The organism is Lutimaribacter degradans, assembly GCF_023703375.1.
In the GTDB taxonomy this organism is placed as follows: Bacteria; Pseudomonadota; Alphaproteobacteria; order Rhodobacterales; family Rhodobacteraceae; genus Lutimaribacter; species Lutimaribacter degradans.
Genome location: NZ_JAMQGO010000012.1, coordinates 1 through 112,606, shown reverse-complemented (window position 1 = coordinate 112,606; position 112,606 = coordinate 1). Strand labels below are relative to the sequence as shown.

The 112,606-nt window shown below is 63.8% G+C and carries 111 protein-coding genes (1 of these 111 cut by a window edge); 67 read left to right on the top strand and 44 right to left on the bottom strand.

Translation table 11 applies throughout. The annotated features are described in order from the left end of the window. Positions 1-607 carry the 5' portion of an SDR family NAD(P)-dependent oxidoreductase gene (locus M8744_RS15370; protein ID WP_251419376.1) on the bottom strand. 53 nt of this gene lie to the left of the window's left edge, so only the first 607 of its 660 coding nucleotides appear in the window; the start codon lies at positions 605-607; its stop codon lies beyond the left edge, outside the window. 286 nt (positions 608-893) lie between these two features. Between M8744_RS15370 and M8744_RS15365 the strand changes: the two genes are divergently transcribed. Further along, complete coding sequence (locus tag M8744_RS15365; protein ID WP_251419373.1) at positions 894-2,462, top strand: 2-isopropylmalate synthase; 1,569 nt, start codon at positions 894-896, stop codon at positions 2,460-2,462. 171 nt (positions 2,463-2,633) lie between these two features. Here the strand turns inward: M8744_RS15365 and M8744_RS15360 are convergent, their stop codons facing one another. Next, a complete protein-coding gene (locus tag M8744_RS15360; RefSeq protein ID WP_251419370.1) occupies positions 2,634-3,413 on the bottom strand; it encodes a 23S rRNA (adenine(2030)-N(6))-methyltransferase RlmJ in 780 nt (259 codons plus the stop codon). Between the two features lie 20 nt (positions 3,414-3,433). On the opposite strand from M8744_RS15360, the gene M8744_RS15355 reads away from it, so the two are divergent. Next, the gene (locus tag M8744_RS15355; protein ID WP_251419368.1) at positions 3,434-4,045 is read left to right on the top strand and encodes a uracil-DNA glycosylase family protein; all 612 of its coding nucleotides are present in this window, start codon (positions 3,434-3,436) and stop codon (positions 4,043-4,045) included. Continuing rightward, positions 4,035-4,832, top strand: coding sequence for an SseB family protein (locus M8744_RS15350; protein ID WP_251419366.1), 798 nt, complete (start codon positions 4,035-4,037; stop codon positions 4,830-4,832). Before M8744_RS15355 ends, M8744_RS15350 begins: the two co-directional genes overlap by 11 nt. Before the next feature lie 94 nt (positions 4,833-4,926). Here M8744_RS15350 and M8744_RS15345 read toward each other — a convergent pair whose 3' ends face one another. The 6 genes from M8744_RS15345 to M8744_RS15320 are packed head-to-tail and all read right to left on the bottom strand — an operon-like array spanning position 4,927 to position 11,500. Beyond that, positions 4,927-5,862, bottom strand: a complete 936-nt coding sequence (locus M8744_RS15345; RefSeq protein WP_251419364.1) for a 2-hydroxyacid dehydrogenase — start codon at positions 5,860-5,862, stop codon at positions 4,927-4,929. A 3-nt stretch (positions 5,863-5,865) separates the two neighbouring features. Continuing rightward, positions 5,866-7,005: a rod shape-determining protein RodA gene (gene rodA, locus M8744_RS15340; protein ID WP_251419362.1), complete on the bottom strand. Its 1,140-nt coding sequence runs from the start codon at positions 7,003-7,005 to the stop codon at positions 5,866-5,868. Next, a complete protein-coding gene (gene mrdA, locus M8744_RS15335) occupies positions 7,002-8,945 on the bottom strand; it encodes a penicillin-binding protein 2 (RefSeq protein WP_251419360.1) in 1,944 nt (647 codons plus the stop codon). Before mrdA ends, rodA begins: the two co-directional genes overlap by 4 nt. Continuing rightward, the gene (locus M8744_RS15330) at positions 8,942-9,481 is read right to left on the bottom strand and encodes a rod shape-determining protein MreD (protein WP_251419358.1); all 540 of its coding nucleotides are present in this window, start codon (positions 9,479-9,481) and stop codon (positions 8,942-8,944) included. The genes mrdA and M8744_RS15330 overlap by 4 nt, the downstream gene beginning before the upstream one ends. Continuing rightward, positions 9,474-10,424: a rod shape-determining protein MreC gene (mreC, locus tag M8744_RS15325; RefSeq protein ID WP_251419356.1), complete on the bottom strand. Its 951-nt coding sequence runs from the start codon at positions 10,422-10,424 to the stop codon at positions 9,474-9,476. The genes M8744_RS15330 and mreC overlap by 8 nt, the downstream gene beginning before the upstream one ends. A gap of 29 nt (positions 10,425-10,453) precedes the next feature. Further along, positions 10,454-11,500, bottom strand: coding sequence for a rod shape-determining protein (locus M8744_RS15320; protein ID WP_251419355.1), 1,047 nt, complete (start codon positions 11,498-11,500; stop codon positions 10,454-10,456). A gap of 324 nt (positions 11,501-11,824) precedes the next feature. On the opposite strand from M8744_RS15320, the gene M8744_RS15315 reads away from it, so the two are divergent. From M8744_RS15315 to M8744_RS15300, 4 genes are read left to right on the top strand one after another with little or no spacing between them, the layout of a single operon-like run. Continuing rightward, positions 11,825-12,484 carry an ABC transporter ATP-binding protein gene (locus M8744_RS15315; protein ID WP_251419353.1) on the top strand — a complete coding sequence of 220 codons (660 nt, stop codon included), beginning with the start codon at positions 11,825-11,827 and terminating at the stop codon, positions 12,482-12,484. After that, positions 12,462-14,180 carry a KpsE/RkpR family capsule polysaccharide export protein gene (locus M8744_RS15310; RefSeq protein ID WP_251419351.1) on the top strand — a complete coding sequence of 573 codons (1,719 nt, stop codon included), beginning with the start codon at positions 12,462-12,464 and terminating at the stop codon, positions 14,178-14,180. The genes M8744_RS15315 and M8744_RS15310 overlap by 23 nt, the downstream gene beginning before the upstream one ends. Further along, on the top strand, positions 14,177-15,010 hold the full coding sequence (gene kdsA, locus M8744_RS15305) for a 3-deoxy-8-phosphooctulonate synthase (RefSeq protein ID WP_251419349.1): 834 nt from the start codon (positions 14,177-14,179) through the stop codon (positions 15,008-15,010). Before M8744_RS15310 ends, kdsA begins: the two co-directional genes overlap by 4 nt. A 24-nt stretch (positions 15,011-15,034) precedes the next feature. Next, the gene (locus M8744_RS15300) at positions 15,035-16,531 is read left to right on the top strand and encodes a phosphomannomutase/phosphoglucomutase (protein ID WP_251419347.1); all 1,497 of its coding nucleotides are present in this window, start codon (positions 15,035-15,037) and stop codon (positions 16,529-16,531) included. 264 nt (positions 16,532-16,795) lie between these two features. On the opposite strand, the gene M8744_RS15295 is transcribed toward M8744_RS15300, so the two are convergent. The 6 genes from M8744_RS15295 to M8744_RS15270 are packed head-to-tail and all read right to left on the bottom strand — an operon-like array spanning position 16,796 to position 23,287. Beyond that, a complete protein-coding gene (locus tag M8744_RS15295) occupies positions 16,796-18,811 on the bottom strand; it encodes a M3 family metallopeptidase (RefSeq protein ID WP_251419345.1) in 2,016 nt (671 codons plus the stop codon). Continuing rightward, on the bottom strand, positions 18,808-19,869 hold the full coding sequence (locus tag M8744_RS15290) for a HesA/MoeB/ThiF family protein (protein WP_251419343.1): 1,062 nt from the start codon (positions 19,867-19,869) through the stop codon (positions 18,808-18,810). Before M8744_RS15290 ends, M8744_RS15295 begins: the two co-directional genes overlap by 4 nt. Continuing rightward, positions 19,869-20,324, bottom strand: coding sequence for a dUTP diphosphatase (gene dut, locus M8744_RS15285; protein WP_434481379.1), 456 nt, complete (start codon positions 20,322-20,324; stop codon positions 19,869-19,871). Before dut ends, M8744_RS15290 begins: the two co-directional genes overlap by 1 nt. 59 nt (positions 20,325-20,383) lie before the next feature. Continuing rightward, positions 20,384-21,580: a bifunctional phosphopantothenoylcysteine decarboxylase/phosphopantothenate--cysteine ligase CoaBC gene (gene coaBC / locus M8744_RS15280; RefSeq protein WP_251419339.1), complete on the bottom strand. Its 1,197-nt coding sequence runs from the start codon at positions 21,578-21,580 to the stop codon at positions 20,384-20,386. A gap of 52 nt (positions 21,581-21,632) precedes the next feature. Next, positions 21,633-22,412, bottom strand: a complete 780-nt coding sequence (locus M8744_RS15275; protein ID WP_251419337.1) for a ChaN family lipoprotein — start codon at positions 22,410-22,412, stop codon at positions 21,633-21,635. Beyond that, entirely contained in the window at positions 22,409-23,287 is an 879-nt protein-coding gene (locus M8744_RS15270; protein ID WP_251419334.1) for an RNA polymerase factor sigma-32, read from the bottom strand. The genes M8744_RS15275 and M8744_RS15270 overlap by 4 nt, the downstream gene beginning before the upstream one ends. Positions 23,288-23,401: 114 nt before the next feature. Between M8744_RS15270 and cobU the strand changes: the two genes are divergently transcribed. The 3 genes from cobU (at position 23,402) to M8744_RS15255 (ending at position 26,201) form a co-directional block, all read left to right on the top strand. Beyond that, positions 23,402-23,917 (top strand): bifunctional adenosylcobinamide kinase/adenosylcobinamide-phosphate guanylyltransferase, encoded by a 516-nt coding sequence (gene cobU / locus M8744_RS15265; protein WP_251419332.1) that lies wholly within the window; start codon positions 23,402-23,404, stop codon positions 23,915-23,917. Beyond that, a complete protein-coding gene (locus M8744_RS15260; RefSeq protein ID WP_251419330.1) occupies positions 23,914-24,486 on the top strand; it encodes a histidine phosphatase family protein in 573 nt (190 codons plus the stop codon). Before cobU ends, M8744_RS15260 begins: the two co-directional genes overlap by 4 nt. Positions 24,487-24,701: 215 nt before the next feature. Next, on the top strand, positions 24,702-26,201 hold the full coding sequence (locus tag M8744_RS15255) for a YifB family Mg chelatase-like AAA ATPase (RefSeq protein WP_251419328.1): 1,500 nt from the start codon (positions 24,702-24,704) through the stop codon (positions 26,199-26,201). Here M8744_RS15255 and M8744_RS15250 read toward each other — a convergent pair. From M8744_RS15250 to rsmI, 4 genes are read right to left on the bottom strand one after another with little or no spacing between them, the layout of a single operon-like run. After that, positions 26,164-27,093, bottom strand: coding sequence for an alpha/beta hydrolase (locus tag M8744_RS15250; protein WP_251419326.1), 930 nt, complete (start codon positions 27,091-27,093; stop codon positions 26,164-26,166). The genes M8744_RS15255 and M8744_RS15250 overlap by 38 nt on opposite strands. Beyond that, complete coding sequence (gene gshB, locus M8744_RS15245; RefSeq protein WP_251419324.1) at positions 27,090-28,025, bottom strand: glutathione synthase; 936 nt, start codon at positions 28,023-28,025, stop codon at positions 27,090-27,092. Before gshB ends, M8744_RS15250 begins: the two co-directional genes overlap by 4 nt. A gap of 57 nt (positions 28,026-28,082) precedes the next feature. Beyond that, positions 28,083-28,496: a YraN family protein gene (locus M8744_RS15240; protein ID WP_251419322.1), complete on the bottom strand. Its 414-nt coding sequence runs from the start codon at positions 28,494-28,496 to the stop codon at positions 28,083-28,085. Continuing rightward, the gene (gene rsmI, locus M8744_RS15235) at positions 28,493-29,359 is read right to left on the bottom strand and encodes a 16S rRNA (cytidine(1402)-2'-O)-methyltransferase (protein WP_251419320.1); all 867 of its coding nucleotides are present in this window, start codon (positions 29,357-29,359) and stop codon (positions 28,493-28,495) included. Before rsmI ends, M8744_RS15240 begins: the two co-directional genes overlap by 4 nt. Positions 29,360-29,443: 84 nt before the next feature. Here rsmI and M8744_RS15230 point away from each other — a divergent pair, with 84 nt between their 5' ends. The 4 genes from M8744_RS15230 (at position 29,444) to murJ (ending at position 35,747) form a co-directional block, all read left to right on the top strand. Then, positions 29,444-30,625, top strand: coding sequence for a penicillin-binding protein activator (locus tag M8744_RS15230; RefSeq protein ID WP_251419318.1), 1,182 nt, complete (start codon positions 29,444-29,446; stop codon positions 30,623-30,625). Then, the gene (locus M8744_RS15225; protein ID WP_251419316.1) at positions 30,612-33,407 is read left to right on the top strand and encodes a [protein-PII] uridylyltransferase; all 2,796 of its coding nucleotides are present in this window, start codon (positions 30,612-30,614) and stop codon (positions 33,405-33,407) included. Before M8744_RS15230 ends, M8744_RS15225 begins: the two co-directional genes overlap by 14 nt. Positions 33,408-33,581: 174 nt before the next feature. Continuing rightward, positions 33,582-34,004, top strand: a complete 423-nt coding sequence (locus tag M8744_RS15220) for a hypothetical protein (protein ID WP_251419314.1) — start codon at positions 33,582-33,584, stop codon at positions 34,002-34,004. Between the two features lie 198 nt (positions 34,005-34,202). After that, positions 34,203-35,747, top strand: a complete 1,545-nt coding sequence (gene murJ / locus M8744_RS15215) for a murein biosynthesis integral membrane protein MurJ (RefSeq protein WP_251419312.1) — start codon at positions 34,203-34,205, stop codon at positions 35,745-35,747. A 39-nt stretch (positions 35,748-35,786) separates the two neighbouring features. On the opposite strand, the gene M8744_RS15210 is transcribed toward murJ, so the two are convergent. Further along, positions 35,787-36,470 carry a rhomboid family intramembrane serine protease gene (locus M8744_RS15210; RefSeq protein ID WP_251419310.1) on the bottom strand — a complete coding sequence of 228 codons (684 nt, stop codon included), beginning with the start codon at positions 36,468-36,470 and terminating at the stop codon, positions 35,787-35,789. Between the two features lie 75 nt (positions 36,471-36,545). On the opposite strand from M8744_RS15210, the gene trpS reads away from it, so the two are divergent. The 14 genes from trpS to M8744_RS15140 all read left to right on the top strand — a co-directional run bounded on the left by trpS (position 36,546) and on the right by M8744_RS15140 (position 49,757). Then, positions 36,546-37,592, top strand: a complete 1,047-nt coding sequence (gene trpS, locus M8744_RS15205; RefSeq protein WP_251419308.1) for a tryptophan--tRNA ligase — start codon at positions 36,546-36,548, stop codon at positions 37,590-37,592. 295 nt (positions 37,593-37,887) lie between these two features. Further along, positions 37,888-39,135, top strand: coding sequence for a DUF2157 domain-containing protein (locus M8744_RS15200; protein ID WP_251419306.1), 1,248 nt, complete (start codon positions 37,888-37,890; stop codon positions 39,133-39,135). Then, the gene (locus M8744_RS15195; protein WP_251419304.1) at positions 39,132-39,689 is read left to right on the top strand and encodes a GDYXXLXY domain-containing protein; all 558 of its coding nucleotides are present in this window, start codon (positions 39,132-39,134) and stop codon (positions 39,687-39,689) included. The genes M8744_RS15200 and M8744_RS15195 overlap by 4 nt, the downstream gene beginning before the upstream one ends. 50 nt (positions 39,690-39,739) lie before the next feature. Further along, entirely contained in the window at positions 39,740-40,603 is an 864-nt protein-coding gene (locus M8744_RS15190; RefSeq protein ID WP_251419302.1) for a branched-chain amino acid aminotransferase, read from the top strand. 180 nt (positions 40,604-40,783) lie between these two features. Continuing rightward, positions 40,784-41,239, top strand: a complete 456-nt coding sequence (locus M8744_RS15185) for a universal stress protein (protein ID WP_251419392.1) — start codon at positions 40,784-40,786, stop codon at positions 41,237-41,239. A gap of 142 nt (positions 41,240-41,381) precedes the next feature. Further along, positions 41,382-41,945 (top strand): NifU family protein, encoded by a 564-nt coding sequence (locus M8744_RS15180; protein WP_251419300.1) that lies wholly within the window; start codon positions 41,382-41,384, stop codon positions 41,943-41,945. Continuing rightward, positions 41,935-42,510: a tRNA (adenosine(37)-N6)-threonylcarbamoyltransferase complex dimerization subunit type 1 TsaB gene (gene tsaB / locus M8744_RS15175; RefSeq protein ID WP_251419298.1), complete on the top strand. Its 576-nt coding sequence runs from the start codon at positions 41,935-41,937 to the stop codon at positions 42,508-42,510. Before M8744_RS15180 ends, tsaB begins: the two co-directional genes overlap by 11 nt. Beyond that, positions 42,500-42,925 (top strand): GNAT family N-acetyltransferase, encoded by a 426-nt coding sequence (locus M8744_RS15170; protein ID WP_251419296.1) that lies wholly within the window; start codon positions 42,500-42,502, stop codon positions 42,923-42,925. The genes tsaB and M8744_RS15170 overlap by 11 nt, the downstream gene beginning before the upstream one ends. Before the next feature lie 201 nt (positions 42,926-43,126). Then, positions 43,127-44,125: a BMP family lipoprotein gene (locus M8744_RS15165; protein WP_251419293.1), complete on the top strand. Its 999-nt coding sequence runs from the start codon at positions 43,127-43,129 to the stop codon at positions 44,123-44,125. 118 nt (positions 44,126-44,243) lie between these two features. Beyond that, entirely contained in the window at positions 44,244-45,890 is a 1,647-nt protein-coding gene (locus M8744_RS15160) for an ABC transporter ATP-binding protein (protein WP_251419291.1), read from the top strand. Positions 45,891-45,893: 3 nt separating this feature from the next. Beyond that, positions 45,894-46,988, top strand: a complete 1,095-nt coding sequence (locus M8744_RS15155) for an ABC transporter permease (protein WP_251419289.1) — start codon at positions 45,894-45,896, stop codon at positions 46,986-46,988. A 3-nt stretch (positions 46,989-46,991) separates the two neighbouring features. Next, on the top strand, positions 46,992-47,957 hold the full coding sequence (locus M8744_RS15150) for an ABC transporter permease (protein ID WP_251419287.1): 966 nt from the start codon (positions 46,992-46,994) through the stop codon (positions 47,955-47,957). Between the two features lie 118 nt (positions 47,958-48,075). Beyond that, on the top strand, positions 48,076-48,999 hold the full coding sequence (locus M8744_RS15145) for a sulfite exporter TauE/SafE family protein (RefSeq protein WP_251419285.1): 924 nt from the start codon (positions 48,076-48,078) through the stop codon (positions 48,997-48,999). After that, on the top strand, positions 48,999-49,757 hold the full coding sequence (locus M8744_RS15140) for a TIGR02186 family protein (protein WP_251419283.1): 759 nt from the start codon (positions 48,999-49,001) through the stop codon (positions 49,755-49,757). The genes M8744_RS15145 and M8744_RS15140 overlap by 1 nt, the downstream gene beginning before the upstream one ends. A 159-nt stretch (positions 49,758-49,916) precedes the next feature. Here M8744_RS15140 and M8744_RS15135 read toward each other — a convergent pair whose 3' ends face one another. The 4 genes from M8744_RS15135 to M8744_RS15120 all read right to left on the bottom strand — a co-directional run bounded on the left by M8744_RS15135 (position 49,917) and on the right by M8744_RS15120 (position 55,099). Beyond that, a complete protein-coding gene (locus M8744_RS15135; protein WP_251419281.1) occupies positions 49,917-50,636 on the bottom strand; it encodes an SDR family oxidoreductase in 720 nt (239 codons plus the stop codon). Continuing rightward, a complete protein-coding gene (locus M8744_RS15130; protein WP_251419279.1) occupies positions 50,633-52,162 on the bottom strand; it encodes an ATP-dependent DNA helicase in 1,530 nt (509 codons plus the stop codon). The genes M8744_RS15135 and M8744_RS15130 overlap by 4 nt, the downstream gene beginning before the upstream one ends. 154 nt (positions 52,163-52,316) lie before the next feature. Further along, a complete protein-coding gene (ccrA, locus tag M8744_RS15125; protein WP_251419277.1) occupies positions 52,317-53,606 on the bottom strand; it encodes a crotonyl-CoA carboxylase/reductase in 1,290 nt (429 codons plus the stop codon). Between the two features lie 134 nt (positions 53,607-53,740). Further along, a complete protein-coding gene (locus tag M8744_RS15120; RefSeq protein WP_251419275.1) occupies positions 53,741-55,099 on the bottom strand; it encodes a 1-acyl-sn-glycerol-3-phosphate acyltransferase in 1,359 nt (452 codons plus the stop codon). Positions 55,100-55,236: 137 nt separating this feature from the next. Here M8744_RS15120 and M8744_RS15115 point away from each other — a divergent pair, with 137 nt between their 5' ends. Continuing rightward, a complete protein-coding gene (locus M8744_RS15115; RefSeq protein WP_251419273.1) occupies positions 55,237-57,204 on the top strand; it encodes a protein meaA in 1,968 nt (655 codons plus the stop codon). 53 nt (positions 57,205-57,257) lie between these two features. On the opposite strand, the gene M8744_RS15110 is transcribed toward M8744_RS15115, so the two are convergent. Beyond that, entirely contained in the window at positions 57,258-57,638 is a 381-nt protein-coding gene (locus M8744_RS15110) for a DUF4168 domain-containing protein (protein ID WP_251419271.1), read from the bottom strand. Between the two features lie 162 nt (positions 57,639-57,800). On the opposite strand from M8744_RS15110, the gene M8744_RS15105 reads away from it, so the two are divergent. The 3 genes from M8744_RS15105 to glyA all read left to right on the top strand — a co-directional run bounded on the left by M8744_RS15105 (position 57,801) and on the right by glyA (position 60,379). Then, positions 57,801-58,241 carry a GNAT family N-acetyltransferase gene (locus M8744_RS15105; protein WP_251419269.1) on the top strand — a complete coding sequence of 147 codons (441 nt, stop codon included), beginning with the start codon at positions 57,801-57,803 and terminating at the stop codon, positions 58,239-58,241. Positions 58,242-58,346: 105 nt separating this feature from the next. Beyond that, a complete protein-coding gene (gene deoD / locus M8744_RS15100) occupies positions 58,347-59,060 on the top strand; it encodes a purine-nucleoside phosphorylase (RefSeq protein ID WP_251419267.1) in 714 nt (237 codons plus the stop codon). A 2-nt stretch (positions 59,061-59,062) separates the two neighbouring features. Further along, a complete protein-coding gene (gene glyA, locus M8744_RS15095) occupies positions 59,063-60,379 on the top strand; it encodes a serine hydroxymethyltransferase (protein WP_251419266.1) in 1,317 nt (438 codons plus the stop codon). Between the two features lie 119 nt (positions 60,380-60,498). On the opposite strand, the gene M8744_RS15090 is transcribed toward glyA, so the two are convergent. Next, the gene (locus M8744_RS15090; protein ID WP_251419263.1) at positions 60,499-62,190 is read right to left on the bottom strand and encodes an acyl-CoA dehydrogenase family protein; all 1,692 of its coding nucleotides are present in this window, start codon (positions 62,188-62,190) and stop codon (positions 60,499-60,501) included. Here M8744_RS15090 and M8744_RS15085 point away from each other — a divergent pair. Continuing rightward, on the top strand, positions 62,189-62,329 hold the full coding sequence (locus M8744_RS15085) for a hypothetical protein (RefSeq protein ID WP_251419261.1): 141 nt from the start codon (positions 62,189-62,191) through the stop codon (positions 62,327-62,329). The genes M8744_RS15090 and M8744_RS15085 overlap by 2 nt on opposite strands. 20 nt (positions 62,330-62,349) lie before the next feature. Then, positions 62,350-63,120, top strand: a complete 771-nt coding sequence (locus M8744_RS15080; RefSeq protein WP_251419259.1) for a sulfite exporter TauE/SafE family protein — start codon at positions 62,350-62,352, stop codon at positions 63,118-63,120. A 31-nt stretch (positions 63,121-63,151) separates the two neighbouring features. Here M8744_RS15080 and M8744_RS15075 read toward each other — a convergent pair whose 3' ends face one another. Then, positions 63,152-63,511 (bottom strand): helix-turn-helix domain-containing protein, encoded by a 360-nt coding sequence (locus M8744_RS15075; RefSeq protein ID WP_251419257.1) that lies wholly within the window; start codon positions 63,509-63,511, stop codon positions 63,152-63,154. A 207-nt stretch (positions 63,512-63,718) separates the two neighbouring features. Here M8744_RS15075 and M8744_RS15070 point away from each other — a divergent pair, with 207 nt between their 5' ends. Together M8744_RS15070 and M8744_RS15065 are read left to right on the top strand one after the other, a co-directional pair. Further along, the gene (locus M8744_RS15070; RefSeq protein WP_251419255.1) at positions 63,719-64,618 is read left to right on the top strand and encodes a LysR family transcriptional regulator; all 900 of its coding nucleotides are present in this window, start codon (positions 63,719-63,721) and stop codon (positions 64,616-64,618) included. A 42-nt stretch (positions 64,619-64,660) separates the two neighbouring features. Beyond that, positions 64,661-65,380: a hypothetical protein gene (locus M8744_RS15065; protein ID WP_251419253.1), complete on the top strand. Its 720-nt coding sequence runs from the start codon at positions 64,661-64,663 to the stop codon at positions 65,378-65,380. A 76-nt stretch (positions 65,381-65,456) separates the two neighbouring features. Here M8744_RS15065 and M8744_RS15060 read toward each other — a convergent pair whose 3' ends face one another. After that, entirely contained in the window at positions 65,457-67,055 is a 1,599-nt protein-coding gene (locus M8744_RS15060; RefSeq protein WP_251419251.1) for a phosphoenolpyruvate carboxykinase, read from the bottom strand. A 374-nt stretch (positions 67,056-67,429) separates the two neighbouring features. Between M8744_RS15060 and M8744_RS15055 the strand changes: the two genes are divergently transcribed. The 7 genes from M8744_RS15055 to M8744_RS15025 all read left to right on the top strand — a co-directional run bounded on the left by M8744_RS15055 (position 67,430) and on the right by M8744_RS15025 (position 72,889). Then, entirely contained in the window at positions 67,430-68,131 is a 702-nt protein-coding gene (locus M8744_RS15055; RefSeq protein ID WP_251419249.1) for a response regulator transcription factor, read from the top strand. Positions 68,132-68,140: 9 nt separating this feature from the next. Then, the gene (locus M8744_RS15050; protein ID WP_251419247.1) at positions 68,141-69,865 is read left to right on the top strand and encodes a sensor histidine kinase; all 1,725 of its coding nucleotides are present in this window, start codon (positions 68,141-68,143) and stop codon (positions 69,863-69,865) included. Position 69,866: 1 nt separating this feature from the next. Beyond that, entirely contained in the window at positions 69,867-70,337 is a 471-nt protein-coding gene (locus M8744_RS15045; protein WP_251419245.1) for an HPr kinase/phosphorylase, read from the top strand. 11 nt (positions 70,338-70,348) lie between these two features. Continuing rightward, entirely contained in the window at positions 70,349-71,236 is an 888-nt protein-coding gene (rapZ, locus tag M8744_RS15040; RefSeq protein WP_251419242.1) for an RNase adapter RapZ, read from the top strand. Positions 71,237-71,290: 54 nt separating this feature from the next. Next, positions 71,291-71,683 (top strand): PTS sugar transporter subunit IIA, encoded by a 393-nt coding sequence (locus M8744_RS15035; RefSeq protein WP_251419240.1) that lies wholly within the window; start codon positions 71,291-71,293, stop codon positions 71,681-71,683. Positions 71,684-71,691: 8 nt separating this feature from the next. Next, the gene (locus tag M8744_RS15030) at positions 71,692-71,970 is read left to right on the top strand and encodes an HPr family phosphocarrier protein (RefSeq protein WP_251419238.1); all 279 of its coding nucleotides are present in this window, start codon (positions 71,692-71,694) and stop codon (positions 71,968-71,970) included. A gap of 67 nt (positions 71,971-72,037) precedes the next feature. Further along, on the top strand, positions 72,038-72,889 hold the full coding sequence (locus tag M8744_RS15025) for a lysophospholipid acyltransferase family protein (protein WP_251419390.1): 852 nt from the start codon (positions 72,038-72,040) through the stop codon (positions 72,887-72,889). A gap of 150 nt (positions 72,890-73,039) precedes the next feature. On the opposite strand, the gene guaD is transcribed toward M8744_RS15025, so the two are convergent. Continuing rightward, entirely contained in the window at positions 73,040-74,341 is a 1,302-nt protein-coding gene (gene guaD, locus M8744_RS15020; RefSeq protein WP_251419236.1) for a guanine deaminase, read from the bottom strand. Positions 74,342-74,463: 122 nt separating this feature from the next. Between guaD and mgtE the strand changes: the two genes are divergently transcribed. From mgtE to M8744_RS15000, 4 genes are all read left to right on the top strand, one after another. After that, entirely contained in the window at positions 74,464-75,855 is a 1,392-nt protein-coding gene (mgtE, locus tag M8744_RS15015) for a magnesium transporter (RefSeq protein WP_251419234.1), read from the top strand. Continuing rightward, on the top strand, positions 75,843-76,412 hold the full coding sequence (locus tag M8744_RS15010; protein WP_251419231.1) for a 5-formyltetrahydrofolate cyclo-ligase: 570 nt from the start codon (positions 75,843-75,845) through the stop codon (positions 76,410-76,412). The genes mgtE and M8744_RS15010 overlap by 13 nt, the downstream gene beginning before the upstream one ends. 93 nt (positions 76,413-76,505) lie before the next feature. Further along, positions 76,506-77,771: a diaminopimelate decarboxylase gene (gene lysA / locus M8744_RS15005; RefSeq protein ID WP_251419229.1), complete on the top strand. Its 1,266-nt coding sequence runs from the start codon at positions 76,506-76,508 to the stop codon at positions 77,769-77,771. 35 nt (positions 77,772-77,806) lie between these two features. Beyond that, complete coding sequence (locus M8744_RS15000) at positions 77,807-80,437, top strand: TIGR02302 family protein (protein WP_251419227.1); 2,631 nt, start codon at positions 77,807-77,809, stop codon at positions 80,435-80,437. A gap of 11 nt (positions 80,438-80,448) precedes the next feature. On the opposite strand, the gene M8744_RS14995 is transcribed toward M8744_RS15000, so the two are convergent. Continuing rightward, positions 80,449-81,531 (bottom strand): zinc-ribbon domain-containing protein, encoded by a 1,083-nt coding sequence (locus M8744_RS14995; protein ID WP_251419225.1) that lies wholly within the window; start codon positions 81,529-81,531, stop codon positions 80,449-80,451. Between the two features lie 162 nt (positions 81,532-81,693). Here M8744_RS14995 and M8744_RS14990 point away from each other — a divergent pair, with 162 nt between their 5' ends. Genes M8744_RS14990 through M8744_RS14975 form a run of 4 tightly spaced genes read left to right on the top strand, consistent with a single transcriptional unit; the run spans position 81,694 to position 84,611 of the window. Further along, entirely contained in the window at positions 81,694-82,371 is a 678-nt protein-coding gene (locus M8744_RS14990) for a cell division ATP-binding protein FtsE (RefSeq protein ID WP_251419223.1), read from the top strand. Positions 82,372-82,430: 59 nt separating this feature from the next. After that, the gene (locus tag M8744_RS14985) at positions 82,431-83,276 is read left to right on the top strand and encodes a cell division protein FtsX (protein WP_251419388.1); all 846 of its coding nucleotides are present in this window, start codon (positions 82,431-82,433) and stop codon (positions 83,274-83,276) included. After that, complete coding sequence (locus tag M8744_RS14980; RefSeq protein WP_434481378.1) at positions 83,273-84,004, top strand: lysophospholipid acyltransferase family protein; 732 nt, start codon at positions 83,273-83,275, stop codon at positions 84,002-84,004. Before M8744_RS14985 ends, M8744_RS14980 begins: the two co-directional genes overlap by 4 nt. A 4-nt stretch (positions 84,005-84,008) precedes the next feature. Next, entirely contained in the window at positions 84,009-84,611 is a 603-nt protein-coding gene (locus tag M8744_RS14975) for a pyridoxamine 5'-phosphate oxidase family protein (protein WP_251419220.1), read from the top strand. 57 nt (positions 84,612-84,668) lie between these two features. Here the strand turns inward: M8744_RS14975 and lpdA are convergent, their stop codons facing one another. The 11 genes from lpdA to mdh all read right to left on the bottom strand — a co-directional run bounded on the left by lpdA (position 84,669) and on the right by mdh (position 97,372). Beyond that, the gene (gene lpdA, locus M8744_RS14970) at positions 84,669-86,054 is read right to left on the bottom strand and encodes a dihydrolipoyl dehydrogenase (protein WP_251419218.1); all 1,386 of its coding nucleotides are present in this window, start codon (positions 86,052-86,054) and stop codon (positions 84,669-84,671) included. Between the two features lie 96 nt (positions 86,055-86,150). Further along, positions 86,151-86,540: an MAPEG family protein gene (locus M8744_RS14965; protein WP_251419216.1), complete on the bottom strand. Its 390-nt coding sequence runs from the start codon at positions 86,538-86,540 to the stop codon at positions 86,151-86,153. Continuing rightward, positions 86,537-87,505, bottom strand: coding sequence for a glycosyltransferase family 2 protein (locus tag M8744_RS14960; protein WP_251419214.1), 969 nt, complete (start codon positions 87,503-87,505; stop codon positions 86,537-86,539). Before M8744_RS14960 ends, M8744_RS14965 begins: the two co-directional genes overlap by 4 nt. Then, a complete protein-coding gene (locus M8744_RS14955; RefSeq protein ID WP_251419212.1) occupies positions 87,502-87,948 on the bottom strand; it encodes a hypothetical protein in 447 nt (148 codons plus the stop codon). The genes M8744_RS14960 and M8744_RS14955 overlap by 4 nt, the downstream gene beginning before the upstream one ends. A gap of 52 nt (positions 87,949-88,000) precedes the next feature. Next, a complete protein-coding gene (odhB, locus tag M8744_RS14950) occupies positions 88,001-89,527 on the bottom strand; it encodes a 2-oxoglutarate dehydrogenase complex dihydrolipoyllysine-residue succinyltransferase (protein ID WP_251419210.1) in 1,527 nt (508 codons plus the stop codon). A 4-nt stretch (positions 89,528-89,531) separates the two neighbouring features. Next, positions 89,532-92,498: a 2-oxoglutarate dehydrogenase E1 component gene (locus M8744_RS14945; RefSeq protein ID WP_251419208.1), complete on the bottom strand. Its 2,967-nt coding sequence runs from the start codon at positions 92,496-92,498 to the stop codon at positions 89,532-89,534. 25 nt (positions 92,499-92,523) lie between these two features. Then, the gene (locus tag M8744_RS14940) at positions 92,524-93,207 is read right to left on the bottom strand and encodes a hypothetical protein (RefSeq protein WP_251419206.1); all 684 of its coding nucleotides are present in this window, start codon (positions 93,205-93,207) and stop codon (positions 92,524-92,526) included. A 54-nt stretch (positions 93,208-93,261) separates the two neighbouring features. Beyond that, positions 93,262-94,149 carry a succinate--CoA ligase subunit alpha gene (gene sucD, locus M8744_RS14935; protein ID WP_251419204.1) on the bottom strand — a complete coding sequence of 296 codons (888 nt, stop codon included), beginning with the start codon at positions 94,147-94,149 and terminating at the stop codon, positions 93,262-93,264. 15 nt (positions 94,150-94,164) lie between these two features. Continuing rightward, the gene (locus tag M8744_RS14930) at positions 94,165-94,947 is read right to left on the bottom strand and encodes a class I SAM-dependent methyltransferase (RefSeq protein WP_251419202.1); all 783 of its coding nucleotides are present in this window, start codon (positions 94,945-94,947) and stop codon (positions 94,165-94,167) included. A gap of 4 nt (positions 94,948-94,951) precedes the next feature. Then, positions 94,952-96,145: an ADP-forming succinate--CoA ligase subunit beta gene (gene sucC / locus M8744_RS14925; protein WP_251419201.1), complete on the bottom strand. Its 1,194-nt coding sequence runs from the start codon at positions 96,143-96,145 to the stop codon at positions 94,952-94,954. Positions 96,146-96,409: 264 nt separating this feature from the next. Continuing rightward, positions 96,410-97,372 carry a malate dehydrogenase gene (mdh, locus tag M8744_RS14920; protein WP_251419199.1) on the bottom strand — a complete coding sequence of 321 codons (963 nt, stop codon included), beginning with the start codon at positions 97,370-97,372 and terminating at the stop codon, positions 96,410-96,412. A gap of 163 nt (positions 97,373-97,535) precedes the next feature. Between mdh and M8744_RS14915 the strand changes: the two genes are divergently transcribed. Then, complete coding sequence (locus M8744_RS14915; RefSeq protein WP_251419384.1) at positions 97,536-98,288, top strand: sulfite exporter TauE/SafE family protein; 753 nt, start codon at positions 97,536-97,538, stop codon at positions 98,286-98,288. Here M8744_RS14915 and M8744_RS14910 read toward each other — a convergent pair whose 3' ends face one another. Further along, positions 98,289-98,594, bottom strand: a complete 306-nt coding sequence (locus M8744_RS14910; RefSeq protein ID WP_434481377.1) for a hypothetical protein — start codon at positions 98,592-98,594, stop codon at positions 98,289-98,291. It abuts the gene before it with no gap. 174 nt (positions 98,595-98,768) lie between these two features. Between M8744_RS14910 and M8744_RS14905 the strand changes: the two genes are divergently transcribed. From M8744_RS14905 to M8744_RS14835, 15 genes are all read left to right on the top strand, one after another. Beyond that, on the top strand, positions 98,769-99,620 hold the full coding sequence (locus tag M8744_RS14905) for an HpcH/HpaI aldolase/citrate lyase family protein (RefSeq protein WP_251419197.1): 852 nt from the start codon (positions 98,769-98,771) through the stop codon (positions 99,618-99,620). A gap of 12 nt (positions 99,621-99,632) precedes the next feature. Then, entirely contained in the window at positions 99,633-100,178 is a 546-nt protein-coding gene (locus tag M8744_RS14900; RefSeq protein WP_251419195.1) for an NnrU family protein, read from the top strand. Positions 100,179-100,182: 4 nt separating this feature from the next. Then, on the top strand, positions 100,183-100,386 hold the full coding sequence (locus tag M8744_RS14895) for a DUF1737 domain-containing protein (protein WP_251419193.1): 204 nt from the start codon (positions 100,183-100,185) through the stop codon (positions 100,384-100,386). A 2-nt stretch (positions 100,387-100,388) separates the two neighbouring features. Then, positions 100,389-101,420 carry a MaoC family dehydratase gene (locus tag M8744_RS14890; protein WP_251419191.1) on the top strand — a complete coding sequence of 344 codons (1,032 nt, stop codon included), beginning with the start codon at positions 100,389-100,391 and terminating at the stop codon, positions 101,418-101,420. A gap of 114 nt (positions 101,421-101,534) precedes the next feature. Then, the gene (locus M8744_RS14885) at positions 101,535-101,741 is read left to right on the top strand and encodes a hypothetical protein (protein ID WP_251419190.1); all 207 of its coding nucleotides are present in this window, start codon (positions 101,535-101,537) and stop codon (positions 101,739-101,741) included. A gap of 181 nt (positions 101,742-101,922) precedes the next feature. Next, entirely contained in the window at positions 101,923-102,306 is a 384-nt protein-coding gene (sdhC, locus tag M8744_RS14880; protein WP_251419188.1) for a succinate dehydrogenase, cytochrome b556 subunit, read from the top strand. A gap of 13 nt (positions 102,307-102,319) precedes the next feature. Continuing rightward, positions 102,320-102,691 (top strand): succinate dehydrogenase, hydrophobic membrane anchor protein, encoded by a 372-nt coding sequence (sdhD, locus tag M8744_RS14875; RefSeq protein WP_251419186.1) that lies wholly within the window; start codon positions 102,320-102,322, stop codon positions 102,689-102,691. 18 nt (positions 102,692-102,709) lie between these two features. After that, positions 102,710-104,515: a succinate dehydrogenase flavoprotein subunit gene (sdhA, locus tag M8744_RS14870; RefSeq protein WP_251419184.1), complete on the top strand. Its 1,806-nt coding sequence runs from the start codon at positions 102,710-102,712 to the stop codon at positions 104,513-104,515. Further along, positions 104,515-104,751 carry a hypothetical protein gene (locus M8744_RS14865; protein WP_251419182.1) on the top strand — a complete coding sequence of 79 codons (237 nt, stop codon included), beginning with the start codon at positions 104,515-104,517 and terminating at the stop codon, positions 104,749-104,751. Before sdhA ends, M8744_RS14865 begins: the two co-directional genes overlap by 1 nt. A gap of 49 nt (positions 104,752-104,800) precedes the next feature. Then, positions 104,801-105,580, top strand: coding sequence for a succinate dehydrogenase iron-sulfur subunit (locus M8744_RS14860; RefSeq protein ID WP_251419180.1), 780 nt, complete (start codon positions 104,801-104,803; stop codon positions 105,578-105,580). Between the two features lie 161 nt (positions 105,581-105,741). Then, positions 105,742-105,894, top strand: a complete 153-nt coding sequence (locus M8744_RS14855; protein WP_251419179.1) for a hypothetical protein — start codon at positions 105,742-105,744, stop codon at positions 105,892-105,894. Between the two features lie 198 nt (positions 105,895-106,092). Further along, positions 106,093-106,284 (top strand): hypothetical protein, encoded by a 192-nt coding sequence (locus tag M8744_RS14850; RefSeq protein ID WP_251419177.1) that lies wholly within the window; start codon positions 106,093-106,095, stop codon positions 106,282-106,284. 189 nt (positions 106,285-106,473) lie between these two features. Then, positions 106,474-107,649, top strand: a complete 1,176-nt coding sequence (locus tag M8744_RS14845) for a type III PLP-dependent enzyme (RefSeq protein ID WP_251419175.1) — start codon at positions 106,474-106,476, stop codon at positions 107,647-107,649. 157 nt (positions 107,650-107,806) lie between these two features. Next, complete coding sequence (locus M8744_RS14840; RefSeq protein WP_251419173.1) at positions 107,807-108,649, top strand: urea carboxylase-associated family protein; 843 nt, start codon at positions 107,807-107,809, stop codon at positions 108,647-108,649. 165 nt (positions 108,650-108,814) lie between these two features. Then, positions 108,815-109,645: a 3-oxoadipate:acetyl-CoA acetyltransferase gene (locus M8744_RS14835; protein WP_251419171.1), complete on the top strand. Its 831-nt coding sequence runs from the start codon at positions 108,815-108,817 to the stop codon at positions 109,643-109,645. 44 nt (positions 109,646-109,689) lie between these two features. On the opposite strand, the gene M8744_RS14830 is transcribed toward M8744_RS14835, so the two are convergent. From M8744_RS14830 to M8744_RS14820, 3 genes are read right to left on the bottom strand one after another with little or no spacing between them, the layout of a single operon-like run. After that, complete coding sequence (locus M8744_RS14830; protein ID WP_251419169.1) at positions 109,690-110,664, bottom strand: SLAC1 anion channel family protein; 975 nt, start codon at positions 110,662-110,664, stop codon at positions 109,690-109,692. A gap of 24 nt (positions 110,665-110,688) precedes the next feature. Next, positions 110,689-111,048 carry a DUF5368 domain-containing protein gene (locus M8744_RS14825; protein ID WP_251419167.1) on the bottom strand — a complete coding sequence of 120 codons (360 nt, stop codon included), beginning with the start codon at positions 111,046-111,048 and terminating at the stop codon, positions 110,689-110,691. 12 nt (positions 111,049-111,060) lie between these two features. Next, positions 111,061-112,377 carry an NAD(P)/FAD-dependent oxidoreductase gene (locus M8744_RS14820; RefSeq protein WP_251419165.1) on the bottom strand — a complete coding sequence of 439 codons (1,317 nt, stop codon included), beginning with the start codon at positions 112,375-112,377 and terminating at the stop codon, positions 111,061-111,063. Positions 112,378-112,606 lie beyond the last annotated feature (229 nt).

Sequence of the window (112,606 nt, the reverse complement as noted above, 5' to 3'; positions counted from 1 at the left end):
ACCCGAGCCGTTCCATCACGTCGGCAAGGCGGGCTGCCGCCACCTCGGGGCCGACCTTGTCATGCCCCGGGTAATCGGCGGTGAACCCGGTCGCGACGGTGCCGGGGTGCAGCGCGGCCACCACTGCCTCTTGACGCTTGCGGCCAATCTCGATCGCGGCACCATGCACGAGCTGGTTCAACGCCGCCTTGGATGCACGATAGGAATACCAGCCCCCCATACGGTTATCCCCGATCGAGCCCACCCGCGCCGACAGCACCCCGACAACCGACCGGCCCTGCCGCGGCAACAGCCGCTCTGCATGCGCCAGGACCAGCGCCGGGCCGATGGCGTTCACCGCCATCACGCGGGCCATCTGCGCGGGCGTGACCTGCTTCAGGGCTTTTTCCGGTGCCCGCCCGGCCGCCAGCGTGCCGACCGCTACGAAAATCAGGTCGAACGGCCCCTCAAGCGCGCCCATTACCCGTGAAACGGCTGCCGCATCCGTCACGTCCAGCCCATCATGGCGACGCGACCGGGCGGTCACGGCGTATCCGCGCGCCTCAAGCTCTTTCACCATGGCAGCGCCAATGCCGCCCGACGCGCCGATAACCAATGCCTGTTTCATGCCCCGGAGATAGAGGCGCCCCCGCCCGCAGCAACGGCCCGCGCAAGAATTTCTGCGCCCTGACCCGGAAATTCGCGCTTTTAATTTGATTCCGGGGCGGTATAACTGCGGGTATGACCATGCAGGCCCATATCACGCTCGCTCCCCGCGCCACCGGCGCGGCATTGCTGCGTGGCCTGCTTCTGCTAAGCCGCCTCTGAGCGTGCCGTCCCGGCGCGACCGCTCAGAGGGTAGCCCGTTTCGCGCCACGACGCCTTAGCAGACACCATATTCAAAGAGATACACCATGACCCAAGCCACCGATAAAGATCGTGTCCTGATCTTCGACACAACCCTGCGCGACGGCGAGCAATCGCCCGGCGCCACCATGACCCATGCCGAAAAGCTGGAAATCGCCGAGTTGCTCGACGACATGGGCGTCGACATCATCGAGGCCGGTTTTCCCATCGCCTCCGAGGGCGATTTCCGCGCCGTGAGCGAGATCGCCCAACGGTCGAAAAACGCGGTCATCTGCGGGCTGGCCCGCGCCAACCCGACCGATATCGACCGTTGCTGGGACGCGGTGAAAAACGCCACCCAGCCACGCATCCACACCTTCATCGGCACGTCGCCCCTGCATCGCCAGATCCCCAACCTGACCCAGGACGAGATGGCCGAGCGCATCCACGAAACGGTCAGCCACGCGCGCAACCTGTGCGACAACGTGCAATGGTCGCCGATGGATGCCACCCGCACCGAATGGGATTACCTCTGCCGCGTGGTGGAAATCGCGATCAAGGCGGGCGCCACCACGGTCAACATCCCCGACACGGTGGGGTATGCCGATCCCGGCGAAAGCGCGCGCATCATTCGCGGGCTGATCGACACCGTTCCCGGCGCCGATGAAATCATCTTTGCCACCCATTGCCACAACGACCTGGGCCTGGCCACGGCCAACAGCCTGGCCGCCGTGGCCGGCGGCGCACGGCAGATCGAATGCACGGTCAACGGTCTGGGCGAACGCGCGGGCAACACCGCGCTCGAAGAGGTGGTGATGGCCATCAAGACACGCCACGACATCATGCCCTGGTTCACCGGCATCGACACCGCCCGCATCATGAACATCTCGCGCCGGGTGGCCAGCGCCAGCGGCTTTGCCGTGCAGTTCAACAAGGCCATCGTCGGCAAGAACGCCTTTGCCCATGAATCGGGCATCCACCAGGACGGGATGCTGAAGAACCGCGAGAATTTCGAGATCATGCGCCCCGAGGATATCGGCCTTGCGGGCACCTCGTTGCCGCTGGGCAAGCATTCGGGTCGCGCCGCGCTGCGCGCCAAGCTCAAGGAGCTCGGCGTTGACCTGGCCGACAACCAGCTCAAGGACGTGTTCGTGCGGTTCAAGGATCTCGCCGACCGCAAGAAAGAGGTCTATGACGAAGACCTCCTGGCGCTTGTCCACGCGGGCGAGGATGCGGCCAATGACGCGCTGCAACTGAAATCGCTGCGCGTCAGCTGCGGCACAGGCGGCCCGGCCGAGGCCACGCTGGTGATGGAGGTCGACGGCGAAGAAAAGACCGCCACCCAGCAGGGCGACGGCCCGGTCGATGCCACCTTCAAGGCCGTGCGTGAGCTGCACCCGAACGACGCGCATCTCCAACTCTACCAGGTTCACGCCGTGACCGAGGGCACCGATGCCCAGGCCACCGTCAGCGTCCGGCTCGAGGAAGACGGCAACATTGCCACCGGCCAGTCCGCCGATACCGACACGGTCGTCGCCTCGGCCAAGGCCTATATCAACGCGCTCAACCGCCTGCTTGTGCGGCGCGGCAAAGTGGGCGAGGACCGCAAGCAAATCAGCTACCGCGACGTCAGCTGACTCGACCCGCGCGACCTTGCAAGGGGCTGCCGGCTGGCGGCCCCTTTCACGTTTCACGCTTCCTCTTGCCGCAAATACCCCGGGGAGCGCGAGGGGCAGCGCCCCTCGCCCACCGCGGCGCGGCGCCAGCCGCGGCGCAAGACCTCCATCGCGCGGCACGCGCGATACCGCTCACCCTTGGTAGAACCGTGCCACCTCGGTCAATGCCTCGGCAAGGCCCCAGGGCGCGTTCACCACGAACACCCCCGAGCCCACCATGCGATGCCCCGCGCGCACCGGAGGAAACCGGATTTCGTGCCTCAGCACCCCGGGCAGGCCCTGCGCCTCCAGCGCGGCCAGCATCGGGCCATGCACGCCGCCGGTCAGCACGGGATACCAAAGCGCGATCACGCCGACATTCCACTTGCGGTGCAGCTTGGCAACCTGGCCGGGTATCGTGCCATACTCGGCTTTCACCTCGTAGCTGGGGTCGATCAGCATCAGCCCGCGGCGCGGCGTGGGCGGGCAGATCGCCTGCGCCATCTCGAACCCGTCCTGCCGATGCACGCGCAGCCCCGTGCCGGCAAGCGCCTGTTGCAGCGCGTCATGCTCTTGCGGGTGCAGCTCGGCCACGTGGCCCGCATCGCCCGGGCGCAGGAAACGCGCGGCAATAAGGGGCGAGCCGGGGTAGGCGCGCGGCCCGTGCGCGGCCCGCACATCGGCCAGGCTCTTGCGATAGGGGCTGCCTGCCAGTGCCCGTGCAGCCTCGACCGCGTCGATGCCCGCCGCTGCCTCGCCCGTCTTGTGCGCCTCGGCGCTGTCGAGTTGATACAGGCCCCGCCCGCCATGCGTTTCGATATAGCTGAGCGGCTTGTCCTTGCGCGTCATGTAGGCAAGCATTGCCGCCAGCGCGGTGTGCTTGTGCACGTCCGCGGGGTTTCCCGCGTGGTAGATATGTTGATAGGACAGCATGACTCGCCATATCCCATGCCATGACCACCGCCAAGCCCGACCTCACCTCCCTGCCCGACCGTATCCGCGCCTGCCGCCTCTGCGCCGACCGGTTTGCCGCCACGCAAACGGCCCATGCGCCGCGCCCGGTTGCCTGGTTTCGCACCGGGGCACGGCTGCTGATCGCGGGGCAGGCGCCGGGGATGCGCGTGCACAAGTCGGGCAAGCCATTCGATGACCCTTCGGGCACGCGGCTGCGTGACTGGCTGGGCATGACCGAGGCAGAGTTCTACGACATGTCGCGCGTGGCCATCGTGCCCATGGCCTTCTGCTTTCCCGGCTACGATGCCAGGGGCAGCGACCTGCCCCCGCCGCCCATCTGCGCGCGCCACTGGCACGCCGAGGTCATGTCCGCCCTGCGCGATATTCGCCTGACGGTGCTGGTGGGCGGCCATGCGCATCGCTGGCACCTGGGCACGCGCGCCCCGGTCACCGACACGGTGGCGGGCTGGCGCGACCACGCGCCGGGGCTTTTCCCCTTGCCGCACCCGTCCTGGCGCAATACCGCTTGGCTCAAACGCAACCCCTGGTTCGAAACCGACCTGCTGCCGCCGCTGCGCGCCCGGGTCCGAAAGGTGCTGGATGGAGACTGACCCGCAAACCCCGCTGGATCGCGCATTTCACGCGATGGAGGCCGCGCCCGACGACGCCCTGGCCCGCGCACGCTATTACGAGGTGCTGGCCGATACCGAGCTGTTCCTCGTCCTGCGCGAAGAACCAAGGGGCGACCAGATCGCGCCCGACCTGTTCGAGCTGGGCGAGCAGACATTCGTCGTGGCCTTCGATGCCGAAGACCGCATGGGCCATTTCACCGGCGGGCCGGCCCCCTACGCGGCGATTTCGGGCCGGGTTCTGGCAGGCATGCTGGCGCCGCAGGGCATCGGGCTGGGCGTGAACCTCGAGGCGGGGCCGACATCCTTCCTGGTCCCGGCCGAGGCGCTTGACTGGCTAGTCGAAACGTTGGGCACGGCGCCGCAGGAAACGCAGGCCCGCGTGGTCGCCATCCATGCGCCGGGCCGGTTGCCCGAGGCGGTGCTGGATGCGCTGGCCAGCCGCCTGACCCGCGCGGCGGGCCTGGCGCGGGCGGCGTTCCTGGTCGAGGCCGAATATGACAGCGGCGCGCGGGCGCATATGCTGGCTATTCTTGGCGCCCAAGAGCGCACCCAGGCGCCGCTGGCCAAGACCGTGTCCGAGGCCCTGACCTTCTCGGGCATCGAGGCCGGGGCGCTGGACGTGGTGTTCATCGCGCCCGACGACCCGCGCCTGCCCACGATCGAGGCTTACGGCATGCGGCTCGACATTCCTGCCGCGCCCGAGCCGCCCCGCGTGGAACATGTCGCCCCCGGCTCAGACCCCGACAAGCCACCGAAACTGCGCTGACACCCCGAGGGGGCTGCGGGCAAATGCCCGCTCTACGGGAAACCACGCAGGGCAACGGCGCGGTAGGCCGGGCATTCGCCCGCCGCGCCCATCCTCAGTACCCCGCGTCGCGGTCGACCACGTGCAGGAACGGCTCGCCCGCTTCGCCGCGGCGGATGTTCTCGGCGATCACCCGTGCGGCGGTGTCGGGCCGCGTGGTCGAGGCGATATGCGGTGTTACCGTCACCTTTTCATGCGCCCAGTAGGGATGCATCACCGGCAGCGGCTCCTTGCGGAAAGTATCGAGAACGGCGTGGCCGATATGGCCTTCTTCCAGCGCCGCCAGCAGCGCGGAATCGTCGATCAGCGTGCCACGCCCCGGGTTCAGGATCATCGCACCGCGCGGCAACATGGCCAGCGTTTCGCCGTTCAGGATATTCTCGGTCTCCGGCGTGTGCGGCAAAAGCAGCACCACGATCTGCGCGCCCTGCAACGCCTCGGCCAGGCCCGCGTCACCCGAAAGACACCTGATACCATCAATCTGCTTTTGCGTCCGGCTCCAGCCCGTCACCGGAAAGCCCAGCCCCGCCAGCGCCTGCCCGCAGGCCCGCCCCAGCGCGCCCAGCCCCAGGATCGTGACCGGCCGTTCCTGTGCCACCGGCGGTGAATAGCTGCGCCATTTGCCATCCTGGCCATGAATGTGCAGGTCCATTCCAAGGTGCATCCGCAGCGTGTGGCCCACCACCCATTCGACCATGCCCTGGGTCAGCCCCTCATCATCGACCATTCGGCACAAAGGCTGGGTCAGCGTGTCGTTGCCCACCACGTTCTCGACCCCGGCCCACAGGTTCAGCACGGCCTTGCAGCGCGTGTAGGGAGTGAAATCCTGCACGTCGGAATTGGGCGCGTAGACAATGTAATCGACCACCTCGGGCGAGAATTCGGTGCGCAGGTCGGCCTCGATCCCGGCGGCCTCAAGGGCCGCGTTCAGCGGGTCTTCGTAGTCTTCCCACTTTTCCGCGCGGGCGGCGAACAACACGTTGACTGTCATGAATTACCTCGGTTTGTGAACATGGGCGCTTTGCATCAGGCCGAACGCGGCCATCAGCACCATCATCGCCGAGCCACCATAACTGACCAGCGGCAAGGGCACACCCACAACCGGCGCCAGCCCCATGACCATCGACATGTTCACGGCAAAGAACAGGAAAAAGGTCAAGGCAACACCCAGCGTCAGAAGCGAGGAAAACCTGTCGCGGTTGTTCAAGGCCGAAATGACGCAAAACACGATGATCAGCGTGTAAAGCACCAGCAACGATACCGCGCCGACGAAACCGAACTCCTCGGCCAGCGTGGTAAAGATGAAATCGGTGTGCTTTTCGGGCAGGAAGTTCAGACGGCTTTGCGTGCCCTGCATGAACCCCTTGCCGCTCCAACCACCCGAGCCAAGCGCGATCTTGGACTGGGTGATGTGATACCCGGCATCCAGCGGATCCTGACCCGGATCAAGAAAGGTGTCGATGCGGCGATACTGGTAATCCTTGAGCAATTGCCAAGATGTGCCGCGCGACTGGAACACCGCCACGATCAGCCCCGCGCCCGCCGTGATCACGGCCGCGAAATAGGCCCAGTGAACGCCCGCAAGGAACATGATGCCGCCACCCGCCGCCAGCAGCAAAAGCGCGGTGCCCAGGTCGGGCTGGGCCAGCACCAGCCCCGTGGGCAAAAGGACGAAAAATACCGGCAGCGCCACCCACAACGGATGCGAGACCTTTTTCATCGGCAACCAGTCGTAATAGGCGGCAAGCAGCATCACCAGCGTGATCTTGGTCACCTCCGAGGGTTGCAGGCGCATGAACCCGAGGTCGATCCAGCGCTGCGCGCCCATGCCCACCTCGCCTATGAGTTCCACCGCCACCAAAAGCACAAGCGACAGGCCATAGGCCACCGCCGCCACGTTGCGCCAGAACCAGATGGGAACCATCGCCACGATGATCATCAGCACGAAACCGGCGCCAAAGCGTTTCATCTGCGGTTCGGCCCAGGGGCTGAAAGACCCGCCCGCCACCGAATACAGCATCAGGAACCCGATCGCCGCCACCGCCGCCAGCAAAAGCGCCACCGGCCAGTTCAGGTAAAGCAGCTTTCGCGGCCCGGCAGGCGTATATTTTACCGTGTATTCAAGATAGCTCATGCGCGGCTCTGCGCCTCGCGTTCGCGTGCCTCGCGCTCGCGTTGCAGGCGGTCCTGCAATGCCTTGGCGCGGCTGCGGTCGCTGGCCGGGTAGGCTTCGAGCGGGGGGGTATCGCCATACAGCGCCTGCAAGGTGATGTCGCGCGCGACAGGGGCTGCCACGCTTGACCCACCGCCGCCATGTTCAACGACAACGGCCACGGCGATCTTGGGTGCGTCATAAGGCGCGAAATTGACGAACAGCGCGTGATCGCGCCGATCCCACGGCAGATCCTCGTTGCGGGTAACCCCGCGCCGGCGTTCTTCGGCGGTGATGTTGCGCACCTGGCTGGTGCCGGTCTTGCCGGCCATTTGATACCCTTCGGCCAGGATGCGGCTGCCATAGGCAGTGCCGCGGCGGTGATTGCTGACCGCGTACATCGCCCGGCGCACCTGGCGCAGGTTGCCGGGATCAAGGCCCAGGTCGTCGCCGTGGCCGCTGGGCTGCTCGACCCCGTCGATCGACTTGATAAGCCGCGGCGTCACCGCCCGCCCGGTGGCCAGCCGCGCACTCATCACCGCCAGTTGCATCGGCGAAGCCAGAACGAAGCCCTGCCCGATCGACGCATTGACCGTATCGCCGATCACCCATTCCTGGCCGAACCGTTCGCGCTTGTAGTCGCGGGTGGGCGCAACCCCCGCCTTGACCGATGACATCGGCACGTCAAAGGCAACGCCAAGCCCCAACCGCCGCGCCATGTCGGAAATCTTCTCGATCCCGACCTTCAGCGCAAGGTCGTAGTAATAGACATCGCAGCTTTGGCTAAGCGAATCGCGCAGATCCATGCTGCCGTGGCCCGCGCGTTTCCAGCAGTGAAAGCGGCGGTCGGACACTTCGAGATGGCCGGGGCAGTAAACCGTGTCCTCGGGCGTGACGATCCCCGCCTCGAGCGCGGCAAGCGCCGTGACCATCTTGAAGGTCGATCCGGGCGGGTAAAGCCCCTGCACCGTCTTGGGCACCAGCGGGCGATACTTGTTCTCGATCAGCGCCGAGTAATCGGTCGACGAGATACCCCGCACGAAAAGGTTGGGGTCATAGCTGGGGGCCGAGGCCACGGCCAGCAGATCGCCGGTTTCGCAATCCATGACAACCGCCGCGGCGCTTTCGGTGGCCAGCCGTGCCTGCGTGTATTCCTGCAGGGCGCTGTCGACGGTCAGTTGCAGGTTCACACCGGCCTCGCCCTCGCGGCGGTCAAGCTCGCGCATGACCCGGCCCGCGGCGTTGACTTCGACCCGCTTGATACCGGCCCGCCCGCGCAGGATTTCTTCGGCCTTGGCCTCGACCCCGACCTTGCCGATCTGGAAGCGCGGGATGCGCAGCAACGGGTCTGGGTTCTCGATCTGCTCAAGGTCGAAACTGCTGACCGGGCCGACCCGACCAACCACGTGGGCGTAATCGAGACCGCGCGGGTAATGGCGGCTCAGCCCCACTTCGGGGGTGATTCCCGGCAACGCGGGGCCGTTCACCGCAACCTTCGACAGATCCTCCCACGAGACGCGATCGACGATGGTCACCGGCGTGTCGCCGCGCACCTCGTCGATGGTGGTGCGCACACGGTCGACATCCTCGGGGGCCAGATCGATCAGCGCGGCGAGGCGGCGCAGCACCAGGTCGGGGTCGCCCGTATCCTCGGGCACCATTGTGATGCGATAACTCGGCACGTTTTCCGCGATCACCCGGCCATTGCGGTCGAATATCTGCCCGCGCGCCGGCGGGATCAGGCGGATGTTGATGCGGTTTTCCTCGGCCAGCAGGCGGAACTGGTCGGCCTGCTCGACTTGAAGATGGCGCATCCGCAACCCCAGCACCCCGATAAAGGCCGCCTGTGCGCCGCCCAGCATAAGTGCCCGCCGCGTCATGCGCCGCACGCTGTGCTGGTTGTCTTTCGGGTTGCGCCTCATGTCCGGTTCCCCAGGGTATCGACCTCGCCGGGGGTGGATTTGCGCAGCCCCAGCACCGCCCAGGATAGCAGAACCACCAAGGGATAGACCAGAACCGAGCCCAGCACCTGGATCAGCGCCAGCGACAGTGGCGGCTGCGGCACGACGAACAGCGCGGCCGCCAGGCGGTAGGTCAAGAATACGCCCGCCAGCACGATGGCGACGGTGACCCATTCCATCATGAAAGGTTGGTCGCGCAGGCTGCGTGTCTGACGCTTGAGCGTTTCGGCCCCCGCCAGCGCCAGCGCCGCGCCCAGTCCGGGCGGACGCTGAAACAGGAAATCGGCCAGCAGCATCAGCACCGCGATCGCCAGCGCCGGCACGTATTCCGGGCGCCGGACCGCCCAGGCAAAGGTCAGGCACAGCAGGTAAGCGGGCGGCGCCAGCCGGCGCGGCGTGAATTCCAGCGGCATCAATTGCAACAGGATCAGAAAAAGCCCCAGCCCCAGGTAGGCCGCGCGCATGGACCAGAGCCGCCAGGAAGACGGATCACTCATCGCCGGCACTCGCTGACCCGGCGGCGTTGGCCTCGCTCATCGGCTCGGCGGCGCCTTCGTTCACCGGCACGGCGGCGCCCTCGTTCATCGGCACAACCAGCCCGCCCGGATCGGTCAGAACCTCGGTGCCCGGGTTGCGCAGCACCCGCAGGAATTCCAGCCGCTCGTAATCCGCCGCCAGCCGCACCCGCAGCCGCCCGCCTGGGTCTTCGGCCACCTGGCCGATCAGCAGCCCGGCGGGAAACACCCCGCCATCACCGGCGGTCACCACGCGGTCACCCGGGCGCACGACATCGCGGTTTTCCACGAAACTGATGGGCGGGGCTGCCGTGTTGTCGCCCTGCACCAGCGCGCGTTGGCCCGAGGGCTGGATGATCGCGGGAATCCGGCTGGCGCTGTCGGTCAGCAGGATCACGCGCGCGGTATTTTCGCCCACGCCCGAAATGCGCCCCACCAACCCGATGCCATCCATCGTGGCCCAGCCATCCACGATACCGTCGCGCGCGCCCACGTTCAGCACCACAGATTGCCGGAAGGGGCTGCCGCTATCGGCCAGAACGACGCCGGTCACATGGGTCAGGCGCGGGTTCAGCCGCACCTTGTTCAGGTCCATCAGGCGGGCGTTTTCCTGTTCCAGTTGCAACGCCGCCTCTTTCCAGGCTTTCATCTGCTGCAATTCGCGGCGCAATTCCTGGTTTTGCTCGACCACGCGCTGGTAGCTTTGGAAATCGCGCGCCAGGTTGACCGTGGCGGTCAGGGGTGTCAGCACCCATTCGAAATTCGGAACCACCGCGTCGGTGATCTGCGCGCGGATACGCTCGACGCGTGGGCTGTCGATTCGCCACACCAGGAAAACCCCAAGCAGGCACAGAATCAGAACCCCTGTCAGCAACCGCCGCAGGGGACCGACATAATCCTCGTCTCTGGTCCGGTCCTTCGCCAAGATACCCCCTTGTTCAAAAGGTGGGCGCGTCAGCTATCGTAGTCAATCGCGTGGCGCAGCTGCTTTTCGTATTCCAGCGCCTTGCCGGTGCCCAGCGCCACGCAATTGAGCGACTCGTCGGCGATGCTGACGGCCAGGCCGGTCGATTCGCGCAGCGCCAGGTCCAGGTCGCCCAACAGCGCCCCACCCCCGGTCAGCATCACGCCACGGTCGACGATATCGGCCGCCAGGTCGGGCGGCGTGGCCTCAAGCGCGGTCATCACCGCTTCGCAGATCTGCTGCACCGGCTCCGACAGCGCCTCGGCAACCTGTGCCTGGGAAATCTCGGTCTCCTTGGGCACGCCGTTCAGCAGGTCGCGCCCGCGGATCTGCATGCTGCTGCCGCGCCCGTCATCGGGCATGCGCGCGGTGCCGATGCTGGTCTTGATACGCTCGGCGGTGGATTCGCCCACCAGCAGGTTTTGCTGGCGGCGCAGGTAGTTGATGATCGCCTCGTCCATGCGGTCGCCGCCCACCCGGACCGAGCGCGCGTAAACAATATCGCCCAGCGAAAGCACCGCAACCTCGGTCGTGCCGCCACCTATGTCGACAACCATGTTGCCCGTGGGGTCGGTGATCGGCATGCCCGCGCCGATGGCCGCCGCGATGGGCTCGGCGATCAGGCCCGCCCGGCGCGCGCCCGCGCTCAACACCGATTGGCGGATGGCCCGCTTTTCCACCGGGGTCGCGCCATGCGGAACGCAGACGATGATCTTGGGCTTGGAAAAGGTCGACCGCTTGTGAACCTTGCGGATGAAATGCTTGATCATCTCTTCGGCCACGTCGAAATCGGCGATCACGCCATCGCGCATGGGGCGGATCGCCTCGATGCTGCCGGGCGTGCGGCCCAGCATCAGCTTGGCATCCTCACCCACGGCCAGAACCTTTTTCTGACCATCCTTGACGTGATAGGCCACAACCGAAGGCTCCGACAGGATGACACCGCGCCCCTTGACGTAGACAAGGGTGTTGGCGGTGCCAAGGTCGATGGCCATGTCGGAAGAGAACAGGCCGGGCATCTTGTCGAAAATTGACATCTTTGGTGGTGTCCCCGGGGTGGCGTGGGTGAAAGAATGTTTAAAAGGCCCGCGACTCTGAAGCCCGGGCCGGCTCTCCTTATAAGTAGGACAGGCTGTCAGGAAAAGGCCCCCACGTGATCAAATCAGCGCCATTCCGCCACAAGCCCGCTGCGGCAGGCTGTCGCCGCTGCCCAAACTTTCCCGTGCAATGCCTTATTGTTGCCCATAAACGTTGTAATACCCGGTCCTGATCCGACATAATATCGGGTATCATGATCAATGCCGCGGTATGGCTTTCCCCGACACAAGGGACATGATGCCAGAGCAGCCCCCGGAGCCTCGATGATCGAGTTCGACAATGTCAGCAAGTCCTTCTGGACGGGCACCCAGCGCAAGGTGATCCTCGACAAGGTCTCCTTTCGGGTGGAGCTTGGCAATTCGCTTGGCATCCTGGCCCCCAACGGCACCGGCAAGACGACGGTTATCAACATGATGGCCGGCCTGGAAAAACCCGACGAGGGCACGATCAGGCGCGAGGCCAAGATCAGCTTTCCGCTGGGGTTCATGGGCGGGGTGATCAACAAGATCTCGGCGGTGGAAAACAGCCGGTATATCGCACGCCTCTACGGGCTCGACCCCGATTATGTCGAGGCGTTCTGCCGCTGGATGTGCAACCTCGATGAATATTTCGATCAACCGCTTGGCACCTACTCGTCGGGGATGCGCGCGCGGTTTTCCTTCGCGTTGATGCTGGCGCTCGATTTCGACATCTACCTGATCGACGAGGGCATGCCCGGCTCGACCGACGTTGATTTCAATCGCAAGGCCAGCGAGATCCTGCAAGAGCGCCTGCGCACGACCACGGTCGTGATCGTGTCGCACCAACCCGAGACGTTGGAAAAGTTTGCCCGTAGTGCTGCCGTCCTGATGGGCGGTCAGTTGTACATGTTTGACACCTTGGAAGAAGCGAAACAGCTCTATGACTACGAAACCCAAGGCTAGAAAGTTCCGTATCCGGCGCAGCCACCCTGCCGCCACCGATGGCGCGGCGTTGCGCAAGGAAGACACAGCACCAGACCAGGGCCAGCCGGCCGACCGGGCGGCGCGCCCGCGGCCCACCACCGATGGCGTGCAGGCACAGCCGCGGCAACCCGCCGCCCCGTCCGGGCCAACCGCCCGCGAGGGGCAGGTCAGTTCGGCCCAGGAAATGAGCGTCGACGCCCAGATCGACGCGATCCGCCGCGAGGGGCTGACGGGGCGCCAACTGCGCATGGCCCGCCGCGTGGCCCAAAAGCACGGCCTCGCCCCGACATCCGATTTCGACGCCGTGCGCCTGCTGCGCGCCGCGGGCATTGACCCGTTCCAGCGCGCCACCATGCTGGAGTTGGTCGTCCCCGAGGGCGAACATGGCGACGGCCAGGGCAATGTGACACCGCAAAACGGGCTGCAGCTTGCCCAGAACAAGCTGCCCGCCGACCGCGTGCAATTGCCGCAAACCGTGCCCGCCGGCGGTAAGAATCTGCCTTCGACAGAGGTCAGCCCGGCCGAACGCCGCGCCAGTGAGATACGCAACATCCAGCGCGATATCGCCCGGCGCCGCCGTCGCCGGCTGGGGCTGCTGATCACGCGGCTGGCATTTTTCGTCTTCCTGCCGACGCTGATCTGCGGCTGGTATTTCTACCAGATCGCCACGCCGATGTACGCCACCAAGTCCGAATTCCTGGTCATGCAGGCCGACGCACAGGGCGGCGGCAGCGGCATCGGTGGCCTGCTGACCGGCACGCAATTCGCCACCAACCAGGATAGCATCGCCACGCAATCCTACCTGCAATCGCGCGACGCGATGCAACGGCTGGAGCAGGATATCGGTTTCAAATCGCATTTCAGCCAGGAATTCATCGACCCGGTGCAGCGCCTGGGCGAAAATGCCAGCGACGAAGCCGCCTACAAGATATACGAGGATAAAGTGAAGATCGGCTTCGACCCGACCGAGGGCGTGATCCGAATGGAGGTGATCGCCGCCGACCCCGCCGTCAGCGCCGATTTCTCGCGCCACCTGATCGACTATGCCGAGGATCGCGTTGACCAGCTGAGCCGCGAAAAGCGCGAAGACCAGATGCGCGACGCCCGCGAAAGCCTTGAAACCGCCAAGATAGAACGCCGCGAGGCACAAGAAAAACTGGTCGCCTTGCAGGAAAGCACGATCCTTGACCCGGAAGGCCAGATTGCCAGCATCCGCTCGCTGATCGGAACGCTCGAAGGGCAGTTGGTGGAAAAGAAACTGGAACTCAACAGCCAGCTTGCCAACGCGCGCCCCAACAGCGCCAAGGTCGACAGCCTGCGCAGGGAGATCCAGTTGCTGGAAAGCGAGCTGGATGACCAAAACAGCCGCCTGACCGACGCCACCGCCGGCGAAAATTCGCTGGCGCAGAAAGCGGCGGCCATCCAGATGGCACAGGCCGATCTGGCCACCGCCGACATCTTTTTGCAATCCGCCCTGCAGAACATGAAACAGACCGAGCTTGAGGCGAGCCGCCAGGTGCGCTACCTCACCACCAGCGTTGAACCCGTGGCCCCCGATGACCCGACCTATCCGCGCAAGTTTGAAAACACGATCCTGGCCTTTTTGATATTCTCGGGAATTTACCTGATGATCTCACTCACCGCATCAATCCTGCGCGAACAGGTGTCCTCGTGATCGGGGTGGAAATCGGCCCGCTGCGTGTCGCCAACGATGCCCCGCTGACCGTGATCGCCGGTCCGTGCCAACTGGAATCCGCCGACCATGCCCAGATGATTGCCGGCACGATGAAACAGGCGTGCCAGGCCGTCGGCGCGCAATTCATCTTCAAGGGCAGTTTCGACAAGGCCAACCGCACCTCGCTGACGGGCAAGCGCGGCCTGGGGATGGACAAGGGCTTGCAGGTGCTCGACAGCGTCAAGCGCGCGCTGGATGTGCCGGTGCTGACCGATATCCACGACATTGCCCAATGCGCCCCTGTGGCCGAGGTGGCCGACGTGCTGCAGATCCCGGCCTTCCTGTGCCGCCAGACCGACCTGCTGATCGCTGCCGGCGAAACCGGCGCGGCGATCAACATCAAGAAGGGGCAATTCCTGGCGCCGTGGGACATGGCCAACGTCGCCGAAAAGGTGGCCAGCACGGGCAACACCCGCATCCTTCTGACCGAGCGGGGGGTTTCGTTCGGCTACAACACGCTGGTGGCCGACATGCGCTCGTTGCCGCAGATGGCGCAAACCGGCTACCCGGTGGTGATGGATGCCACCCACGCGGTGCAGCAGCCCGGCGGGCTTGGCGGCGCCTCGGGCGGCAAGCGCGAATTTGCCCCCGTCATGGCCCGCGCGGCCGTGGCCGTTGGCGTGGCTGCGGTGTTCATCGAAACCCACCAGGACCCTGACACCGCCCCAAGCGACGGGCCCAACATGATCCGGCTGGATGACATGCCCGCGCTGCTGGACATCCTGATGCAGATTGACCGCATCTCCAAGGCCAACCCCATCTCAATTTGATTCGAACCGTTCCAAGAGATTGCCATGACCAAACCTTTGCCTACCGTCACGCCCAACACCTGGGAATTCCTGCGCGACGCCATGATCGCACCCACCGGATTCCGCGAATACGACGCGCGCTGGAAATACCCCGATGAAATCAACCTGCCCGGCATGACGGCGCTGGGCCTCGGGCTGGGCACGCAGATCCGCGCGCGCGGCATCGACCCCGTGATCGCCGTGGCCAACGATTACCGCGACTATTCGCTGGCGATCAAGAACGCGCTGATCCTCGGGCTGATGCAGGCAGGCATACAGGTCAAGGATATCGGCCCGGCCCTGTCGCCCATGGCCTATTTCGCGCAATTCCACCTGGATGTGCCCGCTGTGGCCATGGTCACGGCCAGCCACAACCCCAACGGCTGGACCGGCGTGAAAATGGGCTTTGAGCGCCCGCTGACCCACGGCCCCGACGAAATGGCCGAGCTGCGTGACATCGTGCTTGAAGGGCGCGGCCAGCCCGCCCCCGGCGGCAGTTACGAATTCGTCGATGGCGTGCGAGAGGCGTATCTCGATGACCTGGTCGGCGACTTCACGATGACGCGCAAGCTGCGCGTCGTCTGCGCCACCGGCAACGGCACCGCCAGCGCCTTTGCGCCCGAACTGTTCAGGCGGATCGGGGTCGAGGTGATCCCGTCGCATAACGACCTCGACTACACGTTCCCCAATTACAATCCAAACCCCGAAGCCATGGAAATGCTGCATGACATGGCCAAAACGGTAAGGGAGTCCGGCGCCGATTTCGCGCTGGGTTTCGATGGGGATGGCGACCGCTGCGGCGTGGTCGATGACGAGGGCGAGGAAATCTTTGCCGACAAGGTGGGCGTCATCATGGCGCGCGACCTGTCCAAGCTTTACCCCAACAGCACCTTCGTGGCCGATGTGAAATCAACCGGGCTGTTCGCCTCGGACCCCGAGTTGAAGAAGAACGGCGTCACGGCGGATTACTGGAAAACCGGGCACAGCCACATGAAGCGCCGGGTCAAGGAAATCGGCGCGCTGGCCGGGTTCGAGAAATCGGGCCACTACTTCCTGGCCGAGCCTGTGGGCCGCGGCTATGACTGCGGGATGCGCGTTGCGGTGGAAATCTGCAAGCTGATGGACCGCAACCCCGACATGTCCATGTCGGACCTGCGCCGCGCCCTGCCGCAAACCTGGTCAACCCCCACCATGTCGCCCTATGCCGCGGATACCGAGAAATACGATATCCTCGACCGGCTGGTGGACAAGCTGGTCGCCATGCACGAGGCGGGCGAGACGATCGCCGGACGCGCCATCAAGGAAGTGGTGACGGTGAACGGCGCGCGCGTGATCCTCGACAATGGCAGCTGGGGTCTGGTGCGGGCATCGTCGAACACGCCGAACCTCGTGGTGGTCTGCGAAAGCAGCGAAAGCGATGACGAGATGCGCGCGATCTTTTCCGATATCGACGCGGTGATCCGCACCGAGCCCGGCGTCGGCGCCTATGACCAGACGATCTGAGCGCTGACCGGGCCAAGCACCGGCACACCATTGATGGCCGCGCGGTTTTCGACACGAACCGCGCGGTTTTTCATCTGCGGGCCCTCCTGCCCCGGAAAACGGGCATGAAGGGCAGTTTTCGCGTTGATCTTTCGTCAGGAACCGCGTGGTTAACCGGCGGTATCGCGCGGTTTTCGTCAACGATCTGGCAGGAACCGCGCGGCATCCCGACAATCTCGCGCGGTCATCCGAATCCAGGCCGAAACCGCGCGGTCGTGCCCGGCCTCAGGCCGCGATCAGCCCACGCCCCTTCAACAGCGCCTCGACCCCCGGCAAGCGCCCCCGGAACCGTTCGTAAAGCTCGGCCGCCTCGACCGAACCGCCGGTAGAAAGAATGTTGTTTTCCAATGCCTTGGCCGTCGCCGCATCAAAGGCATCACCAGCCTCGCGAAAGGCTTGGAACGCGTCGGCATCCATCACCTCGGACCACATGTAGCTGTAATATCCGCTGGAATACCCGTCGCCCGAGAATACGTGCGCGAAATGCGGCGTCGCGTGGCGCATCGCAATGGCCCGCGGCATCCCGATTTCTTCAAGGATTTCAGACTGTTTCTGCATCGGGTCGGCCGGCGGCGGACCGCTGTGAAACTCCAGGTCGACAAGCGCCGAGGCCACATATTCCACCGTCTGGAACCCCTGGTCGAAATTCGCCGCCTCCAACACCTTGTCCAGCATTTCCGCAGGCATCGGTTCGCCGGTTTCGACATGGGTTGCGAACTCGCGCAGAACCTCGGGCACTTCCAGCCAATGTTCGTAAAGCTGGCTGGGCAATTCAACGAAATCGCGTGCGACCGAGGTGCCCGAGATCGATTCATAGGTCACGTTCGACAGCATCTGGTGCAGCGCGTGGCCGAACTCGTGAAACAAGGTGCGCGCGTCATCATAGCCAAGCAGCGCCGGATCACCCTTGGCAAAGTTGCACACGTTGATAACCACCGGCGCCTGGTCATGCGGGAATTTCGCCTGCCCCCGCATCGCCGAACACCACGCGCCCGAACGTTTCGAGCCGCGCGCAAAGTAATCGCCGATGAAAATGGCCATGTGCCGCCCATCGCGGGTGACTTCCCAGGCGCGGCAATCAGGGTGGTAGAGTGGTATGTCCAGCGGCGAAAACTCCAACCCGAACAATCGATTGGCGCAGGTGAACGCGGCCTCGATCATCCGGTCAAGTTGCAGGTATGGCTTGAGCTGCGCCTCATCCAGGTCATGCTCGGCCTGGCGGCGCCGAGCGGCGTAGTAATGCCAATCCCAAGGCTCCAGCGGGCCGGTGAACCCGTCTTCGTGCAGCATGTTTTCCAAGATGGCGGCATCGGCCAGGGCCTGCGCGCGGGCCGGCGACCACACCGCCATCAGCAGGTCGCGCACCGCCTGCGGCGTTCCGGCCATTTCGGTTTCCAGCTTGTAATGGGCGAAATCGTCATACCCGAGCAGCGCCGCGCGCTCTTTGCGCAACGCCAGAATTTCAGCCGCGATGGCGCGGTTGTCGGTCTGGCCGCCACGCCCCCCGCGCGAGGTAAACGCCCGCCACACCGTTTCGCGCAGATCGCGCCGGGGCGAGCTTTGCAAAAATGGCGTCGCCAGCGAACGCGACGTGGTGAGCACCGGCCCCGCCAGCCCCTTTTCGCGCCCCGCTTCGCGCGCCGCGACAACCAGGTAGGCCGGCAGCCCCTCAAGGTCTGGATCGGACAGTTCCAGGTACCACTCGCGCTCGTCCGCCAACAGGTTCTGCGTGAACTCCGTACCTAGAACGGCAAGGCGCGACTTGATTTCCGTCATGCGCTCGGCCTCGACCCCGTCCAGCGCGGCACCGGCGCGCACGAAACCCCGCCGCGTCAGCATCAGAACCCGCGCCTGTTCATCGCCCAGGCCCAACGCGTCGCGCTCTTGCCACAGGGTTTCAATCCGCTGGAACAGCACCTTGTTTCCGGTGATCTCGGCGGAATGGGCCGCCAAACGCGGTGAAAACTCGCGCTGCAACGCCTCGCGCGTTTCGGTGCTGTCGGCCCCGGCGACGGTAAAGAACGTGCCCAACACCCGGTCCAACAGCTTGCCCGCGGCCTCCATCGCCTCGATCGTGTTGGCGAATGTGGGCGGTTCGGGGTTATCGGCGATGGCCGCAATCTCATCCTTGTGCGCGGTCAGCGCCGCCTCGAAGGCGGGCAGGAAATCATCATCGGAAATCCGGTCAAAGGGCGCGATCTGAAACGGCGTGTCCCAGTCTTGCAGCAACGGGTTCGTCATGGGCTCGTCTCCTCGGGCTTGGGCCCGCAAACGGGGCAATCGGCGCGTTTTTTCAAGGTAATGCGCCGCGTTTCGGAATAAAGCGCATCATGGATCATCATGGCCCCGCGCAGCACCGCACCCGCGCCGGTGATCAGCTTCACCGCCTCGCCAGCCATCATCGTACCGATCATGCCCGGCAGGGGCGAAAACACCCCCGCCTCGGCGCAAGAGGGCGCCAGCCCCGGCGCGGGCCTCTCGGGGAATATACAGCGGTAGCAGGGCGTATCATGGGCGGTGTCGTAAATGGTCAACTGCCCCTCCCATTGCGACAGCGCGCCCGAGATCAAAGGCTTGCCCAGCTCATGCGCAACCTCGTTGGCAAGGTAGCGGGTGTCAAAATTGTCGGTACCGTCAAGGATCACGTCATATTCGGCAAACAGGTCGCGCGCGATATCGGGTGCCAGGCGACGGTTGTAGGGCCGCACCGTGACAAAGGGGTTGAGCGCCGTAATCGCGGCCTGGGCCGAGAACACCTTGGGCATACCGATGCGCTCATCGGTGTGAATGACCTGCCGTTGAAGGTTGCTGCCATCCACCGTGTCATCGTCGATCACGCCGATGGTGCCCACCCCGCTTGCCGCCATGTACAAAAGCGCAGGGCTGCCAAGCCCGCCGGCGCCTATCACCAGGACGCGCGCATTCTTGAGCTTGCGCTGACCGGGGCCGCCGATTTCGCGCAGGACGATGTGGCGCGCATAACGACCAAGCTCGGTTTCCGAGAACAGGCCAACGGCCTGGGGCGCGGGCGGTTCGGGCGAACCGTCGGCCCGCACACGCAACCAGCGCAACCCCTGCCGATAGACCACGATCAACGCCGCCGCACCGGCCAACAGCAACCACGGGGCCGCCGTGTCGCCCGTGGCCAACCGCAACGGATGGTCCTCGGGCAGGATCAGGTGCACCAGCACAACGCTCATCCAAAGCACGCCGATCATGCCCCAACGCATGCGCCGCGGGGTGCCCATCATCACGCCGATCCCCCACAGGGCGGCCGCCATCACAAGGACAAGGGCCATCAATCCCGCCCGGTCGAGCCGAAGCCGCCCGCGCCCCGTCCGGTGTGGTCCAGATCGTCGACCAGCGCAAAACCCGCCTGCACCACCGGCGCCACCACCATCTGCGCGATGCGGTCGCCATGGGCGATGTGAAAGGGCGCATCGCCCGCGTTCATCACGATCACGCCCAGCGGCCCGCGATAATCGCTGTCGATCGTGCCGGGCGCGTTTGGCAGGGTGATCCCGTGCTTGAGGGCAAGGCCCGAACGCGGCCGCACTTGCACCTCGTATCCGGCGGGTATCGCCAGCCGAAGGCCGGTGGGCACCAGTGCCCGCGCACCGGGGGCCAAAGTCACGCCATCGCGCGTGCCGGGCGGAAAGTTCGCGCGCAGGTCGGCCCCGGCCGATCCCTCGGTTTCATACCCGGGCAGCGGCAGGGCGCGATCGGCCTCCTCCGTCCATGTCAGTTGAACCATCACCATTTGCGCGCCAGTTCCCTCATCTTGTCCATAATCCCATGCGACAGGTATCTGACCTACCCACCAAGCGCCTCGGCCATGCGTTGTGCCAAGCGGGCGGCCACGTCGTCCTTGGTCATGCGTGGCCAATCCTCGACAGCGCCTTCGGTCACGATATGCACCGTGTTCTCGGCCCCGCCAAAGGTGCCGGTGCCCTCGGACACGTCATTGGCCACGATCCAGTCACAGCGCTTGCGCGCACGCTTGGCCTGCGCGTTGGCCACCACGTCATCGGTCTCGGCGGCAAACCCCACAACCAGTTCGGGCCGGCCTGCGCCCATCTGGGCGACTGTGGCCAGGATGTCGGGGTTTTCCGCAAAGTGCAGGGCGGGCATCTTGCCCGCCGTCTTTTTCATCTTCGATCCGGCCACTTCGGCCACGCGCCAATCGGCGACGGCGGCGGCAAACACCGCCGCGTCGGCGGGCAAGGCAGCCTGCACGGCATCCAGCATTTCACGCGCGGTGGTCACGGGCACGACCTGCACACCCGGCGGAGGCGGCACGCGGCCCGGCCCGGTGACAAACACCACCTCGGCCCCCAGATCCACCAGCGCGCGGGCCAGCGCGGTGCCTTGTGCACCGGACGAATGGTTCGAGATATAGCGCACCGGATCAATCGGTTCGCGCGTGGGCCCCGAGGTGACGATCACCCGCTTGCCCGCCAATGGCCCTTGGCCCACCGCGCGCTCGATTGCGGTGACGATTTCCAGCGGTTCGGCCATGCGGCCAGGGCCGTATTCGCCACAAGCCATGTCACCGTCATCCGGGCCGACGAAGGCGACGCCATCGGCCTGCAACTGGGCAAGGTTTCGCCGGGTGGCGGGGTGCTGCCACATCCGCACGTTCATCGCCGGCGCGCACAGCACCGGCGTGTCGGTCGCCATCAGCAGCGTCGTGGCCAGGTCGGTGGCCAACCCGGCTGTCATCTTGCCCATCAGGTCGGCCGTGCAAGGCGCAACCACCACCAGGTCGGCCACCCGGCTTAGCTGGATGTGGCCCATCTCGGCTTCCTTGGTCAGGTCGAACAGGTCGCGGTGCACCTCTTCGCCGGCCAGCGCTGCAACCGAAAGCGGCGTCACGAATTCTTCGGCCGCTCGGGTCATGACAGGCGTCACCGAGGCGCCGCGTTCGCGCAAGCGGCGGATCAGGTCGAGGCATTTATAGGCCGCGATCCCGCCGCCGACGATCAACAGGATGCGTTTTCCGACAAGCATGGCCCCTCCACGGCTTGGTTCGACACAGTGTTACGGGGCCGGCGGGGTAACATCAATCCTTGGCAAACGCGGCACAGGGGTCATCGCGCGGGGTGGCGGGGGCGTCGATCACCTTGTCGAACTGCCCAGCAATCCGGCCATCCTCGGATTGGCCGAGGGTAAACAGGCTGACATCGGGCCGCGCCGCCGACAGGTAGACGGGCACGCCCCAATCGGCGCGGGCGTGACCATTGCCGGTGATCACCACCACCGGCCCGCCGGTTTCTTCCAATGCCTGCAAGGCCGTGCGCGCCAGTACCGCGTCACGCAAGCGCTGCAGATCGACCATCTTGGGCAACGCGCTGTCTGGCAAAGCGTCGCAATGTGCAGCCGCCTGGAATTCAAGCCGCGCCTGCAACCGTGCCTCGGGCAGCGGATCAGACAGGCCAAAGGTATCGGCATCGGGGCCGAAACTTTGCACCACGCCCGAGCCGAACGCCGCGCGGGCGGCCTCGCGGGGGACCGCCGCACCATAGACCCGCGCCTTGGGCGCGGCGGTGAAAATCGGGTGATACATTGTGAAATCGGGCCACCCGGACGCCGCCCAATCCAGCGCCGCGCCCAGCGCGTCGGCATCGCCGCGAATATCCGGCGTCACCCGTTCCGCCTGATCTGGCGTCAGCATCTCGAACACCAGTGCCGAAGGGGCAATTCGCGCGGTCCACTCTGCCTGCGTTTCGTGATGGGACGGGTTGTCGTGAATTTCACCCAGGATAACGATCCGGGCGTCGGATGCACCTTGAGCCGCCAGTGGTGGCGCAAGCAGACTCAGGGCGAGGACCAGGTATTTCATGCGAGAAAGGCTTGCACCTCTTTCGACTGTCCTTCCAGCCTTTTGCGCATTTTCTGGAATGCCGCAGCCTCAAGCTGGCGCACCCGCTCTTTCGACAGGCCCAGCTCGTTGCCCAGCGATTCCAGCGTGCGTGACTCGTCCTTCAGCTTTCGCTCGGTCACTATGAACCGCTCACGCTCATTCAGCGACGACAGGGCTTCGACCAACCAACTGCGTAATGTTTCGGTGTCATGCTCGTTCTCCACGATCTCGGATGCGTGTTCGCCATCATCAACGATGGTGTCGATCCATTCCCGGCCCTCATCTTCGGTCGATTGCGTCGCGTTGAGCGAGAAATCCGAGCCCGAAAGACGCCCCTCCATCATCTCGACATCGTGCAGCGGCACGCCGATCTCGGTTGCGATGGTCTGGCGCATCTGGTGGCGATCCAGTTCTTCGCCGCGGGCCAGCGCCTCGCGCTCAAGCCGGGCCTGAACCCGGCGCATGTTGAAAAACAGCGATTTCTGGCTGCTGGTCGAGCCGGTGCGCACCATTGACCAGTTCCGCATCACGTAATCCTGGATCGATGCCTTGATCCACCAGACCGCATAGGTGGAAAAGCGCACGCCACGGTCGGGGTCAAACTTGTCGGCAGCTTTCATAAGGCCCAGGCTGGCCTCTTGAATAAGGTCGCCCATGGGCGCGCCGTAGCGGCGAAATTTCGACGCCATCGAAATGGCAAGCCGCATGTAGGCCGTGATCAGTCGGTGGAGCGCCTCTTCGTCGCGCTGATCGCGCCATGCATAGGCCAGCTTCAGCTCGGTTTCGGCGTCAAGAAGTTCGGCCTTCATCGCAACCCGCGACAAGGACATGTCCTGCGGTGCATCGAGTGCCATGATAAAACCCCCAGTCTGTTGAGGTGCCACCATGGCACCCTTCCTACTTTTTTTGACTTCCAACCGGTGGTACGAGCCTTGAAGATGAGCGGATCAAAAAAAGACACATCGGCAATGCTTCCTTCCTTGACGCTGGTGCTGGGCGGGGCCGCATCGGGCAAATCGGCCTATGCCGAGAAACTTGCCGAACAAACCGCGCCGCACCGGACCTATCTTGCCACGGCCCGACCGGGCGATGATGAAATGGCACACCGTATTGCCGCCCACAGGGCGCGCCGCGGCGCGGGATGGCACACGGTCGAGGCCCCGCTTGACCCCACCGACGCGCTGCAGGCGGCGGATGGCGTGGTTTTGTTCGATTGTGCCACGATGTGGCTTAGCAATCACCTGTTGGCTGATCACGATGTCGGCATGGCAACGAACCGGCTGATTTCCGCCGTTCTCGCTTGCCCCGCCCCTGCGATCGTCGTCAGCAACGAACTGGGCCTGTCTATCGTGCCGGAAAACGCGCTGGCGCGCCGGTTCCGGCAGGCGCAGGGTGAACTGAACCAGCGGTTGGCAGCCGAAGCCGGGCTGGTGGTCTTCGTTGCGGCGGGCCTGCCCATGGCGCTGAAGGGCACCCTCCCATGAGCCGCTTTTTCTGGGTGCGGCACGGGCCGACCCATGCGAAATCCATGGTCGGCTGGTCCGACCTGGCCGCCGATCTGTCGGACACCGCGGCACTGACCCGGCTGAACCGTGCCTTGCCGAGCGATGCGCTGGTGATCTCGTCCGACCTGGTGCGCGCCACGGCCACGGCCGACGCCATATCGGGCACGCGCCCGCGCCTGCCCCACGACCCGGACCTGCGCGAGATGCATTTCGGCGCATGGGAGTTGCAGCGCTTTGACGAGGTCGAGGACCAGACCCTTATCCGCGCCTTCTGGGAACGCCCCGGCGATATACGCCCGCCGGGCGGTGAAAGCTGGCACGACCTTTCCGCGCGGGTGGATCGGGCGGTGGCACGGCTTTTGGCCGCCCACCCCGGTCGGGACATCGTGGCGGTGGCGCATTTCGGCGTGATCCTGACGCAGTTGCAACAGGGGCTGAAGGTCGGGGCCTACGAGGTGTTCGGCCACAAGATCGACAACCTTTCGGTGACGGAGCTGACGCGGCAGGATGCCGGCTGGCAGGTGGGCCGGATCAATCACAGCCCATGACAAGCCGCCACGAACCGGCCTTTTCCCCACCCCCTGCGCCAGATGACCGAGCGCCCAAAGGGGGGGGGCTGTCTGCCCCCCGTCCCCTGGCGGGGACTCCCCCCGAGGGTATTTCGGGCAAGAGGAAAACCGCGGCCTGCATTAACCATTCTTAAACCCTGCATAGGTTAGCTGCGGTAAGGGGGCGTTAACCTTGATGGGGGGTAAAGTCGCAGATGGTGGCACGCGCCTACACGGTGGCCTTCGAAGGGGTGACAGCCCGCACGGTCGAGGTACAATGCGCCGTCACGCCGGGCCTGCCCGCCTTTTCCATCGTCGGACTGCCCGACAAGGCGGTATCCGAGGCGCGCGAGCGCGTGCGCGCGGCTTTGTCGACCCTGGCCATCGCGCTGCCGTCAAAGCGCATCACGGTGAACCTGTCGCCCGCCGACCTGCCGAAAGAGGGCAGCCATTTCGACCTGCCCATCGCGCTGGCCCTGCTGGCGGCACTGGAGATCGTGCCCGCCGACGCGGCCGAGAGCACCACGGCCCTGGGCGAACTGTCGCTGGACGGATCGCTGGTGCCCGTGGTGGGGGCCCTGCCCGCCGCCATGTCGGCTGCCGAGGAGGACAGGCTGCTGTTGTGCCCCCAAGCCTCGGGCGCCGAGGCGGCCTGGGTGGGCGCGGCGCAGGTGATCGCGGCCCCCGGCCTGGCCGAGGTCGTGCGCCATTTCACTGGGCAGGCACCGTTGCCCCCTGCCGAACCGGGCGAAGTGCTTGATGCCCAGGGCACGCGCTGCCTGCGCGACGTGAAGGGCCAGGAACGCGCCAAGCGCGCGCTGGAAATCGCGGCCGCGGGCCGTCACCACCTTATGATGGTGGGGTCGCCGGGTTCGGGCAAATCGATGCTGGCCGCGCGCATCCCAGGAATCCTGCCGCCCCTGACCGCCCCCGAGGCGCTTGAAACCTCGATGATCCATTCGCTGGCAGGGCTACTCGATGCGGGTGGTATCAACCGCACGCGGCCCTTTCGCGAACCGCATCACACCGCCTCGATGGCGGCCATCGTGGGCGGTGGGCGCCGCGCCGGCCCGGGCGAGATAAGCCTGGCCCATAACGGGGTGCTGTTCATGGATGAGTTCCCCGAGTTCCCCCGCACTGTCCTGGAAACCCTGCGCCAGCCCATCGAAACCGGCGAAGTGATGGTCGCCCGCGCCAATGCCCACGTGAAATACCCCTGCCGTTTCATGCTGGTTGCCGCGGCGAACCCGTGCAAATGCGGCTACTTGTCCGACCCGGGCCGGGCCTGCTCGCGCGTGCCCAATTGCGGGGAGGATTACATGGGCCGCATCTCGGGGCCGCTGATGGACCGGTTCGATATTCGGATCGATGTGCCCCCGGTGGGATTCACCGATCTTGACCTGCCGCCAACGGGCGACGGCTCGGCCCAGGTGGCGGCGCGTGTGTCGGCGGCGCGGGCCGTACAGATCGCGCGCGGCGGGTTGAATGCCGATCTTGAGGGCAGCGTGCTTGACGACATCGCCGCACCGGACGCCGAGGGGCGCGCGCTGCTGACCCGCGTGGCGGAGCGGTTCGGCCTGTCGGCACGGGGGTACCACCGGGTGTTGCGCGTTGCGCGCACCATTGCCGACCTGGAAGGCAGCGATGACCTGCGCCATCCGCACGTGGCCGAGGCCGTCAGTTACCGCCTGTCGATGGCAGGTGCCGACGGATGAAACCGGCCGTGTTGGCAATGGCATCGCGCGCCTCGGGAAACCAGCCGTCGAATATCTGCCAGACATGCGGTGCGCCGGGCCAGAGTTCCAGTTGCACATCCGCACCGAAACCGCGCAGCCGGTCGGCCATGCGCGACGCGTCGTCGCGCAGGATTTCCTTGTCGGAGGCCTGCAACAGAACCGGCGGGCAGCCCGGGAAATCGGCAAAAAGGGGCGAGGCGCGGGGGTCGTCGGCGGGCGTGTCACCCAGGATCATCGCCGCCAGGTCATGCACGCGGTCGGCGGGGAAAAAGTGGTCGCTGCGGGCGTTTTCACGCACCGACCCGCCCGAGAAAGTCTGGTCGCAGAAGGGCGACCAGGCGAAACAGGCCATCGGCGGCTGACCCGCCTGGCACAGCCGAGCCAGAAGCGCCAGCGTGATGCCACCGCCCGCGCTGTCACCACCAAGGATGATATCGCAGGGCGCGTATCCAAGATCCAGAAGATGCGCGTGGGCGGCGACCGCGTCGTTCAACTGGGCGGGTACCGGATGTTCGGGCGCCAGCGCGTAGGCAGGCAGAAAGCTGCGCAATCCCGTCATCCGCGCCAGCCGCGCGACCATGCGCTTGTGGGTGTGCGGACTGCCCGCGAAATAGCCCCCGCCGTGCAGGTAAAGCAGAACCTTCCCGGTGACAGGCCCAGCCCGCGCCGAAACCCACAAGGCCCGCCGCGCGGTGCCATCCGCGCCCGTGTATTCGGTGGGGCGGTAAAGCGCGAAAGGCACGTTGCGGAAAAACACCCGCGCCGCGCGCTCCAGGTGGCGGCGCAGCGGCGCGGGGTCTTGTGCCCGCGCGTTGACCCCGCGCACCAGCGGGCGCATGGCGCCCGCCATGAGACGCATTCTAAGGCTCATGCCCGGCGAGCCTCGATCGCCTCCCAGATCTTGGCCGCGGCGTTGATCCCGTCGAAGCGTTCAAGCTCCTGTATGCCCGTGGGCGAGGTCACGTTGATCTCGGTCAGGTAATTGCCGATCACGTCGATACCGACGAATACCTGCCCCTTTTCGCGCAACAACGGCCCTATTGCCGCGCAGATCTCGCGGTCGCGGTCGCTCAACGCGACCTTCTCGGGCCGACCGCCCACATGCATGTTGGAACGGGTCTCCCCCTTGGCGGGCACGCGGTTGATGGCGCCGATCGGCTCACCATCGACCAGGATCACGCGCTTGTCGCCGGCACTTACATCGGGCAGGAATTTCTGCACGATCAGCGGCTCGCGCGAGAAACTGGTGAACAATTCATGGAGCGAGGTCAGGTTACGGTCGGATTCGGTGAGGCGGAACACGCCTGCGCCGCCATTGCCGTAAAGCGGCTTCAGGATCACGTCGCCGTGCCGGTCCTTGAACCGGCGTATCGTACCGAGATCCCGTGCGATGACGGTGGGCGGTGTCAGTTCGGGGAAATCGAGAACCAGCAGCTTTTCGGGGTAATTGCGCACCCAGAACGGGTCATTCACCACCAATGTACCGGGGTGGATGCGCTGCAGTAGATGCGTGGTGGTGATGTAGAACATGTCGAAGGGCGGGTCTTGCCGCAGCCAGACCACGTCGAACTCGGCCAGGTCCACCTCGGTCTCGTCGCCCAGCGTGAAATGGTTGCCCTTTTCGCGCCGCAGGGTCAGCGGCCAGCCACGCGCGGTGATACGTCCCTCTTGGTAGGACAGACGCTCGGGCGTGTAGTAAAACAGTTCGTGGCCACGGGCCTGCGCCTCTTCGGCGATACGAAAGGTGCTGTCGGCGTTGATGTCGATTGGACCGATCGGGTCCATCTGAAAGGCTATTTTCATGGGCCACCCCCTGCTTGCGTCACCTGTTTAATGACGCAAGCCGCGAGCAGAGGCAAATCAGAAGTCCCCGAAGGCGTTTTCAAGCACGCGCACGGCGCCCTGCTTGTCCACCACGGCCAGGTCGAAACGCATGGGTGTTAACGACCCCTCGGGCTGCGTTCCGGCGAATTCTTGCGCAGCCGTGCAGATACGCCCGACCTGGCGCTGCGACAGCGATGCAATCGCACGGTCGAAATCGCGCGCTGCCTTCACCTCGACAAAGACAAGGCCGGTTTCATCGCGCATCACCAGGTCGATTTCGCCCCCCTGGCCACGCCAGCGCCGCGCCAGCAGGCAAGCCCCGGCCTCGCGGTATAGACGCGCAACCCGGTCTTCGGCAGCCGCCCCCGCCAAATAGGCCCGTTGGCCACGGGCCCGACGCGCGGAAATCGGCTGGGCCAGTTGGGCGTGAGGGTCGAAATGCTGCGTCATGAGGTGTCCCGCTCCAATTTGAGGGCCAGTTGATAGACCTTGCGCCGTGGCAGCCCGGTTTCGGCACTGATCCGGTCGGCCGCGTCCCGCACAGAATGGTCTATCAGCGCCTCCTTAACCAAGCGTTCTAGATCATCTTCATTAACAGTTTCCGAATCCGCCCGGTCCACCAGCACCACGATTTCACCGCGCGGCGGTGTCTGGGCGCAGCCCTCGGCCAGTTCCTGCAGTGTTCCGCTGCGAATCTCCTCGAATTTCTTGGTCAATTCGCGGCACAACCGCGCCTCGCGCGCTGGCCCCAGAACCTCGGCCGCGTCACGCAGCATCGCGGCCACCCGCTTGGGCGATTCGTAGAATACGAGCGTTGCTGGCACATCGCACAGGCGCTTCAGCGCGGATTTCCGCTGACCGCTGGCATTGGGAAGGAACCCCTCGAACAGGAAACGGTCGGTTGGCAGCCCGGCAATGCTCAGCGCGGTGATCGCCGCCACCGGCCCAGGCGCTGCGGTTACCGGGTGGCCCGCGGCGCGCGCGGCGCGCACCAGATCGAATCCCGGGTCGGCGACCAGCGGCGTGCCCGCCTCGGACGCATAGAGAACGGCACGGCCTTCTTCCAGCCAGTGCAGCAATTTCGGGCGCATCCTGGCCCCGTTGTGCTCGTGATAGGCGACCATCGGTCGCTCGCCCGGCGGCACGCCATGAATCTCCATCAGCTTGCGCAAGCTGCGCGTGTCCTCGGCCACCAGCACATCGGCCGAGGCCAGCAGGTCGAGGGCCCGCAACGTGATGTCGCGCGCATTCCCCAAGGGCGTCGCGACCAGGTACAACCCCGGCGTCAACACGCGCTTTTCCCAATTCTGCACTAGACCCATCCCCCATGGCGTTTATTATCGCCCCAAATCGCAGGCGGCCAAGCTGCTGCCATGACCGAGGGAGCTTTGCCATCCATGTTTGCTGTTTTGTCCTCTGCCCGCAAGGTGCTGTGGCGCGCCATAGCCTTGATGTCCATCACCTGGCTCGCCGCCTGCCAGACCGCGTCTGTCATGGGGCCGGCCGGCGGCCCTACGATCAACCCCCGGGCACCGGTTCCGGTCGCGCTGCTCGTGCCGCGCGGCAGCGAAAATTCGGGGGACGACGCGCTGGCGGACTCGCTTGAAAACGCCGCGCGCCTGGCAATTTCCGACCTGGACGGCGTCGCCATCGATTTGCGCGTCTACAGCACGGCGGGCAACGCCGCGCAGGCGCAACAGGCCGCCCAGCAGGCAGCCGGCGATGGCGCGCGTATCATTCTTGGCCCGGTCTATGCCGAATCCGCCAACGCCGTGGCCGTCGCCATGGAACCGAGAAACATCAACGTCCTGTCCTTTTCGAACAACAGCACGATCGCGGGCGGCAACCTTTGGGTTCTCGGGCCGACGTTCCAGAACACGGCCGACCGCCTTGTGTCCTATGCCCGAAATCAGGGCAAATCGCGCTTTGTCGTGGCACATTCCAACAATGTTTCGGGCCAGTTGGGCAAGCAGGCGATCCAGCAGGCCGTCAGCGCCAACGGCGGAACACTGGTGGGCGCGGTCTCGCATGATTTCTCGCAAGAGGGTGTGGTCAACGCCGTGCCGCAAATCGTGTCGTCCGCGCGTTCCGGCGATGCCGACGCCGTGTTCATGACGGCCAACTCGGCCGGCGCACTGCCCTTGCTGACGCAGATGCTGCCCGAAGCCGGGCTGGGCCCCGATGTCACGCAGTATATCGGCCTGACCCGTTGGGACATCCCGCCGCAAACGCTGGACCTGCCGGGCGTTCAGGGGGGCTGGTTCGCAATGCCCGACCCGAACAAGAGCGCGGCCTTCCGCAGCCGGTACCAGGCGGCAAACGGCAACACGCCGCATCCCATCGCCGGCCTGGCCTATGACGGGATCGCCGCCATCGGCGCCCTGGTCAAGACAAGCGGCCGCGACGCGCTGTCGGGCTCGTCACTGACCCAAAGCGCGGGGTTCCAGGGCACGGGTGGCATTTTCCGCCTGCTTCCCGACGGCACCAACCAGCGCAGCATGGCCATCGCAACGATCCGCAACAAACAGGTGGTTGTGATTGACCCAGCCTCGAACACCTTCGGTGATGCCGGTTCCTGATACCGGGCGGCTGCCGTTCACGCCCGATATCCTGCCCGCGCCGCCGGATGAGTTGATCTGCGCGCCCGAGGCCGTGTTCGACGGCCCCGCCGTGTATGGCGCCCTCGCCCGCGCGCTGGACGGCACGCCCGACGATGACGCGCGCAGCGTGATCGTGCAGGTTTTGATGGACGCGCTGAAACTGGGGCGCAAGGCCATCGCGGATGCCTTTGCGGCGCGGCCATTCGCGGCGCGCCCGGCCGTCAGCGCCTATACTTGGCTGACCGATTGCGTCGTCACGACCGCGCTGCAGCTTTCATCGCGCGTGCTGCATGCCAACGCCACCCCCACCAAGGGCGAGCGGCTGGCGCTTTTTGCCGTGGGCGGCTACGGCCGCGGCGAAATGGCGCCGCAATCGGATGTCGACCTGCTGTTCCTGACCCCTACCAAGATCACCGCCTGGGCCGAAAGCGTGATCGAGTCGATGCTTTACATCCTGTGGGATCTGCGGCTGAAGGTCGGCCATTCCAGCCGCACGATCCGCGATTGCATCCGGCTCGGGTCTGACGACTACACGATCCGCACCGCGCTGCTGGAGCATCGCTGGCTGGGCGGCGATGCCGAGCTGGCACAAGAGCTTGACCGCCGGCTCTGGGACGAGCTGTTCCTGGGCAGCGCCTCGGATTTCATCGAGGCCAAGCTGGCCGAACGCGACAGCCGCCATGTCAAGCAGGGCGAACGCTACGTGGTCGAGCCCAACGTGAAGGAAGGCAAGGGCGGGCTGCGCGACCTGCAAACGCTGTACTGGATCGCGAAATACGTTCACCGCGTGCAAAAGGTCGAGGATTTGGTGCCATTGGGCGTGTTCCTGCCCGACGAATTCGACACGTTCAACCAGGCCGAAACATTCCTGTGGGCCGTGCGGTGCCACCTGCACCTGATCACCGGCCGCCCGACCGACCAGCTCACGTTCGACATGCAGGTCGAGGTTGCAGCACGCATGGGATATACCGACAAGGCCGGGCGCCGCGCGGTCGAGCATTTCATGCAGGATTACTTTCGCCACGCGACAGCCGTGGGCGACCTGACCCGCATCTTCCTGACCAAGCTCGAGGCCGACCACACCAAGGGCGCGCCGCTGCTGGAGCGCATCTTTCGCCGCCGCCGCCGTGTCAAACCGGGCTACCAGGTGGTGCATGGCCGCCTGGCCATCGCCGACAATGCCGACTTCCTGTCAGACAAGCTGAACCTGCTGCGCCTGTTCGAAGAGGCGCTGCGCACGGGCATGTTGATCCATCCCGACGCGATGCGGCTGGTCACCGCCAACCTGCACCTGGTCGACGACGACATGCGCAACAACCGCGAGGCGCGGCGCATCTTCCTTGATCTGCTGCTGAAACATGGCAACCCCGAACGCGCGCTCAGGCGCATGAACGAGCTGGGCGTGCTTTCGGCCTTCATCCCCGAATTCGAACCGATCGTGGCAATGATGCAATTCAACATGTATCACAGCTACACGGTCGACGAACACACGATCCAGTGCATCCGAGTCCTTAGCGAGATCGAGCATGGCGACCTGACCGAGGAACTACCCGTCGCCAGCAGCATCCTGCAAGAAGGCGTGAACCGCAAGGTTCTGTATGTCGCGTTGCTGCTCCATGACATCGGCAAGGGCCGCGACGAGGATCATTCGGTCCTGGGCGCACAGATCGCGCGCAAGGTGGCGCCAAGGCTGGGGCTAAACCGCAACGATTGCGACACGGTGGAATGGCTGGTGCGCTATCACCTGCTGATGTCGGACATGGCGCAGAAGCGCGACCTGTCCGATCCGCGCACCCTGCGCGACTTTGCCAAGGCGGTGAAAACCCGTAAGCGGCTTGACCTGCTCACGGTGCTGACGGTCTGCGACATCCGCGGCGTCGGCCCCGGCACCTGGAACAACTGGAAGGCCATGCTGCTGCGGCAGTTGCACCGCGAAACCGCCCGCGCGCTGGAACACGGGCTCGAAGAGCTGAACCGCGAGAACCGCGGCACCGAGGCCCGCCGCACCTTGCGTGCCGCGCTGGATGGCTGGGAACCCGCCGCGATCAAGCGCGAAACATCCCGCCACTACCCACCCTATTGGCAGGGGCTCGACACCGCGACGCAGGTGGTGTTCGCCAACCTGCTGCGGGATCTGCCGGATAGCGAGGTGGGCATCGACCTTGCCATCGACGAAGACCGCGACGCCACCCGCGCCTGTTTCGCGCTGGCCGACCACCCCGGCATCTTTTCGCGCCTCGCCGGCGCGCTGGCGCTGGTGGGCGCAAACGTCGTCGACGCGCGCACCTATACCTCGAAAGACGGGTATGCCACCGCCGTGTTCTGGGTGCAGGACGGCGACGGCAGCCCCTACGAGGCCGAACGCCTGCCCCGCCTGCGCCAGATGATCCACAAGACGCTGAAGGGCGAGATCAAGACGACCGAGGCGATCCGCACCCGCGACAAGATCAAGAAGCGCGAACGCGCCTTCCGCGTGCCCACCTCGATCACCTTCGACAACGAAGGCTCGGAAATCTACACCATCATCGAGGTCGACACCCGCGACCGCCCCGGCTTGCTGTTCGACCTGACGCGCACGCTGGCCAACAACAACGTCTACATCGCCTCGGCCGTCATCGCGACCTACGGCGAACAGGTGGTCGATACCTTCTATGTCAAGGACATGTTCGGGCTGAAATTCCACAGCGACCCCAAGCAGAAGGCGCTGGAGAAAAAACTGCGCGAGGCGATCACGCAAGGGGTGGAACGCGCCACGGCGTGAGGGCGCGAAGAACGGCCCCTTGTCGACGCCTCCCCAGGCCGCTTCGCGCCAAACAGCAACGTCGTTGACCAGGGCGGCATGGCCAGTCGAAAAGCCATTTGGCATGTGCAGGACCGCAGGTTAGGCTGACGAAAACCGGCGCAACAGGCGCTGCACGGGCATTCGGAGGCAGGCATGGTGATATTTCTCAAGTTTCTACATTTCGCCGCGCTGGCTCTTGCACTGGGCGGCGGGGTGGCAAACATCGTGCTGGGCCGCCAACTCGCCACCGCCGAGGGTGCGGCCAAACCCGTGGTCACCGCTGCACAACGCACATTGGCGCGTGTCTCGGCGTTGTCGCTGCTGGTGCTTTGGGTCACCGGAATCGGGCTGGTCTACGCCTATTACGGCGGCTGGTCGGGGTTCGGAACGGCCTTCTGGGGCAAGATCGCGGTCGCGGCAATCCTGACGGTCAACATGGGCGTCGCCCAGCACCTGATGAGCCATGCGCGCAAGTCGGGAACACCGCCACCAAAGGCGGTCAGGGCGATGGGGCTGGCTGGGCCCGTGCTGCTTCTGGTGATCGTCGCGCTGGCAACGATGGCCTTTTCTTACTGACCCACCACCGGGCTTGGCACGGGATCGGGTCTGCGACGGTCTCTCTTCTGCCGCTCGCAACACGAGACCCGAACGACCGCTCCGCCCCCGTCTTGCCGGTGATTGCCCGGCTGCTTTGCGGCCCTCTACCCTCACCCACCCTTCCCCCGCCCCCCGTGATCCGCTAAACCGCGTCCATCCTGTTGCGAAGGGCCCCGCATGAAACCCATCCGCCTGATGGCCGGCTTTCTTACCGTCGGTTTCTGGACACTCGCCAGCCGCGTCCTGGGCTTCGTGCGCGAGGTTCTGATCCTGGCCTATATCGGGCCCGGCCCGGTGATGGACGCTTTTGTCGCCGCCTTCCGCCTGCCCAACATGTTCCGTCGCTTCTTTGCCGAGGGCGCCTTCAACGCAGCCTTCGTGCCCATGTTCTCGAAGAAATACGAAGGCGAGGAAGACCCCCAGCAATTCGCCCGCGACGCGTTCAATGGGCTGGCGCTCGTGGTGCTGGCACTGACCGGGCTGGCGATGGTATTCATGCCCGCGCTGGTCTGGGCCACGGCCGAGGGCTTCGTGGACGACGAGCGGTTCGAGTTGACCGTGGGCTATGGGCGCATCGTTTTTCCCTACATCCTGTTTATGTCGCTGGCGGCGCTGTTCTCGGGCATCCTTAACGCCACCGGCCGTTTTGCCGCCGCCGCAGCAGCGCCGGTGCTGCTGAACATTTTCGTCATCGTGGCGATGATCGTGGGCGCCCAAACGGGCGGGCCGGTCATCCTGTGGCTGCTCTGGGCCATTCCGCTGGCCGGCATCGCCCAACTCGCCCTTGTCTGGGGCGCGGCGCGCAAGGCGGGCATATCCGTCGTACCGGGTCGCCCCCGCTGGACGCCCGACATGAAACGCATGATCGTGGTAGCGGTGCCCGCGGCGCTGGCCTCGGGCGTTCTGCAGGTCAACCTTCTGGTTGGACAGCTTGTCGCGTCGAGCACGCCGGGCGCGCTAAGCTGGCTTTACGCCGCCGACCGTCTTTATCAATTGCCGCTGGGCGTGGTGGGCATCGCGGTGGGCGTGGTGCTTTTGCCCAGCCTGTCACGGCACCTCAAGTCGGGTGACGATGCCGCCTCGCGCGCCGCGTTCAGCCGCGCCGGCGAAATCAGCCTGGCGCTGACCCTGCCGGCAGCGGTGGCGCTGGTGGTGGTGCCGCTGCCGCTGGTCTCGGTTCTGTATGAACGCGGCCAGACCACCAGCGACGACAGCGCCGCCATCGCCGTGGTAGTGGCGATATACGGCCTCGGGCTGCCCGCCTTCGTCATGCAAAAGGTGCTGCAACCCCTGTTCTTCGCGCGCGAGGACACGCGCCGCCCGTTTCACTATGCTGCGGTCGCGATGGTGGTGAACGCGGTGCTGGCGGTCGGGCTGTCGTTTGTCATCGGCTGGATCGCAGCCGCCATTGCGGCCACCGCCGCAGCCTGGGTGCAGATGTGGCTTTTGCTATGGGGCGCGCGCGACATGGGCCCGGTCGCCCGGTTTGACGCACGCTTTCGCCGGCGGTTGTGGCGCATCGGTCTGGCCAGCGCGCTTATGGGCGCGGTGCTTTGGGGGGCGATGCTGGTGCTGGGGCCGCTCTTCGGCATGGACGGGGTGCGCTACGTCGCGCTGGCATTGCTGATCGGTGCGGGCATAACCAGTTATTTCACCGTCGCCCACCTGATCGGCGCGTTGCCCATGTCGGACATCCGGCAAGCCTTGCGCCGCAGGGCCTGACGCGGCCAACGGCCATCGCCCACTTCACCGGCGCGGAGGTCAGTCGTGGCGCAGCCGCGCGCGTAGCCGCGCCCAACCGCCGGGCACCAGAACGATGGTCGCGGCAAACCCCGCGAAGAACCCAACCAGGTCGGCCAGCCAGGTGGCATCGGCCCCGAACAGCAGGCCGAAAACCAGCTTGATCCCCATCAGGAACCCGATCAGCACAAAGGCCCGCGCCCCGTTCGAGCCGGAACTGACCAGCCGCACGTAAAGCAGGTAGGTAAACGCTCCGATCAGCCCGTAAACGCCGGGAAACCCGCCCACCAGCCAGGGCTGCGCCGTGACCAGCAACCCATGTGCCAGCGCCCCGGTGACCGTGCCCAGCGCGAACACCGCCAGCACCGCCCATTGCGCCAGCACCTCGGCCACGAACTTGCCCATCGCCAACAGCATGACACCCACGAACAGCGCGTGGGTGAACGAGCCATGCACGAAAGCATAGGTCACGAACCGCATCAGGTGCTCGGGCGGGTAGCGGCCTTGCCCCAGCATCCAGGTAAACACGTCCGACGAGAACCCGTAATCCTGGATCGCGGCCAAGCGCCACCCCACGGCCTGCGGCCCGCCGATCAGCCCCGCCTGGCCAAGCGAAAACACCGCCTCGACCCCGATGATGGCAATGAACAGCGCGGTCACAACCGGCGGCAGCGGATTCACGGGGCTGATTATCGGGTCTTGCATCTGGTGCCTCGGCTTGACGGTGCTTTGGGGCATGGGTAAGCCACCAGCACCCATAAATCCAGACGGAGAGCGACCATGTCCGACGCGACACAGGCGCAGGCCCAGACCACCGCGCGTTTCACGCCCCGTGTATTTTCCGGCATCCAGCCCTCAGGCGGGCTGACGCTGGGCAATTACCTTGGCGCGATCAAGCGGTTCGTGGACATGCAGGAACAGGGAATCGAAACCATCTACTGCGTCGTCGACATGCACGCCATCACCGTCTGGCAAGAGCCCGACGCGCTGCGCCGACAGACGCGCGAACTGGCCGCGGGTTATCTTGCCGCCGGGCTCGACCCGTCGAAATCCATCCTGTTCAATCAAAGCCAGGTGCCCGAACATGCGCAACTTGGCTGGGTCTTCAACTGCGTTGCGCGCATGGGCTGGATGAACCGCATGACGCAATGGAAGGACAAGGCCGGCAAGAACGCTGAAAAGGCCTCGCTGGGGCTGTTTGCCTATCCGTCGCTGATGGCCGCCGACATCTTGTTGTACCACGCCACCCATGTGCCCGTGGGCGAGGATCAGAAACAGCATGTCGAGCTGACGCGCGACATCGCGGCCAAGTTCAACAACGACTACGGCGTGGAGTTCTTTCCCCTGTCCGAGCCGGTGATCGAAGGCGCCGCCACCCGCGTCATGAGCCTGCGCGACGGCTCCAAGAAAATGTCGAAATCCGATCCCTCGGACATGAGCCGCATCAACATGACCGACGATGCCGACACCATCGCGAAAAAGATCCGCAAGGCGAAAACCGACCCCGAGCCGCTGCCCGAAACGCCCGACGGGCTGGAAGACCGCCCCGAGGCGCGCAACCTGGTGCGTATCTACGCCGCGCTGGCCGAAACCACGCCGCAGGCCGTGCTGGCCGAGATGGGCGGCAAGCAATTTTCCGAGTTCAAGCCCGCGCTGGTGGACCTGGCCGTCGACAGGTTGGCGCCCATCTCCGAAGAGATGAGCCGCCTGATGCAAGACCCCGCCGAGATCGACAGCATCCTGGGCCGCGGCGCCGACCGCGCGCGTCAGATCGCAACGCCGATCCTGCAGCGTACCTATGACATCGTCGGCATGATCCGGGGCTGAGCGGCAGGTTTTACAAAAGCGTTACGGCCATGTCACGGAATCGACGTGGCCCAGGCATAGTGGGGTTGGCGGCCGCTACGGCTGGCCATTGGCTGGCGCCGGTCCCCTGTTTCAGCGCCAACCATCCCATACTCGCCTGACGGGGCCATCCGGCACCTGATGCACCAAGTTCATTTCATGAAGCTCCCCGGCGCCACAGGCGTCGGGGTTTTTCGTGCCGGTGGCCTGGCAGCGCGGGCTTTACCCGGCTTTCAACAAGGTGTTTGCTGCTACAAAACAGAATGGACCCAGAGCCATGCAATGGAAAAGCCGCGCCGCAACCCTGTCCGAGGCCGTGAATGACTGGGCCGCGCGGGGGCTTTTGCCCGATGACACCGCGCAAACCCTGCACACCGATATCGCTGCCCGGTCGCACGGGTGGGATTTTCGCACGCTTCTCGTCATCTTCGGGGTGCTCTGCCTTGGGCTGGCGGCGATAACCTTTGTCGCCGCCAACTGGCCTGACATTCCCCGCCCCGCCCGCCTGGCCCTGATCGGCGGCACGCTGTGGGCTGCGTGGATCGGCACGATCTGGGCCGGGCGGCGCGGCGCGCTGCGCTGGTTCGAGGGGTTGAGCCTGCTGGCCTGCGCACTCTACGGCGCCGCAATCATGCTGGTGGCCCAGCTTTACCACATTCAGGGCGCGCCGGTGGATGCGGTCTGGCTGTGGGCGCTGGGCACGCTGATCGCGGCCGCGCTGTTGCGCGCCACGATGCCGCTGGCCTTGGCGATTGGCCTGTTTTTCCTGTGGTTCGCCCTGTCGCTTGAACGCGATTTCGGCCAGGTGAACTTGGTTTATCTAGGCTGGTGGCTGCTGGGCGCGCTGGCGGCGGGTATGCTTCCCAGCCGCTTTTGCGGGCACCTGTCCGCGCTTGCGCTGATCGGCTGGGTCGGGGTCTCGCTCATCCAGAAAGAGGCCGAGGTGACGCTGACCATGCTGGCCACGGGCGGTGCTCTGGTGGTGGTCGCGCTCGTGCTGGCCTCGCAGGCGGCAGGTCGCTGGCTACGCGGGTTCGAAAGTGCCGCGCTGTTTTATGCACTGGCGCTGGCATCGGCCCTGGTGGTGGGGCTGCACGTGACGGTGGCCGATTTCGTCATGGCCGCGCCGGGTGGGGGCGCCGTGCTGCTCATCGCACCGCTGGCCTGCCTTTGCGTCGCGCTCTGGGGCTTCATGCAAGGCTTGGCCACGCGCTACGACCTGTGGATAACGGCAGGGGCGGCGACGCTCTTTACGATCGTGTTCGGCATCTGGCCGCACCAATGGCTGACCGCCGGTTTCGCGCTGGCGCTGTTCGTATGGATCACCCGCATGGGCTGGCGCCTGCATCTGCGACGGCTTCGCGTGCTGGGCATCATGGGCTTCGTCGCGATGTTGCTGATCCTTTACGCGCAAACCCTGGGCAGCCTGATCGGCACTGCCGGGTTCTACCTTGGTGCGGGGCTGATCCTGCTGGCGGGCGCGCTGATTGCCCCGCGCCTTGTCAGGAAAAGGGCACGGTCATGATCCGCCTGTCGCGCAAGATGATCCTGCCCGCCGCCCTGCTGGCCGCGCTGTTCCAGACCGGCACGGTGGGCAAGATGGTGGTCGAACGCAACACCCTGCTGCGCGAGGGCACCGAGGTTTGGCTGGAAACCGGGTTCGTCGATCCGCGCGACCTGTTTCGCGGCCATTACGTGACCCTGCGGCTGGCGATCAGCCAGATCGAAAAGGCCAATGTCGAAGCTGCCGAACTGCCCGGTCCCGGCCAGCCTGTCTGGGCCGAGTTGGCACAGGGTGAAAACCGGTTCTGGCAGGTCACGCGCCTGCACGCCGCACCGCCCGACGCCCCGCAAAGCCCCGTGTTGCGCGGCACCCTGACCGGCAGCCACGGCGACAGCTACTGGATCGACTTCCCGGTTGATCGCTACTTCGCGCCAAAGGCCGAAGCGCTGGAATTCGAGGCGTTGCGCCAGGATGGCAAGCTGGGCGTTGTCCTGGCGCTGGCCCCCGATGGCAGCGCCGCGATCAAGGGGCTGACAATGGCGGGCGACGTAATCTACAGCGAACCGCTTTACTAGCCCGGCTTGCCTGCTAAAGTCGCGCCGCAGCTAAACAGGGGAGCAATCAGATGGCAGCCGGAACCAATATCCGCACCTATTTCGACGGCAAGTGGCACGAGGGCGATGCCATGATCATTCGCGCTGCCGACCACGGCGCATGGCTGGGCTCGGGCGTGTTCGACGGAGCACGCTACGTCAACGGCATTGCGCCCGACCTCGCGGCCCATTGCGCCCGCGTCAACCGTTCGGCACGGGCACTGGGGCTGAACCCGACCGTCGCCGCCGACGACATGGTGCAGATCGTGTGGGATGGCCTGGCCGCCTATGCAAAGGATGCCGCCGTCTATATCCGCCCGATGTACTGGGGCATAAACGGCGACGTGACGGCCATCGTGCCCAGCGAAGAAGAGACCGGCTTTGCCGTCTGCCTCGAAGAGATCCCCATGGCCCCCGAAACCGCCACCACCACCCTTGGGCAAACGCGTTTTCGCCGCCCCGTGCTGGAAAGCGCGGTGGTAAACGCCAAGGCCGGCTGCCTTTACCCCAACAACGCCCGGATGCTGCGCGAGGTGCGCGCGCGCGGCTTTGGCAACGCGCTGGTGGCCGACGCCATGGGCAACGTGGCCGAAAGCGCCACGGCCAACGTGTTCATGGTGCGCGATGGCGAGGTGTTCACCCCCATCGCCAACGGCACCTTCCTGGCCGGCATCACCCGCGCGCGGCACATGGGCAACATGCGCGACGACGGGATGAAGGTGCATGAATCCGTCCTGACCTTCGATGATTTCCGCAACGCCGACGAGGTGTTCCTGTCGGGCAACATGACCAAGGTCACGCCCGTCACCGCGTTCGAGGACACCCAGTACCAGGTCGGCCCCGTCACCCGCCGCGTGCGCGAAATGTACTGGGACTGGGCGCATTCCACCGCCTGATCGCGCTGCCCGCGGCCGGGAAAAGCGGGCTGGCGGGCAGAACGGATCACACCCGTTATCGCGGCCGAGGCACATATGGGTCTGCCCGCGGGGTGGCCCATCATGCCATTGGCCGCCCGCAACCCGTTATTGCCACCGCCGCACCCTTGCGCCATGATCGCGCAGCAGGAGGCCCGACAGATGCGCAAGTTCATGGTGGTGCTGGATGACAGCCGCGAATGTCTCAACGCGATGCGGTTCGCGGCGATGCGCGCGGCCAAGTCAGGTGGCGGTGTCGAAATCCTTTCGGTCATTCCGCCGGAAGAGTTCAACCACTGGATCGGCGTCAGTGACATCATGCGCGAAGAAGCGCGCGAGCGTATCCACGCCCATTTCGAGGTCTTCGCCAAGTGGATGCGCGACAAGCAGGGGATTGACCCGAACCTCGTGATTCGCGAGGGCGAGCCCGTGACCGAAATACTGGCCCAGATCCGCGAAGACCCGGAAATCGGCGTGCTGGTGCTGGGCGCGGGCACCGACAAGAAAGGCCCCGGCCCGCTTGTCAGCCAGCTCAGCAAGAACGCCGGAACCCTGCCAGTGCCCGTGACAATCGTGCCGGGCGACCTGTCAAAGGAGCGCCTGGATTCGATCACCTGAGCACGCGCCGCGCTCCTCCACGAAAGCCCGGCAAGCCGCACCCACGCCACCCCCGGCCCCTTACTTAGAATCGTTCCAAACCTTGACTCGCGCGGCCCGCGCGCGCATATCCAAGGTGACCCGGAAAAAAGGTGTAAACCGAATGTTCATTCAAACAGAATCCACGCCCAACCCCGCAACGCTCAAATTCCTGCCCGGTCAAGCCGTGCTTGATGCCGGCACGGCGGATTTCCCCAGTGCCGACGCTGCGGGCAACTCGCCGCTGGCCTCCCGCATTTTCGCGGTCGACGGCGTGACGGGCGTGTTTTTCGGCACCGACTTCGTCACCGTCACCAAGGGCGAAGCCGTGGACTGGGACCATATCAAACCCGCCATCCTGGGCGCGATCATGGAACATTACCAATCGGGTCAGCCCGCCATGACCGGCGAAGATCAGCCCGGCTCGGGCCATGCCGATCACGAGGGACCGGATTCCGAGGTGGTGGGCCAGATCAAGGAACTGCTCGATACGCGCGTGCGCCCCGCCGTTGCGCAAGATGGCGGCGACATCACGTTCCACGGCTTTGACCGGGGCGTTGTCTACCTGCACATGCAGGGTGCCTGCGCGGGCTGCCCCTCCTCGACCCTGACCCTGAAGATGGGCATCGAGAACCTTCTGCGCCACTACATCCCCGAAGTGACCGAGGTGCGCCCGGTTGCCGTCTGACCCGACGATACTGGCATTCGATACATCGGCGGCGCATTGCGCCGCCGCTTTGCTGTCGAGTGGGCGCATCGCCGTGCAGCGCTCCGAGGAGATGGGCCGCGGGCAAGCCGAACGGCTGATGCCGCTCCTGCAAGAGGTGATGGACAGCGCCGGTGTAAAATGGGCCGACCTGTCCCGTATCGGCGTCGGCGTGGGTCCCGGCAATTTCACGGGTATTCGCATTTCCGTGGCCGCCGCGCGCGGGCTTGCGCTGTCGCTGGGCGTGCCGGCCATCGGGGTTTCAACATTCGACGCGATCCGCCACCGCGTGCCGCGGGCCCGCGCCGCCGTGCCCGCCCCGCGCGACCAGGTTTATCTTGATGACAGCACAGGCCCGCGCCTTGTGCCGCTGGCACAGGCCGGCCAGGTCGACATGCCCCCGGCTCCGGCCGATCTGGCCGCCGCCATCGCGGGTGTCGCGGCCATCGCGCCTGCCGACAGCCCCGCGCCCGCCCCCCTTTACATCCGTGCCGCCGATGCAGCCCCAGCGCGCGACGCGCCGCCGGTCATCCTCGATGACGCCTGAGGCGTTGGCCCGGCTGCACGCCGCTGCCTTCACCCATCCCCGGCCCTGGGCGGCACGGGAATTTGCCGCCCTGCTCGAAAGCCCGCATGTCTTTGCCGTCGGTGACGGCCGCGCTTTCGCCCTTGGCCGCGCCATCGCCGGCGAGGCCGAGCTGCTGACCATCGCCACCGATCCCGCCCATCGCCGCCACGGGCTGGGGCGCCGAACGCTCGATGCCTTCCATGCCGCCGCCTGCGAACGCGGCGCAACCACCGCCTTTCTCGAAGTGGCCGCCGACAACGCGGCGGCACGCGCGCTTTACGCCGGCGCCGGCTACACGCAAACCGGCCATCGACCGGGCTATTACACGCCGGCCGACGGGCCCAATATCGACGCGATCGTGATGGCGCGCGCCCTACCCGATCCCGCCGGGTAAACCCGGCCACCGTCGGCGGCGGTCGCCCATTGGCGCTGGCGCCGGTTGCCCGCACGTAACCCTGGGTCAGGCTCCGCCCCATGCGACAAACGGCGAGATTTCGGTTGACCCGTTCGGCCCGTCGCGGCCTTAATCGGGGCTGGAACGGCACAACCGGGGCGGCGCACACCCGCACGCCCCGCAACCAACTGGGAGAGGCAGATGACCTTGATGAAAACGCTTCTTGGCGCGACGGCTTCGCTTGCGCTTACCGCCGGTGCGGCGCTGGCAGATCCCGCGCTCATCTTCGACCTTGGCGGCAAGTTCGACAAATCCTTCAACGAGGCCGCCCATAACGGCGCCCAACGCTGGGGCGAGGAAACCGGCGGCAGCTACAACGAAATCGAACTGCAATCCGCCGCACAGCGCGAACAGGCGCTGCGCCGCTTTGCCGAAGCCGGGTTCAACCCGGTGATCACCATGGGCTTTGCCATGGCCGACCCGCTGTCCAGCGTGGCGCCTGATTATCCCGACACCAAGTTCGTGGCGATCGATGTCACCTGGCTCGAAGCGCCCAACGTGCGCCAGATCGGCTTTGCCGAACACGAAGGCTCGTACCTTGTCGGCATGATGGCGGCCATGGCCTCGGAATCCGATACCATCGGCTTTATCGGCGGCATGGATATCCCGCTGATTCGTCATTTCGGCTGCGGCTACGCGCAGGGCGCAAAGGCGGTGAACCCCGATATCGAGATCATCGCCAACATGACCGGCACCACGCCCGAGGCTTGGAACGACCCGATCAAGGGCTCGGAACTGACGGTTAACCAGATCGCCCAGGGCGCCGACGTGATCTATGCAGCGGCCGGCGGCACGGGCGAGGCCGTGCTGCGCACCGCCGCCGACGAAGGCATCCTGTCGATCGGCGTCGACAGCAACCAGAACCACCTTTTCCCGGGCAAGGTGCTGACCTCGATGCTCAAGCGCGTCGATGTCGCCGTCTACGACGCGATGAAGGCCGGGGAAGACCTTGAAACCGGGGTTTTCAACATCGGGCTGGCCGAAAACGGTGTGGGCTATGCGCTGGATGAACACAACGCCTCGCTTGTCAGCGACGAGATGAAGGCCACGGTCGACGCCGCGCGCCAGCAGATCATCGACGGCGAAATCAGCGTGGCCAGCTATTATGAAAACGACAGCTGCCCGGCGCTGACATTCTGACCGACAAGGGCGGGCCGCACCGCGCGGCCCGCCTTCGCGCATCGGCCCTTTCGGGGCCTTTCCGCGCAAAAAGCCCGGCACGGGCTTGAAAAGCGCGCCCGAGCCCACGGATGACCCAATGACCGTCCCCGCCATCGAACTTATCGGTATTTCCAAGTCCTTTGGCCCCGTGCAGGCCAACAAGGATATCGCGATCCGCGTCGAGCGTGGCACGATCCACGGCATCATCGGCGAGAACGGCGCGGGCAAATCCACGCTGATGTCCATCCTCTACGGCTTTTACAAGGCCGACGCAGGCGAGGTCTTCATAAGCGGGCAAAAAACCGAGATTCCCGACAGCCAGGCCGCGATCGCCGCCGGAATCGGCATGGTGTTCCAGCACTTCAAGCTGGTGGAAAACTTCACCGTGCTGGAAAACGTAGTGCTGGGCGCCGAAGATGGCCGCCTGCTGCGCCCCTCGCTGGCCAAGGCCCGGCGCGAGCTCAAGGCCCTGGCCGACGATTACGGGCTCAATGTCGACCCCGACGCGGTGATCGAAACCATCGGCGTCGGCCAGCAACAGCGGGTCGAGATCCTCAAGGCGCTGTACCGGCAGGCCGACATTCTGATCCTCGATGAACCCACCGGCGTTCTGACGCCCGCCGAGGCCGATCAGCTTTTTCGTATCCTCGGGCGGCTGCGCGACGAGGGAAAGACCATCATCCTGATCACCCACAAGCTGCGCGAGATCATGGAAATCACCGACAGCGTCAGCGTCATGCGCCGCGGCCAAATGATCGCCACCGTCAAGACGGCCGACACCACGCCGACCGAACTGGCCGAGCTGATGGTGGGCCGCAAGGTGTTGCTGCGCGTCGACAAGACGCCCGCCCGCCCCGGCGACCCCGTGCTTGAAATCGAGGGGCTTTCCGTGACCGACAGCGCCGGCGTGGCACGGCTGAACGACGTCTCGCTGACCCTGCGCAAGGGCGAAATCCTCGGGCTTGCCGGGGTTGCGGGCAATGGCCAGTCGGAATTGCTCGAAGTGCTCGGCGGTATGCGCGAGGGCCGCGGCACCGTAAGGCTGAACGGCAAGCCCCTTGCGCTGTCGGGCCCGGATGCCGACGGGCAGGCCCGGCGTGCCGCAGGCATCGGCCACGTCCCCGAAGATCGCCAGCGCGAGGGGCTGGTGATGCCCTATTCGGCCTGGGAAAATTCGATTTTCGGCTATCACCGCGACAGCCGCTGGCAAAATGGCCCCCTGATGGACAACGCCAGCATCACCGCCAATGCCCGCGAACAAATGGAGCGCTTCGACGTGCGCCCGCCCGACCCGACCCTGGCAGCCAGGAATTTCTCGGGCGGCAACCAGCAGAAAATCGTCGTCGCCCGCGAGATCGACCAGGGCCCCGACCTACTGCTGATCGGCCAGCCCACCCGCGGCGTCGATATCGGTGCGATCGAATTCATCCACCAGCAGATCATCGCGCTGCGCGACCAGGGCAAGGCAATCCTGCTGGTCTCGGTCGAACTTGACGAGATCCTGTCACTGTCCGACCGCGTGGCGGTGATGTTCGACGGCAAGATCATGGGCGAAGGCCCCGCCGACAGCGCCACGCAATCCGGGCTGGGCGGGCTGATGGCCGGGCTTGCGGGCGATGACACGCAGGCCATGGCCAACTGGACCCTGTCCGCCGACGCCACCCGCCAGGTCGGCACGCCCAGCGTGGAAAAAATCGAGGCCCAGCTGGCCGAGAAACACGCCGACGCCAGCAAGGAGGTCTGAGCCATGGAAAGAATGCCCTCCTGGGCCGATGCCCTGCTGGTACCCCTGATCTCGCTGCTGTTGGCCGCGTTCATCTCGGCCCTGGTGATCGTCGCCATCGGCGAAGACCCGTTGGCCGCCGTGGTTCTGATGGTCAAGGGTTCGCTCGGCTCGACCTATGGCTGGGGCTACACGCTCTATTACGCGACGAATTTCATGTTCACCGGGCTGGCGGTCGCGGTGGCCTTTCACGCGCGCATGTTCAACATCGGCGGCGAAGGGCAGGCCATAGTGGGCGGGCTGGGGGTGGCGTTGGTCTGCCTTTACCTGCCGCTACCGCATTGGACCGTGGCATTGCTGGTGGCCACGCTGGGCGCCGCCGCGTTCGGCGCGGCCTGGGCGCTGATCCCGGCCTGGCTGCAGGCCAAACGCGGCAGCCATATCGTGATCACCACCATCATGTTCAACTTCATCGCCGCCTCGCTTCTGAACTACATGCTGGTCAACGTGCTGCGCCCGCCCCGCGCGCAAGACCCGGCCACCGCGCGCTTTCCCGAGGCCACGAACCTGCCCACCCTGCACGAGCTGCTTGCCCCGCTGGGCATCGAGTTTTCCAAGGCCGCGCCCGCCAATGTCACGCTTATCCTGGCACTTTTGGCCTGCCTGCTGGTGTGGCTGCTGATCTGGCGCACCCGGCTGGGCTATGAAATCCGGGCTTTCGGCCATTCATCCACCGCCGCGCGCTATGCCGGGATCAACCCGGTGCGCATCACCGTGCTGACGATGCTTGTTTCGGGCGGGCTGGCCGGGATGATGGCGCTGAACACCACCATGGGCGAGGCCGAGCGGCTGATGCTCAACTCGGTCGAAGGGGCGGGCTTCATCGGCATCGCCGTGGCGCTGATGGGCCGCAGCCATCCGCTGGGCGTGTTGATGGCCGCGATCCTGTTCGGGTTCCTTTACCAGGGCGGGGCGGAACTGGCGCTCTGGACGTCGATCCCGCGCGAGCTGATCGTGGTGATCCAGGCGCTGGTGATCCTGTTTACCGGCGCGCTCGACAACATGGTGCGAATGCCGCTGGAACGGCTGTTTCTCGCCACGCGCCGGAAAAAGGGCTGACCGATGGATTTTACCACCGCGCTGCAAATTCTCGATTCAACCGTGCGCCTGTCCACGCCGCTTTTGCTGGCCTGCCTTGCGGGGCTGTTCTCCGAACGCTCGGGCATCTTCGATATCGGGCTTGAGGGCAAGATGCTCATGGCAGCCTTCATTTCGGCGGCCTTCGCCTTCACCACCGGCTCGGTCTGGCTGGGGATGCTGGCCGCCATCGTCGCGTCAATGGCCCTTTCGGCTTTGCATGGCCTGGCCTCGATCACCTTTCGCGGCAACCAGTTGATATCGGGCGTCGCCATCAACTTTCTGGCCGCGGGGCTGACGGTGCTGATCGCGCAGAACTGGTTCGGGCTGGGCGGCCGCACGCCCTCGCTGGAAACAGGCGCCCGGTTCGAATCGTTGACCCTGCCGCTGGCCGACAGCCTTGCCGGCGTGCCCGTTCTGGGCCCCATCTATGCCGAGCTGATATCGGGCCATACCCTGCCGGTCTATTTCGCCTTTGCCTGCGTGCCCGCCACGTGGTGGGTGCTGTATCGCACGCGGTTCGGCCTGCGGCTGCGCGCCGTGGGCGAAAACCCCGCAGCCGTCGATACCGCCGGTGTCTCGGTCATCGGCATGCGCTATGCCGCCGTGGCCATTTGCGGGCTCTTGTGCGGCATCGCGGGGGCCTACCTCGCCACGGCGCTTCAGGCCGGGTTCATCAAGGACATGACGGCCGGGCGCGGCTACATCGCGCTGGCGGCCCTGATATTTGCCAAGTGGCGGCCCTGGTACGCGCTGGTGTCCTGCCTGCTGTTCGGCTTTCTGCAAGCCGTCGCGCTGCGCTATCAGAATATCGAGCTGGGCCCCATCACCCTGCCGGGGCAATTCATGGATGCCCTGCCCTATATCCTGACCGTGGTGATTCTGGCCGGCTTCGTGGGCCGCGCCATTCCGCCCCGCGCGGGTGGCGAGCCCTATGTGAAGGAACGGTAACAAAAAACCGGCACATCGCACCAGTTTGGCCCCGGCGATAAGACCAGAATATCAAATGGCCCCCATAAGGGGGCAGGCCGTGCTTGCAAAACGATGCGCGGCGGCGCTAACCATAGATATGTACGTCTACCTGCCCATTGCCGAGGTTTCGGTCCATGCAGTCCTGCTCCTGGGTTTGGGCGGGCTGGTTGGCGTTTTGTCCGGCATGTTCGGGGTGGGTGGCGGTTTCCTGATGACGCCGCTGTTGTTCTTCATCGGTATTCCACCCGCTGTCGCCGTGGCGACCGAGGCAAACCAGATCGTCGCCTCCTCCTTTTCGGGCGTGCTGGCGCATCTGCGACGAAAGACAGTCGATTTCCGAATGGGCACGGTGCTCCTGGTGGGGGGGCTGGTCGGTGCCGCGCTGGGGGTTGTTCTGTTCAACTACCTGAAATCGCAGGGCCAGGTCGATTTGCTGGTGCGGCTTTGCTATGTCGTTTTCCTGGGTGTTGTCGGCGGCCTGATGTTTTTCGAAAGCCTGCGCGCCATCCGCCGCAGCCGTGCCGCGGGCGGCACGCCACCCCCGCGCCGCCGCCAACGCACCCTGGTGCACACGCTGCCCTTCAAGATGCGATTCCGCACCTCGGGGCTGTACATATCGGTCATTCCACCGCTTGTCGTCGGCGTGGCCGTGGGCGTGCTGGCGGCGATCATGGGCGTGGGCGGCGGGTTCATCATGGTGCCCGCGATGATCTATCTCCTTGGCATGCCCACCAAGGTCGTGGTCGGCACATCGCTGTTCCAGATCATATTCGTCACCGCCTTTACCACGCTGCTTCACGCCACGACGAACTATACCGTCGACATGGTGCTTGCGGTGCTCTTGCTGATCGGCGGGGTGATCGGCGCCCAGGTCGGCACCCGGATCGGCGTCAAGATGAAGGCCGAGCAGTTGCGCATATTGCTGGCATTGATGGTGCTTGTCGTGTGCGGCAAGCTGGCGCTCGACCTTCTGTTGCAACCGGCCGAGCTGTATTCCATCGGCGCAGTGGGCGCGCACTGATGCGCGTGCTGGTCGCCATCCTGCTCTGCCTCGTGGCGCTGCCCCTGCGCGCCGAAGAGGTCGTGCTGGGCCTCAGCCAGAACCGCATTTCCATCACCGCAAATTTCGACGGCTCTGAGATCCTGATCTTCGGCGCGGTGAAACGCGAAACGCCGCTGCAAGACGAACCGCTTGAGGTGATTGTCACCATCGCAGGCCCCTCGCAGCCCCTGACAGTGCGCCGCAAGGACAGGCGCGCGGGCATCTGGGTGAACAACGCAGCGATGGAAATCGACTCCGCCCCCTCGTTCTATGCCGTCGCCACCTCGGCACCGCTGCACGAGGCGCTTACCGAAACCGAGGATCTGCGCCACCGCGTCACGATTCCCCGCGCCATCCGCGCGGTCGGCGCACCGCTCGAGATCGGCAATGCAGCCGCCTTTACCGAGGCGCTGATCCGCATCCGCACGAAATCGGGCCTCTACCAGACGCTCGAAGGCGCGGTAGAGCTGCGCGAACAAACGCTTTTTTCAACCGGCATCAGCCTTCCCGCCAACCTGACCGAAGGCGATTACGCCACGCGCATCTTCCTGACCCGCGATGGCGAGGTTATCAGCCAGTATGGAACGATCATCACGGTGAACAAGGTCGGATTGGAAAGGTTCCTTTACAACCTGTCGCGCGAGCAGCCGCTGATCTACGGCCTGCTGTCTCTCGCCATCGCGATTCTGGCGGGCTGGGGCGCGTCGGCCGCCTTCACGATGCTGCGCCAAAGCTGAACACGCGGCCGCCCTCGGGCGGCGAGCACATCGCACCGGCGCTTGATGCCGCCGGATGGTCGCACCGCCCAAACCTTACCGCCGCGTTAACAAGACTCGCCGCGCGGTCTGCTGCAGAAAGCGCGCAGTCTTTGCATGTATATAGCGGCCCTAAATATATCAACCGCGCCCGATATAGGGCATTTTCGTTGCCATGATCGTCATAAATTGCACGTTGGCCTCGGGGCCCAACTCCGCCATCTGGCGCACCGCCCGCGACACGTCGGACACATCCATATGGGGCGGTGGATTGTCGGGGTTCTGGTCGATGATGCCTTGCAAAAGATCGGTCAGCGCATTGCCGATATCGATCTGTCCGCAAGCAATATCAAAGGCCCGCCCATCCAGTGACAGGGTTTTGGTCAACCCGGTAATTGCATGTTTTGTCGTTGTATAACAAACCGATAGCTCGCGCGGGGTGTGGGCGCTGATCGAGCCGTTATTGATGATCCTTCCCCCTTGCGGCCGTTGCGCCCGCATGATCCGAAACGCCGCTTGCGCGCAAAGAAACATGCCATGCAGGTTCACGTCGACCACCTGCCGCCACTCGTCGAATGACAGGTCGTCGATGGTGGCCGCGCGCCCGAACATTCCCGCGTTGTTGAACAGCACGTCCAGTCGTCCTGCACGCGCCACGAAGCTGTCGAACGCCGCGCTGACAGCCTGCGGTTCGGTGACGTCACACGGCAAAACAACCGCATTTTCAAAGCCTTGCGTAACACGGGCCAGCTTGTCCTCGCGCCGTGCGATCAGACCGACATGCCAACCTGCCTCCAGAAACTCGCGCGCGCAATCCGCCCCGATCCCGGCGCTGGCCCCGGTGATGACGATGGTTTTCATTCCTCGGCCTCCAATGCCAGCGGCGCTGGTTTCACCGCCGCCTTCAGATCATCCACGCGCAGCGGATAAGTGGGCTTTTTCAAACGGTTACGCACCACCCAGAACAGCCGCTCCTGTGCGCGTGTGACGGCCACGTAGGCCAACCGCTTCCACAAGGGCTGGCCGGCCTCGCTGCGCCCCATCCGCGCGGCGGCCCACAGGTCGGGCGCGAACACCTGCACATCTTCCCATTGGCTGCCCTGCGCCTTGTGGATCGTCACTGCCGCCCCGTGCAAGAACGCCGCCCCCATATTGGCCGCGAAAGGGATAAAAGGTTCTTCTTCCTCGGGTTTTTCGATCTTCACGATGCTGGCGGCGCTTACCTGCGGGTCTTCCGCCCCCATCACGTGCAGGCGCGAAAACCCCGGTTTCCGCCCCGGCCCAAGGTAGATTACCTGCGCCCCCTTGATCAGCCCCCGCGCTTCGAGGTCCAGCCGCTTCTTGCGGTGCTTCAAGGGCAGTTCGATACCGTCACAGACCAGCGGCTCGCCCTCCAGCAAGGCGTCCTCGGGCGCGCCATGGACCCTGCGAAACGCGTTGATCAGGCGAATACGCGTGGCATTGCGCCAGACCAGCACAGGGCTGCGCGCCATAAGGTCAACCTCTACCCGCTCGGCCCAGACCACCCGATCATCGGCCCGCGCACGGTCTTGAATCATGGCCTCGAAATCCTCGAACCCAAGGTCGGGGTCGGCCAGCGCATGGGCAAGATCGAGGATCGGGTTGTCCGCATCCTGCCGGTGAATACGGTGCAATTCCAGCTTGGCTGGGGCGGGCAGGCTTTCAAAGACCATCCCGCCCGGAGCATTCACCGGGGCCAGCTGCGCGGGGTCGCCGAAAAGAACGAGGGTTGGGAAAATCTCTTTTAAATCATTGAATTGCCGCTCGTCCAGCATCGAGGATTCGTCGATAAACCCTATATCCAGCGGCTCTTCGCGGCGCTTCCAGCCAGTGATGAAATCGCTGCCACGCAGGCCGGCAGCGGCCAAGGCGCCGGGCACCGATTTCTGCGTCTGGAAAAACGCCCAAGCGCGGTCAAGCGCCTGCTCGGTCAGCCCCTCGATATCCGGTTTTTCACCATTGCCGGTCAGCCATTCGGCGATGCGTTCATATTCCGGGTCGTAGACGGGCGTGTACAGGATGCGGTGAATGGTCGTGGCGGGCACGCCCCGCATCCGCAGAACGCTGGCGGCCTTGTTGGTGGGGGCCAGGATCGCCAGGGTGCGCCGATCCTTGCGCTTGCGCCCCTCGTAATCGCCCGAGATCGTGTCAACGCCCGCCGCCTCCAGCGCCTTGACCAACTGGGCCAGAAGCAGGGTCTTGCCCGAGCCCGCCTTGCCCAGAACGGCCATGACCCGTGATTTGCCCGGCGCCAAGGGCGTCAGACTGCCGTCCTCGATATCCACACCAACGCCGCGCAACGCCTCGGCGATATTGTCGAAGGCGGCGGCCTGATCTTCGGAAAAGGTAATGGCTGGAACGGTCATGGCGCGACCCTATACCGCCGCTCCGCCAAGGGCCAGAGCACCCATGCGGGACGGCGGGCGGGGCGATGGGCGCAGCCCGAGCGCCTGCCCGGCCCGCAAGAAAAGCCCGCGCCCCCGCATAGGGACACGGGCCGAAACCATCGCCGGGACAGGTTTATTTCCTGCTGGCTTCCACCACGTCCTCGACCGTGCGCAACCCGGTCCGGGGTGCTTGCACCAGCACGGCCATGTTGCCCGGCTTGTGCTCGTTGCGCAGCATTTTCATGTGTGCCTGCGGGATCTCGCTCCACGGGAACACCTCGGACATGCATGGATCAAGCCGCCGTTCAATCATCAGGCGGTTGGCGCCGGCAGCCTGTTTCAGATTGGCGAAATGCGACCCCTGCAAACGCTTCTGATGCATCCACATGTAGCGCACGTCGAAGGTGCAGTTGAAACCGCTTGTACCCGCACAGATCACAACCATGCCGCCCTTTTTCACCACCAGCGTCGACACGGGGAACGTGGCTTCACCGGGGTGTTCGAACACCATGTCCACGTTCACGCCCTTGCCGGTGATATCCCAGATCGCCTTGCCGAACTTGCGGGCCTCTTTCACCCAGTCGTTGTATTCCGGGGTGTTCACCGTGGGCAGCTGGCCCCAGCAGTTGAATTCCTTGCGGTTGATCACGCCCTTGGCGCCCTGGTCCAGCACGAACTGTCGCTTGGATTCATCCGAGATCACGCCGATCGCATTGGCGCCGGCCGTGTTGGCCAGTTGGATCGCGTAGGAGCCCAAGCCGCCCGAAGCCCCCCAGACCAGCACGTTCTGCCCGGGCTTGAGCTCGTGCGGGTGGTGGCCGAACAGCATCCGATAGGCGGTGGCCAGCGTCAGGGTATAGCACGCCGCCTCTTCCCAGGTCAGGTGCTTGGGCCGCGGCATCAACTGCTGCGCCTGCACCCTTGTGAACTGCGAGAACGAGCCATCCGGCGTTTCATACCCCCAGATACGTTGCGTCGGGCTAAACATCGGGTCGCCGCCGTTACATTCCTCGTCGTCGCCGTCATCCTGGTTGCAGTGAATCACGACCTCGTCGCCGACTTTCCAGGTTTTCACGGCCGAACCGACCTTCCACACGATGCCCGACGCATCGGAACCCGCGATATGATAGGGCTGCTTGTGCCCGTCAAAGGGGCTGATCGGCTGGCCAAGACCGGCCCAGACGCCGTTATAGTTTACGCCTGCCGCCATCACCATGACCAGCACCTCGTGGCTGTCGATCTCCCACGTGTCGACCACTTCGACCTCGAAGGACTTGTCCGGTTCGCCATGGCGATCGCGGCGAATGGCCCACGCGTACATCTTTTTTGGCACGTACCCCAGCGGCGGCATTTCACCGATCTCGTACAGGTCTTTTTCGGGTGCGTCGTAGGGGGCTATCCCCGCGTCGTTGTCCAGCGCCATTTTCAGCCTCCAAAAACTCTCTTGCCGCATCGCAGAATCGCGGCGTCTGGCCCAACGGAATAACGGCGGCCACGTAATATTGCAATCGTTTTATGCGTCTTTTTTGAAATTTTATAACCCTGCAACTGCAGCAATCATGCTGCAGTTGCGTCATCACCCGGAAAAAGATGCGCGATCGACGTAGCGTAGAAGGCAATCATTGCCTCCTGCCCCGGCGCCACCGTCAGCCGTTGATCCTCTTCCTGAACCAGGTGGCGCAGTTGCAATTCAGCCAACCCGGCCTGCAGCAGTTCCTGCGCCGGCTCGTCGGGCCGGGCATGGGACGGTAGCCCCGCGATCAGGGCAACCACCCGGTCGGCCAGCACGTCCTGCGTTGCCACGCCCCCGGCGCGCTCCAATGCCATGGCCACCAACGGCACTGGCAAAACCGGCATTTCACGGGCGATCTGCCCCATCAGCGCGCGTCCAAGGGCCCGCACGTTGCCACCCGACTGCGCCAACGATACCGGCTGGCCAAAGCTGACGGCAGCACGGCCGAACCGCCGATAGCGCCCGCGCAGCCGCAGCCACACCATCCGCGCCACAAAGCCGGCAATCACTCGAAACCGCGCTGTAAAGCGCCGTTCGCCCGCCGCACGGGCACCGATCAGCACGCGATCTTCCAGGACACGGTCGTAATTCAGGGCAACAGGCACGAACACCACGTCCGGGGCATCGGGGCCGCGCGCCTCGGAGATGTAGCGCAGGATACCCAGGCGCGGATTGCCCAACGCGCCGGTCAGGCTCAGCCCGCCCTCGGGGAAAACGGCCTGCGTCACGCCCGCATCGGTGGCCAGCCGCACATAGCGCTCCAAAACCTTGCGATAGAGGGGCCCGTGCCGTTCTCGCCTTATGAAATAGGCGCCCATCGCCCGGATCAGCCGCGACAACGGCCAGATCCGCGCCCATTCGCCAACTGCATAGGCAAGGGCCGACCGGTCGGCCGCCAGGTAGGTAACCAGCACGTAGTCCATGTTGCTGCGGTGGTTCATGACGTAAACCACTGTCGCCTTCGGGTCGATCTTGCCCAAAGCGGCCTCGTCACGATGAAGCAACCGCACATCGTAAAGCGTGTTCGACAACCAGCGCGCCAGCCGCGCCGCGACGCCAAAATAAAGCGACGCTGAAAACGACGGCACGATCTCGCGCGCGTAACGACGGGCGGTTTCGAAGGCCACGTTTTCCGGCACACCCTTGTTGCGTGCATGGATCACGACAGCGCGCGATACCTCGGGGTCATAGATCAGGCGCTGGATCATGTCGTGGCGGCGCGCCAGCTTGAAGGGCTGAATGGGCCGCTCCAGCCGCTTGTTCAACTCGGCAACAGCTCGCTCCAGACGCCGGCGAAAGAACCAGCGAACCGAAGGGAACAGGAAATGGCTGGCGAATGTGACCGCGGCAAAAGCCACCAACAAGACCAGCACCCAAAGTGGCATTTCGACCGTTTGAAACATGGCCGCAGCATGACCGCGATCCGAAGCGGCGTAAATGGCATGATGCCGCATCGCAGCGAATTGACCTTGGCACAAAATTCCGCTCTATTGCGCGCCGACGCAATAAAGTTGCCAACCCGATTCATCCGGAGGCCCCGATGACCGAGACGCAAAAAGACAGACCCTGGCTGATCCGCACCTATGCCGGCCATTCGACAGCCAAGGCATCGAATGCGCTCTATCGTTCGAACCTGTCCCGTGGGCAAACCGGCCTGTCGGTGGCCTTCGATCTGCCCACGCAAACGGGCTATGACAGCGATCATGTGCTGGCCAAGGGCGAGGTGGGCAAGGTCGGCGTGCCGGTCTGCCACCTGGGCGACATGCGCACGCTGTTCGACCAGATCCCGCTTGAGCAGATGAACACCTCGATGACGATCAACGCCACGGCGCCGTGGCTGCTGGCGTTATATGTCGCCGTTGCCGAGGAACAGGGGACGGACGTGTCGAAATTGCAAGGCACGGTACAGAACGACCTGATCAAGGAATACCTGTCGCGCGGCACTTATATCTGCCCGCCGAAACCGTCGCTGAAACTCATCGGGGATGTGGCCGAATATTGCTATATCAATATCCCCAAGTGGAACCCGATGAACGTCTGTTCCTACCACCTGCAAGAGGCGGGGGCCACGCCGGAACAGGAACTGGCCTTTGCCCTGGCCACCGCCACCGCCGTTCTTGACGAGTTGAAACCCCGCGTCCCGGCCGAGGATTTCCCCCGCCTTGTGGGGCGGATTTCGTTTTTCGTGAACGCGGGCATCCGATTTGTGACCGAGATGTGCAAGATGCGCGCCTTCGTTGACCTGTGGGATGAGATCTGCGCCACCCGCTATGGTGTCGAAGACCCTAAATTTCGCCGCTTCCGCTACGGGGTGCAGGTGAACTCGCTCGGTCTGACCGAACAGCAGCCCGAAAACAACGTCTACCGTATCTTGCTTGAAATGCTGGCGGTGACATTGTCGAGAAAGGCCCGCGCGCGGGCCGTGCAGCTTCCGGCGTGGAACGAGGCACTTGGCCTGCCCCGCCCGTGGGATCAGCAATGGTCGATGCGGATGCAGCAGATCTTGGCTTATGAAACCGACCTGCTGGAATTCGATGACCTGTTCGATGGCAATCCGGCGGTGGATTCCAAGGTCGAGGCCCTGAAAGAAGGCGCGCGGCACGAACTGGCCAATATCGACAGCATGGGCGGCGCGGTGGACGCGATCGAATACATGAAATCGCGGCTGGTCGACAGCAACGCCGAACGCCTGAACAAGATCGAACGCAATGAAACCGTCGTGGTCGGTGTGAACAAATGGACCGAGGGCGAGCCCAGCCCCCTGATGGGTGAGGATGGCGGTATCATGGTGGTCGATCCGGCTGTGGAGCAAGACCAGATCGACCGCCTGAACGCATGGCGCGCCGACCGCGACGACGCTGTGGTGAAAGATGCGCTGGCCGAATTGCGGGCCGCCGCCGCCGAGGGGCGCAATGTCATGCCCGTCTCGATCAAGGCCGCGAAGGCCGGGGTCACCACTGGCGAATGGGCGGCGCAAATGCGCGCCGTGCACGGGGAATATCGCGGCCCCACCGGCGTCTCGAAATCGGTCAGCAACAAGACCGAAGGGTTGGACGACATCCGCGACGCGGTGAACGCGGTCAGCGACCGGCTGGGGCGGCGTCTGAAATTCCTGGTGGGCAAGCCGGGGCTTGATGGCCATTCCAACGGGGCCGAACAGATCGCGTTTCGTGCCCGCGATTGCGGCATGGAAATAGATTACGAGGGCATCCGCCTGACCCCCGAGCAGATCGTTACCGCCGCGCAACAGGGCGACGTGCATGTCGTGGGCCTGTCGATCCTGTCAGGCAGCCATGTTCCGCTGGTCGAGGACATGATGGCCCGCATGCGCGACGCGGGGCTGGGGCATATCCCGGTTATCGTCGGCGGCATCATTCCCGATGAAGATGCCAAGCGGTTGAAAACCATGGGCGTGGCCAAGGTCTACACGCCCAAGGATTTCAACCTGAATACCATCATGATGGATATCGTCACGCTGGCCGACCCCAAGGATATCGCAGCTGAATGAACGGGATGAAAGGCGGGGCAAAGTGATTGCCCCGCCTTTCGCCTGTCCTGCGATCATTCGGTCTGGGCCGCCTGCAGGCTGGCGACGATCCGGGCATTCAGGTCTTGGTCCTGTTGCGCGGCGGCGGCAATTGCCAGGTAATCGTCGCTGGTCAGGCCATCGACGCTCTCAACCGCCTCAAGCGCGGCAGAGTTGGCCTCATCCAACAGGTTTTGCCGCGTTTCCTCGTCCTCGGCAGCCTCGATCTGCGGCAGGTAGGACTCGCGTACATTGTCGACTGCCAGGGCGGCTTCGACAAAGGAATCCACTTGGTCCTGGGTCACGTCCTCGGCGGCCATTGTGGGCTGCTGCCCCTGCTGGGCGATGGCCGCTGGCGCGGCAAACCCAAGGGCGATTGCGGTCAGGGCTGCTGTCAGTTTTGGCTTAAAGGTCAAAAGGTCCTCCGTCTGGTTTCTGCGATTTGAAAGGCACATATGGCTCTTTTGCCGGGCGGGATCAAACACGCCGGCGGAAAAATGCCACCCAATTGTGCGATCGGGCATGGACCAGCGCGATGAACGCGCGCAGGTTTGCCCCAGCATAAAGGGAGATTTGCCATGTCACTGACCATCCGCCCTCTGACCGCCCAGGACGAGGCCGACTGGCGCCGCCTCTGGACAGCCTACCTGGAATTCTACGGAACCACCGTGGCCGAAGAGGTTTATCAAACCACATTCGCACGCCTGCTCGACCCCGCGCGCCCGGCGCAAAACGCGCTGATCGCCTTGCAGGATGGGCGCGCGGTGGGGTTGGTGCACTACATCTACCACCCGCATAACTGGCGCATCGACGACGTGTGTTACCTGCAAGACCTGTATGCCGACCCCGATGTGCGCGGCACCGGCGTGGGCCGCGCCTTGATCGAAGCGGTGTACGAGGCAGCGGATGAAAACGGCACGCCCAGCGTTTACTGGCTGACACAGGATTTCAACGAAACCGCGCGAAAACTGTATGACCGCATCGCCACGCTGACGCCGTTCATCAAGTATCAACGCTGACAAGGGCGGCGGGGCGGGCGTTTGCCCGCCATTCCTGCAGGAAATCGGCGATTGCCCGTCTGCCGCGCCCCGCTATGCTGCGGCAAAACCAAGGGAGCCACGCAAATGTCCATTCATATCGGGGCCAAACCCGGCGAGATTGCTGAAACCGTGCTGATGCCGGGCGACCCCCTGCGCGCCAAATGGGCAGCCGAGACATTCCTGGAAGACGTCAAATGCGTCAACGAGGTGCGGGGCATGCTGGGCTTTACCGGCACATGGCGCGGCAACCGGGTGACGGTGCATGGCTCGGGCATGGGCATGCCCAGCCTGTCGATCTATGCCAATGAGCTGATCCGCGACTACGGCGCGAAGACGCTGATCCGCATCGGTTCTTGCGGGGCGATGCAACGCCACATCGTTCTGCGCAACCTTGTCATCGCGATGACGGCCAGCTCTGTTTCAACACCGTCCACCGGCATCTTTCGCGAACTCAACTTTGCGCCCAGCGCCGATTGGGGGCTGTTGCGCGCCGCCGTAGACGCGGCCGAGGCGCGGGGCTTGGTGCCGCATGTGGGCGGCATCTATTCGGCCGACGTGTTCTATGACGAACGGCCTGACCTGAACGAGATGATGACCCGCCACGGCATCCTGGGTGTCGAGATGGAGGCGGCCGAGCTTTACAACCTGGCCGCCCGCCACGACATCCGCGCGCTTGCCCTGTTGACGGTCAGCGACCACCTTCTAACGCACGAGGCGCTGCCCAGCGAAGACCGTGAGCGCAGCTTCGGCGAGATGGTGGAAATTGCCCTCGCCGCAGCATTTCCGGGGGAGGTCTGAGCATGCTTGAGAAACGCAGCTGGGTGCCTGACGCGGTCGAAGGGTTCGTCGCGCGCGTGGCGCGGGAAACCGAACGGGCCGAAAGCTTGGAAATTTCCGCACGGATCGAGGAACTGGCGCAGGAAAGCCGCCGAATTCACGAACGCAACTGTTTCAACCTGAATCCGGCTACCAACGTCATGAACCCGCGCGCCGAGGCGTTGCTGGCATCGGGCATGGGCTCGCGCCCCTCGCTCGGCTATCCCGGCGACAAGTACGAAACCGGGCTTGAAGCGATCGAGAAGGTCGAGATCATAGCCGCCGCGCTGGCAACCGAGATCTTTGGCGCGAAATACGCTGAAATTCGCGTGCCCTCGGGGGCCATGGCCAATCTTTACGGCTTCATGGCGCTGTGCAAACCGGGTGATGCCATCATCGCACCCCCGGCCTCGGTCGGGGGGCATGTCACGCATCACGAGCCGGGCTGCGCGGGGCTTTTCGGCCTTGATATTCACCCAGCTCCCGTCAACGCCGACGGCTATACAGTTGATCTGGGGGCGCTACGCAATCTGGCCCAGGATGTGCGCCCGCGCCTGATCACCATTGGCGGGTCGCTTAACCTGTTTCCCCATCCGGTGGCCGAGATCAGGGCCATTGCCGACGCCGTGGGCGCGCATGTGCTGTTCGACGCTGCGCATCAATGCGGGATAATCGCCGGCGGCGCCTGGCCCAACCCGCTGGAGCAGGGCGCGCACATGATGACGATGAGCACCTATAAATCGCTGGGCGGCCCGCCCGCCGGGTTGATCGTGACCGATGACGCCATGATTGCCGAGCGGCTGGATGCCATCGCCTTTCCCGGCATGACGGCCAATTTCGACGCGGCGAAATCGGCGGCTTTGGCCATGTCGCTGCTGGATTGGCGCGATCATGGCAGCAACTACGCCGCCACCATGGTAGATGTGGCGCGCGCCCTCGCCCGGGCGCTGGAGGAGGAAGGGCTGCCGGTATTCGCCGCCGAGAAGGGCGGCACGCAAAGCCACCAGTTCGCGCTGCTGGCCAAGGGGTTTGGCGGCGGACAGGCGGCGGCGAAAACCCTGCGGAAGGCCGGGTTCCTGGCTTGTGGCATTGGCCTGCCAGTGGCCGAGGTGCCCGGCGATATGAACGGTTTGCGCATCGGCACGCCAGAGATGGTGCGCTGGGGCATGACGGCAAACGATGCCCCGCGCATGGCCAGCCTGATCGCCGGCGCCCTGCGCGCAAACGACCCTGCCGCGCTGGCGGAGGAAGTGGCCGAATGGCGACGCAGCTTTGACACGCTGCATTTCATTCACCAGTAAGACGCGGCCCCCGCAACCGTCACCGCGTGATCTGGCAATCTTCACGCTTGCCGGCTTGGCCTTGCAAAAGAAAAGGGCCACCCGCAGGCGGCCCTTTCCGAAAGACTGCTCGCGCGCGATCAGCCCATCAGGCGACGGGCGATCACTTGTGCCTGGATCTCGGCGGCGCCTTCAAAGATATTCAGGATGCGCGCGTCGCACAGCAGGCGGCTGATTTCATATTCCAGCGCAAAGCCGTTGCCGCCGTGAATTTGCAATCCGTTGTCGGCCGCCGACCACGCAACGCGGGCGCCCAGCAACTTGGCCATCCCCGCCTCGAGGTCGCAGCGACGATCATTGTCTTTCTCGAAGGCCGAGAAATAGGTCAACTGACGTGCGATCATGATTTCGACCGCCATCATCGCCAGCTTGTTGGCCACACGCGGGAAAGCAATCAGCGGTTTGCCGAATTGCTTGCGGTCCTGGGCATATTGCATCGCCACGTCCAACGCGGCTTGCGCCACGCCGATGGCGCGAGCCGCTGTCTGGATGCGAGCGGATTCAAAGGTCTGCATCAACTGCTTGAACCCCTTGCCCTCTTCGCCGCCCAGCAGGTTCTCGCCCTTCACGTGGAAATTGTCGAAGCCAAGCTCGTATTCCTTCATGCCGCGATATCCCAGCACCTCGATCTCGCCCCCGGTCATGCCTTCGGTCGGGAAAGGCTGGGCGTCGTCGCCCGGCGTTTTTTCGGCCAGGAACATCGACAACCCGCGGTGGTCGGTGCTGTCGGGGTCGGTGCGGGCCAGCAACGTCATGACGTGGGTGCGCGCGGCATGGGTGATCCAGGTCTTGTTGCCGGTGATCTTCCAATCGCCGTTTTCATCCTTGACCGCCCGGGTGCGCAAGGAACCAAGGTCGGACCCGGTGTTGGGCTCGGTAAACACGGCCGTCGGCAGGATCTCGGCGCTGGCCAGTTTCGGAAGCCAGTTCTGCTTTTGCTCTTCGGTGCCGCCGGCGATGATCAGCTCGGCCGCGATCTCCGAGCGCGTTCCCAGTGATCCCACACCGATATACCCACGGCTCAATTCCTCGGAAACGACGCACATCGACGCCTTGGACAGGCCCAGCCCGCCGTATGCCTCGGGGATGGTCAGGCCGAAAACACCCATTTCGGCCAGTTCCTCGATGATTTCCATCGGGATCAGCTCATCCTTGAGGTGCCATTCATGCGCGTCGGGCTGTACGCGCTCGACCGCGTAGCGGCGGAACTGGTCGCGGATCATTTCAAGCTCGTCGTCCAGGCCCGAGGCGCCGAACATCGTGGCGCCTGCCTGATCCTGCATCAACGCAACCAGCCGGCTGCGCGCGGCCTGAGTGTTGCCGCCCTGGGTCAGGGTGACAACCGCAGGCTCCATGAGAGTACGCATGTCATCCTGGCCCAGCCCCAGATCCTGCAGGCGCACGATCTCGGTCTGGTTCATCTGGATGCCACCATAGATTTGCCAAAGATATTCGCCAAAGGCGATCTGGTGGATCAGTTGTTCAATCTCGCCGAACTTTCCCGCAGCTTTCTGCGCTTCGGCCCATTTCTGCATCTGGCGTAGCGATTCAACATAGGTGGCCAGCCACGCCAGCCCATGTGCGGCGGTCTGGTGCATCTCGATCAGGTTACCCGACACCCGGTCATTTTCACTGACCATGTCGCGCACGCAAGACGTGGCCTTTTCAAGAATACGCTCTGCCGGGGCCACGGCTGCACCGGTCAGTTCCAGAAGATCGGGGAAAATCACGGGCTGTCCAACAGCCGTCATGTCCTGTCCGTCATGAGCCATGAATCAGTTCCTCTTTTTGCTGGCCTTGCTCCTAGCCATTTCGCAGGCGCAGCGCAACAAAAATGCCCAAAACACCCAGCGTCACTTGCACATATTGCGCGCTCGACAACTTGGCGAACCGGACTGGCGCTGCCCGTGATGCAATAGTAAGGCAGAGCGATGACCTTTCTACCCCCCGACATCGACATGGGCCTTTTGGCCGCGGCCCTTGCGATCACGCTATGCGCCGGTGTGGTCAAGGGCATGGTGGGGTTTGCCATGCCGATGATCATGATCTCGCTACTGGGAAGTTTCCTGCCGCCTGAACTGGCGCTGGCGGCGCTTATCCTGCCCACGCTGGCCAGCAACGGGGTTCAGGCCCTGCGCGAAGGCCCATCGGCCGCGGGCCGCGCGGTGCGCGAATTCCGTGTCTTTCTGGGCGTTGGGTTGATGGCGCTTTTCGTAGGCGCACAGATGGTCGCGTTGCTGCCAGCGCGCACGGTGCTGATGCTTATTGGCGGCCCGATCCTGGTTTTTGCGGTGCTGCAACTGGCCGGCTGGCGCCCGCGGCCCGCTCCGGGGCATCGCACCCGGATCGAGGTGATCATCGGCGCAATCGCGGGGTTCACCGGGGGCATGTCCGGGGTATGGGGGCCGCCTACGGTGATGCTGTTGACGGCGCTGGACACGCCGAAAGCCGCACAGATGCGCATCCAGGGCGTGATCTACGGGCTGGGAGCGGTCGCGCTGACCGTTGCGCATGTCGGCTCGGGCGTCTTGACCCCGCAGACCGCCGTGTTCTCGGCCTTGATGATCGTGCCGGCACTGGCGGGGATGCGGTTGGGGTTTGCGCTGTCGGACCGATTTGACCAAACCACGTTCCGGCGCGCGACGTTGGCGGTTTTGCTGGTTGCGGCACTCAACCTGTTGCGGCGCGCCTGGGGAATGTGACCCCGCCACCGGCAGGGGCACATTGAGGCCATCAGTTTGCGCGCACGTCTGATCCGGCAAGTTCCGAAATGAAAGTGCGGATCTGCCCGCGCAGACGCTCATCCCGGATCTGCGTCAGCATCGACGCAATTTTCGTCGCCTCGTTGTCAAGGACGCTCTGATCATGCGTCTCGTCCTCGAGCCCGTCAAAAAAGTACGAGGGCGCCACGTTCAGTATCTGGGAGATCTCGAACAACTTGCTGGCGGAAATGCGGTTGCGTCCCAGTTCGTATTTCTGGACTTGCTGGAACGAGATGCCCAGGCCCTGGGCCACTTCCGTCTGCGTCATGCCCCTGAGAACACGCAACTGCTTTAGCTTCTTACCCACATGAATATCGACGGGATGCGACATACCTATTCCTCACTGTTGCTACCAGGGCGAGAATGACCAATCCGTGAATTCGTTCAATTTATGAATTATGCACCCGTACGTTGCAAAGAATGACCAGAGATGGGTGATATTTTTACCTTTGATGTATTATTTTCTTACCGTTACATTGCCTCAACCCGGTTCAACACCGTCACATAATCAACCTGGCCCCACGAGGTAGCAGCAGTCATGGCCCCTGTTCTGCAGTCGCAGTCAATCTTGTTCGAACTCTTGCGATCCTTCACCACGCTCGCGCGGACATTGAACCTGTCCCACGCGGTGAAAGAGTTGAACAGCACCCGCCAAACCGTGAGACGCCATATCAGCCAGCTTGAAGAACTGCGGGGCGAAGAATTGTTCAAGGTGGTCGACCGGCAATACGTGCTGACCGATGCCGGGCAGCGCGCGCTGCCCGAGGCAACGGACCTTCTGGCACGGGGGGTGGCATGGGCCAAGGGCTATGCCAACCATTCCAGCGGCCTTTCCACGATCAATTACTCTGACGATGGGCTGACCTATCATCTGCAACAGCAGCGGATCAGCAAGATATGGGACGGCGACAATGGCTTCATGCGCACCGCATTGCGCAGTTGGGCGATGGCCGGAGGGCAGATCGAAGACCCGGCTATGGCATTGATGCGCCCGTATCTGCTTATCTATCGCCGCCAGAATGATTCGTGGATTTGTTGTGAAATCGGCGAGGAATCGGCCTTTGCATCGTGGTTCGGATGGGCAAAGGCACGGTCAAGCATCGGCTCTCAGGTAGAAATGATGCCGGGGGGCGGGGTGATTGCCTCGCTCATGGAGAAGCCCTTGACCGATATCGAGACCAGTCATGGAATTCGTCTCGACCACGTATTCACCAAGATTCCACGAGAGGATGGTGGTGAACTGGTTTCCATGGCGTTTCAAAGGCTTAACCTGGGCGGGCGGTTCCCTGACGGCTCCTTTGCGCTTATTTCCGTAGTGCAGCGCACCTATGATGTGGAGATCGATCACCTGGACGAGGAGACCATTCGCACGATGCCACCTGAGCTTGTAATGCCAGTGCCGGAAAAGTTGCAGGCGATGCAGTCTTTCGTCGCATAATCGTTTAAGCTGCCTGTGTTAACCATGCACAGGAGGGCAGCCATGTCGATTCACGATCTTAGCGATGGCAAACATCTGATAGCCGGGAGTCTCGGCATACTGAACAGCCGCGGCATCTCGATAAGGTTCGGCGAGGACTTGGACGAATACCAGGAAATTCTTGCCAAACACCGGCCAGATCAACCGATTGGCGCACCGTTCGACCCCAATCTACAACATTTGACGCCCGAAACCTGTTTCTGGATGATCGGTGAAACGGAAAACGGCACCCTTGTCCACACTCAGGCTTTACGCCTGATAGACATGCGCTACCAAACACTGGCCGATTACCTGCGCGACAATTTCCGCGCGTTTCCGCCGGTTTTGCCCGATCTCGACCTGGCGCGTTCGCGCTACCGTGCGGGGCCCGGCGCGCGGATGATCACCGGCCGGGTCTGCTATCAGGGTGAGTTCTGGTTCAACCCCGACAGGGGCGCGTATCGCGGCAGCGGGCTGGCTGGCATCGTCGGGCGCTGCGCCTTTTTCGAAGCGATCAAACGCTGGGCGCCCGATTACACCTTCGGCTTCATGGCCTACCCTGTCGCGACCAAGGGCTTTGCCCAGCGGCAAGGTTATCTGCACAGCGAACCCGGCGCTTTGCGGTGGGCCCGCTATGGCAGCGATGAGCCGCTTGAAGGGTTCATGGTCTACAACAGCCTGGAAGACCTACGGTATCTTCTGTCCTTGCCCGTGGTTGAAAAGCTGCCCGAGATGGCGGCTTGACCCACGGCGCAGCCACCGCGAACAAAAAGCCCCGGTCATGCAACCGGGGCTTTGCTTGTTTCGATTGTCGACGGGCTTAGCCGAGGGCAGCCGCCTTCACGTCGTCGTCGATGAAGGGCAGGTACTGTTCGAAATTGTCCGCGAACATCTGCACCAGCTTGCGCGCCTGCGCGTCATAGGCGTCCTGGTCTTCCCAGGTGCGGCGCGGATCAAGCAGAACCTCGGCCACGCCGGGCACCTCTTCGGGCACGTCGAAGCCGAAATTCTCGTCCTTGCGGAAACTTGCGTCGTTCAGGCTTCCATCCAGCGCCGCGGTCAGCAGGGTGCGCGTGGCCTTGATCGGCATCCGGCTGCCAACGCCATAGGCCCCACCCGTCCAGCCGGTGTTGACCAACCAGCAGGTTGCGCCGTGCTTGGCGATCTTTTCCTGCAAGAGCTTGCCGTAAACCTCGGGACGGCGCGGCATGAAAGGCGCGCCGAAGCACGTCGAGAACGTGGGCTCGGGCTCGGTCACGCCACGCTCGGTGCCCGCCACCTTGGAGGTGAACCCCGACAGGAAGTGATACATCGCCTGCGCCGGCGTCAGCCGTGCGATCGGCGGCAGCACGCCAAAGGCATCGCATGTCAGCATGATGACGTTCTTGGGGTGCCCGCCCACGGCGGTTTCGCTGGCATTCGAGATATATTCAAGCGGGTAGGCACAACGCATGTTCGCCGTCAGGCTGTCATCGTCGAAATCCAGCTCGAACGTCTCAGGGTCGAACACCATGTTCTCGATCACGGTGCCGAATTTCGACGTGGTGGCATAGATTTCGGGCTCGGCCTCGGGGTTCAGGTTGATCGTCTTGGCGTAACAGCCGCCTTCGAAGTTGAACGTACCATTCTCGGACCAGCCATGTTCGTCATCCCCGATCAACGTGCGCTCGGGGTCGGCCGACAGGGTGGTCTTGCCCGTCCCCGAAAGACCAAAGAAAACAGCCGTGTCTACTGGGTTGCCATCGGCATGGTTGGCCGAGCAGTGCATCGGCATCACGCCCTTTTCCGGCAGCAGGTAGTTGAGCAGCGTGAACACGGATTTCTTGTTCTCGCCCGCATATTCCGTTCCGCCGATCAGGATGATCTTCTTTTCGAAATTCAACGCAATCACGGTTTCGCTGCGACAGTCATGCTTGGCCGGGTCGGCCTTGAAGCTGGGGCAGTTGATCACGGTGAAATCGGCGACAAAGCTGTCCAGCGCCTCGCGGTCGGGGCGGCGCAGCAAGTGGCGGATGAACAAGCCATGCCAAGCCAGTTCCGTCACCATCCGCACGTTGATCGACAGTGCCGGATCGGCGCCGCCAACCAGATCCTGCACATAGTAATCCCGGCCAGCCATGTGCGCCAGCATGTCGGCATAAAGCGCGTCGAACCCCTCGGACGACATGGCAGCGTTGTTTTCCCACCAGATGCTGTCGGCCACGCTGTCGGTCTTGACGACGTGCTTGTCCTTGGGCGACCGGCCGGTGAACTTGCCGGTGGTCACCAGGAATGCACCGCCATTGCCAAGCGTCCCTTCGCCATTCTTGAGCGCCGCCTCGATCAGCGCCGGCTCGATCAGATTGTAATGGACATTGCCCAGCCCTTCGATCCCCTGATCCTCAAGCCGGAATTGCGGGTTCACCCGTCCAAATGCCATGTGCCAAGCTCCTGTAGCCGCGCCGTGGCGGCGGTTCCCAGAAATAGCAACGAACGCCCGTGTGAGGGCGTCCGAGCCCGGCCCATCCCGGACCGTTACCGGCCTCTTAACATGACGCTTCCGTGAAGGAACAGGACGCTTTCGCACAGTTAGCGCAACCAGCGACAGGTTAGCGCAAACGCGCGGCTTTCCGCCATCGTCACCGGCAAATGGTGTGTCTGCTTTGCGCCACTTTGCACGATACTTTGTAAATTCTGTCGGAAAACCACGGCTCTAGCAGCTCGATTCGCAGATAATCATTGCCTGACAAGGCCAAATTTAGGAATACTGCCCGAAAATCTATAAATCGTGAGAGCAGTACAAGGACCAACCCCATGTCAAAGATCGCGCTTGTTGACGACGATCGAAATATCCTGACGTCCGTCGCCATGACTCTCGAGGCCGAGGGCTTCGAGGTAGAAACATACAACGACGGGCAGTCTGCGCTGGACGCATTCAACAAGAAACTGCCGGACATGGCCGTTCTGGACATCAAGATGCCCCGGATGGACGGAATGGACCTGTTGCAACGCCTGCGCCAGAAAACCGCCATGCCCGTCATCTTCCTGACATCGAAAGATGACGAGATCGACGAGGTGCTGGGCCTGCGCATGGGCGCCGATGACTACGTTAAAAAGCCCTTCAGCCAGCGTTTGCTGGTCGAGCGCATCCGCGCGCTGCTGCGTCGCCAGGAAGCCGTGGCCGGCGACATCGTCGGCGACACCGAGGAAACCAAGGTCATGGAACGCGGCGACCTGCGGATGGACCCGCTGCGCCACGCGGTCACCTGGAAGGGCAAGGACGTATCGCTGACGGTCACCGAATTCCTGCTGCTGCAGGCGCTTGCGCAGCGCCCGGGCTTCGTCAAATCGCGCGATCAGCTTATGGATGTGGCCTATGACGATCAGGTCTATGTCGATGACCGCACGATCGACAGCCACATCAAGCGGCTGCGCAAGAAGATGCGTAACGTGGATGATCAGTTCTCGGCAATTGAGACCCTTTATGGGATCGGTTACCGTTACAACGAAGAGTAACGCCGGAAGATGGCCCTCGCCGAAAGGATGGACGTGCGTGACGTCACGCCTTCACGTGACGGCGATGTTGTGTTGGGCGATGACTATGTCGCCCCCGACAGCACCGTCGAGAAAGAACTGCGCGCGAAACGTGCGCGGCGTGGGTGGTTTTCGCTGAACCGCTCGCCGCTGACGCGCAAGATCATCACATTCAACCTGATCGCGCTGAACGTGCTGGTCGCGGGCATCCTGTTCATGAACTCGTCGCGCGACTCGATGGCGGTGCAACGCGCCAACGCGCTGGTCGCCGAGGCCGAGTTGATCGCCGATGTGTTCGAAGCCCGCCTGCCCAATGGCGCACCCGTCAGCCTTGTCACCGGTGACGGTATAGACGTGGCCGACACGCTGTCAGGGCTGGATATGCGCCGCGGGGTCGAAGCTTATGTCTATGACACCAATGGCGCTCTCGTGGGCCAGTTCGAAGGCACGGGTGTCGCCCGCGCCAATGAAACCGACGCCAATAGCGAGGAACGCACCGTCATCGTCGATTTCCTGACCGGGCTTTGGAGCGGCGTTTCGGCCCCCTTCGTTTCGCGCACCGAAACCGACACCATCACCACCGAGGAAAAAGCCCGCGCCATGATCGCGCGCGCCGTATCCGACGGCACTCATATCCTGACCAGCGCGAGCGGCAACGAATCCACGCTGTTCGCGGTGGCCACGCCGATCGTTCAGAACGGAACGCCGGTTGGCGTGGTGGCGCTGGCCAACAGCTCGTCCGAGATCGACCGGGCCGTGCGGATCGAACGTGAACGGGTCTTGCGCATGTTCATCATAGCGACGCTGGTTTCGATCGGGCTGAGCTTTGTTCTGGCCTCGACCATAACCAACCCGATTTCCGACCTGGCCGAGGCCGCCGAACTGGGGCGCGACCGCGACAAGCGCAAATCCGGCACGGTCGGGCGCATCCGCATCCCCGACCTGACCGCCCGCCCCGACGAAATCGGCCGCCTGTCTGGCGCGCTGCGTGGCATGGTGGCCGCGCTTTACGACCGCATCGACAGCAATGAACAATTCGCGGCCGATGTGGCCCACGAAATCAAGAACCCGCTGGCCAGCCTCCGCTCGGCCGTGGGCAGCCTGCGCATGGTCAAGAAAGAAGAACACCGCACCAAGCTGCTCGACGTGATCGACCACGACGTGCGCCGGCTGGATCGCCTGGTCAGTGACATCTCGAACGCATCGCGGCTGGACAGCGAACTGGTCAAGGAAGAAGAAGAGCCCTTCGACCTGGTCAAGATGATCTCGAACCTCGGTGAACATCTGGGCCAGCAAGCAAAAGAGCAAGGAATCGACTTCATCACCGACCTGCCGCCCCACCCCATAGTGATACAGGGGCTCGAGGCCCGGCTGGCACAGGTTTTCGTGAACCTGATAACCAATGCGATTTCCTTCTGCGAAGACGGCGACGCGATCCGCGTCTGGGCACGGCAACGCGAAAATCGCATGCTAGTCGTGGTCGAAGACACCGGCCCCGGCATCCCCGAAGAAGCGCTGACCAAGGTGTTCAACCGCTTTTACTCGGAGCGGCCCGAAAAACAGTTCGGCAACAATTCGGGCCTGGGCCTGGCCATTTCGAAACAGATCGTCGAGGCGCATGGCGGCGTGATCTGGGCCGAGAACATTCGCCCGACCGATGCCGACATCACATCCGAACCGCTGGGCGCGCGCTTCGTCGTGGGCCTGCCGGTCTGACATGGCGGCCCCCGCAGCGGCCCCTGCCCCGGGCCAACCGGGCAGCCATTCCGCAACGCCCATCCGTCTGCACGGATCGAGCGTGGCAATCGCGGGCCGTGCAGCGCTGATCACCGGGCGGGCTGGCGCGGGGAAATCTGCGCTATCCCTGCAGCTTCTGGCGCTCGGCGCCGCGTTGGTGGCCGATGACATCACCTGCCTGTGGCGCGCCGGCGATGCGATAATCGCAGACGCGCCAGACACGATTCGCGGCCGGATCGAAGCACGCGGCATTGGCATTCTGAATGCAGCCGCCCAAGGGCCCGCGCCGCTGGCGCTTTGGGTCGACCTCGACAGCACGGAAACGGAACGCCTGCCACCGTTGCGCAACCGTCCCTGCCTGGGCCTCGATCTGCCCTTGCTTCACAATCCCGAAACGGGCTGTTTTCCGGCGGCAATAATGCAATACCTTCGGCATGGCAGACACGCGTGAAGGTGCATGGCATGACAGACCTGAAAACAGACCCCTCGCCCGCCCCCCGCGTCATACTGGTGACGGGGCCTTCGGGCGCGGGCCGGTCGACCGCGATCAACGTGTTGGAAGACATGGGATACGAGGCGATAGACAACTTGCCGCTGTCACTTTTGCCGCGCCTGCTGGATGGGCCACCAGGTGGGCGGCCCCTGGCCCTGGGGCTGGACACGCGCAATCGCGATTTTTCGACCAATGCCCTTATCGAAACCATCGATACGCTGGAAAGCCGGTTCGGCATAGACGGCGACCTGCTGTTCCTGGATTGCCGCGACGATGAATTGCAGCACCGTTTTTCAGCCACGCGGCGGCGGCACCCGCTGGCACCCGCCGAAAGCCCCGATATCGGGATCGCCCGTGAAAAGGATCTGCTGGCCCCGATACGCAACCGCGCCGACATACTGATCGACACCTCTGAATTGTCACCGCATCAACTGCGCGACGAGTTGCATCGCCTGCTCACCCCGGAACCGGGTACGCGGATGGCGGTCACGATCAATTCGTTTTCCTACAAGCGCGGCCTGCCACGCGGGGTCGACATGGTGTTTGACGGCCGGTTCCTGCGCAACCCCTACTGGGTGCCGCACCTGCGTGACCAGGACGGGCGCAACGCCGCGATAAGGGACTATGTCCAGGGCGACCCGCGCTTTGCCGCCTTTTTCGATCATGTCCGTGCACTGGCATTAATGCTGCTGCCTGCCTATGTTGACGAGGGAAAGACACATTTCGCCATCGGCTTTGGCTGTTCGGGCGGGCGGCATCGCTCGGTCGCGCTGGCCGAAATGCTTGGCAAGGCCCTTGCAGAGGAGGGTTGGCAAGTGTCAATTAGGCACCGGGAACTGGACCGGCAGCAAGGATAGGCGGGGCTGTCTGGTTTTTTGGTCGGACGGACAAACACAAAGGACGGGCAAGGCGTGATTGGCATCGTGATCGTCGCGCATGGCGGATTGGCGCGTGAATACCTTGCCGCGGTCGAGCACGTGGTGGGCGCACAACCGGGCATGCGCGCCATAGCCATCGAGGCAGATCACGACCGATCCGCCAAGCGCGACGAAATCCAGGCAGCTGCCAACGAGGTTGACCGCGGGGACGGGGTCGTCGTTGTCACCGACATGTTCGGCGGCTCGCCCTCGAACCTGAGCATGCCTGCCTGCCAGCAATCGGGGCGGCGCATCCTTTACGGCGCGAACCTGCCGATGCTTATAAAACTGGCCAAGAGCCGGCAATTGGCCCTGGGCGACGCCGTGCGCGCCGCCACCGAGGCCGGCCGCAAATACATTGACAGCCAGAACATTTCGAAGGACTAGAGGCGGCCATGTCGGACAGTATTGAACGCAGCCTGGAGATCGTGAACGAAAAGGGCCTTCATGCCCGTGCGTCGGCCAAGCTGGTCGAAGTGGTCGAAGGGTTCGATGCCACGGCCGAGGTCAGCCGCGACGGTATGTCGGCGGGCGGCGACAGCATCATGGGGCTTTTGATGTTGGCAGCCTCGAAAGGAACCACTATTGACGTGCGAACATCCGGCCCGGACGCCGTGGCGCTTGCCGATGCGCTTGAGGCGCTGGTAAAAGACCGGTTCGGCGAAGACATGTAGCCCCGTAACGCGTGCGGCTGAGGCAAGGATGACACGGCCAGTGGTGGACAGTGCACAAAACCAGGCGATGCCACGCGGCACCGATGACGTGGTCTATACAAAATACGACCGCCGCAGCCTGACCTACGCCAACAGTTTCGACTCGCCCATGACGGCGACGATAATCCGCGCGATGGAATGGATGACCGGCAAACTGACGATCATCCGCCGCATCCGCGAATTCGAACGCCGCGGGGCGCCGCGGGGCCAGGCGTTCTGGCCGGCAACGATGGATGTCATGGGGATCGACCTGCTGACGCCCGACGAACAGCTTGCCCGCATTCCAAAGACCGGTCCCGTGGTATTCGTGGCAAACCACCCGCACGGGCTGGTGGATGGCATGATACTGGCCGACCTGATCGGGCGCGTGCGCGACGATTACCGTATTCTCACGCGTTCACTGCTGACCGGTATCGACGAAAGTGCCGCGTCCTATATGATTCCAGTGCCCTTCCCGCACCAGCCCGACGCGCAGGAAGAGATGATCCGCATGCGCAGCCAGGCGATGGATCACCTTGCGCAGGGCGGGCTTGTGGCGCTTTTCCCCTCGGGCGTGGTAGCGGCATCGAAAACCATGTTCGGCCCGGTGATCGAGGCTGAGTGGAACGTTTTTACCGCCAAGATGATCCGCCGCTCGGGCGCCACTGTGGTTCCTTGCTTTTTCCCCGGCTCGAACTCGCGCTGGTACCAGGTGGCGAACCGTATTTCGCCGGTGCTGCGGCAAGGGCTGCTGCTGCATGAGGTGGTGCACAGCTTCGACAAGCCGCAGACCCCTGTCATCGGTCATCCGATCAGCCCCGAGGAATGTGCCGAGCGGGGCCGCGACCCGCGCGCCTTCATGGCCTGGCTGCGCGAACACACCCTAGGCTTGCGAGACTGACAGCGGCTTCGCATCGCGGCGCGACCCGACCAGTTTGGGCGTTTGCCTTTATCCATAATCGCATGGAATCAGCGACACCACCGTGACAGCCCGCCAGGGCTTGCCTGCAAGGTGACGCCCTTTGTGCCTTTGGGTGTTTAACGCCTGGTCCTAACCATTGGTCCGGGGCACGGGCCTGCCCGCCACATAAGTCGCGGCAATCGCCCGGTCATCGCCCATCATGATGGTGGGAAACAGCGCTTCCCACAGGTCATCGGCGCGTGCTGCACGTTGCGCGATAGCGGGGGTCGAGGCGAGGTCGATCACCGTCAAGTCGGCCTCGGCCCCGGGTAGCAGGTTCCCGATCATATCGCCCATATGCATGGCCTGTGCCGAACCGGCGGTTGCCAGCCACCAAAGCTGCGCGGGATGCAGGGCATTGCCGCGCAGTTGCCCGATTTCATAAGCGGCCGCCATGCTGCGCAGCATCGAGAAACTGCTGCCGCCGCCCGTGTCGGTCGCCAGACCCACGCGTGCGCCCTGCCCCACCAGCCCGGCCATGTCGAACAGCCCCGAGCCGATGAACGTGTTCGAGGTCGGACAATGGATCAGAGCCGCGCCAGTTTCGATCAGCCGCTCACGCTCGCGCGGGGCAAGGTGTATGGCATGACCGTACAGCCCGCGCGCGCCCAGCAGGCCATGCGCCTCGTAAGTGTCGAGGTAATCCCGCGACTGCGGGTATAGCGACTTGACCCACTCTATCTCGTCCAACTGCTCGGACAGGTGTGTTTGCATCAGGCAATCGGGGTGCTCGGCCCAAAGCATACCCAGCGCCGACAACTGCCCTGGCGTCGAAGTGGGCGAAAACCGCGGCGTGATGACATAAGACAGCCGGTCCACCCCGTGCCAGCGATTCAGCAACATCTTGCTGTCATCATAGGCCGATTGCGCCGTGTCGCGCAGGTTGTCGGGGGCGTTGCGATCCATGCAGGTCTTGCCGGCGGCTGCGCGCATCCAGCGCGCCTGCGCGGCGCTGAAAAAGGCATCCACACTGGTGGAATGGATCGTGCAATAGCTGGCCACCGTCGTCGTGCCATGCGCCAGCAGCAGGTCAAGATAGCGCCCCGCTATATCGGCGGCATGGTCGGGATCGGCAAACCGCGCCTCTTCGGGGAAGGTGTAACTGTTCAGCCAATCGATCAGCCGCTTGCCCCAGCTCGCGATAATCGCCGTTTGGGGGTAATGCGCATGCGCATCGACAAAGCCCGCGGAAATCAGCGACTGCCCGTGGTCGATCACCGTCGCTTGGGGGTTGGACGCGCGCAGTTCCGCCCCGTCGCCCACCTGCGCGATGCGGCCGTCACGCAGCAGAACGCCCCCCCGCACATTGTGGCGCGCGGCCCTTGGCCCCTCGGCGAATGGATTGCCGTCAAAGGCCAGTGTCTGGCCAAGAATAAGTGTGCTGTCCGTCATCTGCCTGCCCCCAGTTTGCCGCATGACATTAGAATGCCGCAACCGGCGCGTAAATTGCCGCTGGGCATTGTTTCCGACGTCTGCCATCCGATATGACAGAAGCATCGGATTAGGGGGCGCGCATGACCGAGGACCAAACCGAGATCGAAGACCGCCCCGAAGCCGAGGACGAGGCTTACCTTCTGGACAAGAAAACCGTCTCGTCGATCCTTTACGCGGTCGACGTGGGGGATGCGTCGGCCCTGACCGAGTTGATGGAACCGCTGCACGCGGCCGACATCGCCGACCTTCTGGAGCAAATCAACACCTACGACCGGCGCCGGCTGATCGAGTTGTATGGCCGTGAATTCGACGGTGACATCCTGTCGGAGGTCGACGAATCGATCCGCGAAGAGGTCATCGCGATCCTCAACCCAACGGTTCTTGCGAACGCCGTGCGCGGGCTGGACAGCGACGATGTGGTCGACCTGCTGGAAGACCTGGACGAGCCCCAGCAAGAGGCGATCCTGGGCGCGCTGGAAGAGCCTGACCGCGTCGCCGTCGCCCAGGCGCTGAGTTACCCCGAGTATTCCGCCGGTCGCCTGATGCAGCGCGAGGTGGTCGCCGCGCCCGAACATTGGACAGTTGGCGATGCCATCGACTTCCTGCGCAGCCATGATGACCTGCCCGATCAGTTCTATCACGTCGTTCTGGTCGATCCGCGCATGCACCCCGTGGGCAACGTGACGCTGGGCAAGATCATGCGCTCGCGCCGCGACGTGGCGCTGACATCCATCACCGAAGAGATATTCAAGATCATCCCGGTTGATCAGGACGAGGGCGACGTGGCCTATGCGTTCAACCAGTATCACCTTATCTCGGCACCCGTGGTGGATGAAAGCGGCCGCCTGGTGGGCCAGATCACCATCGACGACGCGATGGCCGTGCTGGATGAAGAACACGAAGAGGACATCCTGCGCCTCGCCGGCGTTGGCGAGGGAAGCCTGACCGACCGGGTGATAGAAACCACCAAGGGTCGTTTCCCGTGGCTGGCGGTGAACCTTGTCACCGCCGTGCTCGCAAGCCTTGTGATCGCCCAGTTCGAAGAGGCGATCACCCAGGTCGTGGCGCTGGCTGTGCTGATGCCCATCGTGGCATCGATGGGCGGCAACGCCGGCACGCAAAGCCTGACCGTCGCAGTGCGGGCTTTGGCCACGAAAGACCTTACCGGCTCGAACGTGTGGCGGGTGATCCGACGCGAGGTTCTGGTGGGGTTCGTGAACGGCACGGCGTTTGCCGTGGTCATGGGAATCGTCGGCCTGATCTGGTTCGGCTCTCTCACGTTGGGCTACGTGATCGCGGCCGCGATGATCATCAACCTCGTGGTGGCGGGGTTGGCCGGCACTGTCATTCCCATCGTACTGGACAGGATGGGGATCGACCCGGCACTGGCCTCGGGCGCCTTCGTGACCACGGTGACGGACGTGGTGGGTTTCTTCGCCTTTCTCGGATTGGCCGTGCTGTGGCTGCTGTAACCGGGCTGGAGGCGCGCAAGGCGGCCGCGCGCAAGGCCGCGTTCATTCGGCGCAAGGCTGCGCATGAGCGCGCTGGCACCGCTGTGGCCGGGCATCTGAGCGCGGTTCTGGCCGGGCATCGAGGCGTGCCCTTGGCTGGCTACATGGCCATGCGCACCGAAATCGACCCGACCCCCGCCATGGAAGAGGCCGCAGCCCATGGCCAGGTGGGCGTTCCGGTGATCCTTGGCCCCGATCAACCCCTGAAGTTTCGCGAATGGACGCCCGGCTGTGCGATGATCGATGGTCAATTCGGCGCCCGCATTCCGGCGGTCGGCGACTGGATAACGCCCGAGATCTTGATCGTGCCGCTGGTGGCGTTCTCGCGCTCCGGAGGGCGGTTGGGCTATGGTGGCGGGTTCTACGACCGCACGCTTGAGGCACTGCGCGCGCAGCGTCCGACCCTGGCCATCGGGTTTGCCTATGCCGTGCAAGAAGACGACAACCTGCCGCTGGAAGCCACCGATCAACCATTGGACATGATTGTCACAGAGCTTGGCGTGATCACACCGGGCTAGGCGTGACAGGCCCCGCATCGCTTTGATTTTCCGGGTTTCCCTGTCGCCTTCGCCGCCTTATGTGTGCCCCCGACACAGCAGAACGGACCGCAAATGGATCATTTCCTTTACCGCGATGGCGCGCTTTACGCCGAGGACGTGCCGGTGGCCGAGATCGCCGCTGCCGTGGGCACCCCGTTTTACGTCTATTCCACCGCCACGCTGACGCGCCATTTCCGCCTGTTCGACGAGGCGCTCGAGGGCACGGACCACCTAGTGTGTTTCGCCATGAAGGCCGCCAGCAACCAGGCCATCCTGCGCACCCTGGCCGAACTGGGTGCGGGCATGGACGTGGTCTCGGGTGGCGAATACGCCCGGGCGCGCGCCGCCGGCGTTCCCGGCGACAGGATCGTTTTCTCCGGCGTCGGCAAGACGCATGACGAAATGCGCGCCGCGCTGGAAGGTGGGATTCGCCAGTTCAATGTCGAATCCGAGCCCGAGATGGACGCGCTGTCGGATATCGCGGTGTCGCTGGGCAAGGTCGCGCCCATCACCGTGCGGGTTAACCCCGATGTCGACGCGAAAACCCATGCCAAGATCGCGACAGGCAAGGCGGAAAACAAGTTCGGCATCCCGATCAGCCGCGCCCGCGAGGTCTATGCTCATGCCGCGACCCTTCCGGGCGTCGAGGTCGTGGGTATCGACGTGCATATTGGCAGCCAGTTGACCGAACTCGAACCCTACCGCGCCGCTTATCGCAAGGTGGCAGAACTGACCGAGGCGCTGCGCGCCGACGGCCATACCATCACCCGGCTGGACCTGGGCGGCGGCCTTGGCATCCCGTATACACGCGACAACACTGCGCCGCCGCTGCCGGTCGAATACGGGCAGATGGTGAAAGAAGAGCTGGCGCATCTGGGCTGCGAGATCGAGATCGAGCCCGGCCGGCTGATCGTGGGAAATGCAGGCCTGATGGTCAGCCGCGTGATCTACGTGAAATCGGGTCAAGACCGCGACTTTCTGATTCTCGATGGTGCGATGAACGACCTGCTGCGCCCGGCCATGTATGACGCGTATCACGACATCGTGACCGTGGCCGAACCGGCTCCAGGCGCCGCGATGCAGCCTTATGACGTGGTTGGCCCGGTATGCGAAAGCGGCGACACATTCGCCAAGGCGCGCGACCTGCCGCATCTCAAGGCCGGTGACCTGGTGGCATTCCGCAGTGCAGGTGCCTATGGCGCGGTGATGGCCAGCGAATACAACACCCGCCCGCTGATCCCCGAAGTGCTGGTGAAAGGCGATCAATTCGCGGTTATCCGCCGACGCCCGACCTTTGACGAAATGATAAACCGCGATACCATTCCCGAATGGTTGTGACGCGGCAGTCGCGTCACGGCCCCGGGAAAGGGCGCATGACCGAGACCGAGCAAACACAGATCGAATGGGCCCAGATGCGCCGCGCACTGGCAATGACCTGGGCCGGAATGTGGGCCGAGCGTATAACCCATGCCTTCTGGCCGGTTTGGTCGGTTCTTTTCATCTGTATCGGCACTCTCATGCTGGGCCTGCATGACAGCGCCCCGGTCGAAGCCGTCTGGGCCGGCATCATTGCTGCCGTGGCGGCGTTTGCGTGGTTTGTTTATCGCGGTCTTCGGGTCTTTCGCATACCGCGCCGCGCCGACGCGCTGGCCCGAATTGATGCCGCCCTGCCCGGCCGCCCGATCAGCACGCTGATGGACAAACCCGCTATCGGGGCCGACGACCCGGCCTCGGTCGCGCTGTGGCGCGCGCACCAGGCCCGCGCTTCGCAGGCCGCCCGCAACGCCCGCCCGGTCGAACCCGACTTGCGCGTGGCGCGCCGCGACCCCTTCGCGCTGCGCTATGTCGCGGTTCTGCTATTGGCTGTCGCGTTGTTGTTCGGTTCGCTTCTACGGGTTGGCACCGTTACGCAGATGACGCCTGGCAGCGGCCAGGCGCTGGCGACCGGCCCAGCGTGGGAAGGATGGATCGAACCGCCCGCCTACACCGGGCTGCCCACGCTCTACATGGCCGATATCGACGCCGACCGGATCGAGGTTCCGCAGGAGTCGCGGGTGGTCGTTCGTTTTTATGGCAAGGTCGGCGAGTTGACCCTGGCCGAAACTGTCTCGGGCCGCACGGGCGAAGTACCGCCCGCATCGGACCCAGAACAGGAATTTGCCATCACGCAATCTGGCACCCTGTCGGTGCAGGGGCCCGGGGGCCGCGACTGGCAGATCGCCATGCGCCAAGACGATGCGCCGACGGTTGAAATCACCGGCGAGGCCGAAACCTCGGTTGATGGGCAGATGACCTTGCCCTTTACCGCAAGCGACGATTATGGCGTTATCGGCGGCACTGCCCGGATCGAGCTGGACCTGGCAGAGGTCGATCGCCGCCACGGCCTTGCGGCCGACCCGGAGCCCCGCGCCGCGATCGAAATGCCCGTGCCGTTGCCCATATCGGGTGACCGCGCCGAGTTCGAAGAGCGCCTGGTCGAGAATTTTTCGCAGCACCCGTGGGCACATCTGCCCGTGCGCCTGTCCGTGACGGTCGAAGACGCCGCCGGCCTTACCGGTGCCGCGCAACCGCAACTGATGGACTTGCCCGCACGGCGGTTTTTCGATCCGCTGGCCGCCGCACTGATCGAACAACGGCGCGACCTGCTGTGGACGCGCGCGAATGGCAAGCGCGTGGCGCAGGTGCTGCGCACGATTAGCCACCGGCCCGAGGAAGGTTTGTTCTCCAAGGAAACCGACTATTTGCGCCTGCGCACGATCATCCGCCGGCTCGAGGCGAACCTGATCGCGGGGCTGGATACCGAAACGCAGGACGAAATCGCCCAAGCCCTGTGGGATCTTGCGATCGAGTTGGAAGACGGTGACCTGGACGACGCGCTTGAACGACTTCGCGAGGCACAAGAGCGGCTGCAACAAGCCATGAAAAACGGTGCTAGCGACGAGGAAATCGCCCGCCTGATGCAAGAGCTGCGCGATGCCACGCGCGACTACATGCGCCAACTGGCCCAGCAATCGCAGCGCGAAAACGAAGAAGCGCGCGAAAATGGCGACCCCATGCCGAATGACGACGCGATGAACATGACGCAAGATGACCTTCAACGCATGATGGATCGCATTCAGGAACTGATGGAACAGGGCCGCATGGCCGAGGCCCAGCAAGCCTTGGAAGAATTGCAGCGCATGCTGGAAAACATGGAGGTCCGCCAAGGCCAGGGCGAGGGCCAGCAATCGCCCGGCCAGCAGGCGATGGAAGGGTTGGCCGAAACCCTGCGCGACCAGCAAGGCCTGTCGGACGAGGCGTTCCGCGACCTGCAAGAGCAATTCAACCCCGGCAACAACGAGGGCCAGCAACAGGGCGAAGGGCAGCAAGGGCAACAAGAAAGCCAGCAGCCCGGCCAAGGCCAAGGGCAAGGCCAAGGCCAGGGGCAACAACCCGGTCAAGGCCAGCAGGGTGGCGACCAGCAGCAGGCACAACCTGGCGAGGGCCAAGGCGAAGGACAGGGACTGGACCAATCGCTGGCCGAGCGGCAGCGCTCTCTACGGCAGGAACTTGACCGCCAACGCGGGCAACTGCCCGGCGTCGGGGGCGAGCAAGGCGAAGCCGCACGCGAGGCGCTCGATCGCGCCGGCCGCGCGATGGACGATGCCGAAGATGCCCTGCGCAACGATGACCTGCCCGAAGCCATAGACCGCCAGGCCGAGGCAATGGATGCACTCCGCGATGGCATCCGCAACCTTGGCGATGCCTTGGCCGAAGAGCAGCGCCAACAACAGGGCGGCGAGAACACCCAGATGGGCGATGCACAGGGCGCACAGCGCGACCCGCTGGGCCGCAATCCGGGCACCAATGGCCAAAGCCTTGAGAGTGGTGACGAGATGCTGCAAGGCGAAGACGTCTATCGCCGGGCGCGCGAGTTGCTGGACGAGATCCGCCGCCGCTCGGGCGATAGCGAACGGTCAGAGGAAGAGCGTGAATACCTGAAGCGCTTACTGGAACGGTTCTGAACGCCGGCGGTCTAGCCTTCGGTGGATTGTTGTGACACCGAATCCAGCCAGCGCAGAACACCGCGCAGTTGCGCGTCGATCCAGAACCGCAGATCGTTCATGGCCTCGACATAGGATGACAGCACGGGTTCCATAGGCGGGGCCATCTCTGCCAGCCTTGGTGCGTAGACGTACAGCACGATCGCCAGAACCATCAGCAAAATCATCATCAGGAATCCACGGCGAAAACCGCTGCTGCGCCGCTGTTCATCTGTCTGGGTGTCCGCTGCGGCACCGGGCTGGTCGTGGTCATCCGCCGCAGAAGGGCGCCGTTCGTTCGTCGACCGCAGGGTTGAATTGATCTCGTCAATATCTGGCAACAAGTCACGACGTGACGCCGCGGCCGTGGCACTGCCCGCGGCCGCGCTCTCGGCCTTGGACGTATCGGCACCGGGCATCCTTGCGCCGCGCAAACGGGCCATGCGTTCCTGTGCTTCGCGTTGGCGGCGGGCAATCTCGTCCTCGCCAGATTGCGCAAGGCCCAGGTCGGGCTGGCTTTCAAGCGGCGTCCGCTCGGCCGCACGCTGGCGCGCCTCGCGCTCTGCCTCTTCGCGCAGCAGGTCGGCAACGTCGGGGTCAAGCGCGCGGCGCAGGCTTTGCTCGGGCGTGCTTGCTGCCGGCGTATCGTCCCAAGCCTCGTAATCGTCTTCGTAATCCTCGATCGGAGGCGCTGGCATCTGTCCGGCCGTCACGCCGGGCCCTGGATCATCCCATTGCGGTGTACCTTGGCCATCGTCCCACAGTGGGCCTTCATCCTCTGCCTGATCATCGGCCAAGCCCTCATCAGGCTCGACCCAAGGGTCATCCGGCGCAGCATCCTGTTCGGGCGCCCCGGAGATTTCACTTACCGTTTCGGCATCCGCCACAGACGCATCGGCATCTTCTACGTCGGGCGCGGGCTCACCCAGGTCGTCGGACAGGCCAGTGTCTTGATCGGCATGCACCTGGAACCAGGTATTCCCGCAATTCGAGCATTGCACATCACGACCAGTTTCCGGGATAACGTCATCCGGAACCTCGTACTGCGCACCGCAATTCGGGCAAACCAGTCGCATTCTGCCTTCTCCTGCCCCGTTGATCGGCTTTGTGCCTTGTGGCGCCACTATATGTGGTATTGCCGCTGCGGAAAAGTGTAAACAACCTCTTGTGGAACAACCTTATCCCGATTGCATGTCAGCGGCACGTCGGGCAGAACAGCCTAAACAGGAGATCGGGCCGTGATCGAGCTGGAAAACGTGGCCATGAGCTATGGCGGGGGTGAGCTGCTGAGCGACATATCGCTGCAGCTTGCGCCGGGGTCTTTCCATTTTCTGACGGGCCCATCGGGTGCTGGTAAGACCACGTTCCTGAAACTGTGTTACGGCGCGTTGATGCCCACCGCGGGCCATGTGCGCCTTTTCGATCACGACGTGCGCAACATGGCTCGAGACGATATCGCGCTGGCCCGGCGCCGTATCGGCGTGGTGCACCAGGATGTCCGGTTCCTCGATCACCTGCCCGTGGCCGACAACGTGGCGCTTCCGCTGACCGTTTCCGGGCGTGATACGCTGGACGAAACCGTGAACCTGCGCGAACTTCTGGCCTGGGTGGGTCTGAAAGCCCGCGCCGACGCGCTGCCACCCGAACTGTCGGGCGGTGAACGCCAGCGCGCCGCGCTGGCCCGCGCGGTGATCATGTCGCCGGACGTGATTCTTGCGGATGAACCCACCGGCAATATCGACTGGGAAATGTCGCAACGCCTGCTGCAATTGCTGGTCGAGCTGAACCGCATGGGCAAGACTATCATGATTGCCACCCACGACCTGAACCTGATCCGGGCTGCCAAGGGGCAGGTGCAGGCGCGTGTTCTGCGCATCGCCAGCAGGCGTTTGCAACTGGCCGGGGCCGACTTGTGAGGCGCCCGGATTTCACCCAGGTCGCCGAATTCATCGTGGGCGACACGCAGGCCGACCGGATGGTGCCCCCCACAGGTATAACCGCGCGCCTGACCCTTCTCAGCGCTGCGGCGATGGCGTTTCTGGCGGTCTTTGCGCTGGCCCTGTCCGTCGCAACGGGCCGCATGGCCGATCGCTGGGGTGATGAGCTGGCGCGATCGTCAACGTTGCGCATCTCGGCGCCGACAGATCAGATCGACGCTCAGACACAGGCGGCGCTGCGCGTGCTCGAACAAACCCCGGGCGTGGCCAGCGCACGCGCGCTGACCGACGAAGAGCAACGCGCCCTGCTGGAGCCGTGGTTCGGCCCTGACCTGCCCGTGGAGACCCTGCCCATTCCACAACTGATCGAGGTGATCGAGGATGGCGACGGGTACGACGCGCAGGGCCTGCGCCTGCGCCTTTCAGCCGAGGTACCGGGCGCCGTGCTGGACGATCACACGCGCTGGCGGCAGCCGCTCGTCAACGCCGCGAACCGGCTGCGATTGTTGGGCTGGGTGTCGATCGGCCTGATCTTTGGCACGATGGCCGCGATCATCACGCTGGCGGCCAATGCCGCGTTGGCGGCAAACGCACAGGTGATCGCGGTGCTCCGTCTGGTGGGCGCGCGCGACAGCTATATCGCCAAGGCATTCGTGCGCCGTTACACCTTGCGAACGCTGACCGGCGCGGCGCTTGGCGTGGTGCTGGGGCTTGTGGCGATCCTGCTGCTGCCGTCGGCGCAAACGGCGGGCGGCTTCCTGACCGGGCTTGGCTTTCGCGGGGCGGGCTGGCTGTTGCCGCTGGTCATTCCCCCCTTGGCCGCGATGGTCGCCTTTATCGCCACGCACCTGGCCGCGGCGCGCACCTTGAAGGAGTTGCCATGATGGGCTGGCAATGGCTGAAATCGCTGATTTACGTGATCCAGGTATATCTGGCGATGCTGGTGCTGGGGCTGGTTTTCCTGCCTTGGGCCGCGCTCAGCCCGCAGGGCGCCCGCGTGGCCTGCCGCAGTTACGCGGCCTATGCGATGTGGTCGGCGCGCTGGATGCTTGGCCTGCATCACGAGATACGGGGGGACATTCCCACCGACGAGGTTCTGATCGCCGCGAAACACCAGAGTTTCCTCGATATCCTGATCATCTTCTACTACGCGCCCGTGGCCAAGTTCATCATGAAGCGCGAACTTCTGTGGACCCCGATCATCGGGCTTTATGCGTGGCGGCTGGGTTGTGTGCCGGTCGATCGCGGCAAACGTGGCGCGGCCATCGCAAAGATGATCGCCGACGTGGAAAAGGGCCGCGCGCAGCCTGGGCAGCTTATCATCTATTCGCAAGGCACCCGTGTCGCGCCGGGGGCCTACGCGCCCTACAAGGTCGGCACCGCGGTGCTTTACCAGCAGTTGGGCCAACCCTGCGTGCCGGCGGCGACGAATGCGGGCCTGTTCTGGCCGCGCAAGGGTATCCTGCGCAAACCGGGCGTTGCCGTGGTTGAGTTCCTGCCGCGCATCATGCCGGGGATGTCGCGCGACGCGTTCATGGCCCATCTCGAACATGAGGTCGAAACCCGTTCCAATCAGCTGTTGCACGAGGCCGGGTTCACCCCGAAGGAGTGATCCAATGCAGGCGATCAAGGATATCGAAACGCTCGAGACGCTTTACGGCGCCCCGAGCGATGCGGCGCTGCGCAAGGTTGCACGCAGGATGACACCGGGCTACCGCCGTTGGGTTGCGGCGTCGCGCTTTTGCGTGCTGGCCACTGTCGGCCCCGAAGGCGTCGATGCCAGCCCCCGCGGCGATGACGGCCCCGTGGTGGCCGAGCTTGACCCTGGCACGCTTGCCATGCCCGACTGGCGTGGCAACAACCGGCTGGACAGCCTGCGCAACATTATCCGCGACGGGCGGGTGGCGTTGATGTTCATGGTTCCAGGTGAGGCGACGGTGGTGCGCGTGAATGGGCACGCAGTGCTGACCGATGACGCCCACCTGCGCGATCGGTTCGCACAAAAGGGGCGCCTGCCAGCCACGGTGATCGTCATCACGATAGACGAGGTCTATTCGCAATGCCCCAAATCGGTGATCCGGTCAGGGCTGTGGTCGCGCGACGATGGCGACCAGGTGCCCAGCTTGGGCGATATCCTCGCCGAGATGACCGGCGGCGATATCGACGCGGCCGAGTGGGAAAAGACCTATCCCACCCGCGCACGCGATACGCTTTGGTAGCGGCGCGCCCGCCCTGCCGGGCCTAACCCGGCAGGGTGAAACAAGCGCCCGCGCCGATCACATGTGGATCGGCCCGTCGCCGCAGGCCAGTGCCGCCTCGCGCACGGCCTCGGAATAGGTCGGGTGCGCGTGGCAGGTCAACGCCAGATCCTCGGCCGAGGCGCCAAATTCCATCGCGACGCATATTTCGTGGATCAGGTCACCCGCCATCGGGCCGATGATATGCGCCCCCAAAATGCGGTCGGTTTCCTTGTCGGCCAAGATCTTTACAAACCCGTCGCCGGCGAAATTCGCCTTGGCCCGCGCATTGCCCATGAACGAGAACTTGCCCACCTTGTAGGCCCGTCCCGCCTCTTTGAGCTGTTCCTCGGTCTGGCCGACGCTGGACACCTCGGGATGGGTGTAGATCACGCTGGGAATCACGCCGTAATTCACGTGGCCGTGCTTGCCCGCGATCACCTCGGCTGCGGCCATGCCCTCATCTTCGGCCTTGTGGGCCAGCATCGGGCCCGCGACGGCATCACCGATGGCAAAGATTCCCGGCGCGTTGGTGCGCCACTGGTCGTCGGTCTTGATCATGCCACGCTCGGTCTCGATCCCCAGCGCCTCGAGCCCCAGGCCGTCGGTAAAGGGCTTGCGCCCCGTCGCAACCAGCACCACGTCGGCATCGACCGTGTTTTCACTGTCATCCTTGCGCAGCTTGTAGGTTACCTTTGCCTTGGTCTTCATCGCCTCGACGTCCTGCACCGCCGCACCAAGCGTGAAATTCAGCCCCTGCTTCTTCAGCAGTTTCTGGAAATTCTTGGACACTTCGGCATCCATCGTCGGCGTGATCGTGTCCAGGAATTCAATCACTTGCACCTCGGTCCCCAGCCGCGCATAGACCGAACCCAGTTCCAGCCCGATCACGCCCGCACCGATAACGACCATCTTTTTCGGAACTTTCGGCAGCTCCAACGCCCCGGTCGACGACACGACCACCTTTTCGTCGATCTCGACATTGGGAATACTGCTGGCTTCAGAGCCGGTGGCAATGATGATGCTTTTCGCCTCGTGCACATCGTCACCGACCTTGACCTTGCCGGCCTCGGGGATGCTGCCCCAACCTTTGAGCCAGTCGATCTTGTTCTTCTTGAACAGGAACTCGATGCCCTTTGTGTTCTGGCCGATCACCTCGTCCTTGTAGGCCAGCATCTGTTTCCAGTCGACACTCGGCGATTTGCCCTTCAGGCCCATCTTGGCAAAATTGTGCTCGGCTTCGTGCAACTGGTGGCTGGCATGCAGCAGCGCCTTTGACGGGATGCAGCCCACGTTCAGACAGGTGCCGCCCAGCGTTTCACGCCCCTCGACGCAGGCGGTTTTCAGGCCCAGCTGTGCACAGCGGATGGCGGCGACATAGCCGCCGGGGCCTGCGCCGATTACGATCACGTCATAAGATGCCATGTGTCACGTCCTTTTGTTGGTCGGGGTCCGGGCGGCGCTGCCCCCTCTTGGACCGATGGTCCAGGTCATCCCCGGGATATTTGGCGATAGAGAAATTCACAGCAGCGCCACCACCAGCATGACGAGGGTTGCCAGGAACCCCACGATCCAGATAAGCGAGCGCCCCGGCGTCCAGCCGAAGGCATAGGCCGGGACGTAGAGGATACGCGCGGCCAGATAGACCCAGGCGGCCATTTGGGTCACCGCCGTCGACCCGTCGGACAGGGTGACCACCACCACCGCGACGGTGAACAGGATCAGCCCCTCGAAATGGTTGTCGAGCGCGCGTTGAAGGCGGCCCGCAGTGCCCGTCAGCTGGCGGGGTTCATCACGTGGCGAGGCCGCATATTTGCTGCCCACCTGGCGCTGTGCGGTGATGGAATACAGGATGAATTGCACCGCTTGCAGCAGCGCGGCCAAGGCAAGGGCGGTCAGTTCTGCGGTCATCTCAGGGCCTTTCTGCGGGTCCAGGCCGCGCGGGTTTCGGGCGTCAGGATAGCGTCACGGCGCGCGGCAAGCCAATCCTGACAGGCCCGTTCCAGGGCCGCAAGCGCCGGATCTGCGCGCCAATGGGCCAGGCGGGTCCGGATCGCCGGCAGATGGCGCGCCATGCTGGTGTCGCGCCTGTCGTTACGGTTGGCGACGCGGTGCCAGTTCGAGCCAAGATGATACTTCGTTTCTCCCGTCTTGCCCTGCCCATCGCCCCGGTCGTTCTTCATCAGGAACAGATCCTCGGATCGCACCGCATAATGGTTAAGCCGCGCCGTCGTGGCCGCACAAGCCAGGTCATGCGGGCGAAACCGGCTGGACTTGTCCTGGTAGAGCGATGCGTTCGACAGCGCCGCCCCGTCGGGGCTGCGCACCTGCGGGTCATCCACCAACGGCCGCACCGGGTTATGATCGGTGGCGGCGGCGAAACTGGCCACGCGAAACAGGCATTTGAACTTGGTCACGCCCGGCTCGTCCGCGGGTTCGGCACGCGTATTCCTTTCGGTCACCAGGTCGCCCGGTTGCCAGTTGGCCACACCGTTATCGCCGAACATGCGCCACGGGATGGGCACCACGTCGGCGCCTTCGGTGCGAGCATGCAGGTCGGCCAGGTCACCGTCGAGCAACAGGAATTCGTCGCTGTCGATATGCAGAACATGGGTCACCCCGTCATCACGGCAAAGGCGTAGCACATGATCCATGCCGGCATCCTGCGGCGCGCGGCCCGACGGCACGTCTTGGCGGATATGCGTGACAAGTCCCATCTCTTCCGCCCGGTCCAGCAATGCGTCGCTGCCATCCTTGCAGTCATTCGTGACCACGACGATGCGATCGAACCCAAACCCCGCGTGGTGGGCCAGCCATTCCAGCACGAATATGCCTTCGTTGCGCATGCAGGCGGCAAGGGCGGTTCGCGGGCTCATTCACGCCCCCCGCCCGGCACGAGAGTCGCGATCAGCGAAATGCAAAGCACGATCAGCAAAACCCAACTTGCCAGTGTCAGCATGGCCTCGGCGACGTAAAGGGTTGCATGCCCGGCCTCGATCACTGCGGTGGGGGCCTTGCCGATGGTCAGCAGCACGCGCAAGGCGACGCTGGTGCCAAGCACCGCAAAGATACCGGCGACCGCGGCAATGGCATGGCGCGCATAGGGCCAATCACGCCGCAACACGAAATAGGCGGCCACCAACGGCAGCACCATCAGCAACACGATGCCAAGCACCGCCGAAGCCGCGCTGCCAGCCGGCGCGAAGAAAAGCGTGATCACCACGCGCGCCAGCGCGACAAGGCCCAGCATGATAAGCGCCTTTTCCGCGATGGTGGCGGCACGGGTTTGGCGCGTGGTGTCTTGGGGTGTCCCGGTCATGACAAATCGGGGTCAAAGCGCCCGCCCGCAAAGCAGCAGGCGGGCCGGACCCTCACAGATCCATCAGCAACCGGCGCGGGTCTTCCAGCGCCTCTTTCACGCGCACAAGGAACGTCACCGCGCCCTTGCCATCCACGATGCGGTGATCATAGCTGAGCGCCAGATACATCATCGGGCGGATCACGATTTCACCGTTCACGACGACCGGACGCTCCTGGATCTTGTGCATGCCCAGAATACCCGATTGCGGCGGATTCAGAATGGGCGAAGACATCAGCGAGCCATAAACACCGCCGTTGGAAATGGTGAAGGTGCCACCCTGCATTTCGGCCATCGACAGCTTGCCATCGCGGGCGCGCTTTCCCTTTTCGGCAATCGCCTTTTCGATTTCGGCGAAGGACATCGCGTCGGCATCACGGATCACCGGCACCACGAGGCCGGTGGGCGTGCCGGTGGCGATGCCCATGTGCACGAATTTCTTGTAGACGATCTCGGTGCCGTCGACCTCGGCATTGACCTCGGGCACCTCGCGGAGCGCGTGACAGCATGCCTTGGTGAAGAACGACATGAAGCCCAGGCGTACGCCGTGCTTCTTTTCGAACAGATCCTTGTATTCCTTACGCAAATCCATCGTCGCCGACATGTCCACCTCGTTATAGGTGGTCAGCATGGCAGCGGTGTTCTGCGCGTCTTTCAGCCGGCGCGCAATGGTCTGGCGCAGGCGAGTCATCTTGACCCGCTCTTCGCGGCCGGCATCCTCGGCCGGGACGGGCGCGCGTGGTGTCGGGGCGGCGGCGCCGGGTTGCGGCGCTTGCGATGCCGAGGCCTTGGCCTTGGCGACGTCTTCCTTCATGACGCGGCCGTCACGGCCCGACCCCTGAACCTGGTCGCGGTTGATCCCGGCTTCGGCCATCGCCTTTTTCGCACTGGGCGCGTCTTCGACGTCGCGGCCGCCATCGTCGGTGGCCTGTGCCGGGGCAGATTCGCTGTCCTTGTCGGCGGCGGGCGCGGCTGCCGGGGCGTCGCCGCTGGTGATAACGGCCAGTTGGGCGCTGGCGTCAACGGTGGTGCCTTCGGCGGCCACGATCTTGGTCAGGGTGCCCGAGGCAGGTGCCGGCACCTCGACCGAGACCTTGTCGGTTTCCAACTCGCACAGCATTTCATCCTGCGCGACGCTGTCGCCCTCTTTCTTGAACCAGGTGCTAACCGTTGCCTCGGACACCGATTCACCAAGGCTGGGCACCATCACCTTCACCTCTTCGCCCGCGCCGCTGTCGGCGGCAGGTGCCGGTTCGTCGGACTTGGCGGAAGAGTCCTTGGCAGGTGCAGGCGCAGCGGCTTCGCCTTCGGTGATCGTGGCCAGCAGCGCATCGACCCCAACGGTCTGCCCTTCGCCGGCGACAATTTCGCCCAGGGTGCCGGCCGTGGGGCTGGGCACCTCGACAGTCACCTTGTCGGTTTCCAGCTCGCACAGCATTTCATCAACGGCGACACTGTCACCGGGTTGCTTGAACCAGGTGGCCACGGTGGCTTCGGTCACGGATTCACCCAGAGTGGGGACACGAACTTCTGTCGTCATGGGTTTATTTCCCTTCGATGGTCAGCGCCTCGTCGACAAGCGCCTGTTGTTGTTCCTTGTGCGAGCGGGCCAGACCCGTCGCAGGCGAGGCGCTGGCCGAGCGGCCCACGTAACGCGGCCGCCCATGCGTGGCATTGATACGGCCCAGCACCCATTCGATATTCGGCTCGATGAAGGTCCAGGCACCCTGGTTCTTGGGCTCTTCCTGGCACCACAGCATCTCGGCCTGCTTGAAGCGTTCGAGTTCCTTCACCAGCGATTGCGCCGGGAAAGGATAGAACTGTTCGATACGCAGCAGGTAGACATCGTCGATGCCGCGTGCGTCGCGCTCTTCCAGCAAGTCGAAATACACCTTGCCCGAACACATCACGACGCGTTTGATCTTGTCATCAGGCGCCAGCTCGATGTCGGAGTTGCCGTATTGCGCATCGTCCCACAATACCCGGTGGAAGGACGAGCCGGTGGTGAACTCATCCGCCTTGCTGACCGCCATCTTGTGACGCAACAGCGATTTCGGCGTCATCATGATAAGCGGCTTGCGGAAACTGCGATGCAACTGGCGGCGCAGGATGTGGAAATAGTTGGCCGGCGTCGTGCAGTTGGCCACGATCCAGTTGTCCTGCCCGCATTGCTGCAAGAACCGTTCCAACCTGGCCGAGCTGTGCTCGGGGCCCTGGCCCTCGTAGCCATGCGGCAAAAGACACACGAGGCCCGACATCCGCAGCCACTTGGATTCGCCCGAGCTGATGAACTGGTCGAACATGATCTGGGCACCGTTAGCGAAATCGCCGAACTGCGCCTCCCACAGGGTCAGGGCGTTAGGTTCGGCCAGGCTGAACCCGTATTCGAAACCCAGAACCGCGTATTCCGACAGCATCGAGTCGATGACCTCGTACTGTGCCTGGCCCTTGCGAATGTTGTTCAACGGGTAATACCGTTCCTCGGTTTCCTGGTTGATCAGGCCGGAATGGCGCTGGCTGAACGTGCCGCGCATGCTGTCCTGACCGGACAGGCGCACCGGGTAACCTTCGGTCAGCAGGCTGCCAAAGGCCAATGCCTCGCCCGTGGCCCAGTCGAACCCTTCGCCGGTTTCGAACATCTGGGCACGTCCATCAAGCAGGCGCCGCACCGTCTTGTGCACGGAAAATCCATCGGGCGCCCGGGTCAATGCACGGCCGATTTCCTCCATCGTCTCGGGCTTGATCGCGGTTTGACCGCGCTGGTACTTGCCGTGCTTGTGCCGGTCCAGGTGGCTCCAGCGGCCGTCCAGCCAGTCCGCCTTGTTGGGCTTGTACTCCTTGCCGGCCTCGAACTCTTCGTTCAAGTGCGCCTGGAAAGAGGCCTTCATGTCCTCGATCTCGCCCTCGGGGATCAGGCCGTCCTTGACCAGCCGCTCGGTATACAGCGCCAGCGTGGTCTTGTGGCCCTTGATGTTCTTGTACATCAAGGGGTTGGTGAACATCGGTTCGTCGCCTTCGTTATGGCCGAACCGACGATAGCAGAAGATGTCGATAACCACGTCCTTGTGGAATTTCTGGCGGAACTCCGTCGCCACCTTGGCCGCGTGCACAACCGCCTCGGGATCGTCGCCGTTGACGTGGAAAATCGGCGCCTCGACCATCAACGCGATGTCCGTGGGATAGGGTGAGCTTCGCGAGAAATGCGGCGCCGTGGTAAAGCCGATCTGGTTGTTGACCACGATATGCATGGTGCCGCCGGTACGGTGCCCGCGCAGGCCCGACAGCCCGAACCCTTCCGCCACGACACCCTGCCCGGCAAAGGCCGCATCGCCATGCAACAGCACGCCCATCACCTGCGTGCGATCGCTATCTTTCAACTGGTCCTGCTTGGCGCGGACCTTGCCCAGAACCACGGGGTTGACGGCCTCCAGGTGGCTGGGGTTTGCCGTCAACGACAGGTGCACCTCGTTACCGTCGAACTCGCGATCGGAACTGGCGCCCAGATGGTATTTCACATCGCCCGACCCGTCCACGTCCTCGGGCTTGAAGCTGCCGCCCTGGAACTCGTTGAAGATCGCGCGATAGGGTTTGCCCATCACGTTGGCCAGGATGTTCAGGCGGCCCCGGTGGGGCATGCCGATCACGATCTCCTTCAGCCCGAGATTACCGCCGCGCTTGATGATCTGTTCCATCGCGGGGATCAGCGCCTCGCCGCCATCGAGGCCAAAGCGCTTGGTGCCCATGTACTTGACATGCAGGAACTTTTCAAAGCCTTCGGCTTCGACCAACTTGTTCAGAATGGCCTTGCGCCCTTCGCGGGTGAACTTGATTTCCTTGTCGAACCCCTCGATCCGCTCTTTGAGCCAACCGGCCTGCTCCGGGTCGGAGATGTGCATGTATTGCAGCGCAAAAGTGCCGCAATAGGTGCGTTTGACGATCTCGACGATCTGGCGCATCGGCGCGATCTGCAGCCCCAGCACGTTGTCGAGAAAGATCGGCCGATCCATGTCAGCCTCGGTAAAGCCGTATGATTTCGGATCAAGCTCGGGGTGGGCAGCCCGGTCATGCATCCCCAGCGGATCAAGATCGGCGGCCAGGTGGCCCCGAATACGGTAAGACCGGATCAGCATAAGCGCGCGAACCGAATCCAGAACCGCGCGCTTGACCGCGTCATCGGTGATCTTCACGCCCTTTTCGGCGGCCTTTTCCTTGATCTTGTCGCCCGCGCCCTTCATCTCGGCCGCGGCTGCGGGCCATTCGCCCGTCAGCGCACCGGTCAGGTCATCGGCGGGGCTGGGCGGCCAGTCGGCGCGCGCCCAGCTTGGGCCTGCCGCCTCTTTCTTTACATCAAGGTCGGCGTCACCGAGCTGGCGAAAGAAGTCGGCCCAGCTCTCATCCACCGAGGCCGGATCATTGGCATAACGCGCATACATCTGTTCCAGGTATTCGGCGTTATGCCCCTGCATGAAGCTGGAGGCGTGGAACTGGTCGTTGGAGGATTGGTCTGTCATCTGGGCAGCCTCGCGAAATGTGCGGTCATTGGTCGGTTTTCCGCTGTGTGGCGTAAGTGTGGATAATGGCATCCGGCGCGTCATGGGCTGTCAGCGCCGGGGTGTTCAGCAAGGTGATCTCGACCCGCGCGCCATCCACGGAAATCGGGGGCATCGGGCTGTAGGCGGGCAAGGTGCCTGTGTCCGGGCGCGCAGCGCGTATGCCGGACATCGTCGCCGGGTCAAGCGCGGCGCGACATTCCAGTATATCATTGACCGGGTCGTAACCGCGCCAGAACAGAACCAGCGTTTCACCGTCACGGGTCAGGAAACGGTGCCGGGATCGCGGAAGATCCTTGCGCCTGACCAGGTTGGCCGCGGCCTTGCGCTGCAATTCCATCACGCGCTCCAGGGTTTCACCGCCGGTATCCCCCGCAAAATAGACCGCCGCGTTGATCCAGGCGATATCCTCGATCAGCGCATCGTTTGGGTCGTTTACCGTCGACCACCCCAACGCCTGCAGGTCACGCTCGGCCCGGTCGATATCCGCGTCGCCGGTGCAGGCCGACAGGAAATCCAACTGCTGCAAGGGAATTTCAGCCCTACCAGCGGCCGGGACAAGGCCCAGAACCAGCGCGCAAACTCCGGTGCCATTGCGCACAACGCGGCCCACCCGGCCAAAGGCAATTCGGGCAATAGGTGTTTTCTGAGCGCGTCGGGTTCTGGTCATCTCTTCCTGTCCGCATCAGAGGGGCGCATGACGACCATGCGCCCCGCATCGGGGTCAGCCCTTCTTGATCGCGTCCAGCACCGCCTCGCCCAGCGTTGCGGGGCTGTCGGCAACGACGATACCGGCCGATTTCATGGCTTCGATCTTGTCGTCGGCGCCGCCCTTGCCGCCGGCAACGATGGCCCCCGCGTGGCCCATGCGGCGACCCGGAGGCGCAGTGCGGCCCGCGATGAAGCCCGCGGTGGGTTTCCAACGGCCCTTTTTCTTTTCCTCGGCAAGAAACGCCGCGGCCTCTTCTTCGGCGCTGCCGCCAATTTCGCCGATCATGATGATCGCCTCTGTCTCGTCATCGGCCAGGAACCATTCCAGCACGTCGATGTGCTCGGTTCCCTTGATCGGGTCACCGCCGATGCCAACGCAGGTGGACTGGCCCAGGCCAACATCGGTTGTCTGCTTCACCGCCTCGTATGTCAGCGTACCCGAACGGCTGACCACGCCGACCTTGCCCCGCTTGTGGATGTGGCCCGGCATGATGCCGATCTTGCAGGCATCCGGCGTGATGACACCGGGGCAGTTCGGGCCGATCAGCAACGATTTGCTGCCTTCAAGCGCGCGCTTGACCTTCATCATGTCCAAGACCGGGATACCCTCGGTGATGCATACAATCAGTTCCATCTCGGCATCGATCGCTTCGAGGATCGAGTCGGCGGCGAAGGGCGGCGGAACGTAGATCACGCTGGCGTTGGCCTCGGTCACGTGCTTGGCCTCGTGCACGCTGTCGAAAACCGGCAGGTCAAGATGGGTCTGCCCACCTTTGCCCGGCGTGACGCCCCCCACCATCTTGGTGCCATAGGCAATCGCCTGCTCGGTGTGGAAGGTGCCCTGGCTGCCGGTCAGGCCTTGACAGATAACTTTGGTATTTTCGTCGACGAGGACTGCCATGTTCTGGTCCTTTGCTTAGATACGATGCAGCACGGCCTTGATGTTGTCATCAACCCAAAGCGTGCTCTTGTTGAGGATCTGAACGCCAAAGCCGAATTTCCCGGCAAGGCGTTCGAGTGAATTGGTGGTAAAGTAATTGACGTGGTCGGGATGGCGGAAGCCGCACCACTGCGCGCCGATCACACGGCGGTTCAGCGACCCGAAATTCGGCACCCGCACAAAGACCTTGCCGCCGGGCTTCAAAGCCCTGTGGATACCGCCCAGCACGCGGCGCGGATCGGCCTCGTGCTCGAGATAGGAATTGAGGATCACGCCGTCGAAGAACTCTTCGTCGAACTCCCATACGCCATCGGCGCCGGATGCCTTCAGACAGTAGCCACCCTGGGCGCGCATCGCCTCATCCGCCCCCGCTTGCAGCACGTTCGAAATCTCGATGCCGTACGGAACAATGGGCGGCTCGGTCCGAACGATGTCGCCACAGCCCACATCCAGCACCCGCCCGGCGCCGAACAAGCGGCGGAACACGTCCTGTTTGCTTTGGTTTCGGCTGGCCGACATCCGGTCGCGCAGCGGCCGCAGCCACCGCGAAAACCGGGTCGAGCCGCCGCGCTGACGCCGCACCTCGTAGGTTTTTTCCCAGGCGAAATCCTCTTCCAAAGCCTCGTAGGGCGGAGGGTTGCGCAGGAAAACGAACCCGCATCCATCACAGGCGACAAGATCCCACTCGGACGGCGAATAGCGGTCAAGCCGGGTGGCTTGATCGCTTTCGCAAACCGGGCAGGCGCGTGGCGCGGTCATCCGTTCAGCCCTTGACCGCCTTCACGATCTTTTGCGCGCCGTCCTTCAGGTCGTCGGCGGCGATCACGTCAAGGCCGGAATTGTTGATGATGTCCTTGCCCTTGTCGACATTGGTGCCTTCAAGACGAACGACAAGCGGCACTTTCAGGCCGACCTCTTTCACCGCGGCAACCACGCCTTCGGCGATCACGTCGCAGCGCATGATGCCGCCGAAGATGTTGACCAGGATACCTTTGACGTTCGAATCCGATGTGATGATCTTGAATGCCTCGGTCACCTTTTCCTTGGTGGCGCCACCGCCCACGTCAAGGAAGTTGGCAGGCTCGGCGCCGTAGAGCTTGATGATGTCCATCGTCGCCATGGCAAGGCCCGCGCCGTTCACCATGCAACCGATCTCGCCATCGAGCGCGATGTAGTTCAGGTCGTACTTGCTGGCTTCAAGCTCCTTGGGGTCTTCCTCGGTCTCGTCGCGCAGGTTGGCGATGTCGGGCTGGCGGTACAGCGCGTTGCCGTCAAAGCCCAGCTTGGCGTCGAGCACCTTGAGCTCGCCATTCGTCATTACGATCAGCGGGTTGATTTCCAGCATCTCCATGTCGCGCTCGATGAAGGCATTGTAGAGTATGCCCATAAGCTTGACGCATTGCTTGACTTGCGCGCCCTCCAGCCCCAACGCAAAGGCGATGCGGCGGCCATGAAAGGGCTGGTAGCCGGTGGCCGGGTCAACGCTGAACGACAGGATCTTTTCGGGGGTGCTGGCGGCGACCTCTTCGATGTCCATGCCGCCCTCGGTCGAGCAGACAAAGGACACGCGGCTGCTGACACGATCGACCAGCAGGGCAAGATACAGCTCGCGCTCGATGTCGCTGCCATCCTCGATATAGATGCGGTTGACCCGCTTGCCTGCCGGGCCGGTCTGATGCGTGACAAGGGTTTTGCCCAGCATCTTCTTGGCCTCTTCGGCCGCCTCTTCCACCGACTTGGCAAGGCGGACACCGCCCTTTTCACCGGCCTCGGCCTCCTTGAAGCTGCCCTTGCCGCGGCCGCCCGCATGGATCTGCGCCTTGACCACCCACAGCGGGCCGTCCAGTTCACCGGCTGCGTTCTTTGCGTCCTCGGCCTTCAGAACGGCGCGACCGTCCGAAACCGGGGCCCCGTAAGAGCGAAGAAGCGCCTTCGCCTGGTATTCGTGGATATTCATGAAGCTGTCCCGTTTTGGCTTACGATTGACAGCCTTAGTGGCACAAGCTTTCGGCATGTTTAAACGATTTGTGCGGCACAGGCGGTTTTCAGCATGTTTTTCGGCATTTTGTGATCACAGGATGAAATCGTGTGATCACAAATCTTGCCACCGCATCAGGAAAGGAATCGAACCCAAGCATGCAAAGCGCTGCGGCCCTTGTGCGAATGGAAAAGGCCGGGTCGGAACCCGGCCTTTCGCAATGTCACCTGACGGATCGGGCAATCACGCCAGCGAGTCGTCGATGCCCTTGCAGGCATCCACAAGGCCCTTCACGGCCTCGACCGACTTGTCGAACATCTCTTGCTCTTCCTTGTTCAGCTTGATGTTCACGATCTTTTCGATCCCGCCAGCGCCGATGACCGTCGGCACGCCGACATACATGCCCTTGACGCCCAGTTCGCCATCGCACCATGCGGCGCAGGGCAGAACGCGTTTTTGATCTTTCAGGAACGCCTCGGCCATCTCGATGGCACTGGTGGCGGGCGCGTAGAAGGCGCTACCGGTTTTCAGCAGGCCCACGATTTCGGCGCCGCCGTCGCGGGTGCGCTGCACGATGGCGTCCAGCTTTTCCTTGGTGGTCCAGCCCATTTCGATCAGGTCGGGCAGCGGAACGCCGGCCACGGTCGAATAGCGCACCGACGGCACCATCGTGTCGCCATGCCCGCCCAGAACGAAGGCAGACACGTCCTTCATCGACACGCCGAACTCCAGGCTCAGGAAATGGCGGAAGCGCGCCGAATCCAGCACACCGGCCATGCCGCAGACCTTGTTGTGCGGCAGACCCGAAAACTCGCGCAGGGCCCAGACCATCGCATCCAGCGGGTTGGTGATGCAGATGACAAACGCGTCGGGCGCGTTGGCGGCGATGCCTTCGCCAACCGATTTCATGACCTTGAGGTTGATGCCCAGCAGGTCATCGCGGCTCATGCCCGGCTTGCGCGGCACGCCGGCGGTGACGATGCAAACATCGGCCCCCGCGATGTCGGCATAGTCCTGCGTGCCCTTTAGCTTGGCATCGAACCCTTCCGACGGGCCCGATTCCGCGATGTCCAACGCCTTGCCCTCGGGGGTGCCTTCGGCAATGTCGAACAGAACAACATCGCCCAGTTCCTTCATTGCGGCGAGGTGGGCAAGCGTGCCACCGATCTGGCCCGCACCGATAAGCGCGATCTTGGGTCTGGCCATGAATTATTCTCCGGTTCCGTGTGAATTTCGCGATTGGCGTAGTCGCAAAAAGCCGCGCGCGCAAGATGGATGCCCGCGCGGCCACATCAAACCGGGGCTGTTCGCCCAGGCCCGAAGTCCGTAAAGCTTGGTCAGAACAAGGGGCTTAAGGGGGGAACGGGCGCTGGAACTCGGTTGGTCATTTTTCGCGATCGCCGCCCCCGCGGTGACGTTCGCCGGCATATCGAAGGGCGGTTTTGGCTCGGGTGCGGCCTTTGCCAGCGCGTCGATTCTGGCGCTTGTGCTGGAACCGGGCCAGGCGCTCGGGATCATGCTGCCCTTGCTGATGTTGATCGATATCAGCACCCTGCGCCCCTATTGGCGGCGGTGGAGCTGGCCCGACGCAAAGCTGTTGATTGCCGGGGCCGTGCCGGGCGTGGTGCTGGGTGCGTGGCTCTACCAGATGACCGAACCGGATGTGTTCCGCGTTCTGATCGGCACGATTTCCGTCGGCTTCGTCGCGTGGCAACTGGCGCAGAAATGGGGGCTGATCCGCGCGCCCTCGGCCAACTTGCCGCTTTGGGCCGGGGGGCTGGCGGGGGCGGTTGCCGGCTTTACAAGTTTCGTCAGCCACGCGGGCGGGCCACCGGCGGCCGTCTGGCTGTTGTCGCGACGACTGGACAAGACCACCTTTCAGGCCACGACGGTAATTCTGTTCTGGGTCATCAACATCGTGAAATTCATTCCCTACGCCTTTCTGGGGATCTTCACCGCGCAAACTTTGCTGGCCGACCTGCTGCTGGCACCCTTTGCGCTGTTGGGGGCGTGGCTGGGTGTGCGGGCGCACTGGCTGGTGCCAGAGCGCGCGTTTTTTGCACTGACCTACGTGTTGCTAACCGCCACCGGCACCAAGCTGATCTGGGACGGGTTGACCTGATCAGGCGTCATCGCCCCTTACGGGCAGGGCATCGGTCATCGCCTCGAACGCCTCGCCGGTCGCAACCAGGCAGGTCAGCCCGCCCGGCGTGGTCGTCGTGATCGTCCAGCTTCCTGTCGCGTCCGAGGCGTAAAGCTCGATCACCCGATTGCCGGAGCCCAGCCCGATCGACCGGCGCGTTTCGCCATAATCCTGGGCAAGGCGCTGGACAACCCTGTCACGCGGCGCACAATTGGCCACGCCTGCCCCAAGGGTGCCGGGCAGCATGGCAACGGCTACAGCAAAGACAACAGCCCTGGCGCGCATCCCGTGTTCCTTTTCCCATTGGCCGCGGGAACGCGAAAACAGTGCCGCGTAAATGGTGAACAGCAGGTTAACGCCACCAATCCGGCGCCACTCGCTGCGATGCGGCAAGAAAGCCCTTGAACAATTGCGCAAAAAAATGCCAATTCCCGCGCAACTTTGTTACGGGAGAGACTCATGGACGCCACAGTTCGCCCCTTTCGCTCGGTTCTCTACATTCCCGGCTCGAAAGAGCGCGCGTTGGAAAAGGCCCGGAGCCTGCCCGTCGATGCCATCATCTTTGACCTTGAAGATGCCGTAACGCCCGACGCGAAAGACACGGCCCGCGACACGCTGAATGAGGCACTGACCCAGGGCGGATACGGCAACCGCGCGAGGGTCATTCGCATCAACGGCCTCGACACCGAATGGGGCGCGGGCGATGTTGCCGCGTTGAAAGACGCCGATTGCGACGCCTTCCTGCTGCCCAAGGTGAATTCAGCCGCCGATGTGCAGGCGCTGGCCGACATGTTGGGCAACGACACGCCGATCTGGGCGATGATCGAAACGCCCTTGGGCGTTCTTAACGCCTTGGAAATCGCCGCGCACCCACAGCTGGGCGGCTTTGTCGCGGGCACCAATGACCTTGCCAAAGAGCTGAATTGCCGGTTCCGCGCCGACCGCATGCCGATGATGCAGGCGCTGCAAACCATGCTGCTGGCCGCCCGCGCGCATGGCGTCGTGGCCATCGACGGCGTCTATAACCAGTTCAAGGACGAAGAGGGACTGCGCGCCGAATGCAACCAGGGCCGCGACCTCGGCTTTGACGGCAAGACGCTGATCCACCCTGCCCAGGTCGATGTGACCAACGAATGTTTCTCTCCGTCGGAAGACGAGATCGAGTTGGCCCGCCGCCAGATCGAAGCCTTCGAAGAAGTTGAGCGGGCCGGCCAGGGCGTGGCGGTTGTGGATGGTAAAATCGTCGAAAACCTGCATGTTGAAACCGCGAAGAAGGTTCTGGCGATGGCCTCCTCCATCGCCTCACTCTAAACGAGGCGCGACATGACACTTCTAATTCTTGGCCTGGTCCTGTGGATCGCGGCGCATCTGTTCAAACGCTTGGCCCCTGGCTTGCGCGACTCGATGGGAAATGCGGGCAAGGGTCTGGCAGCTGTGGTCATCCTGGCCGGCCTGATCCTTATGATCCTCGGCTATCGCCAGGCCGAGTTCATCAATGTCTGGTACCCGCCCAGCTGGACCACGCACCTGAACAACTTGCTGATGCTGGTCGCGGTGTTCTTTTTCGCGCTGTCGCATTCCAAGGGCCGGCTGCGCGCGCGGTTCCGCCATCCGCAACTGGCCAGCGTCAAGATCTGGGCATTCGCGCACCTGATCGTCAACGGCGACCTGGCCTCGATCATCCTGTTCGGCGGGCTGCTGGCCTGGGCCGTGGTCGAGGTTATCCTCATCAACAGGTCAGAGCCATGGGTGGCCCCACAACCGGGCGAGGCCAAGCGCGACGTGATCCTCGTTGGCATCACGATCGTCGCCTTTGCCGTGATCTCGGCCATCCACTTCTGGCTGGGCGTCTCGCCCTTCCCGGGGTAGCGCCATGAAACTTTACCGTTTCCTGACGGCTGATGACAGCTCGGCCTTTTGTCACAAAGTGACCGAGGCACTGAACAAGGGCTGGGCGCTGCATGGCAGCCCCACCTATTCCTTCGACGCGGCAAACGGCGTCATGCGCTGCGGGCAGGCCGTAGTGAAGGAAACATCGGGCACCTATTCCCCCGAAATCAAGCTTGGAGAGCAGTGACCATGGCCAAGACCAACCCGGGCCGCTTTTTCGAGGATTACCAGGTCGGCCAGGTGATCGACCACGCCGTGCCCCGCACAGTGGGCGCGGGCGAACGCGCATTGTATCATGCGCTTTATCCCGCGCGTCATGCGCTTTATTCCTCTGACGAGTTCGCGCGCGGCTGTGGCTTGCCCGAAAGCCCGCTCGATGACCTCGCGGCGTTTCACGTGGTATTTGGCAAAACCGTGCCCGACGTGTCACTGAACGCGGTCGCGAACCTGGGTTACGCCGAAGGCCGCTGGCTGCGCCCGGTCTATGCCGGGGATACGTTGCGGTCATCGTCCGAGGTGATCGGCCTGAAGCAGAATTCCAACGGCAAGACGGGCGTGGTTTACGTCCGCACCCGCGGCATGAACCAGCGCGACGAAGTGGTGTTGGACTATGTCCGCTGGGTGATGGTGCGCAAGAGCAACCCAGACGCACCCGCCCCCGACACGGTGGTGCCGGACCTGAAAAAGGTGCTTTCGGTCGATGACCTGGTGATTCCCGAGGGGCTTGATTTCAGCAACTACGATTTCACCCTGGCCGGGGAGCCGCACCGCTGGGGCGATTACGAAGTGGGCGAAACCATTGATCACGTCGACGGCGTGACCGTGGAAGAGGCCGAGCACATGATGGCCACCCGCCTTTGGCAGAATACCGCAAAGGTGCATTTCGACGCCACGTTCCGCCCCGATGGGCAACGCCTTATCTATGGCGGGCACGTCATATCGATGGCGCGCGCGCTGTCGTTCAACGGGCTGGCCAACGCGCAGATGATCGTGGGGCTCAATGGCGGGGCACATGCCAACCCGTGCTTCAGCGGGCTGACCGTCAAGGCATGGTCCGAGGTGTTGGATAAGGCCAAAACCAACGCCCCCGGCGTCGGGGCAATCCGCCTGCGGCTGGTGGCGACCAGGGGCGGTGCCCCCTTTGCGCTGAAGGGCGAGGATGGCAAATACCTGCCCGACGTTCTGCTCGACCTGGATTACTGGGCGCTGATGCCGATCTGACGGTGCCGGCGCGCCGGCTGGCCACGGGGCCGGGGCGAAAAGGTTGTGACTGCCCGTTACCAAGGCGTTACATTGCCTTCGGGGAGAGAACAGAATCAGCGTGGAAGCCTGGCTATGTTGCCAAAAGACACCCAAAAGGCGATTGATGCGATACTTGCCGCGCCAAGCGAGACGATCGCCGACCTCATCTGTGAAATGCGAAACAAGAAGCAGCTTAGCAGCCTGGTTCACGACCTTAACGATTGTGTTCTTTTCGGCGAGCCCGAGCAAAAGACTCGCGCCACGCAAGCCCTGGTCGCGATGGGATTCGCCCTTCGATGAGCGCTCTGCATTTTTGTGATCACGGTGTCAGACCATGTGATCACAAACCGGGCTATTGCGGCAATTTGCGCCGAAATAATGCCGTGACGGGGGTTTGCGCGCGTGACATAGGCGCTAAAACAATGCAAAACACAGCGCGACACCGGGTATACCGTCGTGTGCAAGCACCAAGGGACGACCAATGGCTGATGTAAACCGGGGCAACCGCCCACTTTCACCGCACCTTTCCATATACCGCCCACAGATCACTTCGCTGTCTTCGATCCTGACACGGATCACTGGCAACGCCCTCGTGGTGGCGGGGCTTCTCATCACGTGGTGGTTTCTCGCCGCATCCTCTGGGCCCGAGTATTTCGCGATCGCCGACGGGTTCCTGCGCAGCTGGTTTGGCGATCTTGTCCTGGCCCTCAGCGTGCTGGGTCTTTGGTATCACACCCTTGCCGGCATACGTCACCTGGTCTGGGACAACGCGATGATGCTGGAACTGGACATTGCGGAAAAGCTTGGCTGGGCCTGCATCATCGGTTCGGTCGTGCTGACCATCCTGACCCTGCTGATCGTGTGAAAGGAGGCCAGACATGCGTTACCTGACCGACCGCAAACGCGCCACCGGCCTCGGCTCGGCCAAATCCGGCGTGCATCATTTCTGGGCGATGAAGGTTTCTTCCGTCGCGCTGCTGATCCTGGTGCCCCTTTTCGTGTTCACCTTCGGGCCCGCCCTCGGCGGCTCCTACGAAGAAGTGACAACCTATTTCGCCCGGCCCTTTCCCGCGCTGGTAGCCGCGCTAACCTTCATCATCGGATGGAAGCATTTCAACGATGGTGCCCAGGTCCTGATCGAGGATTACGTGCACGGAACTGCGCAAAAAATCACTCTGATCCTGGTGACCTGCCTGTCCTATGCCGCCATGGCGACCGGGCTTTTCGCCATCGCCAAGATCGCGCTTTAACACCGGAGACACAGCAACATGGCTTCTTACGAATACGAGACGCATGATTACGACGTTGTCGTCGTCGGTGCCGGCGGTGCCGGGCTACGCGCCACGCTGGGCATGGCCGAGCAGGGCCTGCGCACCGCATGCGTCACCAAGGTCTTTCCAACCCGCTCGCACACGGTCGCGGCACAAGGCGGCATCGCCGCGTCGCTGTCGAACATGGGCCCCGACCATTGGCAGTGGCACATGTACGACACCGTCAAGGGGTCTGACTGGCTGGGCGACACGGATGCGATGGAATATCTCGCGCGCGAGGCGCCCAAGGCCGTTTACGAGCTTGAGCATTACGGCGTTCCGTTCAGCCGGACCGAAGAGGGCAAGATCTATCAGCGCCCGTTCGGCGGCCACACCACCGAGTTCGGCGAAGGCCCGCCGGTGCAGCGCACATGTGCCGCGGCCGACCGCACCGGCCATGCCATCCTGCACACGCTGTATGGCCAAAGCCTCAAGAACAACGCCGAGTTCTACATCGAGTATTTCGCCATCGACCTGATCATGAGCGATGATGGCGTCTGCACCGGCGTCGTCTGCTGGAAGCTGGACGACGGCACCATGCATGTCTTCAACGCCAAGATGGTCGTGCTGGCCACCGGCGGTTACGGTCGTGCCTATTTCAGCGCGACCAGCGCCCATACCTGCACCGGCGACGGCGGCGGAATGGTTGCCCGTGCCGGGCTGGCCCTTCAGGACATGGAATTCGTGCAGTTCCACCCCACTGGCATCTACGGCTCGGGCTGCCTGATCACCGAAGGCGCGCGCGGCGAAGGCGGGTACCTGACCAACTCCGAGGGGGAGCGGTTCATGGAACGCTACGCCCCCAACTACAAGGACCTGGCCCCGCGCGACTATGTCAGCCGCTCGATGACGATGGAAATCCGCGAAGGCCGCGGTGTGGGTGAGCATGGCGACCACATTCACCTGAACCTGTCGCACCTGCCGGCCGAGGCATTGGCCGAACGCCTGCCGGGTATCTCGGAAAGCGCCAAGATCTTTGCCGGTGTCGATGTCACGAAAGAACCGATCCCGGTTCTGCCCACCGTGCATTACAACATGGGCGGCATCCCCACGAATTACTGGGGCGAGGTGATCAACCCCACCAAGGACGACCCGAACGCAATCGTGCCCGGCCTGATGGCCGTGGGCGAGGCCGGTTGCGCCTCGGTGCACGGGGCGAACCGCCTTGGGTCGAACAGCCTGATTGACCTCGTGGTGTTCGGCCGCGCCGCCGCGATCCGCGCCGGCAAGACGGTCGACCCCGAGGCACCGACGCCGCCGCTCAACACCGCCGCGATCGACAAGGCGTTCGACCGTTTCGATGGCCTGCGCCACGCCGACGGTGGCACGCCCACGGCGGAACTGCGCCTTGAGATGCAGCGCACGATGCAATCCGACGCCGCGGTGTTCCGCGCCTCGGACACGCTGAAGGAAGGGCTCGACAAGATGACGGGCATCGCCGCCAAGCTCGACGATATCAAGGTCACCGACCGCAGCCTGGTCTGGAACAGCGACCTGATGGAAACGCTGGAGCTGACCAACCTGATGCCAAACGCGCTGGCCACCATCGCCGGGGCCGAGGCACGCAAGGAAAGCCGCGGCGCCCACGCGCACGAGGATCACCCCGAGCGTGACGACGAAAACTGGCGTGTGCACACGATCGCGCATGTTGATGGCAACAAGGCCGCCCTGACCTATCGCGAGGTGATCACTGACCCGCTCACGAACGAACAGCAGGGCGGGATCGCGATTGAAAAGATCGCCCCCAAGGCAAGGACATTCTGATGATGCATCGCCTGGTTTTCGCGCTAATGACGGCCGGGCTGGTTGCCGGTTGCACAAACACCGGCCACCGGGCGCCCGGCGCCGCCGCCAGTGCCGACATGACAGCGCGCGAGCGTGCCCAGGCAGAGCTAAACCAGATGTATTACGCCGAAATGCCCAGGACGGCGACAGGCTGCCCGCCACGCGCGTCCGTTATGTATCGCGGGTCACGCTATTGCGTGGGCCGGTACCAGTAAGGCCGCGACTGGCAGAACAAAGCACCGCCGACGGATCGGAGGACACCAAATGGTTCAACTGACACTCCCCAAGAACTCGCGCATTCGCGTGGGCAAAACCTGGCCCAAGCCGGAAGGCGCCAAGAACGTGCGCAAGTTCCAGATCTACCGCTGGAACCCCGATGACGGCGAAAACCCACGGGTCGATACCTATTTTGTCGACATGGACAAATGCGGCCCGATGGTTCTGGACGCGCTGATCAAGATCAAGAACGAGATCGACCCGACACTGACCTTCCGCCGCTCCTGCCGCGAAGGTATCTGTGGCTCCTGCGCGATGAATATCGACGGGATCAACACGCTGGCCTGCATCTATGGCCTGGACGAGGTGAAGGGCGACGTAAAGATCTACCCCCTGCCCCACATGCCCGTGGTCAAGGACCTGATCCCGGACCTGACGCATTTCTATGCCCAGCACGCCTCGATCATGCCGTGGCTGGAAACCAAGACGAACCGCCCCGCGAAAGAGTGGAAGCAATCCATCGAAGACCGCAAGAAGCTAGATGGCCTATATGAATGTGTCATGTGCGCATCCTGCTCTACCGCCTGCCCGTCCTATTGGTGGAATGGCGACCGCTACCTTGGCCCGGCCGCGCTTTTGCATGCCTATCGCTGGATCATCGACAGCCGCGACGAGGCGACGGGCGAACGGCTCGACCAGTTGGAAGACCCGTTCAAGCTGTATCGCTGCCACACCATCATGAACTGCACCAAGACCTGCCCCAAGGGCCTGAACCCGGCAAAATCCATCGCCGAGATCAAGAAGATGATGGTGGAACGCGCGGTCTGATCGCCGCTTTCCGATGCCTTCAAAGGCCGGCCCCCGGGGCCGGCCTTTTGCGTTGCGCCGGGTGCATGACGGCCATCCCGGATTGCCCGATGTGCGCCTGCGCTCATGCGCTTATCTTTCGCGGCAGGGAGGGGATGTTCACACCTTGAAGGGACAACCCCATGAGCACGCAAACCACCACCAAAACGCCGGCCAAGGCCGCGCTTGAAGCCCTTGAACAGGCTTTTGCATATTATGCCTACACAGGCCCCCAACCGCAGCCCAAACCGGTGCCCCGTGACGACTATTACGAATACGTGGCCGACGCGGCGTAACCCCTGACACACCGATAAGCCCCTGTCTCATGCTTTGCGCCCTGCCCCTCGTGGCCCCGGCATTGCCGGGGCCCACGCAGGGGGCGCGGCGTCAGGGTCGATGCCGCGCCAAGGCAAGGCACCAGGGCTTGATCGCGCTCACAGGCGCGTTTCACGGGGTTGCATCCCGTCCAGCATTGCGGCAGGCCACGCCCTCTGATGGTTTATATTCTGCTCATCATCCTTGCGCTTGTCGTCACCGCAATCGTCTCGAACCGTGCCACCCGCGATTGCCGCTGGCGCGAATACCCCGGCGCCGATGCAGCCCGGTGGCGCTGCGCCGCCTGCGGCGCACAAACCGATACCGCTGATGGCAAACCGCCTAAAACATGCCTGCGCAACAGCAAGTGACCGTTTCGGCAAAAAATCGGTCACGCCATGCAAAATCCCACTTGATCGACTCGGGGCTCTGCCTCATATGCGCGCAGATAGACGCCAACGCACGCGCCTCTGTCGAAAGGGGTTACACCCCTACGGTTACAGCAGCGACGGTAACGTCTCCCTTGGAACTTGGCCCAGCGGCCACCGGTCTGAACGGAGATGACCTTGAACGCTTTTGTAACCGGGCCTTCGCCCGCCCTTGACGCATCCCTGTCCCGCGCCGAGGCGCATATCCTTAGCCATCGCTTTGAACGGCCCACGCTGGTGATCGACCGCGACGCCGTCATTTGCCGACACGCCGCGTTGGCACAGGGGCTGGGGCGGGCCCGCATCCATTACGCGCTCAAGGCCAACCCGGCACCCCAGTTGCTTTCCGCGCTTGCACGGGCCGGTTGCGGCTTTGACGCGGCCAGCCGTGCCGAGATCCAGTTGTGCCTTGATGCCGGGGCCACGCCCGATCGCATCAGTTTCGGCAACACGATCAAACGGGCAGATGACATCGCCTGGGCGCATGAACAGGGCGTCACCCTTTATGCCGCCGACGCCGTCGAAGAGCTGGAGAAAATCGCCCGCCGCGCGCCCCGCACCCGCGTCTATATCCGGATTCTGGTAATGAACAGCCAGGCCGACTGGCCATTGTCGCGCAAGTTCGGTTGTGCGCCCGAGCAGGCGCTTGACCTGATGGACCTGGCCACGCGTTTAGGCCTGCGCCCGGTCGGCCTGTCGTTCCACGTGGGTTCCCAAACCCGGCGTGCCGCGATGTGGGCGCCGGTGCTCGATCAGGTGGCGCAGGTCTGGCACGCCGCGCGCGATGGCGGGCACGCGCTCGACCTGCTCAATATCGGCGGCGGTTTTCCGGCCTTCTACGGCGAGGCCGTGGACGCGCCCGAGCTTTATGCCGCGCAGGTGATGCAACAGGTGACCGACCGCTTTGGCGATGTGCCCAACGTCATGGCCGAACCCGGCCGCGGCCTTGTGGCCGAGGCGGGCGCGATCGCCGCCGAGGTGCTGCTTGTGTCGCGCAAATCGGCAACCGACCTCAACCGTTGGGTCTACCTGGATATCGGTCGGTTCTCCGGCCTTGCCGAGACCGAGGGCGAGGCAATCCGCTATCAGTTTCTGACCGCCCTTGATGGCCAGCCGACCGCACCCTGCATATTGGCGGGTCCGTCTTGCGACAGCGCCGATGTGCTCTACGAAAAACGCCCCGTCGACCTGCCCTTGGGGCTGGCCGCGGGCGACCGTATCGTGATCCGCAATTGCGGAGCCTATACCTCGACCTATGCCTCGGTCGGGTTCAACGGTTTTCCGCCGCTCGACGTGGTGGTGATCTGAGCCAGGCATTGTCACGGTTCGCGCATCGCCTTGGTTGAATGGCCACTACGCGAACCGCGCGGTTTCCGGGGGGAATCGCGCGGTTCTTGCATATTTATGCCCCTTGTAAACATGCACGGCTTGGGCAACCCTCGCCCAAACCAATTGCGAGACCGCCATGACCGAACCTGCCGACGCCGCCCAACGCCGCGCCATCCCGCCGGTGATCTGCTATCCCACCGACACGTTGCCCCAACCCGATCTTGCGCTTTATACGCAGGCCCGTGCCAGCGCCACCAAGTGCGGGGAAACCCTAGTACCGCCGCGCGACGCCCGCAGCTTTGGCGTGCCAGCGGGCCATTTCTTTCGCATCAGCAGCGTCGAAGGCCCCCAGGTGGGCGACCTTAACCTATGGAACAAAAACGACTTTTCCGAACGCTTCTATTCCGGCAAGACCCGTGCCTTGCACGGCACCCACCTGACGACAGGCCACCGCATGTGGTCGTCCTTTCCCGGCATGCGGCCCATGGCAACCGTCATCCGTGACACGCTCGACTGGTACGGCAAGGACGCGTTCGGCGGCTCGGTGCATGACGTGATCGGCACCAGGTGCGACCCCTATACCGGCAACCTGCTCTCGGGCACGCAGTATCACCATTGCTGCCACTCGAACCTGACCCGCGCCTTCGCCGACGAAACCGGCATGAGCCTGCCCCAGGCCGAGAGCTATGTGCATGATGTTCTTAATGTTTTCATGTGCACCGGCTTTACCCGCGACACCGGCCAGTATTTCATGAAGGCCAGCCCCGTTCGCCCCGGCGACCATATCGAATTCTTTGCCGAGATCGACCTGCTGGGCGCACTCAGCGCCTGTCCGGGCGGCGATTGCAGCACCGAGCACAGCTCGGACGGCGCGGCCTGCCACCCCCTTCTGGTCGAGGTTTTTGCCCCCGCACCGGGCACGCTTGAAGGCTGGACACCACCGCCGCCCAACGCATACGACCGCAGCCACGGGCGCTGATCACACGCGACGCGATACATATGCACCGTTGCGCCCGCCTGGGGCATCCATTGCCTGGCCTCCCGCACAAGCAAGCCCTTGAATCGCATTGAATTCATGTGGCATCGTCAACCCCCGGGCGGCGCCGCCCCCGCGCCCGCCATTACGCACAACCCCGAGGCCAGAATGACCAAACCCTGCATCATCTGCGTCGCCATCACCGGCTCTGTTCCGCAGAAATCCGACAACCCCGCCGTACCGATCACGATCGAGGAACAGGTCGAGTCGACGCACGAAGCCTTTGAGGCCGGCGCCGCCATCTGCCACGCCCATGTGCGTGCAGAAGACGGCATGCCCAGCTCGGACCCCGAGCGTTTCGCGCGCCTGAAGGAGGGTCTGGAAAAGCACTGCCCCGGCATGATCATCCAGTTTTCCACCGGCGGCCGGTCGGGCGCGGGCCGGGCACGCGGCGGCATGCTGTCGCTGCGGCCCGACATGGCCTCTCTTTCGGTCGGGTCGAACAACTTTCCCACCCGCGTCTACGAAAACCCGCCTGACCTGGTCGACTGGCTGGCCAGCGAGATGCGCGATTACAAGGTCAAACCCGAGATCGAGTGCTTTGACCTCAGCCATATTCACCAAGCTGCAAAAATGAACGCCGATGGCCGCATTCCCGGCCAGCTTTACGTCCAGTTCGTTATGGGTGTCAAAAATGCCATGCCCGTCGACCGCCCGACATTCGATTTTTATATCGAAACGGTCAAGCGCATCATGCCCGACGCCGAATGGTGCGCGGCGGGCATCGGGGCAGGGCAGATAACGGTCAACGAATGGTCCGTGGCGGCTGGTGGTCATGCCCGCACCGGGTTGGAGGACAACGTGCGCCTTGACCGCGACACGCTGGCGCCGTCGAACGCGGCGCTTGTCAAGCGCGTGACGGCCCTGTGCGAAGAATACGAACGCCCCGTGGCTACTGCGGCCCAGGCGCGCGAGATGCTGGGGTTACGCCCGGCCTGATGCCTTGTCTGGCGCAGGTCGCGCCCGCAAGGGCGCGACACACCTTATTCCGGTACGCAGATGGCCTTGTCGGCAATCGCACGGCCCGTGCGCAAGATCAGCGCCACGATCACGCCGATCAGCACCGCAAGCAGGATCAGGCCAAACACCTTGTGCACCGCGCTGCCGGTTTCCGCCGCAAAGCGGAAACTGGCAATCGTTATCGCCGCGAAGGGAAAACTGAGCGCCCAAAATGACAGGGCAAAGGGCAGTTTGAAGATCTTGGGCAGGTTCACCGCCACGATCAACGTGAACAGGTAGGCCATGTTCAACAGTAGACGGGCAAAGGCATCCACCTCGCCGACCAGGTTCAGCCAGGCGAGAAATCCCACCGCCGGTGGCGCGATCAGGATAACGAGCGTCGGCTGCAACTTTCCCGGCATCGGGTCGTGAAAGATCAACCTGTTCATCACCAACGTCAGGAGAACGATCCAGAAGATCAGGCCAACCGCCATGAAATACCAGCTGATTTCAACGTATCCCAAGGGCACCCCCACGATCGGCACGATGACGTTACCCACCGCGGGAATGAACCATGCGGGAGTAAGGTGCCCGGTTTGAAACGCCCGCGCCGAGATCCAGCCCGACACGACCGCGATTGTCAGCCCGCCCTGCAAAACCATTCCCAGCAGCCACAAAACGCGCGCAGCCTCGGGCGCACGGGCAAGGGTGGCCGTGGCCAACAACAGCAGCGAAATCGAGATTGCCGGGAAAAACGCCAGCCGCACCGGGTGGTGCCACTCATGCGCCACCGCCTGCGGATAGCGCAGCGCCTTGAGGCCATAAAGCGCCGCGATCACCAGAGCCGCCGCCACCGTCACCCAGTAGGCCAAGGTTGCGGCGCCCAGATGTATATCCAGCCCGGTTTCCGCCGCATGCAGTGCCAACGTCAGGCCCGAAAGCCCCATCACCACCGCGAAGAACGGCACCGGAAAATGTTCCAGCCGGTTGCCGCCCTGGGCTTGTGCCACATCAGCCATGCCTGACCTCCTGCACTATCGGTCTCAGCCGTCCTGTGCCTCGGGGCCCCTGATAAGCGCCTGGAGCGTGTAAACCAGTATGGCGATACCAACGGCCCCCGCTGCGGCCACGGCCAGCAACACGATCACGTCAATGGGCCCACCAATATCGCGAAAGCCCGAGCTCGTCATCTGTTGCACGAAAATGACCGCGGCGACCGCGCCGACAGGCATCGAAAGTTGTGCCAGCAAGAATTTTCGCATCGACATCGAGCGGTCGCGGATCAGCACGTAGATATAGGCAACGGTGATCACCACCGCGGCCACCACCATGGCCCAGAACAGGCCCGCGCCGAACATCTCTTCCCAGACGGCGATCAGGGTTTCCAGTGTCAGTTCTTGCATGCCTTGGCCTCCTTACGCCTTGCCGCGCAGCATCGCGTTATAGGTCGCCTTCAGGGCAACCTCTTTCATCAACCAGCTGATCCACAGCTCTTCAAGCGGTGCGATCACACCGGGGAAGCTGGGTGTCAGGTCGTTGTTGTAATCGAACTCGACCAACATGGCGCGGCCCACACGCGTGATCAGCGGGCAGGATGTATAGCCGTTATAACTGGTATCGGTCGTGTCACCGGCAATCTGGGCCACCAGGTGATCCTCGACCACCGGCACCTGCCACTTGACGCTGGCGGCGGTCTTGCCTTTCGGCACGCCTGCCACGTCACCCAGGGCGAACACGTTGGCGTACCGTTTGTGACGCAGGTTGTACATGTCGACATCGACCCAACCTTCATCCTTCCAGTTGCCCTCCTGCCAGGGCAGGGGCGAATTGCGGATCACCTCGGGCGCGATCATTGGCGGGATCACGTTGGTGAAATCGTAAGGCAGTTCAACATCGCCTTCGGGGGTGGAAAAGGTGGCCAGTTTCTTGCCCGGGTCGATCGCTTTCATCACGTGGTCATGCACCACGTCGAACCCGCGATCTGCAAACAGCATCCGCACCTTTTCGTTGACGATCGGTACGCTGAACAACGATTTCGAGTGGGCGGCATAGGTAATTTCAACCTTGCCACGGTTGCCCTTGCGACGGGCGTAATCATCGGTCAGGAAAGTGTATTTCAGCGGTGCGCCGGCGCATTTCATTTCCGTCGCCGGCCGGGTGAACAAAGCCTGACCGCCCGTGTCGGTGAATTGGTCCATCGCGGCCCAGGTCTTGGCGGCGTATTCGGGGCCGGCATAAACCGCGCCGATACCATCCTTGCCCACCAGGTCCAGGCTGAAGCCCTCGATGCCCTCCCAGTTCAGGGTCAGGCCCGGCGCCGTCACAAGGTAATCATATGACAGCTTGTTGCCCGAGGCGGTGGTCAGGGTGTTGGTCTCCGGGTCGATTTCCGCGGCGTATTCCGCCACCAGCTTCACCCCGTCGGGCAGCCATTCAGCCGTCTGGCTAACCGAATAATCGGCGGGCTTGAGCCCGGCGGCGATCAGCGTGAAACCGGGCTGGTACCAATGCTGCGCCCGGCCATCGACGATGGTGATCTGGGCTCCATCCAGCCGTTCGACAAGGCGGTTGGCCAATGCCGTGCCCCCTGCACCGGCGCCAAGGATGACAATTTTGGCCTTTGTGGATACCTTTTGTGCCCGAGCGGGACCAGTCCCTGCGGCAAGCACGGCCGCACCGCCGGCAAGGCCCAGAAAGCCCCGGCGGGTTGGCTGAAACGGGTTCAACGTCATGAGCGTACTCCATTGCATACATACGCGTTTCTGCATATGTTAAGCGTTGCACGCATTGATCCAGATCAAATATATGTATCTGATTTGCACTATTTTGGCAGCAGCCCCAGCAACCTCGCCGCATTGTTCTTTAGGGTCAGGACCCATTGATTTCTGCGAGGCGGCGTGATTCACGGTTCGAAAAACGAGCGGTGAACATGTCTGATCTCTTCTGGTTGACCGACGCCCA

Excerpts from the sequence above, each read along its gene's own strand:
- M8744_RS15365 (WP_251419373.1), top strand. The coding sequence starts at position 894 with ATGACCCAAGCCACCGATAAAGATCGTGTCCTGATCTTCGACACAACC.
- M8744_RS15360 (WP_251419370.1), bottom strand. The coding sequence starts at position 3,413 with ATGCTGTCCTATCAACATATCTACCACGCGGGAAACCCCGCGGACGTG.
- M8744_RS15355 (WP_251419368.1), top strand. The coding sequence starts at position 3,434 with ATGACCACCGCCAAGCCCGACCTCACCTCCCTGCCCGACCGTATCCGC.
- M8744_RS15350 (WP_251419366.1), top strand. The coding sequence starts at position 4,035 with ATGGAGACTGACCCGCAAACCCCGCTGGATCGCGCATTTCACGCGATG.
- M8744_RS15345 (WP_251419364.1), bottom strand. The coding sequence starts at position 5,862 with ATGACAGTCAACGTGTTGTTCGCCGCCCGCGCGGAAAAGTGGGAAGAC.
- rodA (WP_251419362.1), bottom strand. The coding sequence starts at position 7,005 with ATGAGCTATCTTGAATACACGGTAAAATATACGCCTGCCGGGCCGCGA.
- mrdA (WP_251419360.1), bottom strand. The coding sequence starts at position 8,945 with ATGAGGCGCAACCCGAAAGACAACCAGCACAGCGTGCGGCGCATGACG.
- M8744_RS15330 (WP_251419358.1), bottom strand. The coding sequence starts at position 9,481 with ATGAGTGATCCGTCTTCCTGGCGGCTCTGGTCCATGCGCGCGGCCTAC.
- M8744_RS15320 (WP_251419355.1), bottom strand. The coding sequence starts at position 11,500 with ATGTCAATTTTCGACAAGATGCCCGGCCTGTTCTCTTCCGACATGGCC.
- M8744_RS15315 (WP_251419353.1), top strand. The coding sequence starts at position 11,825 with ATGATCGAGTTCGACAATGTCAGCAAGTCCTTCTGGACGGGCACCCAG.
- M8744_RS15310 (WP_251419351.1), top strand. The coding sequence starts at position 12,462 with ATGACTACGAAACCCAAGGCTAGAAAGTTCCGTATCCGGCGCAGCCAC.
- M8744_RS15300 (WP_251419347.1), top strand. The coding sequence starts at position 15,035 with ATGACCAAACCTTTGCCTACCGTCACGCCCAACACCTGGGAATTCCTG.
- M8744_RS15295 (WP_251419345.1), bottom strand. The coding sequence starts at position 18,811 with ATGACGAACCCGTTGCTGCAAGACTGGGACACGCCGTTTCAGATCGCG.
- M8744_RS15290 (WP_251419343.1), bottom strand. The coding sequence starts at position 19,869 with ATGGCCCTTGTCCTTGTGATGGCGGCCGCCCTGTGGGGGATCGGCGTG.
- dut (WP_434481379.1), bottom strand. The coding sequence starts at position 20,324 with ATGGTTCAACTGACATGGACGGAGGAGGCCGATCGCGCCCTGCCGCTG.
- coaBC (WP_251419339.1), bottom strand. The coding sequence starts at position 21,580 with ATGCTTGTCGGAAAACGCATCCTGTTGATCGTCGGCGGCGGGATCGCG.
- M8744_RS15275 (WP_251419337.1), bottom strand. The coding sequence starts at position 22,412 with ATGAAATACCTGGTCCTCGCCCTGAGTCTGCTTGCGCCACCACTGGCG.
- M8744_RS15270 (WP_251419334.1), bottom strand. The coding sequence starts at position 23,287 with ATGGCACTCGATGCACCGCAGGACATGTCCTTGTCGCGGGTTGCGATG.
- cobU (WP_251419332.1), top strand. The coding sequence starts at position 23,402 with ATGCTTCCTTCCTTGACGCTGGTGCTGGGCGGGGCCGCATCGGGCAAA.
- M8744_RS15260 (WP_251419330.1), top strand. The coding sequence starts at position 23,914 with ATGAGCCGCTTTTTCTGGGTGCGGCACGGGCCGACCCATGCGAAATCC.
- M8744_RS15255 (WP_251419328.1), top strand. The coding sequence starts at position 24,702 with ATGGTGGCACGCGCCTACACGGTGGCCTTCGAAGGGGTGACAGCCCGC.
- M8744_RS15250 (WP_251419326.1), bottom strand. The coding sequence starts at position 27,093 with ATGAGCCTTAGAATGCGTCTCATGGCGGGCGCCATGCGCCCGCTGGTG.
- gshB (WP_251419324.1), bottom strand. The coding sequence starts at position 28,025 with ATGAAAATAGCCTTTCAGATGGACCCGATCGGTCCAATCGACATCAAC.
- M8744_RS15240 (WP_251419322.1), bottom strand. The coding sequence starts at position 28,496 with ATGACGCAGCATTTCGACCCTCACGCCCAACTGGCCCAGCCGATTTCC.
- M8744_RS15230 (WP_251419318.1), top strand. The coding sequence starts at position 29,444 with ATGTTTGCTGTTTTGTCCTCTGCCCGCAAGGTGCTGTGGCGCGCCATA.
- M8744_RS15225 (WP_251419316.1), top strand. The coding sequence starts at position 30,612 with ATGCCGGTTCCTGATACCGGGCGGCTGCCGTTCACGCCCGATATCCTG.
- M8744_RS15220 (WP_251419314.1), top strand. The coding sequence starts at position 33,582 with ATGGTGATATTTCTCAAGTTTCTACATTTCGCCGCGCTGGCTCTTGCA.
- murJ (WP_251419312.1), top strand. The coding sequence starts at position 34,203 with ATGAAACCCATCCGCCTGATGGCCGGCTTTCTTACCGTCGGTTTCTGG.
- M8744_RS15210 (WP_251419310.1), bottom strand. The coding sequence starts at position 36,470 with ATGCAAGACCCGATAATCAGCCCCGTGAATCCGCTGCCGCCGGTTGTG.
- trpS (WP_251419308.1), top strand. The coding sequence starts at position 36,546 with ATGTCCGACGCGACACAGGCGCAGGCCCAGACCACCGCGCGTTTCACG.
- M8744_RS15200 (WP_251419306.1), top strand. The coding sequence starts at position 37,888 with ATGCAATGGAAAAGCCGCGCCGCAACCCTGTCCGAGGCCGTGAATGAC.
- M8744_RS15195 (WP_251419304.1), top strand. The coding sequence starts at position 39,132 with ATGATCCGCCTGTCGCGCAAGATGATCCTGCCCGCCGCCCTGCTGGCC.
- M8744_RS15190 (WP_251419302.1), top strand. The coding sequence starts at position 39,740 with ATGGCAGCCGGAACCAATATCCGCACCTATTTCGACGGCAAGTGGCAC.
- M8744_RS15185 (WP_251419392.1), top strand. The coding sequence starts at position 40,784 with ATGCGCAAGTTCATGGTGGTGCTGGATGACAGCCGCGAATGTCTCAAC.
- M8744_RS15180 (WP_251419300.1), top strand. The coding sequence starts at position 41,382 with ATGTTCATTCAAACAGAATCCACGCCCAACCCCGCAACGCTCAAATTC.
- M8744_RS15170 (WP_251419296.1), top strand. The coding sequence starts at position 42,500 with ATGACGCCTGAGGCGTTGGCCCGGCTGCACGCCGCTGCCTTCACCCAT.
- M8744_RS15165 (WP_251419293.1), top strand. The coding sequence starts at position 43,127 with ATGACCTTGATGAAAACGCTTCTTGGCGCGACGGCTTCGCTTGCGCTT.
- M8744_RS15160 (WP_251419291.1), top strand. The coding sequence starts at position 44,244 with ATGACCGTCCCCGCCATCGAACTTATCGGTATTTCCAAGTCCTTTGGC.
- M8744_RS15155 (WP_251419289.1), top strand. The coding sequence starts at position 45,894 with ATGGAAAGAATGCCCTCCTGGGCCGATGCCCTGCTGGTACCCCTGATC.
- M8744_RS15150 (WP_251419287.1), top strand. The coding sequence starts at position 46,992 with ATGGATTTTACCACCGCGCTGCAAATTCTCGATTCAACCGTGCGCCTG.
- M8744_RS15145 (WP_251419285.1), top strand. The coding sequence starts at position 48,076 with ATGTACGTCTACCTGCCCATTGCCGAGGTTTCGGTCCATGCAGTCCTG.
- M8744_RS15140 (WP_251419283.1), top strand. The coding sequence starts at position 48,999 with ATGCGCGTGCTGGTCGCCATCCTGCTCTGCCTCGTGGCGCTGCCCCTG.
- M8744_RS15135 (WP_251419281.1), bottom strand. The coding sequence starts at position 50,636 with ATGAAAACCATCGTCATCACCGGGGCCAGCGCCGGGATCGGGGCGGAT.
- M8744_RS15130 (WP_251419279.1), bottom strand. The coding sequence starts at position 52,162 with ATGACCGTTCCAGCCATTACCTTTTCCGAAGATCAGGCCGCCGCCTTC.
- ccrA (WP_251419277.1), bottom strand. The coding sequence starts at position 53,606 with ATGGCGCTGGACAACGACGCGGGGATAGCCCCCTACGACGCACCCGAA.
- M8744_RS15120 (WP_251419275.1), bottom strand. The coding sequence starts at position 55,099 with ATGTTTCAAACGGTCGAAATGCCACTTTGGGTGCTGGTCTTGTTGGTG.
- M8744_RS15115 (WP_251419273.1), top strand. The coding sequence starts at position 55,237 with ATGACCGAGACGCAAAAAGACAGACCCTGGCTGATCCGCACCTATGCC.
- M8744_RS15105 (WP_251419269.1), top strand. The coding sequence starts at position 57,801 with ATGTCACTGACCATCCGCCCTCTGACCGCCCAGGACGAGGCCGACTGG.
- deoD (WP_251419267.1), top strand. The coding sequence starts at position 58,347 with ATGTCCATTCATATCGGGGCCAAACCCGGCGAGATTGCTGAAACCGTG.
- glyA (WP_251419266.1), top strand. The coding sequence starts at position 59,063 with ATGCTTGAGAAACGCAGCTGGGTGCCTGACGCGGTCGAAGGGTTCGTC.
- M8744_RS15085 (WP_251419261.1), top strand. The coding sequence starts at position 62,189 with ATGAATCAGTTCCTCTTTTTGCTGGCCTTGCTCCTAGCCATTTCGCAG.
- M8744_RS15090 (WP_251419263.1), bottom strand. The coding sequence starts at position 62,190 with ATGGCTCATGACGGACAGGACATGACGGCTGTTGGACAGCCCGTGATT.
- M8744_RS15080 (WP_251419259.1), top strand. The coding sequence starts at position 62,350 with ATGACCTTTCTACCCCCCGACATCGACATGGGCCTTTTGGCCGCGGCC.
- M8744_RS15075 (WP_251419257.1), bottom strand. The coding sequence starts at position 63,511 with ATGTCGCATCCCGTCGATATTCATGTGGGTAAGAAGCTAAAGCAGTTG.
- M8744_RS15070 (WP_251419255.1), top strand. The coding sequence starts at position 63,719 with ATGGCCCCTGTTCTGCAGTCGCAGTCAATCTTGTTCGAACTCTTGCGA.
- M8744_RS15065 (WP_251419253.1), top strand. The coding sequence starts at position 64,661 with ATGTCGATTCACGATCTTAGCGATGGCAAACATCTGATAGCCGGGAGT.
- M8744_RS15060 (WP_251419251.1), bottom strand. The coding sequence starts at position 67,055 with ATGGCATTTGGACGGGTGAACCCGCAATTCCGGCTTGAGGATCAGGGG.
- M8744_RS15055 (WP_251419249.1), top strand. The coding sequence starts at position 67,430 with ATGTCAAAGATCGCGCTTGTTGACGACGATCGAAATATCCTGACGTCC.
- M8744_RS15050 (WP_251419247.1), top strand. The coding sequence starts at position 68,141 with ATGGCCCTCGCCGAAAGGATGGACGTGCGTGACGTCACGCCTTCACGT.
- M8744_RS15045 (WP_251419245.1), top strand. The coding sequence starts at position 69,867 with ATGGCGGCCCCCGCAGCGGCCCCTGCCCCGGGCCAACCGGGCAGCCAT.
- rapZ (WP_251419242.1), top strand. The coding sequence starts at position 70,349 with ATGACAGACCTGAAAACAGACCCCTCGCCCGCCCCCCGCGTCATACTG.
- M8744_RS15030 (WP_251419238.1), top strand. The coding sequence starts at position 71,692 with ATGTCGGACAGTATTGAACGCAGCCTGGAGATCGTGAACGAAAAGGGC.
- M8744_RS15025 (WP_251419390.1), top strand. The coding sequence starts at position 72,038 with ATGCCACGCGGCACCGATGACGTGGTCTATACAAAATACGACCGCCGC.
- guaD (WP_251419236.1), bottom strand. The coding sequence starts at position 74,341 with ATGACGGACAGCACACTTATTCTTGGCCAGACACTGGCCTTTGACGGC.
- mgtE (WP_251419234.1), top strand. The coding sequence starts at position 74,464 with ATGACCGAGGACCAAACCGAGATCGAAGACCGCCCCGAAGCCGAGGAC.
- lysA (WP_251419229.1), top strand. The coding sequence starts at position 76,506 with ATGGATCATTTCCTTTACCGCGATGGCGCGCTTTACGCCGAGGACGTG.
- M8744_RS15000 (WP_251419227.1), top strand. The coding sequence starts at position 77,807 with ATGACCGAGACCGAGCAAACACAGATCGAATGGGCCCAGATGCGCCGC.
- M8744_RS14995 (WP_251419225.1), bottom strand. The coding sequence starts at position 81,531 with ATGCGACTGGTTTGCCCGAATTGCGGTGCGCAGTACGAGGTTCCGGAT.
- M8744_RS14985 (WP_251419388.1), top strand. The coding sequence starts at position 82,431 with ATGGTGCCCCCCACAGGTATAACCGCGCGCCTGACCCTTCTCAGCGCT.
- M8744_RS14980 (WP_434481378.1), top strand. The coding sequence starts at position 83,273 with ATGATGGGCTGGCAATGGCTGAAATCGCTGATTTACGTGATCCAGGTA.
- M8744_RS14975 (WP_251419220.1), top strand. The coding sequence starts at position 84,009 with ATGCAGGCGATCAAGGATATCGAAACGCTCGAGACGCTTTACGGCGCC.
- lpdA (WP_251419218.1), bottom strand. The coding sequence starts at position 86,054 with ATGGCATCTTATGACGTGATCGTAATCGGCGCAGGCCCCGGCGGCTAT.
- M8744_RS14965 (WP_251419216.1), bottom strand. The coding sequence starts at position 86,540 with ATGACCGCAGAACTGACCGCCCTTGCCTTGGCCGCGCTGCTGCAAGCG.
- M8744_RS14960 (WP_251419214.1), bottom strand. The coding sequence starts at position 87,505 with ATGAGCCCGCGAACCGCCCTTGCCGCCTGCATGCGCAACGAAGGCATA.
- M8744_RS14955 (WP_251419212.1), bottom strand. The coding sequence starts at position 87,948 with ATGACCGGGACACCCCAAGACACCACGCGCCAAACCCGTGCCGCCACC.
- odhB (WP_251419210.1), bottom strand. The coding sequence starts at position 89,527 with ATGACGACAGAAGTTCGTGTCCCCACTCTGGGTGAATCCGTGACCGAA.
- M8744_RS14945 (WP_251419208.1), bottom strand. The coding sequence starts at position 92,498 with ATGACAGACCAATCCTCCAACGACCAGTTCCACGCCTCCAGCTTCATG.
- M8744_RS14940 (WP_251419206.1), bottom strand. The coding sequence starts at position 93,207 with ATGACCAGAACCCGACGCGCTCAGAAAACACCTATTGCCCGAATTGCC.
- sucD (WP_251419204.1), bottom strand. The coding sequence starts at position 94,149 with ATGGCAGTCCTCGTCGACGAAAATACCAAAGTTATCTGTCAAGGCCTG.
- M8744_RS14930 (WP_251419202.1), bottom strand. The coding sequence starts at position 94,947 with ATGACCGCGCCACGCGCCTGCCCGGTTTGCGAAAGCGATCAAGCCACC.
- sucC (WP_251419201.1), bottom strand. The coding sequence starts at position 96,145 with ATGAATATCCACGAATACCAGGCGAAGGCGCTTCTTCGCTCTTACGGG.
- mdh (WP_251419199.1), bottom strand. The coding sequence starts at position 97,372 with ATGGCCAGACCCAAGATCGCGCTTATCGGTGCGGGCCAGATCGGTGGC.
- M8744_RS14910 (WP_434481377.1), bottom strand. The coding sequence starts at position 98,594 with ATGCGCGCCAGGGCTGTTGTCTTTGCTGTAGCCGTTGCCATGCTGCCC.
- M8744_RS14905 (WP_251419197.1), top strand. The coding sequence starts at position 98,769 with ATGGACGCCACAGTTCGCCCCTTTCGCTCGGTTCTCTACATTCCCGGC.
- M8744_RS14900 (WP_251419195.1), top strand. The coding sequence starts at position 99,633 with ATGACACTTCTAATTCTTGGCCTGGTCCTGTGGATCGCGGCGCATCTG.
- M8744_RS14895 (WP_251419193.1), top strand. The coding sequence starts at position 100,183 with ATGAAACTTTACCGTTTCCTGACGGCTGATGACAGCTCGGCCTTTTGT.
- M8744_RS14890 (WP_251419191.1), top strand. The coding sequence starts at position 100,389 with ATGGCCAAGACCAACCCGGGCCGCTTTTTCGAGGATTACCAGGTCGGC.
- M8744_RS14885 (WP_251419190.1), top strand. The coding sequence starts at position 101,535 with ATGTTGCCAAAAGACACCCAAAAGGCGATTGATGCGATACTTGCCGCG.
- sdhC (WP_251419188.1), top strand. The coding sequence starts at position 101,923 with ATGGCTGATGTAAACCGGGGCAACCGCCCACTTTCACCGCACCTTTCC.
- sdhD (WP_251419186.1), top strand. The coding sequence starts at position 102,320 with ATGCGTTACCTGACCGACCGCAAACGCGCCACCGGCCTCGGCTCGGCC.
- sdhA (WP_251419184.1), top strand. The coding sequence starts at position 102,710 with ATGGCTTCTTACGAATACGAGACGCATGATTACGACGTTGTCGTCGTC.
- M8744_RS14865 (WP_251419182.1), top strand. The coding sequence starts at position 104,515 with ATGATGCATCGCCTGGTTTTCGCGCTAATGACGGCCGGGCTGGTTGCC.
- M8744_RS14860 (WP_251419180.1), top strand. The coding sequence starts at position 104,801 with ATGGTTCAACTGACACTCCCCAAGAACTCGCGCATTCGCGTGGGCAAA.
- M8744_RS14855 (WP_251419179.1), top strand. The coding sequence starts at position 105,742 with ATGAGCACGCAAACCACCACCAAAACGCCGGCCAAGGCCGCGCTTGAA.
- M8744_RS14850 (WP_251419177.1), top strand. The coding sequence starts at position 106,093 with ATGGTTTATATTCTGCTCATCATCCTTGCGCTTGTCGTCACCGCAATC.
- M8744_RS14845 (WP_251419175.1), top strand. The coding sequence starts at position 106,474 with ATGACCTTGAACGCTTTTGTAACCGGGCCTTCGCCCGCCCTTGACGCA.
- M8744_RS14840 (WP_251419173.1), top strand. The coding sequence starts at position 107,807 with ATGACCGAACCTGCCGACGCCGCCCAACGCCGCGCCATCCCGCCGGTG.
- M8744_RS14835 (WP_251419171.1), top strand. The coding sequence starts at position 108,815 with ATGACCAAACCCTGCATCATCTGCGTCGCCATCACCGGCTCTGTTCCG.
- M8744_RS14830 (WP_251419169.1), bottom strand. The coding sequence starts at position 110,664 with ATGGCTGATGTGGCACAAGCCCAGGGCGGCAACCGGCTGGAACATTTT.
- M8744_RS14825 (WP_251419167.1), bottom strand. The coding sequence starts at position 111,048 with ATGCAAGAACTGACACTGGAAACCCTGATCGCCGTCTGGGAAGAGATG.
- M8744_RS14820 (WP_251419165.1), bottom strand. The coding sequence starts at position 112,377 with ATGACGTTGAACCCGTTTCAGCCAACCCGCCGGGGCTTTCTGGGCCTT.